The 115,343-nt window shown below is 51.1% G+C and carries 64 protein-coding genes, 3 pseudogenes and 1 riboswitch (2 of these 68 cut by a window edge); of the genes and pseudogenes, 23 read left to right on the top strand and 44 right to left on the bottom strand.

What is annotated here, in order from left to right:
- From LKE88_RS02770 to LKE88_RS02760, 3 genes are all read right to left on the bottom strand, one after another.
- A protein-coding gene (locus tag LKE88_RS02770; protein WP_276802690.1) for an autotransporter domain-containing protein crosses the window boundary here: on the bottom strand, positions 1-3,478 show its 5' portion. It extends 1,265 nt beyond the left edge of the window; only the first 3,478 of its 4,743 coding nucleotides appear in the window; it begins with the start codon at positions 3,476-3,478; its stop codon lies off the left edge, out of view.
- Positions 3,479-4,834: 1,356 nt separating this feature from the next.
- Positions 4,835-9,799 (bottom strand): autotransporter domain-containing protein, encoded by a 4,965-nt coding sequence (locus LKE88_RS02765; protein ID WP_276802688.1) that lies wholly within the window; start codon positions 9,797-9,799, stop codon positions 4,835-4,837.
- 2,328 nt (positions 9,800-12,127) lie between these two features.
- The gene (locus tag LKE88_RS02760) at positions 12,128-12,505 is read right to left on the bottom strand and encodes a pyridoxamine 5'-phosphate oxidase family protein (RefSeq protein WP_118287163.1); all 378 of its coding nucleotides are present in this window, start codon (positions 12,503-12,505) and stop codon (positions 12,128-12,130) included.
- Positions 12,506-12,688: 183 nt separating this feature from the next.
- On the opposite strand from LKE88_RS02760, the gene LKE88_RS02755 reads away from it, so the two are divergent.
- From LKE88_RS02755 to lexA, 15 genes and pseudogenes are all read left to right on the top strand, one after another.
- A complete protein-coding gene (locus LKE88_RS02755; protein ID WP_118287164.1) occupies positions 12,689-13,186 on the top strand; it encodes an RrF2 family transcriptional regulator in 498 nt (165 codons plus the stop codon).
- A gap of 108 nt (positions 13,187-13,294) precedes the next feature.
- Entirely contained in the window at positions 13,295-13,840 is a 546-nt protein-coding gene (locus LKE88_RS02750; protein WP_118287165.1) for a flavodoxin family protein, read from the top strand.
- A gap of 217 nt (positions 13,841-14,057) precedes the next feature.
- The gene (locus LKE88_RS02745) at positions 14,058-15,029 is read left to right on the top strand and encodes a hypothetical protein (protein ID WP_118287166.1); all 972 of its coding nucleotides are present in this window, start codon (positions 14,058-14,060) and stop codon (positions 15,027-15,029) included.
- A gap of 167 nt (positions 15,030-15,196) precedes the next feature.
- Positions 15,197-15,961 (top strand): 6-carboxyhexanoate--CoA ligase, encoded by a 765-nt coding sequence (locus LKE88_RS02740; protein WP_118287167.1) that lies wholly within the window; start codon positions 15,197-15,199, stop codon positions 15,959-15,961.
- Positions 15,951-17,114: an aminotransferase class I/II-fold pyridoxal phosphate-dependent enzyme gene (locus LKE88_RS02735; protein ID WP_118287168.1), complete on the top strand. Its 1,164-nt coding sequence runs from the start codon at positions 15,951-15,953 to the stop codon at positions 17,112-17,114. Before LKE88_RS02740 ends, LKE88_RS02735 begins: the two co-directional genes overlap by 11 nt.
- 1,442 nt (positions 17,115-18,556) lie before the next feature.
- The gene (locus LKE88_RS02730) at positions 18,557-25,498 is read left to right on the top strand and encodes a hypothetical protein (protein WP_276802684.1); all 6,942 of its coding nucleotides are present in this window, start codon (positions 18,557-18,559) and stop codon (positions 25,496-25,498) included.
- Positions 25,499-27,061: 1,563 nt separating this feature from the next.
- Positions 27,062-32,788: a hypothetical protein gene (locus tag LKE88_RS02725; protein WP_276802682.1), complete on the top strand. Its 5,727-nt coding sequence runs from the start codon at positions 27,062-27,064 to the stop codon at positions 32,786-32,788.
- Positions 32,789-33,271: 483 nt separating this feature from the next.
- A complete protein-coding gene (locus LKE88_RS02720) occupies positions 33,272-34,570 on the top strand; it encodes an IS110 family RNA-guided transposase (protein WP_276802284.1) in 1,299 nt (432 codons plus the stop codon).
- Between the two features lie 1,862 nt (positions 34,571-36,432).
- Entirely contained in the window at positions 36,433-41,823 is a 5,391-nt protein-coding gene (locus LKE88_RS02715) for an autotransporter outer membrane beta-barrel domain-containing protein (RefSeq protein ID WP_276802680.1), read from the top strand.
- Positions 41,824-42,141: 318 nt separating this feature from the next.
- On the top strand, positions 42,142-45,249 hold the full coding sequence (locus LKE88_RS02710) for a beta strand repeat-containing protein (protein WP_276802679.1): 3,108 nt from the start codon (positions 42,142-42,144) through the stop codon (positions 45,247-45,249).
- A gap of 942 nt (positions 45,250-46,191) precedes the next feature.
- A complete protein-coding gene (locus LKE88_RS02705; RefSeq protein ID WP_255419943.1) occupies positions 46,192-47,862 on the top strand; it encodes a malolactic enzyme in 1,671 nt (556 codons plus the stop codon).
- A 207-nt stretch (positions 47,863-48,069) separates the two neighbouring features.
- Positions 48,070-48,135, top strand: a pseudogene (locus LKE88_RS13155) (zinc-ribbon domain-containing protein); the annotation flags it as partial.
- Between the two features lie 66 nt (positions 48,136-48,201).
- A complete protein-coding gene (locus LKE88_RS02700; RefSeq protein ID WP_231086288.1) occupies positions 48,202-48,471 on the top strand; it encodes a hypothetical protein in 270 nt (89 codons plus the stop codon).
- Between the two features lie 88 nt (positions 48,472-48,559).
- Positions 48,560-48,844: a flavodoxin family protein gene (locus LKE88_RS02695; RefSeq protein ID WP_231086286.1), complete on the top strand. Its 285-nt coding sequence runs from the start codon at positions 48,560-48,562 to the stop codon at positions 48,842-48,844.
- Between the two features lie 1,878 nt (positions 48,845-50,722).
- The gene (lexA, locus tag LKE88_RS02690) at positions 50,723-51,364 is read left to right on the top strand and encodes a transcriptional repressor LexA (protein WP_105325485.1); all 642 of its coding nucleotides are present in this window, start codon (positions 50,723-50,725) and stop codon (positions 51,362-51,364) included.
- A 197-nt stretch (positions 51,365-51,561) separates the two neighbouring features.
- Here the strand turns inward: lexA and LKE88_RS02685 are convergent, their stop codons facing one another.
- The 28 genes from LKE88_RS02685 to LKE88_RS02550 form a co-directional block, all read right to left on the bottom strand.
- Positions 51,562-52,230 (bottom strand): hypothetical protein, encoded by a 669-nt coding sequence (locus LKE88_RS02685; RefSeq protein ID WP_105325486.1) that lies wholly within the window; start codon positions 52,228-52,230, stop codon positions 51,562-51,564.
- A 66-nt stretch (positions 52,231-52,296) separates the two neighbouring features.
- Positions 52,297-52,521 carry a hypothetical protein gene (locus LKE88_RS02680; protein WP_105325487.1) on the bottom strand — a complete coding sequence of 75 codons (225 nt, stop codon included), beginning with the start codon at positions 52,519-52,521 and terminating at the stop codon, positions 52,297-52,299.
- Between the two features lie 692 nt (positions 52,522-53,213).
- Entirely contained in the window at positions 53,214-53,822 is a 609-nt protein-coding gene (locus LKE88_RS02675; protein WP_105325488.1) for a TetR/AcrR family transcriptional regulator, read from the bottom strand.
- 8 nt (positions 53,823-53,830) lie between these two features.
- Positions 53,831-55,315 (bottom strand): gluzincin family metallopeptidase, encoded by a 1,485-nt coding sequence (locus LKE88_RS02670; protein WP_276802675.1) that lies wholly within the window; start codon positions 55,313-55,315, stop codon positions 53,831-53,833.
- A gap of 61 nt (positions 55,316-55,376) precedes the next feature.
- A complete protein-coding gene (locus LKE88_RS02665) occupies positions 55,377-56,891 on the bottom strand; it encodes an AbgT family transporter (RefSeq protein ID WP_199614631.1) in 1,515 nt (504 codons plus the stop codon).
- Positions 56,892-57,529: 638 nt separating this feature from the next.
- Positions 57,530-62,008, bottom strand: a complete 4,479-nt coding sequence (locus tag LKE88_RS02660; protein ID WP_147351154.1) for an autotransporter outer membrane beta-barrel domain-containing protein — start codon at positions 62,006-62,008, stop codon at positions 57,530-57,532.
- 228 nt (positions 62,009-62,236) lie between these two features.
- Positions 62,237-63,478: a methionine gamma-lyase family protein gene (locus LKE88_RS02655; protein ID WP_276802673.1), complete on the bottom strand. Its 1,242-nt coding sequence runs from the start codon at positions 63,476-63,478 to the stop codon at positions 62,237-62,239.
- Positions 63,479-63,480: 2 nt separating this feature from the next.
- On the bottom strand, positions 63,481-65,307 hold the full coding sequence (hflX, locus tag LKE88_RS02650; RefSeq protein WP_276802671.1) for a GTPase HflX: 1,827 nt from the start codon (positions 65,305-65,307) through the stop codon (positions 63,481-63,483).
- A 4-nt stretch (positions 65,308-65,311) separates the two neighbouring features.
- Positions 65,312-66,931, bottom strand: a complete 1,620-nt coding sequence (locus LKE88_RS02645) for a DEAD/DEAH box helicase (protein ID WP_420837390.1) — start codon at positions 66,929-66,931, stop codon at positions 65,312-65,314.
- A 30-nt stretch (positions 66,932-66,961) separates the two neighbouring features.
- Positions 66,962-68,206 carry a competence/damage-inducible protein A gene (locus LKE88_RS02640; RefSeq protein WP_105325494.1) on the bottom strand — a complete coding sequence of 415 codons (1,245 nt, stop codon included), beginning with the start codon at positions 68,204-68,206 and terminating at the stop codon, positions 66,962-66,964.
- A gap of 6 nt (positions 68,207-68,212) precedes the next feature.
- On the bottom strand, positions 68,213-69,541 hold the full coding sequence (gene rimO, locus LKE88_RS02635) for a 30S ribosomal protein S12 methylthiotransferase RimO (RefSeq protein WP_118286949.1): 1,329 nt from the start codon (positions 69,539-69,541) through the stop codon (positions 68,213-68,215).
- A 36-nt stretch (positions 69,542-69,577) separates the two neighbouring features.
- The gene (locus LKE88_RS02630) at positions 69,578-71,041 is read right to left on the bottom strand and encodes a helix-turn-helix domain-containing protein (RefSeq protein WP_276802668.1); all 1,464 of its coding nucleotides are present in this window, start codon (positions 71,039-71,041) and stop codon (positions 69,578-69,580) included.
- Entirely contained in the window at positions 71,038-73,368 is a 2,331-nt protein-coding gene (locus LKE88_RS02625) for an FtsK/SpoIIIE family DNA translocase (protein WP_105325497.1), read from the bottom strand. The genes LKE88_RS02630 and LKE88_RS02625 overlap by 4 nt, the downstream gene beginning before the upstream one ends.
- Positions 73,369-73,409: 41 nt before the next feature.
- Entirely contained in the window at positions 73,410-75,077 is a 1,668-nt protein-coding gene (locus LKE88_RS02620) for a ribonuclease J (protein WP_105325498.1), read from the bottom strand.
- A 208-nt stretch (positions 75,078-75,285) separates the two neighbouring features.
- Positions 75,286-76,257: a TAXI family TRAP transporter solute-binding subunit gene (locus LKE88_RS02615; RefSeq protein WP_105325499.1), complete on the bottom strand. Its 972-nt coding sequence runs from the start codon at positions 76,255-76,257 to the stop codon at positions 75,286-75,288.
- Positions 76,258-76,298: 41 nt separating this feature from the next.
- Complete coding sequence (locus tag LKE88_RS02610; protein WP_105325500.1) at positions 76,299-77,228, bottom strand: NAD-dependent epimerase/dehydratase family protein; 930 nt, start codon at positions 77,226-77,228, stop codon at positions 76,299-76,301.
- Positions 77,225-78,229 (bottom strand): lysylphosphatidylglycerol synthase transmembrane domain-containing protein, encoded by a 1,005-nt coding sequence (locus LKE88_RS02605; protein WP_105325501.1) that lies wholly within the window; start codon positions 78,227-78,229, stop codon positions 77,225-77,227. The genes LKE88_RS02610 and LKE88_RS02605 overlap by 4 nt, the downstream gene beginning before the upstream one ends.
- A 239-nt stretch (positions 78,230-78,468) precedes the next feature.
- On the bottom strand, positions 78,469-79,452 hold the full coding sequence (gene rnhC, locus LKE88_RS02600) for a ribonuclease HIII (protein ID WP_276802663.1): 984 nt from the start codon (positions 79,450-79,452) through the stop codon (positions 78,469-78,471).
- A 31-nt stretch (positions 79,453-79,483) separates the two neighbouring features.
- Positions 79,484-80,395: an Asp23/Gls24 family envelope stress response protein gene (locus LKE88_RS02595; RefSeq protein ID WP_105325503.1), complete on the bottom strand. Its 912-nt coding sequence runs from the start codon at positions 80,393-80,395 to the stop codon at positions 79,484-79,486.
- A 19-nt stretch (positions 80,396-80,414) separates the two neighbouring features.
- Complete coding sequence (locus tag LKE88_RS02590) at positions 80,415-81,248, bottom strand: PHP domain-containing protein (protein ID WP_118286948.1); 834 nt, start codon at positions 81,246-81,248, stop codon at positions 80,415-80,417.
- 191 nt (positions 81,249-81,439) lie between these two features.
- Positions 81,440-81,598: a hypothetical protein gene (locus LKE88_RS02585; RefSeq protein ID WP_158572329.1), complete on the bottom strand. Its 159-nt coding sequence runs from the start codon at positions 81,596-81,598 to the stop codon at positions 81,440-81,442.
- Between the two features lie 195 nt (positions 81,599-81,793).
- Positions 81,794-82,693, bottom strand: coding sequence for a 4-hydroxy-tetrahydrodipicolinate synthase (gene dapA / locus LKE88_RS02580; RefSeq protein ID WP_105325505.1), 900 nt, complete (start codon positions 82,691-82,693; stop codon positions 81,794-81,796).
- Positions 82,690-83,931, bottom strand: coding sequence for an aspartate kinase (gene dapG, locus LKE88_RS02575; protein ID WP_105325506.1), 1,242 nt, complete (start codon positions 83,929-83,931; stop codon positions 82,690-82,692). The genes dapA and dapG overlap by 4 nt, the downstream gene beginning before the upstream one ends.
- Positions 83,932-83,952: 21 nt before the next feature.
- Positions 83,953-84,984 (bottom strand): aspartate-semialdehyde dehydrogenase, encoded by a 1,032-nt coding sequence (locus LKE88_RS02570; RefSeq protein WP_105325507.1) that lies wholly within the window; start codon positions 84,982-84,984, stop codon positions 83,953-83,955.
- A gap of 45 nt (positions 84,985-85,029) precedes the next feature.
- On the bottom strand, positions 85,030-85,800 hold the full coding sequence (gene dapB / locus LKE88_RS02565; protein ID WP_105325508.1) for a 4-hydroxy-tetrahydrodipicolinate reductase: 771 nt from the start codon (positions 85,798-85,800) through the stop codon (positions 85,030-85,032).
- A gap of 105 nt (positions 85,801-85,905) precedes the next feature.
- Positions 85,906-86,067, bottom strand: a riboswitch (Lysine riboswitch).
- Positions 86,068-86,142: 75 nt separating this feature from the next.
- Complete coding sequence (locus LKE88_RS02560; RefSeq protein WP_231086282.1) at positions 86,143-86,583, bottom strand: hypothetical protein; 441 nt, start codon at positions 86,581-86,583, stop codon at positions 86,143-86,145.
- A gap of 13 nt (positions 86,584-86,596) precedes the next feature.
- Positions 86,597-87,046: a dCTP deaminase/dUTPase family protein gene (locus LKE88_RS02555; RefSeq protein ID WP_105325510.1), complete on the bottom strand. Its 450-nt coding sequence runs from the start codon at positions 87,044-87,046 to the stop codon at positions 86,597-86,599.
- A 2-nt stretch (positions 87,047-87,048) separates the two neighbouring features.
- The gene (locus LKE88_RS02550; protein ID WP_105325511.1) at positions 87,049-87,663 is read right to left on the bottom strand and encodes a hypothetical protein; all 615 of its coding nucleotides are present in this window, start codon (positions 87,661-87,663) and stop codon (positions 87,049-87,051) included.
- A 139-nt stretch (positions 87,664-87,802) separates the two neighbouring features.
- On the opposite strand from LKE88_RS02550, the gene LKE88_RS02545 reads away from it, so the two are divergent.
- Both LKE88_RS02545 and fba read left to right on the top strand, forming a co-directional pair.
- Positions 87,803-88,681: an RluA family pseudouridine synthase gene (locus LKE88_RS02545; RefSeq protein ID WP_231086280.1), complete on the top strand. Its 879-nt coding sequence runs from the start codon at positions 87,803-87,805 to the stop codon at positions 88,679-88,681.
- A 34-nt stretch (positions 88,682-88,715) separates the two neighbouring features.
- On the top strand, positions 88,716-89,645 hold the full coding sequence (fba, locus tag LKE88_RS02540; protein ID WP_105325512.1) for a class II fructose-1,6-bisphosphate aldolase: 930 nt from the start codon (positions 88,716-88,718) through the stop codon (positions 89,643-89,645).
- A gap of 128 nt (positions 89,646-89,773) precedes the next feature.
- On the opposite strand, the gene LKE88_RS02535 is transcribed toward fba, so the two are convergent.
- Both LKE88_RS02535 and LKE88_RS02530 read right to left on the bottom strand, forming a co-directional pair.
- Entirely contained in the window at positions 89,774-91,336 is a 1,563-nt protein-coding gene (locus LKE88_RS02535) for a PAS domain-containing protein (protein WP_105325513.1), read from the bottom strand.
- Positions 91,337-91,579: 243 nt separating this feature from the next.
- Positions 91,580-92,926: an MATE family efflux transporter gene (locus LKE88_RS02530; protein ID WP_105325514.1), complete on the bottom strand. Its 1,347-nt coding sequence runs from the start codon at positions 92,924-92,926 to the stop codon at positions 91,580-91,582.
- Between the two features lie 219 nt (positions 92,927-93,145).
- Here LKE88_RS02530 and LKE88_RS02525 point away from each other — a divergent pair, with 219 nt between their 5' ends.
- The 3 genes from LKE88_RS02525 to LKE88_RS02515 all read left to right on the top strand — a co-directional run bounded on the left by LKE88_RS02525 (position 93,146) and on the right by LKE88_RS02515 (position 95,591).
- Complete coding sequence (locus LKE88_RS02525; protein WP_105325515.1) at positions 93,146-94,144, top strand: alpha/beta hydrolase; 999 nt, start codon at positions 93,146-93,148, stop codon at positions 94,142-94,144.
- Between the two features lie 100 nt (positions 94,145-94,244).
- Positions 94,245-94,451, top strand: coding sequence for a hypothetical protein (locus LKE88_RS02520; RefSeq protein ID WP_105325516.1), 207 nt, complete (start codon positions 94,245-94,247; stop codon positions 94,449-94,451).
- 132 nt (positions 94,452-94,583) lie between these two features.
- Entirely contained in the window at positions 94,584-95,591 is a 1,008-nt protein-coding gene (locus LKE88_RS02515; protein ID WP_105325517.1) for an alpha/beta hydrolase fold domain-containing protein, read from the top strand.
- 1,472 nt (positions 95,592-97,063) lie between these two features.
- Here LKE88_RS02515 and LKE88_RS02510 read toward each other — a convergent pair.
- Positions 97,064-101,038: an autotransporter domain-containing protein gene (locus LKE88_RS02510; protein WP_276802653.1), complete on the bottom strand. Its 3,975-nt coding sequence runs from the start codon at positions 101,036-101,038 to the stop codon at positions 97,064-97,066.
- Between the two features lie 285 nt (positions 101,039-101,323).
- On the opposite strand from LKE88_RS02510, the pseudogene LKE88_RS02505 reads away from it, so the two are divergent.
- A pseudogene (locus tag LKE88_RS02505) lies at positions 101,324-101,905 on the top strand (IS256 family transposase); the annotation flags it as partial.
- Positions 101,906-102,030: 125 nt separating this feature from the next.
- Here LKE88_RS02505 and LKE88_RS02500 read toward each other — a convergent pair.
- Both LKE88_RS02500 and LKE88_RS02495 read right to left on the bottom strand, forming a co-directional pair.
- The gene (locus tag LKE88_RS02500) at positions 102,031-104,544 is read right to left on the bottom strand and encodes a hypothetical protein (protein WP_276802651.1); all 2,514 of its coding nucleotides are present in this window, start codon (positions 104,542-104,544) and stop codon (positions 102,031-102,033) included.
- Positions 104,545-104,599: 55 nt separating this feature from the next.
- Entirely contained in the window at positions 104,600-105,865 is a 1,266-nt protein-coding gene (locus LKE88_RS02495) for a hypothetical protein (protein WP_276802650.1), read from the bottom strand.
- A 246-nt stretch (positions 105,866-106,111) separates the two neighbouring features.
- On the opposite strand from LKE88_RS02495, the gene LKE88_RS02490 reads away from it, so the two are divergent.
- Together LKE88_RS02490 and LKE88_RS02485 are read left to right on the top strand one after the other, a co-directional pair.
- Positions 106,112-106,450: a transposase gene (locus tag LKE88_RS02490; RefSeq protein WP_074503393.1), complete on the top strand. Its 339-nt coding sequence runs from the start codon at positions 106,112-106,114 to the stop codon at positions 106,448-106,450.
- On the top strand, positions 106,434-106,700 hold the full coding sequence (locus tag LKE88_RS02485) for a hypothetical protein (protein WP_143742773.1): 267 nt from the start codon (positions 106,434-106,436) through the stop codon (positions 106,698-106,700). Before LKE88_RS02490 ends, LKE88_RS02485 begins: the two co-directional genes overlap by 17 nt.
- A 534-nt stretch (positions 106,701-107,234) precedes the next feature.
- Here the strand turns inward: LKE88_RS02485 and LKE88_RS02480 are convergent.
- From LKE88_RS02480 to LKE88_RS02445, 8 genes and pseudogenes are all read right to left on the bottom strand, one after another.
- Entirely contained in the window at positions 107,235-108,806 is a 1,572-nt protein-coding gene (locus tag LKE88_RS02480; protein WP_118286943.1) for a recombinase family protein, read from the bottom strand.
- Positions 108,807-108,832: 26 nt separating this feature from the next.
- Positions 108,833-109,603, bottom strand: coding sequence for a recombinase zinc ribbon domain-containing protein (locus tag LKE88_RS02475; protein ID WP_255668179.1), 771 nt, complete (start codon positions 109,601-109,603; stop codon positions 108,833-108,835).
- Positions 109,604-110,410, bottom strand: a pseudogene (locus LKE88_RS02470) (recombinase family protein); the annotation flags it as partial.
- Positions 110,411-110,569: 159 nt separating this feature from the next.
- Positions 110,570-111,388 carry an acyltransferase family protein gene (locus LKE88_RS02465; RefSeq protein WP_276802645.1) on the bottom strand — a complete coding sequence of 273 codons (819 nt, stop codon included), beginning with the start codon at positions 111,386-111,388 and terminating at the stop codon, positions 110,570-110,572.
- Positions 111,389-111,596: 208 nt separating this feature from the next.
- Positions 111,597-113,174 (bottom strand): recombinase family protein, encoded by a 1,578-nt coding sequence (locus tag LKE88_RS02460; RefSeq protein WP_118286940.1) that lies wholly within the window; start codon positions 113,172-113,174, stop codon positions 111,597-111,599.
- A complete protein-coding gene (locus LKE88_RS02455) occupies positions 113,159-114,922 on the bottom strand; it encodes a recombinase family protein (protein WP_231086944.1) in 1,764 nt (587 codons plus the stop codon). Before LKE88_RS02455 ends, LKE88_RS02460 begins: the two co-directional genes overlap by 16 nt.
- 43 nt (positions 114,923-114,965) lie before the next feature.
- Positions 114,966-115,142: an SHOCT domain-containing protein gene (locus LKE88_RS02450; RefSeq protein ID WP_199614623.1), complete on the bottom strand. Its 177-nt coding sequence runs from the start codon at positions 115,140-115,142 to the stop codon at positions 114,966-114,968.
- Positions 115,132-115,343, bottom strand: partial view of a DUF2116 family Zn-ribbon domain-containing protein gene (locus LKE88_RS02445; protein WP_231086942.1) — the 3' portion only. The gene runs 196 nt beyond the window's last position; only the last 212 of its 408 coding nucleotides appear in the window; its start codon lies beyond the right edge, outside the window; its stop codon occupies positions 115,132-115,134. Before LKE88_RS02445 ends, LKE88_RS02450 begins: the two co-directional genes overlap by 11 nt.

Raw genomic sequence — 115,343 nt, 5'->3', positions numbered from 1 at the left:
TGTAGAGTTTGGCAGAGTCAGAAACGCTGGTAGAAGTAACGCCGGTAATGGCGGCGGTATTGCTGCCGGATACGGTGCTGCCGTTCACCATCAGGAGGGAAGCAGTACCCATGGAGAAGGTGCCTGCCTCGGCAGCGCTGTCGCTGGTGGCTTCACTGCTTACCACGATGCTGTTGGTGGTAAGGTCTTGGCTGGAAGCCAGATACAGGGCGGACAGGATACCGTCAGAACCCCAGGACAGGCCGGTTTCCTTGAACATATTTTCTGCAGCGGTGGTGTCCTTGGAACCCAGGGTCAGGGTGGAGTTTTCACCTACCACTACGTTTGCGCCGTCCAGGGATTCGATGGCTACTTCCGTGCCGTCATCCTGGGTGCCGCCGTTCCACACAGGATCCAGGTACAGGGTACCGCCGTTCAGGCTGACTTTGTCGGCCGTCAGGGTAGCAGCGGTGGTACCGGTGCCCAGGTTCAGGGTGGTGTTGGCAGTACCTGTAATATCACCGGTTACGGCTACATCACCAGTGATGGTGGAGGTACCGGCGGTGGAGAGGGTATCTACTGCCAGAGAGCCAGCAGTGGATTGGATGGCCGCATCGGTCAGGGTTACGGTGCCGTTAATCTGCGCATCCCCTTGGGAGGCAATGGTGGAACCCGTTGCAGCCACGTCGGCTTTAACGGTAGCAGGGGCCGTGGTGGTGCTTTGCAGGGTCAGGGTGCTGTCTTTCTGGACCGCCAGGGAGGAGCCTGTGTTCAGATCTACATTGCTGACAGTTACGTTAGCGGCAGTGCCTTCGGTGCCGATGTTCAGGGTGCTGACCTGATCATCGGCAGCTTTGATGGTGCCGGCTACGGCAACGTCACCGGTCAGGGTGTTGGTGCCGCTGGTGGTCAGTTCCTTAATGGCCAGGGAACCGTCCTTGGACTGAATAGCTGCATTTGTCAGGGCAATCGTGCCGTTGACTTCAGCCGGGCCATTGGAAACAATGGTGCTATTATCAGCAGTAACTTTTGCCGTAACAGTGGCCGGTTGGTCTGCACTGGTGCTCTGTAGGGTCAGGGTGCTGTTCTTCTGAACAGCAAGCGTAGAAGCTTCATTCAGCGCGACGTTAGAGACGGTTACGTTGGCAGCAGTACCTTCTTCCGTACCGCCGATGTTGATGGTGGCATCATTACTATCGGTTTTCACGGTGCCGGCCACGGTAACATTACCGGTAAGGGTAGAACCAGTAGCTGCAGTCAGGTCTTTATTGACGGTCAGGGTACCGGTCTTGGCGGCCAGGGTGGAACCAGCCAGGGATACGCTGCCGTCCACAGTGGTGGTACCGTTGGTATTGATGTTGCTGGTGGCCGTAGTGGCAACCAGGTCAGCTTTTACGTTCAAGGTTGTGTTGTCGACTGCTGCTTGCGCATTGCCGATGTTCAAGGTAGAACCTTCGGCCAAGCTTACTTCCGGAGTGGTATTGGCAGCGCTTTGGATGACTTCGGTAGTAGTAGTGCCGCCCAGGGTGACTTCGGTATTCTTAGCTACAGCTACGGTGGTAGTATTCTCATCTACAGCCAAGGCACCTACGTTGACGCCGTTGGAAATATTTACGGCGCCGGTTTCTGCATTGGAATTGGTTTCCACAGTGACTTTGTCCAGAGCAATGTTGCTGCCGACATCTTCGGCGTCAGCCAGGGAAACGGTGTTTGACGTCTGCTCATCGGTGCCTACCAGGGTACCTTCCATGATGACTTGGGTATTGGCTTGGGCAGTGGTCATGACGTTCTTGATGTCTTTTAGGTACGTGATGGTATATTTAGCATCGCTGAGGGACAGGGTGCCAGCCTTGAAGTTCACTTTGGCTGCAGCTTCGGTCAGTGCATTATCCTTTGAGGTTTCACTTTCCGTGGTGTTGGCATTGGTAAATACCTGGTCTGCCACAGTAGACAGAGTTGCAGTACCATCCAGGGTCAGCTTGCCAGTGCCGGTGATAGCTGTTTTCAAATCAGCTGTTGTCAATTTGCCGCTGGTGAGGGTCAAGGTGCTGCTGTCATCAACCTTTACAGTAGAGAGGTTCAAATTATCGCCGCCCAGGGTGACGGTGGAACCGTTAGTGGAGGAGACCGTGCCGCCGATGGTAGCATTCTTTGCCGTAACGGTAGAAGCGTCGGCGGACAAGTCGCCAGTAACGTTCAGGGCACCTTCAGCGTTAATGGAGCCGCCGTCGGTTACGGTGATGCTGTTGGCGTTAGTAGTGGTGCCAGCGGCAGTGGTGAGGGAACCGGCAGTGTTAGTGACCTTGACGGTAACACTGGTGGGTTGGTCAGTTTTGGCGAAGGCAGAGCCTTCCTGGTTGTACAGGTTAGCTGCCGTCAGGGTTTGGTTAGCCGCATTGGCCGCATAGCCGGTAATACCCGTTGCAGCCAATTTATCGTAAAGTTTGTCGATGGTTACATCGGCCAGGTTCAGGGTACCGCCGGTAACCTTGTAGGTGCTGGCCAGGTTCAGGTTGGCGTTTAGGTTTACGGTACCGCCTTCCACCGTAAAGTCACCGTAGTACTTGTCCAGGTTGCTGTTGATGGTGAGAGTGCCTTCGCCTTGTTTAACGATGAAGGGGTTATAGGCTTCAGCCGCAGTGGTGGTAGGAATTAACGTGCTGATGGTATCGGTATCGCCAGTAACGGCACCTGCAGCGCCGATGGTCAGGGTAGCACCGTCAGAAATGTTGAAGGTGGTATCCGTCCCCGGTTCCATAGCTAAGAAGCCGCCGCCGGAAGGTCCAACAGTGCCGTAGCCATTATATACGTACAGTTTGGAGGTATCGCCGCCTTCTTTGACAATGGTATTTCCGGTAAAGGCAGCGTCTTTCGTGACGTTGAAAGTCAGGTGGGTAGGAAGTTTAATGGACTTTTGATCAATAATCTTATCGCCATTATCATCTAAGACGTAACTGCCGTCTTCATTTTGCCGATATACATAATATATATTTCCCTTGCGGCTAGTGGCAATGGCACCGCCGATGACGTTGCCATATGCTGTATTGGAAATAGCAGAGTTGTTTTCAATCACCACATCATTGAAAGTGGCATTGGTTCCTTTGACTTCCATAGCACCGCCATATACTTCCAGGCCGGATGTAGCTGTATTGCCAGAAATGGTGGAATTTTGGAAGGTTGCATTCACGGCAGTAGGTTCAGGAATTAAGACATCCGTTGCCACATACCCTTCAAAATTTAAGCCACCGCCTAAAGCTGCTCCGCCCGAATATGCATCCATAGCAGCATCCGGTACGAGAGCATTATCCTTAACGTCTCCGAAGGTAATATTGCGTACCCCGCTGACATACCCACCGTACCAATTGTTTAACGTATGGTTGCTCCAGGTGATCGGATCCGCAGCAAAGGCTGTTCCTGCCATTCCCATTACACCCAGGGTGCTGGCGGCCAGCAGGCTGGCCAGGACTTGTTTGGTTAATTGTTTCCCGCTTTGTTTCATTGTAAAGCTCCTTCCCATATTTTGCTTATTGTGGTTATGAAACACACTACGTCGCTGCGCCCAAAGTCGGTCAATCTGCAGCTTTGCAGCCCCCCAAAATGTCCCCAGTAATTGGAAGACTCTGATTGCATCGGCCTGTTTCTCTTTGCCCCGTAACAAGGAGTTGCAGCAAGCGAAATTGCTGTTGTGTTATTTCATAACATACATATAAGTATTTGTTCAATAGGCATATTATAATACCGGAAATTGGGATAGGCAATACTGATTTGTCGAATTTCGTGCACAAATATAAAAAGGTAATATTCAGTAAGGAAAATGTAAAAGTTGGTGTGAAAAATATAACAAGAGAAGCAGGAAGAATGCGGGTTGCGAGATGTTAATATCAATAACAATTGTTAGGAGAATGAAAACTACAAAAAGAAAAAGCTGTTGGCAGAATTGATACATATGGGGAGAATTTAGGACATGGATGGGGGAGGAGCGATGGGCATATCCCTTTTGTCAGCCATTCGGCTGACATTTCCTCTTCAGGGAAAGTTTGTCCCCGCTGGGGCTAGTGCAGTGAGGATGGTAGTTCAACTACAGAAAATTTGCCAAAAGGCAAATTTTTGCTATAGAAAACTCTGTACCGGATTTTTGGTCGACGTTCTCAACGGGTGTTGTGCAGGCATCCTACTTTTGAACCCCATCCCGTTCTCGCTTCAAGAACGAAGCGAGAACGACCTTCCCCTTTACCAGTGCACGCCAAGCAGTGCACTGGTAAGGCGAAGGCAAATCGCGGCCAGAGGCCGCGAAAGACTGGGTAAACTTCCTCCGTCAGCCTAACGGCTGACACCTACCACACGCTTGTGGTAGGCGTTCTATAATCACTACTGGTCAATTGTTAATCGTTACGATAGCTTTACCACTACATTCACTATCAAAACACCTACAGCACCGACCAGCACTATCCATGGCCCTCCCCGCCTAACAGGAAGGGGAGGGACGGGCCACACCAAGAATCCATGGGCCCGGGGTGGGGAAGGCCACCTTCTGCGGCGCTGGCGCCGCCATATATTCCATCTTGATTCCTCAACAGCATGAAGCCACCCAAATTCCAGGCTTCATGCTGTTGTACGTTCTTCGCTTCCTCCATTGCTGCAATTTATCGCGACTCGATTCCACTGATTTCACACTAAACAGTTTCCATTTTACCAATTTAGCTGTGGGAGTGCTCCTTCTGCGGCGCTGGCGCCTTTATATTTTCCCACCGCAATCTAAACCCAAAAAGAGCAATCACAGATGGGGCTGTGATTGCTCTTTTTGGGTTTTCATATATGGGAAGTGCACTTTCCCCGAAGGGAAGGGGAAAGTCTATTAGAACTTGTACCGCAGGGCCAGGCTCCATACGTTGCTGCGTACGTCGCTGCCTTTCTGGTACTGGTAGCCCAAGCCATAGGTCATGGGGCCGTGTTCTGCTTCAATGCCCAGGCGGCCGTAGAAGCTGCCGGAGTCGGATACGTCGTAGCCGAAGGTGCTGGCGGAACCGTTGATGTTCAGGCGTTCATCGCTGTTGCGGTCGCCCAGGGTCCACAGGTAGCCTGCTTCGGCAATGGGTTTCACGTTCCAGCCGTCCATGCTGAAGTCTTGGGTATAACGCAGGCCTACGGGGATCAGCCACAGGTTGGCGTTGTCGCTGTCGTGGTGGATGCCCAGGCTGTCGGTGTAGTTGCCGTAGTCCAGGTGGGCATAACGTACACCTGCATACGGGGTCAGGGTGCCGTCACCGGCTGCGAAGTCGTGTTCAGCCCGTACGCCGGCGGTGTAGGCGTTGGAAGAAACGTCCCCTGTGATTTCGCTGCCGCTGTTGTATTGGCTCAGGTCGTTCTTGCCATGCAGCCAGGAGATGTCGCCCAGGTAGGAGGTCTGGCCTCTGCGTACTCTGCCGTACAGGCTCAGGCCGTAGTAGTCGGCATCATTCTTGGTGGAGGCAGTATCGGAGCTTCCGGAGAAGGATCCGTCCATGTAGGTCAGGGCTGCACCTGCGACTACGCCGTTGTTGTGGTACAGGTCGGAACCTACTACTACGCCGTTGTACTGGGCGTCATAGTCTGCACCGGACAGGCCGTCTACAGCCAGGCCGCGGATGTTTTCCTTATCGTGGATGTAGTGGGCCCACAGGTCCTTATCCAGGGTGGTGTCTTTGACATCAGCCAGGTGGTTGGCTACAGCACCGGTAAACAGGTTACCGGCTGTGTACAGGCCATGCTGAACGCCGGCCAGTTCGGTGAGGGAGGTGGCGCTTTGCATAGCGTTCATTTGATCTGCTTTGGTGGAGTTGATGGTATCGTCGGAGGCAGTCATAAAGAAATCGGCGGCAGGGGTGGTGCTGACAAGGGCGGCATTCACCAGGTTGATGTTGTTGGTATTGCCGTATACTTCGCTGGCGTCCCGGAGTTCTGTGGTGACGGAGAACTGGGTTTCACTGTTCCCTTCTGCACCCACAACTTTGAGCAGTTGGTTATGGACCAGAATGTTGGAGGAAGCGTCTTCACCGGCGTCTACGTACCAAGCATTGCCTTCCTTTACATTGCCAGCAGCTACTGTCAACCCAAGATTTGTAAAGGTGGTTTCCTTACTGGCACTTAAAATATTATAGGTGGTATTTTTAACAGCTCCGTCGATGTAGAGTTTGGCAGATTGAGAAATGTCAGTGGATACCACATCGGTAAAGGCCGCAGCCTGACTGCCAGAAACGGCACTGCCTTTGACCATGAGGAGGGTATTGTCACCCATGGTCAGGGAGCCATAATTTTTTGGTATTACGGTGGATTCTGCATTGCTGTCTACATAAAGGGTGTTGCTCAAAGTATATTGTCTAGTACTATAGTCTACTGAGGAGTAATTTGCCAAGCTGGTGCTGGCTGCTGCATATACTGCAGAAAGTACGCCATCTGTCCCCCAGGTGAGGCCGCTGTCTTTAAAGGCATTTTCCGCCAGAGTTTTGTCTTCGGAACCCAGGGTGAAGGTGGAGTTGCTGCCTACAATGACCCGGGCTCTGGAGATGGAATTGGTGGCAACCTCTGTGCCGTCTGCCATTTCGTCACCATTTACCCAGACAGGATCCAGGAAGAGCGTACCTTGGTGCATATCAATGCTGTTGGCGCTGATTTCACCCGCGGAATCAGAATCGCCTACGTTTAGGACCGCTTTGAAGCTTTTCCCCTGAATATCGCCTCCTACGTCAACGGCACCTGTAATCGTTGTGGTACGGTCAATAGATACGTCGCCAGAGACAGTCAGGGAATCTGCTACATTCAGTGTGGCGGTTCTTTTATATCTGATAGTCCCGGCAAGACTTAAGTCACCGTCAACAGTGGTGTCGCCATTCACAGCGAGCACGGAATTTGTGTTGTAGTCCCCGCCTACTGTCAGGGAGCCATTAATATTGACATTACCGGAAATAGCAGAGGAACCAGTGGTGGTCAGGTCCTGGGCCAGGGTAACGGTGCCGTTATTGGTATTAAGAGAAGAATCTGCCAGGCTGACATTGCCGGTAATCGTGGCGTTGCCGTTGGTGGTTACCGTGGCATTGTCTGCGGTAATGGCGGCATCAATAGTGGAATTGGTTCCTGTGGTTGTCAGGGAGCTGTCCTTAGCCATCGTTAGGGTGCCGCCGTTGAGATCCACGTTGGAAGCGGTAACGGTGGCTGCGGTGGTGTCATCGCCCAAGTTCAGGTTTCCTGTGCCGGCGGAATTGATGTCACCGGCAACGGCCACGTCCCCAGTGACGCTATTGGTACCGCTGGCAGTCAGGTTCTTTTCGACGCTCAGGGTGCCTGCGGTGGCCGCAAGGGTAGAGTTGGTCAGGCTAACATCGCCTGTAACGGTGGTCGCCTTATTCGTGGTAATGGTGCTGTCAGCTGCTTTGACAGTAGCGTCGACGGTCAAGGCGTTCGCTGTGTTGTCTTTGGTTCCCAAGGTAAGGGAGCTGCCGGAGGCAACATCCAGGGTGCCGCCATTCAGGTCGATGTTATTGGTGGTTAAGGTGCTTTTTTCTGCGCTATTACCGACCTGGAGAGAGGAGGCTGTGTCGCCGCTGTTGGTAATGGAGCCATCAATAGTAACGTCACCGGCAACCTTAGACGTGCCGCTGGTAGTCAGGTCCTGGCTTAAGGTCAGGGTGCCGGTTTTGGCATCCAGGGACGAATCCGCCAGGGCCACAGTGCCATTTACCGTGGTTACGCCGTTGGTGTTGATGGCGCTGTCCGTAGCTGCCAGGTTGGCGTCAACCGTCAGGGCATGATCTGCGGCGACGCTGTCGTTGCCGATGTTCAGGGTAGAATCGTTGGTCAGGCTCACGGAAGCCGTACCGTTTTTCGTAGTAATGACGTCCGTTGTTTCGGCACCGCCCAGGGTTAACGTTTGGTCCGATACGGTAACGGTATTGGCATCGCCGGTCATCTCCAAAGAAGCTGCACTAAGGCCGCTGACGCCGGTGGAACTGATGTTCAAATCTTTATCTGTGGTAGCGGAAACGGTATCCAGTTCCACGCCGCTGCCCAAATTGCTGATGGTATCAACGGAAAGGCTGGAAACAGTATCACCTGATTCATCCACGAGGGTGCCTTTCATAATGATGCCCGTATTGGATTTGTTTGCGGTCATTACATCCTTTACATCCTGCAGGTAGGTCAGGGTGTACTTGGTATCATTCAGGGCGATTTTGCCAGCTGTAAAGTTTACCAGGTTAGAAGCGGTGCTGGTAAGTGCGCTGGTGTCAGAGTCGGTAGTTTCTGTGGTAGCCGTATTGGTGAAAACCTGATCTGCCGTGGTAGACAGCACGGCAGTACCGTCAAGGGTAATCTTGCCGCCGCCAGTGATGGCATCGGTCAGTGTGGTGGCGTTCAAGGTACCGCCGGTCAGGGTGACGTTACTGGTGCTATCCACAGTAATTTTGTTTAAGGATAAATCGCTGCCGCCGATGGAAACAGTGGCGTTATCAGCGGCAGATAAGGTGCCGCTGCTGATGGTGGCGTCGGAAGCGGTGACCTTGCCGTTATCTACGGACAAAGAAGCCAGGTTCAGTCTGCCTGCAGCATCGATGGAGCCGCCGTCTGTCACGGTAACAGCTCCGGCATTGACGGTGGTGTCAGCTTTGGTAACCAGGGAGCCGGCGGTATTGGCTACCTTATGAGCGGTTCCAAGCTCTGTTGTGCCAATAACCGTTCCCTGCAGGGTTTCGTTTTCAGCATCAGCTGTATAGCCCGTCAGGCCAGTTGCTGCAAGCTTATCGTACAGTTTGTCAATGGTGACATCCTTCAGGTTGAGGGTGCCGCCGCTAACGGTGTAGGTGTTTGCCAGATTCAGGTTTTTGTTCAGGTTTACCGTACCTGCATTGATATTGAAGTCACCATAGTATTTGTCCAGGGTGCTGTTGATGGTCAGGGTACCTTCGCCGGTTTTGGTAATATAGGGGTTGTACATGGCTTCGGAGGAGCTATAGCTGATCAGGCTGCTGATGGCATCTGTGTCGCCGGTTACAGTCGATGTGCCAAGGGTCAGCGTGGCTCCGGCAGCAATATTGAACGTGGCATCACTGCCGGGTTCCAATACCATGAAGCCGCCGCCGGTAGAACCGAAAGGAGTACCGGTGCCGGTAGATTCAAAGTCATATAAAGTAGAGGCGCTGCCGCTGGTGGTTACGGTGTTGCCGGTGTAAGCCAAATCTTTGGTTACGTCAAAGGTAACTTGGGTGGAAAGGGAAACAGGTATATCTTTATAGCCCCAGGTTCCGTCTTCCAGCTGCATATAAGCGTGCAAGGTATTTCCTTTATAAACAGCATCAATAGCCCCGCCCATAGCCGCACCGGTGGTCGAGGTAGAAGTCACGTTATTATTTTGAATCACTGCATTGGTGAAGGTGGCGTTAACGCCTTTTAAGGCTAAGGCGCCGCCTTCGATGGTTCTGGTTCCGGACAAGGAGTTGCCGGTAATTTGGACGCCATCCGTGGTGGTTAATTCCAGCTGGGCAACAGGAGTAACCATGCCGCCCTGAAAATAAATACTGCCGCCGGCAGCATCGCCGGTTTTATAGGTGGACGTAATTTTGTTGTTCGTTACAGAGGTAAGCAAAAAAGCAGGTCTGAGGTCTGCCAGAACCGCAGAGAATACGTTAGGATCCAGCCAGGTGGGCACGGTTTCTGTGGTATTATCCAGTTTAATAGGATCTGGAGCATCCGCGGCCTGCACAGTGCCTGCCATCCCCATTACACCCAGTGTGCTTGCGGCCAAAACGCTGGCCAAGATTTGCTTGGTTAATTTTCTCCCACTTTGTTTCATTGTAAAACTCCTTCCCGTTTTTACTTGGTGCGATTTGCTTGATACGTTAGAAGCTCCTAACTGAAGCTTTAAAAAAGCAGCGTCTTTCCAGCTGCATTTGGTGTTTGACCATCCCCAGAAACTGGAAAGTACTGTCTTTGGTCAGCGGTTTCTCTTTGTCCCGTAACAAGGAGTAGGAGCAGCTGGTACAGCTATGGTATTGCTTCATAACGTACATATAAGCATTAGTTTAACACGAATATTATAGTACGACCACTTTAGATATTCAATATTAAATTTGCTGATTTTGCAAACAAATATAAAAATGTAATATCCAGTGGGGAAAATAGTAAAACGGATGTAAAAAATATAACGCAGAAGGTAGGTAGAATGCGGGTTGTAAGATGTTAATATCGATAACAATTATGAAGTGTGGAGAAAATGTAAAAAGAAGTTTGTGTTGACGGGGTGAGGTGTAGTGGGGTAGATTTTGGACATAGATAGGTAGAGGTGAGAACTAATAGTTAGTACGGTTAGCATACTTTGCAGGCATTGTTTGCCGGGTATCCTCGCTCAGTCAGCCACTAGCGTGGCTGCCAGCTCCCCCCTAAAGTGAGGAGCCTTTAAGGGTTGGTGCGGTCGGCGGACTTCCTGGTGCTGGTGCCGGGTATCCACTCAGTGGTTCGCGGCTAGCCAGGCGGCGTCGCCCTGCGGGCTTGCCTTCTGGGCCGCTATCACAGGGGTCGTATATTCCATTTCTCTACGGCCAGGGCCTTGAGAAATGGATACGACTCCCTCAGTCAGCCTTCGGCGACAGCTCTCCCAGCGGTTCGCCGTGTTCCGTTCCCCTTCACCCTGCGGGTTCGGCTCACGGACGGCTATCGCATGGGCCTTATTAACCAAACAGCCACTTGCAGAATTTGAGGGCTGTTTGGATGCGGCCGCATAGAGGCGAGAGCTATGGGCGCCCGCTGGGCAGGTTGGTTTTGAACCCAATCCTTGCCCCGCTTTATGACTGGGGCGGGGCGTTCCTTCCCCTTCTCCTGTTCGCATAGCGAACAGGTAAGTGGAAGGCATATGCGGCGCTGGCGCCGCAAAAAAGCGGCAATTAAACTTTCTCCGTCAGCTTTTGGCTGACACCTCTTTCACGCTTGAAAGAGGCTTTCTTAGGACACCACTGGTCATCTTCATATTGACACTATATTTTAGATTTTACTTGACTGGTAGTGGCCTGGAAGCCTACCACAGTGGTTCGCATTAGCCAAGAGTCCTTTGATAAACTGTGGACTCTTGGCTAATGCGACCGCAATGCGTTGTGGTAGGTGTCAGCCATTACCTTCCACATTTATGGGGAAGGGGAACCGCCCGTAGGGTGGTGGAAAGGGGGCTGACGAAGGAAGTTTTTCCCCATTGCCGCGGTGCGGCATTTCCCCTTCAGGGAAAGTCTGTCCCCTTTTGGGGCTAGTGCGGACCGTTAGGTAGTCCAACTACAGAAAATTTGCCAAAAGGCAAATTTTTGCTGTAGAAAACTCTGATTTTTGGTCGTGAGGTCGGCGGGGTGTAGTGCAGGCATCCTACTTTTGAACTCCATCCGCCGGCAAGTTTGCCGGCACCTTCCTCTTCTCCTGTTCGCATAGCGAACAGGTAAGTGGAAGGCAGGCGGCCGGGAGGCCGCGAATAATCGGATAAACTTCTATCGTCGCCTCACGGCGACACTTCCTGAGCGGTTCGCTGCTAGCCAGTCATTTTCGCCTTTCAGGCTCAATTCCTGGGCAGCTATCACATGGCTCGCGTATACCAAACAGCTTTTGGAATACTTGTAGCGCTGTTTGGACGCGAACGCAACGCTTTACGGTCGCATCCAAATGTCAATGCAGTTTCCCGATGACATTTGGAATATGCGACCTATGTGATAGCCGTCCGTGAGCCGAACCCGTAGGGTGAAGGAGAACGGAGCACGGCGAACCACTCAGGAAGCGTTCTATATCGCTGCTGGTCAATTGTTAATCGTTACGATAGCTTTACTACTACATTCACTATTAAAAACACCTACAGCACAGGCCAGTACTACCCATGCCCTCCCCGCCATTCAGGAAGGGGAGGGACGGCCAATCCAAGGGCCGGGGTGGGGAAGGTCTCATTCTGCGGCCAAGGGCCGCCATATATTCCATCTTGATTCCTCAACAGCTTGAAGCCACCTAAATTCCAGGCTTCAAGCTGTTGTACGTTCTCTGTTTTACATCCTCCAATCCCTGTTGACCGCACCAACGCCATACACGATGCGCAAAAAAGAGCTGACGCCCTTACAAAGCGGGGCTGCAGCTCTAATCCTATGCTTTTTTGCTTCTTTTAAATCTTTTGGGTGCAGGTTTCGATGGTGATTTCCATGACTCTATTAGGGAAGGTGAGTTTCTTTTTCATCAGGTCGAATTCGGGGCCTTCGCTCAAAAAGCGGGCGGTGCCTTCCACAATGAAGCCGGTGCCTTGGTAGTCTTTATAGCCGAGGACTTCTTTGGTGCCTGCGGCGAGTTTGACTTTGGGGTTGGCGTTGACGTTTTTCTCGGTTTGGCGGAAGCCGAAGGCGGGGACGAGGATTTTGCCGTCTTGGGTGATTTCCAAGTAGGAATTCCAGGTGTTGACCAAATGGGGTTCGGGGGTAGCGCCCCAGGACAGGATGGTGACGACGCCTTCGTGTTTCAGTACTTCGCGGAATTTTTCGTTGATCATTTGTAGGCTCCTTTAGGGTTAATTGTTAATCGTGGATACGTTCTATCTGCAATTATAATAATCAATTTACTGCTCGCTGTCAAGGAAAAATAATAAAAGATAAATATTATCCATAATAGAATTGACGGGGGAGGGGTATCTGGGTTAAGATAGAGAAAATTCCAGGGAATGAGGAGAAGCAACATGAAATATTCTGTGGGTGTGGAGTATGCGCTCCATTGTTTGTTATATATGGTGGATTTGCCGGCGGGGCAGGCGGTGGGTATCAAGGATCTGGCGCTGTACCAGGGGGTCTCGGAGACGTATTTGTCCAAGGTGTTTACGCGGCTGCGGAAGGCGGGGCTGATCCAGGCGGCGCCGGGGGTAAAGGGCGGCTACAGGCTGCTGGCCAAGCCGGAGGAGATTACGTTCTGGGGGGTGGTGGAGGCCATTGAAGGGGCCGAGCCGCTGTTCCAATGTCAGGAGATCCGGCAGCGGGAGCTGCTGCTGGACCAGGAGCATTTGCCAGATGCGTACACGAAATGTCCTTGTCTTATCAATACGGTGATGCAGGAGGGGGAGAACCAGCTGCGGCAGTATCTTAACAGCAAGACGCTGGCCTGGCTGCACCAGCAGGTGGCTACGAAAATTCCGCAGGAGCACAAGCGGGCCATGGAAAACTGGTTTGCTGGGAAGCGGTAACTGTACAATTTTTGATTTTTCCGTGCTATTTCCTCTATATGTTGTTATAATATAGTTATCAGACAACAATTGTAGGTGTTTGAAGCACCTGTGGAGGAGGTATTGGTTATGGGCAAAAAAATTGTGGTAATCACGGGGAGTCCTCGAAAGAAGGGGAACACCATGGCGATGGCGGAGGCTTTCATCAAGGAGGCGGAGGCCAAGGGGCATGAGGTCTATCGTTTCGATGCGGCCAAGGCTAATTTGGGCGGCTGTCATGCCTGCGAGCAATGCTACCAGAATGGGAAGGCTTGTGCCTTTGATGATGATTTCAATACGCTGGCTCCAAAGATTCTGGAAGCGGATGATATTATTTTTGTGATGCCGGTGTACTGGTATTCCATTCCGGCCCAGATCAAGTGTGTGCTGGACAAGTTCTATTCTTTCTGCGTGGCGGGCAAGGATGTGGCCGGCAAGGGCTATGGGCTGATTGCTGCCTGCGAGGAAAACAGCATGGATGTGTTTGCTGGGATCCGGATTCCTCTGGCCAAGTCTGCTGACCTGTTGAAATGGCACAAGGTGGCTGAGGTGCTGGTGCCGGGGGTCTATCGTATCGGGGAAATTGATGATACGGATGGCTGCGAACGGGCTGCCAGAATGGCAGACGAACTGTAAACTGCAAAGTATATGCAGAAAAAAGGCTTGACGTTTGGCGGGGGTTCTCCTTTTGCGCAGGGGGCTCCCGCTTTTTCGGATAGCTTTATCAAAAAATAAACGTATAAATATAGAATTCCGATAATTCTTTCATCATTTTTTCATGTTTCTATGCTATAATTTATAATTATAAAGGAAACGGGTTGTTTCCATACCTTTTAGGAATGGGGTCCTAGGTATGTACTATAAAACTGCAGCTGTGGGCTGTCTGGTAATTGTGGGGCTGCTTTTTGCCTACCACCCAATCCGCAACGCCGTTTATCCGCCAAAAGGCGTATATCAGGGCGTGACGGCGGCCAGTACCGCATCAGATCTGATTTTTCGCAGAGCCAGTCAACTGGATCAGTCCAGGACGGTGGCCATCGAAAAGGTTTTGCATAAATATAATATGTCTTTGGAGAATATGCTGGTGGATGAGACCGGCCTGCTTCTGCTGGGCAAGGAAAATAAGGACAATACGTACCTGCTGGTGCAGATTACGCCCAACGGGGTCCACGGGCTGCCGGTAGCGGCTCTGGAAAAAGAAGGTAACCAGCGGGCTACGGGGCTCCAGGCTACGGAACAGGGGTTCTGGGTGGCGCTGGGGAGCCGGATTTTCCTGGTGGACAAGGCGGTGACCAAGAGTCATCTGATGGTGGAAGACTATAGCTATGACCGGATGCAGGGGAATCTGCTGGCGTACAAGAACAACAGTATTTTGTACGTGAACCGGAAAAGCGAGCTGGTTTCGTATCCCAGCAATACGGTGCTGCAGCTGCTGCCGTTGGACAGCCAGATTGCGGGCTGGGCCAACCAGGATTCTCATTTGTTCATCAGCCGGAAGAACAATACGTATGTGACGGACCTGGCGGGGGGCACCATCCGCAAGGCGTTCAATCATGATGTGCGGTGCATTGGGAATGTGCGGGACACCAGTCTGATGGTGCTGATTCCGCAGGAGCCGGGGCATCCGGCGTTCATCGATACCCGAGCGATTCAGGACAATTTTTTCCGGAACGATTCGGTGTATGAGTACGAGCCATTCTTATATAATGAGGAAACCGACGAGGTGGCACCGCTGCCGGATGGGCCCCGGTACCAGTCTTTGGACGACGAGATTTTGGACCAGGCGGTTTGGGACCTGATGGAAAAGCAGATTGACAATCTGTAAGAAGGTTTGGTAACTAAAAATATGCGTCAACATGCCCTGTTTGTCTATTTGACAAGCAGGGCTTTTTTGCGTAGAGTAAGGGAAGCGACCGAAGGTGGACTTCGGCTTCTTTTTTGTTTTAAAGGTTTACCGATTATATTTATATGGTTAACGAAGGAGGAATTGGTGTGCTGTACAGCGTGAAGATGCATTCCAGCCAGGGGGGAGTCCATGGTGTAGGGGGACGGCATATTTCCGGGGCGGAACGGATTGTCCCGGAGGGCAAGGTGGAGGAAAGTGTGGCGGCCATGCTGTTGCGGGCCCGGACCCACCAGCGGGGAGCGGCCAGCTTTATGCAGGTAAAGGTAGAGGAGGTGCCGGAGGAGAGCATCCAGTACTGCCCGGTGCTCCCGGTACACCAGATTACGACCCGGACCAAGGCGGAGGGCCGGCTGGCGGCTGGGGAGGAGCTGCGGCGGGCCGGGGTCAGCGCTCAGGCGGTGCAGGCGGGGCTCAAGCTGCTGGAGGGGCTCACGGACAGTATGCGGGGGGCCATGGTGGTGGACGCTCAATCGGGGGTGCGGCTGGACCAGCGGCAGGAACGGGGCGTACGGTGCAGCAATATGGATGCGACGGACACGGCGCTGTACGACCGGCATATGCACCAGCAGGGGCTGGGCGGCGACCATCCCCGGGAGGCGCTGGTGCTGGCGTCCAAGGTGGCCTACGGGCCGGGGACGGTGGCGGAACTGTGCTGGTCGGACGATCCCCAGTATGTAACGGGGTATGTGGGTTCCCGGCAGCGGGGGTACGTGCGGATCACGGTGCTGAAGGACCTGGGGGACCCGGTGGGGGGACGGATTTTCTTTGTGGCGACCGGCACGGATGTGGCGGCCTACGAGGAGTATATGCAGAATCAGACGGTACTGGTGAGGTGGCAGCATGAGGCTTAGGGAGCTTGGAACGGTACTGGAGGAAATTCGGCAGCGGGAGCAGTTCCGGCAGGTGCGGGACCTGCGCCTGGTAACGGCCACCCGGGGGCTGGACCGGCAGGGCAGGGAGTATCTGGTGTTTCATTCCAACGACTACCTGGGAATGACTCACGAGCCTTTGGTGCAGCGGGCGGCTCGGGAAGCGCTGGCCTGGGGCACGGGGTCCGGGGGTGCCCGGCTGACCTCGGGGGCACCCTTTGAGCTGTCGGAGCTGGAGGGGGCGCTGGCCAGTTTCAAGCACACGGAGGACGCAGTGATTTTTGGTACGGGCTACATGACCAATCTGGGGGTGCTGTACGGGCTGTGCGGCAGGGAAGATGTGATTTTCTCCGATGCCCTGAACCACGCCAGCATTATTGACGGGTGCCGGATTGTCCGGGCCCGGGTGGTGGTGTATCCCCACGGGGACCTGGAGGCGCTGGAGCGGCTGCTCCAGAAAACGGAGTGCCCAGGCCAGCGGTTTGTGGTAACGGACAGCGTGTTCTCCATGGACGGGGACGTGGCGGACCTGTCTGGGCTGCTAAGGCTGCGGGACAAGTACGGGGCCTGCCTGATTACCGACGACGCCCACGGGGTGGGGGTGATTGGGAAGACAGGCCGGGGGCTGGCGGAATACTGGGGCTGCCCCGGGGCGGATATCCAGGTAGGGACGCTGTCCAAAGCCCTGGGGGCAGAGGGCGGGTATGCTGCGGCGTCCCGGGAAATCTGCGACGCCCTGCGGAATTTGTCCCGGCCCTTCATTTTCTCTACGGCGTTGGGGCCGGCCACCGGGGCTGCAGCACTAAAGGCGCTGGAGCTGCTCCAGGCGGCGCCCAAGCGGTACGTGGGGCGCTTGCAGGAAAATGCCCGGTATATGCGGGAAAAGCTGGCAGCAGCGGGGCTGCCGGTGCTGCCAGGGGAGACGCCAATCTTGCCGGTGGTGCTGGGGGACGAAGGACGAACCCTGGCATTCGCCAAGGCGTGCCAGGAAGCGGGGCTGCTGCTGTCGGCCATTCGGCCGCCCACCGTGGCCCCGGGCAGCAGCCGGATTCGGCTGACCGTTACCGCCGCCCATAGCAGGGAGGAACTGGATTGGGCGGCGGAGGTGATGGGGAGGGAGTATATGCAAATTTGAGGGTGGTGCGGTCTGCGGACTTCCTGGTGCTGGTGCGGGGAATCCTCGCAGTGGTTCGCGGCTAGCCAGGCGGCGGCGCCCTACGGGCTTGCCTTCTGGGCCGCTATCACAGGGGTCGTATATTCCATTTCTCTACGGCCAAGGCCTTGAGAAATGGATACGACTCCCTTAGTCAGCCTGCGGTGACAGCTCCCCCAGCGGTTCGCCGTGTTCCAATCAGCTACGTCCTGACGGACTTGCTTCTTGGACGGCTATCGCATGGGCCTTATTGACCAAACATCCTTTGGGAAACTGTGAGGATGTTTGGATGCGGCCGCATAAAGTGAGGAGCCTTTAAGGGTTAGTGCGGTCTGCGGGGTGTGGGTGGAGCGGGCCCATCCGAGGCGCTGCGCGCCCCACCTTCCCTTGAACAAGCCCCATCTGCGCCTTTGCATTCTAATGCTAGGCGCATCTTCCCCATTTCAGCTGTTCCACAGCTGAAACGGAGAAGACGAGTGTGCGGAGAAGGCAGGCGGCCGGGGGCCGCAGATGCAGGAAGCGTTCTATAACCACTAATGGTCAATTGTTAATCGTTACTATTACGGTACCACTACATTAAATATTAGAACACCTACAGTACCGGTCAGCACTACCCCATGCCCTCCCCGCCTATCAGGAAGGGGAGGGACGGCCAATCCGAGAATCCAAGGACCGGGGTGGGGCAGGAGTGAAGGCTGGGGAAGGGGAAATTTAACGGGCTGAGGGCTGCTGCAATAGCGATTTTTTGTGGATCGCAGGGGATTTCTTCTAATTATATGTTAGTGCAGGGCAGTGTGGAAAACGTAAGATTTATACAAAGAAAATAATGTTTCGTTTTTAATAAAAACCATCATTACAAGGTTTAATATTTCGTTGAGCATATAACAATTATGGACAATTTTATAATTGTATTATATAATCTTTATAGTTAATAAAATAAGTACAATTTTTTACTGAAAAAGTTGTCTGATTTATTTTATTGTTTGTCATCAAGTAACAAACAAGTGATTTGCTGCAATTTCTTACAGGGTTGTTTTTGGGGTTATAAGGGGGAATAACAGGAAAAGAAGAAGCAGTTTTGTCAGAAGTATTTTGGGTATGGGGCTTTATGCGGCTCTGGACTAAGTACAATTTTCAGTCGTGAAATTATCTGATTTATTCTAGTGTAGGTTCGCAATCAACAAACGAGTGATTGCTAAAGTTTCTTGCAGGGTTGTTTTGGCGGTTATAAGGGGGAATAGCAGGAAAAGAGAAAGCAGTTTAGCCAACAGTTTTTGGGTATAGGACTTTACACAGCTTCAAACTAAGCGCAATTTTTAGTTGGAAAATTATCTGATTTATTCTATTGTAGATTTACAATCAACAAGAAAGTAGTTGCTGAAGTTTCTTGTAGGGGTATTTTTGGGATTATATAGGGGGATATTATGAAAAGGCAAAGGATTTTAACCAGTATTATTTTGTCCAGTATTTTGGGCATGGGGTTTTATACGGCTCCGGCATTTGCGGAGACGGCGGCTGGGATTACGGTGGGTAAAATTGATCCGGCAGATGCAACACAGGCAACAACCGTAGAAACACTGTCGTCAACGGACAAGATTCCGGATCCGCTGTATGGCACTACCTATACCAACCAGACCAGCTACAACGCCTTGACCATTTCCGGCCTGACCTCGGAGAATCCGCTGGGCTCGTTTACGGCCGGCGGTTACTTGAATTCTACTGGCTCTGGCACTGCTGCAACGGGGGCCAACAACAATACCGTTACCATTACCAATACGGCTATGTTGAATGAGGGTGAATATCAAACTTATAATCAAGATATTAAAGTAACTTATGAGCATAGCTCTATCTATGGCGGCTACGTAACTGGCAGCACGCAGGACACGCCTCTTTCTGCCAATGGCAATACGGTGACTATTACTAGAAATGACCGTAAGGATGATGTATTCATGGGCTCCGTAGTGGGCGGTTATACAGCTGCAGGCGAGGCCAGCGGCAACACAGTCAAACTTACTGGGGTGTATATTCCGGAAAACGATAATGGTGATTATGGCTACAACAACATTTTCGCTGGATATAATGATGATACTTTTGTTGCAGGCGGCCAGACGGATTCCGGCAACGCCCATGACAACCACGTAACCTTGACAAATGCCGACGTTGTCACTGTCTATGGCGGTAAAACCAACTCCGGCAATGCCTATAACAATCACGTATCCCTAACAAATGCCGACGTTGTCACTGTCTACGGCGGCGCTGTTACGTATGGAACAGAAGGAAGCGAGGCAGCACTGCCAACTGATGATAACATTGAAACAACGACGGTCAATGTGGCGGACTTGTTGGCGGGCAATCTGGTTCAAAGCAACAGCTTGTCCGAGGACTATATGACCCTGGAGGTGGGTTCTCTTACGGGCGAAAGTTCCTCTGCGGAAAGCACCGGCACCACTACGGCCTTGCCGCAGCTTGACGTGAGTGCCAATAATAATACGGTAAGTGTGGAAAATCTCAGAGCAGCCCAAATAATACTCGATGATTCCCCATCAATTTACGGCGGCTATGTCTCCCTTACGATAGATGATTCCGAGTCGTCCAGTACGTCCGGAATTCCAACGACCGATCAGGTGGCTGCTTTGGCTAATACCGCTTTGGCAGCCAATACGGCTGCGAATACGCTAGATACAGCAGCCGGAGCCAACAGCAATACCGTCACCATCAAACAGACGACTGGCCTGGACGATACCTATGATCCGGACAAGTTGGGACAAGGAACTGCTGTATTCGGCGGCTATGTAGAGGTGGACGGCACAGTATCAGCGCCGCTAAGTGCCAGCCGCAATCAGGTTACCCTGACCCATACGCCGCAGACTGAGGGCGGGGCGATTGTGCTCGGGCGGTATCTTGCTGTGACAGGTGGCTATACCACCTATGGTGATGCCAATGCAAACAAGGTATCCCTGGCCGGCCAGGTGATTACACTAGGGGACGAAACTAGCCCTAATTTGTGGGTCTCTGGAAGCGTCGTCGGCGGCATGACTGAGGAAGGCAGTGCCAACGCTAACAGCGTTACCCTTTCTGTGGCAGAAACATCGGGTCTTGTGGCCGGCGGTCTTGCTGTGGGCACCCCCTTACTCACGGGTAATGCTGTAGCGTTGACAAAAGATGATTCAGACACGCTGACAGGGGTGGCTGTTAACGGGGCCGTCAGTGCAGATTACAATACGGTAAGCGTAACTTCGGCAAATACAGCTGACGTCTATGGCGGCCTCCTGGACGAAGACCCGAATGTTATTATCGATTCCGGTAATTACAGTCAGAGTAATATAGTAGTGATGGATACTAGCCTTCCAACGTCATTGGTGACCGAACAGGCTGCAGAGGAAGAGGAGGAAGCGGATGCAGATGAGGCAGAGGTTGACCTGACAGCCCACCTCACGCAAAGCACAAACAATAATACGGTCAGCATAGGCGGAGTTTCCAGTATAAGCGGCAATATAGGCGGCGGCGTGGTGAATAGTACTGGCCTAGCAGCATTGCCCATGTCCTCTATACTGGAGGAAGTCTTACCGTACGGTAGTTTCCCGACCACCAGTGCGGTAGCTATAACCCAGCAGGCCAATACGAATATCGTGCAGTTAGAGCCTTCTGTGACCGTAACGGGCAATGTCTATGGCGGTGCTGCAGCGAACAGCACAGTGGGAATAGGATTGATAGGAGGCTCTAATAGGAACCAGACGCAGCAGGCAGACAGCAACCAGGTAGGGGCCGAAAAGGCGGCTATCACCGGCAGTATCTATGGTGGTACGGTGGGACCTTCAGCAACAGTAAAGCTTGCTGCTGAAGAAGAAGAGCAAACGGCGGCATCGGCCAATTCCCTAATTGCAGCACAGGACACAGATTTCCTGGTGACCTCCATGGTTAGTGAAGAAAATACGGCTGCGGCAGAGGCACAGCTGAAGTTCACTACAAAAACGGCTAGTGAGGCCAATGGCAATACGGTGCAGCTTACCGATACCAACGTAAAGGCAGCCCCGGCAGTGATGGAAATCTCCTACCCCTATGGTCTTAGCAGTCGAAGCGTTTTGATTGCAGCCGGTGATGTCATTGGCGGCAGTGTCATCGATACTTCGGGAATTTCTTCCACATCAATCTATTCCCCCTATCCGTCTACGAGCTATATGAGCGTTTTGGCCACCAATGGAACCAATAATTTACCGGAAGCGTCTTTGCTTGCTGAGGCAAGCACTGCGGTACCCGATGAAGTAATGACATCTCAGGAGGACCAGGCGGCATCGCACAATGCGGTCACGCTGGTTCGTTCCAACGTGGAAGGGGATGTGTACGGCGGCCTGATTGGCGCACCGGATGTGATTGGCTCGAACAGCACAGTGCTGCAGATGGCCGTCTTGGGTGACAATGCGCTGTTTGCAGGGAGCTTGGCTGCAGCTACGGACACTACGGCTATGCCGAAGCTCACAGAAACAAGTAATATAAATCAGCACGCCGATGACAATACGGTGCAGCTGCGCGCCGGAGCTGTCAAGAATGTTTCTATAGATACAAGTAAGTTGACAAGCTCCAGCAGTGAAACCATTACCCACGGCGGCAACGTGTATGGCGGCAAAGTAGAAACCTATCTAACCACAACAGAAATGCCCAGCCTTATACCTGTTAGTCAATTTTCGAAGGTTGAAGAAAATGCCACTGTGACAGGCAGTGCGGACCGAAACCAGGTCCTGCTGGAACAAGGGGCTGCAGCCGCAGGCAGCATCTATGGTGGCTTGGTCGACGCCACAGCCTATAGTTCTTCTACTCCCAGCAGCATTACAAATGCAGCGTATAGCCTCAATGCGTCTATGCTGACTGCCACAGATACCTACTATGCTGAAGCTTTGTCTAAGAAGGTAGGCCTGAGCGCCAGCCAAAATATAGTGCAGCTGAGCCAGAGCACCGTAGGCAGCACCCTCAGTGCGGTAAATAATGTTTTTTATACGTATTTGAGCGTAGCTGGCGATGTCTACGGCGGCAGTGTACATTTCAATACGGGAAATTCTTATATAGTGACTGATAACAGCACTATAAGTATGGCAGAGGTTCAAGAGCAGACGACTCCTACTATACATATAACGGGGAGCAGCGATGTGGTTCTAAACGTGGACGTGAAAGCCAACCAGGTATCCCTGGATCAGACAACGCTCCCAGGCGGCCAGGTGTACGGCGGTTTTATGGGTAATGCCATTTCTGATGTGAGGGTTTATCCGGAATACGAGGTGGAAATGAATGCGTTGTCCGCAGACCAGACCACCGGCAATACAGAGCTTTTGAACACGTCCTTGGCCAGCAGTGGGCCCTTTTCTCCGTCTGCGGTGGATTCCACCGTCGCACGGACAACCTCCCGGACAGGAAGCGTCAGCGACAATAGCGTATGGCTGAAGAATAGTACCGTTGCCGGTAAAAGCTTTTCCAGTGAAGACCTGTCCGCCCAGGGTGTAGATGTGGACAGCAGTGTTTCTGCCATTGTCTACGGCGGCAATGTCTATGGCGGCTTTGCTAATTGGGATACATCAGGGACTCTCGATTCAAGTATATCGCCTACGAACAGCCCCTACGTAGTGAAAGCAGCGACGAAAGATGAAACTAGTCAGAAAATTGATGAAATTGCAGCAACGGATAGCTCCTCCCTGCTGGATGTGCAGTTAGACTCTGTGGATGGCGAGGAAGCAGTGGACCAAGCAAACGATGCGGCAAATGAAGCAAAAGGCAGCAGTGACACTACGATTACCCTGGACGCCAGCCGCAATCACGTGACACTGCTCCAATCTGCAGCCGCCAGCGTGAGCGTTCCGCAGACGGGAATCAATATTTCTTTAGACGGCAGCAGTACCAGTACCATTGATTACATACGGCGCGGCGGCTCTGTCTATGGCGGCTACGCCAACATCAATCTCATAACCTCTGCAATAGGTTCTTCACTTAGCAGCTCACCGCAAACTATAGGGTATACAGAAACCGCGACGGCCAATGACAACCAGGTATATCTGGAAGGCAGCACTGCCGGGCTGGTCCTGGGCGGCTATGCCCAGAGCCAGCATGCAATGTATGTGCCTAGCGCTGCGACTCTGACTGCATATGAAACAGCAGGAGGAACGCTTCCTGAAAAAATCACGGTGAATACCCGGGCTGAGGCTAACGGGAATCAGGTGGTGCTGCGCGACAGCAAGGTTGAGAGCAGCGTCCTAGGCGGCTACGCCCTGTCCATAGTGAACGTTGATGCATCCTCCGGCACCACTTCATTACAAAACCTGGTGCACCCGTCCAGCACTGCTACGGCAAACCAAAACCAGGTCAGCCTGTCCGGAACCACTGCTGGTCACAGCATCGCTGGCGGTATAACTGCCCTAGGCTCAGCCGTGGAAAATAAAGTAACCCTCCAGCAGGGCTCAAAAGCAGGCGCTGTCATTGGCGGTTCTGTGCTGTATCAGGGCCAGGCTGACAACAACAGCGTTCTCCTCTCTGACAGCGAAGCTACAACGGTCTATGGCGGCACAGCGGGCCTCAACGCCAATGCCTCTGCGCTGCAGCAGTTGGGTACAGACTTGATCTTTTCCGAAGGAGCAACTTTTGGTTTATCAACCGCAACTCTTGCGCAGCTTCTGCCGGAAAATGCCAATCTTACAGCCAGCCAAAATACTGTCACCATTAGCGGCGGTACGGTGGGCTCTGTCTGGGGCGGCTACGCCAAGGATGTGGAAATTCCTGTGCCCACGTCTACGAGTGAAGAAACGCTTGACGCTGAAGCAGAAAATGCCGTGGAAGTACTTGCAGCGAGTGATGCAGAAATCGTCAATCTGCCCTACGAAACCACTACCTTTAAGAGCGGCGACGCTTCGGGCAACACCGTCAACTACTATGGCGGCACCGTCACGGGAAATATCATCGGCGGTGAATCCCAGTCCGGGGCAGCCAACAATAATATCGTGAACCTGTATGGAACTCTGGTGGGCAGTGACGTAGGTCTGTACGGCGGTGTCAGTTCTGTAGAGAGCAAGGGCAATACCCTGAATGTATACACCGTGGGCAACAGCGTGGCCAACGTGGGCAGCTTCCAGACGCTGAACTTCAACGTACCGGGAAATGCAGTGGCTGGAGATACCATGCTGCTGGTAACGGGCACGGCGGATGTAAGCGGTGCTGTGGTCCAGGCCGGGGTAGATGACGCTGCCAAGCTCGGCAAGGGGCAAGTAATCAATCTGATTACGAATGCCCAGGGGGTACCTGCTGCAGGGACAACCCTGAGCATGGTCCCGGGCAAAGATGTGGTCACGGACGCTGGTTTCGTACAAAACAAGGTAAGCATCTGGGCAGAGGATAACAACAAGGTTGTGGTTGGGATTCCTGCCGATAGCGTGCCGAGCCTGAACCCGGACACCAAATTGATCCCTGAACAGCGGGTAGCTGCGGTGCGCACCATCGGCAACGGCTCCGATGTGGCTATGGACAGCGCCTATACGGCGGCGGTTTCGGCCTTTGGGGCAGCGGGCAAAATCCAGGACGAAGAAAAGGGCAGCTTTACGCCCTACGCAGTCCTGGGGGCCAACCACCTGACCATCGACACCGGTTCTTACGTGGATACCAATGGGTATGCAGGGAACCTGGGGCTGGTACGGCAGGTGAGGAACGCCAATTCTACGGATACCATCATTCCTTTTGCGGAATACGGCAAGAGCAGCTATGCGGCGCACCTGGACAACGGTGCCCGGGGCGACGGCGACCAGCACTACGGCGGCGTAGGGCTGCTCCTGCGGCGTGACCTGGATAACGGGGTGTACTACCAGGGCAACCTGCGGGTGGGCACCATGGACGGTGACTTCCGGGGTGTAATCGCAGGGCACTATGCAACGTATGATACCGATGCCCGGTACGCAGCAGCAACCCTGGGCGCAGGGCGGATCTACAAGACCGATGACAGAAACAGCGTAGATGTGTACGGCCGGTTCTACTACACCCATTTGGGCAGCGATCAGGTTAAGCTCCACAGCAGTCAGGGCATAGGTGCCTACAACCTGGATGCGGTGGATTCCTACCGGACCCGGCTGGGGGCACGGTGGACCCACAACTACTGGCAGAACCAGTCCTACTACGCAGGGTTGGCCTGGGATTACGAGTTCGACAGCACAGCCCGGGCCACGTACAGCACCTTTGCTACGGCATCTCCGGACAGCAAGGGTTCCAGCGCTCTGCTGGAACTGGGCTGGAAGGCTGAGCCTACCAAAGCTAACCCCTGGGGCGGCGATGTGCGCCTGATGGGCTGGGCAGGCAAGCAGCGGGGCGTGGCAGTGAATGCGACGTTGACAAGACGACTGTAAATGTGAAAGAAAGTAAAAAGCAGGTCTCCGGAAGTACGAAACTTCTGGAGACCTGCTTTTTTGCGTGAAATCGGGGGTGCGGGTGAGGCAATTACAGACAGTGTTGAAGAAAAAGGAGGACGTTCCACAGTTTCTGCGAAACTGTGGAGGTGTTTTTTAGAATATATATCCGCTCCGCGGCAATTTGGATAGGAACCCCATCCCGGTCCCGATTTTGTACTTGGGCGAAGCAAGGATGGGGTTTCAAAACAGAGGACCCTAGCAAACTGACATTGGTATTTCAGGGCAACGATAAGAAAAGCAATTTGCCCTTTAGCCCTATCCGCCTTCCTAACGTCAGGCACCTTCCCGCAGTTCCGTGCCCCCTCTGCACCTCTAATGGCTTTGGAATAGGCGCATCTCCCCCATTTCAGCCGTTTACACGGCGAAATGGAGGAGACGAGTGTTGTTGCGGGAAGGCAAGCGGCCGGGGGCCGCAAAGGCTGAGGTAAACTTCATCCGGTGGTGTGAAATAATGAAACTTCTATCGTCGCCTGCGGCGACACTTCCTGAGCGGTTCGCCGTATTCCGGTCATCGGCACCCTACGGGTTTGATTCCCGGACGGCTGTCGCATGGCTCGCGTATACCAAACAGCTTTTGGAAAAACTGTAGCGCTGTTTGGACGCGAACGCAACGTTTGCAGGAAGCGTTCCAGGCCTCTACTGGTCAAGTGAAAGAGAAGGGTGGTGCAGGTATTTATATACCTAAATTTTATCTCAAAACCCGTTTTGCACATGAATAGTATGGGTCTAAGACCGGCCCCTGAGCGGTTCGCTGCTAGCTGCGCAGCTGCGTCCTCGGACTTGCTTTGCAGGCAGCTATCGCATGGGCCTTATTGACCAAACATCCATGGGAAAACTTGTGGGCTGTATGGATGCGGCCGCAAAGCGTTGAAGGGGCTGTCAGCACGTAGGGCTGACTGAGGAAGTTTATTAGGATACGGCGATAAAGAACAATAAGAACGGAATCCTATATGTGCCCATCCGCCTTCTTTCGTCAGCATCCATTTTCTTTTTCACGGCCTTCATGTGCTCCGTTATTTTTTAGCCAATGTCCACAGAGTATAGACCGATCGGTCAGCTGGCAAAATTGGCTCTCACAAGCGTGCTGGAGTGGTTGGCGGGGAAAGTGGGGGAGTGGGGTTCTGGCTAGTACGGTAGTTTGGGGGTTCTGTAGGTTTTCAGAATGGGCTAGAAAAAATAAGAAAGAGGGGAATTGGGAAAGGTACAGAGATTCTCAGGGTGCTCCGGTTTAAAAAGAATGTATCTTTTTTAATAAATATAGCATTTTAGTATTTAACGTTTCATTATTCCTATAAAATCTATAGACAATTTTGTAGTTATACTATATAATTATCACTGTTTATATAACAAATACAATTTTTGTATTTGCAAATTGACTGCATCCATAGTTTATTTGTACTTCATACAAGAACAAGTTGAGGCGAAAATCGGATTTCTATGAATTTCAATGGGGAGAAGAATATGATGTTAAAAAAGGAGAGACTTTTATCCAGTATTATTTTGTCCAGTATTTTGGGCATGGGGCTTTATGCGGCTCCAGTATTTGCGGAAACGGCGGCAACGCCTACAGGGATTACGGTAGGAACTACCGGTGGCACGCAGCAGACGCTGACGGATACGACATTAACAAGCCTGTACGGCAATACGTACACGAATTCCACCAGCGGCAATACCGTTTCCATCAGCGGAGAAGGGACAGCCGTCACTTTGGCAGGGGAGACTGTCAGCGGAGGCAGCAAAACGTCCGGTATCTTGGCTGGCGCTTATACGACAGAGGCTGGAGACGCATCGAACAATACGCTTTCCGTAACAGATGGAGCCAGTGTCACGTTTTCCAGCAGCTATGCGGGTGTTGCAGGCGGTGCGTCTATGAATGGCGCTGCATCGGACAACCAGGTCACGCTGTCAGGGGCTTTCCTGAGTGTGCCTGACGGCAACAGCTTGGATATTACAGGCGGGGTGAGCGGAGCGTCTGCTGCAGACAATAATGTGGTGACCTTGACGGATCTTACCAGTAGTACGGAAAACCAGTCCGTTACGGGCGGCGAGTCACGGGCATTGACAGAGCCCAGCGACGGTGCCAGTGCTTACAGCGCATCGAACAACCGTGTCACGATTTCGGCCTCTACGGAAGCAGCCTATGCAGACATCACCGGCGGGCGTTCCACAGGAAATGCCAATGGCAACGTGGTATCCCTGACTTCTACTGCCACAGACACGGACAATCTGCTCACCGTTTCTGGTAATATTTATGGCGGGAATAGTGAGTCAGGCAGTGCAGAAAACAATGAGGTTACTCTCACAGGGAATGGGATTGTGAGAGATGCAAGCAATCCCACGAATACGCTGCCTTCCATCGATGTAGAAGGAACGATTTACGGCGGGAATGCAGCCTACGGTAATGCCAGCGCCAATACGGTTTCCCTGACCCAAGTCTTTGCCAGCGATGATATCTACGGCGGCCTTGTTGAGTCTAACACTACCTCTGGCGTCAATGCTTCGGGAAATACCGTTTCATTGACAAACAGCGTTGCCAATGGGGAAGTTTACGGCGGTCTCGTGGCCACAGGAAGCTCCTCCGCCAGCGCTTCCGGCAATACGGTAACGCTGACTAATAGTACTGCTGTCGAGAGCAGCATTTACGGCGGCTATGAGGAATACGATGCGGTATCGACTGATGTATTGACTGAGGAATCTGCTTTGGCAGCTAGCGAGGCGGCTACTTCGACGAGTACGCCGGCTTTTAGTGCCAACGCTTCCGGCAATACAGTAACGCTGTCGAATAGTACTGCCCAGAATTCGGATATCTACGGCGGCTATATGCTATACTATGGCGATACTTCTGCTTCTGTGGATGCTATTGCCGGGGCCAATCATAATACGGTCAAGCTGACGGATACGTCCGCTTCCGGTACCGGGGTCTATGGCGGCTATGTGTCGGGCTTTAGTAGTGCACCGGCCCTTAATGCCAACAGCAATACCGTGGAGATTTCCAATACTGCGGAGGCGGAGTATGGCGTCTCTACTGTTACCGGCGGTTATACGGATTACGGCGATGCCAATGATAATACGGTGAAAATTACAGGGACAAAGGTTACGCAAGATGATGAAACAACGTACCTGACCTCTGTGCGCAGCGATATTACCGGCGGGGAAACCGGGTCCGGCAATGCCGATGGCAATACGGTCACACTGGATACGATCGCTTCCTCGGGCACCGTCTACGGCGGCCAGGCGGGGAGTGCCCCTTCAGGCGGCGGTCAAGTAGCTGCTGCAGCTGCGTTTACGAGCCTTGTGGTTGCTCCCGTAGACGAAAGCACGGAAACGGATACCAGCACAGAAGCAGATTCCATAGCCACCAGTGCCAGCGGCAACATTGTAACGATTATGGGCAGCACAATCGATGGCGGTGTCTTCGGCGGCCTGGCAGGAAGCGCTTCCAGTAATTCCGGCGGCACTACCTATTTGACCAGTCTTTTGGCTGTCGCGACAGGAGATACTGCGGATACCAGTACAGGAACCTCCGCCATGTCCATCAGCGCCAATGACAACACCGTAACGATTGCAGACAGTGCAATCGGAAGCACGAGCGAGTCAGCGGGGGAAATCGGAGGCGATGTCTACGGCGGCTATGCCGGCGTTTCTGCCTTTGATCTGTATTTTCTGGAAGGTGCTTCACCCACCATTTCCTTGACGGCCAGCGGCAACAAAGTGGAAATGACAAACAGCACCGTTTCCGGGGCTATCTACGGCGGCCAAACCAGCGCTCCCACCTCGTATCTGTCTTCTCTGGAAGATGCTTCGCCTACCATCACCCTGATGGCCAGCGGCAACAAAGTGGAAATGACAAACAGCACCGTTTCCGGGGCTATCTACGGCGGCCTGGCAGGAAGCGCTTCCAGCAGCACAATTCTGCGCCCCCCTACAAACGTTGCAAGTACCAGCGAAAGTGACATAGTCCTCACTTCCTTCGCTGCCGCCTCTTCTTCAGTCGATGCGGTCTATATCAACAACGCCAACCATAACAGCGTCATCCTGAAAGGTACGCAAACAAGTTCAAACGTGTATGGCGGCTATGCCGGGGTTTCTTCCAGCAACAATTCCTATATCACCTATGCGACGGAAAGCCTTGCGGAGACCAGCCAAACGGCGTCCACCAGCACGGCGGATACCACAGGCGGCGCCAGCTACAATCAGGTACTCATTGAAGAACCTGCGGGGAATGAAACTGATGCGGATATAACCGGATATGTTTTCTCGCCCTATGTCTATGGTGGTTATGCCGTCGGCGGTACAGCCGCTGTTCCGTATCATACGAATGGCAATGAGGTATCTATTACCTATTCCGATACAACGCAGCTGGGCTACTATGGCAGCGTGTATGGCGGCTGGACGAACTATGGCGATGCCAGCGGCAACCAGGTCTCCATTACCGGGGCGGCTCTCACAGGAAATGATACGGTCACGACGAATCTGGAACTGGTTGGGGAAGGTGTAAATGGCGGAACTACCCAAAACGGCAATGCGGATAATAATACCGTAGCCCTCGATCATGTGACAATCAATAGTCAGATGATACGTTCTTCAAGCATGCCGGGCGTCATTGGCGGCAGCGTACTCACATGGTCCATGAGCCCAGTGCCTGTAACCCTGGCAGACGGGACTGTCTCCACAAGTGCCAGTGGAAACAAGGTGACACTGACAGATTCCGTAGTGACGAACTCAGTCTCCAGCGGCTCGGAGGGACCAACCATCGATGTGGCTGGCGGTTATGTAATAAATGATGGAAGGGATTTCCTGTCTTCCGATACGACGAATCTTGCTTATGAAGCTGCCGTTATATCCAATCAAAATACAGTTTCCCTGACGCGCAGCACAGCAGAAATGGTCGAAGGCGGCGTTGCTTCTGAATACCTGATGATCATGCCGAAATTGACAGGCAGTGAAGAAGAGACTGAGGCTTTAGCAGCTCCGTCGGGTAAGCTGACCGTTTCTGCCACAGCCAGCGGCAATACGGTAACCCTGACAGACAGCACCGTTTCCGGGGATGTAATGGGCGGCAGCGCTGCTGTCTCAATAGAAGACGCTAGCGACGGGGAGTCAGGCTTTGATTTCTCCGCTCTCACTATTTCAGCCAATGAAACAGCCAGCAAAAACATTGTGACGCTTAAGGGAAGTACCGTGGAAGGCGTAGTGATCGGCGGCTTTACCACGCAGGGGACGACCAGCCAGAATATGGTCTCTCTCAATGCTGACTCTGCAGCAGCCCTGGCAGCCGGCGGTCTTTCTGAAATGGGAACGGTTTCGAAAAACAGCGTCCTCCTCTCTGACAGCAAGGCCGAGGTTCTCTTAGGCGGCTATACCCTGACAGGAACAGCGTCGGACAATACGGTGAACGTTACGGGCGGCAGTGCAGCCTCCGTCTATGGCGGCGCAGCAGGTACCCTGAGTGAAGAAGATGCCGCGGCCCTGGGAGTGGATACTGCCAGCATGGGAAGCAGCCCATATGCTTCACTGCTGACCAGCCCCGCTGCCGTTATCACAGCCACAGGAAATACGGTGACGATCACGGGCGGCACCATCGGCAATCTCTGGGGTGGCTACGCAGCGGACGTAACGGAAACAGAAGATGATTCCGATGACTCTGGCGATGATTCCGAAATCATCATGACAGAAGCAACAGTCATGAGCGTGGCTGCTTTGGAAGAAGACACGACCACCACCACGACGACTACTACGTACAACAGCGGCAATGCTTCGGGCAACACCGTCAACTACTATGGCGGCACCGTCACGGGAAATATCACGGGCGGCGAGTCCCAGTCCGGCGCGGCTAATGACAACATTGTGAACCTGTATGGAACTCTGGTAGGCAGTGACGTAGGCCTGTACGGCGGCGTCAGTTCTGTAGAGAGCAAAGGTAATACCCTGAATGTATACACTGTAGGCAACAGCGTGGCCAACGTGGGCAGCTTCCAAGCGCTGAACTTCAACGTGCCGGGAAATGCAGTGGCTGGAGATACCATGCTGCTGGTAACGGGCACGGCGGACGTAAGCGGTGCTGTGGTCCAGGCCGGGGTAGATGACGCTGCCAAGCTCGGCAAGGGGCAGGTAATCAATCTGATTACGAATGCCCAGGGGGTTCCTGCTGCAGGGACAACCCTGAGCATGATCCCGGGCAGAGATGTGGTCACGGACGCTGGTTTCGTGCAAAACAAGGTAAGCATCTGGGCAGAGGATAACAACAAGGTTGTGGTTGGGATTCCTGCGGACAGCGTGCCGACCTTGAACCCGGACACCAAGCTGATCCCTGAACAGCGGGTGGCTGCGGTGCGCACCATCGGCAACGGCTCCGATGTGGCCATGGACAGCGCCTACACGGCGGCGGTTTCGGCAGCGGGCAAGACCCAGGACGAGGAAAAGGGCAGCTTTACGCCCTACGCAGTCATGGGGGCCAACCACCTGACCATCGATACTGGATCCTATGTGGATACCAACGGGTATGCAGGGAATCTGGGGCTGGTACGGCAGGTGAAGAATGCCAACTCTACGGATACCATCATTCCCTTTGCGGAATATGGCAAGAGCAGCTATGCGGCGCACCTGGACAACGGTGCCCGAGGCGACGGGGACCAGCACTACGGCGGCGTAGGGCTGCTCCTGCGGCGTGACCTGGATAACGGGGTGTACTACCAGGGTAACCTGCGGGTAGGCACCCTGGACGGTGACTTCCGGGGCGTAATCGCAGGGCACTATGCAACGTATGACACCAATTCCCGGTATGCAGCAGCGACCCTGGGTGCAGGGCGGCTCTACAAAACCGACGACAAGAACAGCGTAGATGTATATGGCCGCTTCTACTACACCCATTTGGGCAGCGACCAGGTTGCGGTCCACAGCAGTCAGGGCACAGGCATCTACAACCTGGATGCGGTGGATTCCTACCGGACCCGGCTGGGGGCACGGTGGACCCACAACTACTGGCAGAACCAGTCCTACTACGCAGGGCTGGCCTGGGATTACGAGTTCGACAGCACGGCCCGGGCTACGTACAAAACCTTTGCCACGGCATCTCCGGACAGCAAGGGCTCCAGCGCACTGCTGGAACTGGGCTGGAAGGCTGAGCCTACCAAAGAAACCCCCTGGGGCGGCGATGTGCGCCTGATGGGCTGGGCAGGCAAGCAGCGGGGCGTGGCAGTGAATGCGACGTTGACAAGACGACTGTAAGTAGTGCGGTCAATGGACCTGAAGTGTGCTGGCCTGGGGAATCCACTCTCTGTCACCTTCGGTGACATCTCTCCCCTCGTATGATATGTATGTGAGTTATTAAAAACAGCTCACATACATATTTTTTGTGCGTATAGCGGTAAGAACCATTCGGAGAATTTTCCTCTTCCGGTTTCCCGTCTATACAATCTGAAGCTCTGTAACAAAAGGTTTTCCCATGGTACGATATCAGTAGAGTCTGATGTCCGGAGGCACTGCTATCTCCCCTTGCAGCCAGTTCGTCTGTGTCTGCTCCCTTTAGCATGCGGCCCAGCTCATGAAGCATTACTCCGCTAACACAGAAGTTGCATCTCCTGCCTTAGCACCAGCAAAAAGGCTGACAGGATGAATGCTAATTGCGCGAGGTTGCGGTTACTTCATGATGCCTGGGATAAACCTTTTGCTCAGGCTTCACAAATCTGATCTGGGAAGGAGGATGATATCATGATTAAGATCAACACTTTGTCAACTTTATACGTCGGTATTGATGTAAGTTCAAAATCCAATGTTGTCTATGCCATGGACTTTGAACAGAATAAGCTTCTTTCTGATTCTTTCCCTAATAATCAGCCTGGCGCTGAAAAATTGGCGAATGCTATCTGTAAATGTATGCTTTCTCATCGAAATCTAAATACTATCGTTTTCGCATTAGAATCCACCTCCATGTACAGTATTCATATTGCCAATTTCCTGTCAGCCAGCGAAATTCTCATGCCTTTTCATCCGTATGTTTATTGTCTCAATCCAAAAATCACAGCGAATTACCGAAAAACTTTTATTGGCCTTTCCAAAACTGATTCAACGGACGCATATATCATTTCTGATTTAGCTCGGATTGGCAAAATCAAGAGTTCTCCCTGGAGAGGCAGTCAGTTTCTTGCACTCAAGCGTCTGACACGGCACCGACTGCACCTCGCTGAATGCATCACAAGAGAAAAGACCTACATGATTTCCAATCTGTTTCTTAAATTTAGTGAACTGGAGATTTTGGATCAGGAATCACAGCCCTTTAGTAACATTTTTGGGACCACTTCAGCTGCCGTTTTGACAGAATTCTTTTCTGTACAGGATATTGTGGATGCCAGCGAAGAAGAGCTCCTACAATTTCTGGCAAAAAAAAGCCGGAATCGCATTACAAACTTAGCTGAAACCTCTAAATTGCTAAAAAAGGCCGCCCAGGATTCCTATCGTCTTGATAAGCGTGCAGCTGAACCCCTGACAATCGCTCTGGCCAGTTCGTTCAACTGTATTGAGTCTTACAAGAAGGAAATTAAGGCAATTGATCATGCTATAGAAAAGACGGTCAAGGGCGTTAATCCTAACGCCTACATGATTCTACGGTCCATTCCTGGTATTGGACCAGTCTTGGCTGCTGGCATTCTCGCTGAGATTGGTGATATTTCCGCTTTTCGCTCAGCTGATTCGCTAGCTAAATACGTTGGACTTACTTGGCGCAAGAGCGATTCAGGCGACTTCGTGGCCGAGGAAACACCCGTTTTCAGAACGGGTAACACATATCTCCGTAATTATATTGGAGAGGCTGCAAACAGTGTCCGAAGATACATCCCTGAATACGCAGAGTATTACGCCAAGAAATATGCTGAAGTGCCAAAGCATCAGCATAAAAGAGCACTCGCGCTTGCATCTCGTAAATTAGTACGACTCGTTTTTGGTTTGCTGGTCAAAAACCAACTGTACGCCGGCGGAAAGTTGAACGCCGAACAGAATAACGATTTCAAATAGCACCCGTTTTTTTTGAAGCAACATCGGGTGCAGGTGAAGTGCGCCCTTTTTTTGATTAATACATAGAATATCTTAAAAAAAATATGCTTGACATATTACCAGAATGCTAAAGGCGAGAGATTTGGGCAGTTCGTGCAGGCCATGAGATTTAGTTTATAAGACAAAAGCTCCTCCTGAAAACCGACTGGTTTTCAGGAGGAGCTTTTTGGTGCAGTCAGCGGACCTGAAGTGATGTGGTGCCGGGAATCCCCGAGCGGTTCGCCGTATTCCAGTCGCCATCGCCTTGCAGGCTCGGTTCCTGGACGGCTATCGCAGGGGTCGTATATTCCATTTCTCAGCAGCTGAGGCCTTGAGAAATGGATACGACTCCCTTACTCAGCCACTGACGTGTCTGCCAGCTCCCCCAGTGGGTTCGCAGCTAGCCAGTCATTTTCGCCTTGTAGGCTCAATTCCTGGGCTGCTATCACATAGGCCTTATTAACCAAACAGCCATTTGCAGAATTTGTGGGCTGTTTGGATGCGGCCGCATAAAGGTTGGAGCTTATAAATGGTCGTGCGGTCAGCAGGGTGTAGGTGTGGACCGGGCCCATCCGCCTTCCTGGCGTCAGGCACCTTCCCGCAGTTGGACTGTTGTTGCTGCGGGAAGGCAGCGGCCGGCGGCCGCAAAGGCTTGGATGAACTTCTATCGGCACCTTATTCTTGGAAAAACTTCTTCCGTCAGCCTATCGGCTGCCACCCCCTTCACGCTTGAAAGGGGCTATAGAGGAAAATGCGCCACTTCCTGAGCGGTTCGCCGTATACCGGTCATCAGCACCCTACGGGTTTGATTCCCGGACGGCTGTCGCATGGCTCGCGTATACCAAACAGCTTTTGGAAAAACTGTAGCCCTGTTTGGACGCGAACGCAACGTTTGCAGGAAGCTTCCATAGCAATTACTGGTCAACTGTTAATCGTTACTGTTGCGCTGCCACTACATTAACTGTCAAAATATCTAAAGCAGCGGACAGTACTACCCCATGCCCTCCCCGCCTAGCAGGAAGAGGAGGGACGGCCAATCCGAGAATCCAAGGGCCGGGGTGGGGAAGGAACATTCTGCGGCGCTGGCGCCGCCATATATTCCATCTTGATTCCTCAACAGCTTGATGCCACCCAAATTTCAGGCTTCAAGCTGTTGTACGTTCTCCATTTCCTCTATTCCTACAAATTATAGTGACTCAATTCTCTCGATTTCACACAAAACCGTTTTCATTTTTCTTCAGCACCTCCTGTAATTGCCTCACCGATCTGTCGATTTCACACAAAACATCCTCTTTTTACTAATCTAGCGGTGATAATCATTCTTTTGCAGTTCTTCTTCTTTTTCTAAGCCCTGCGAAATCGGAAATATTCTTGATTTGACAACACGTGATAAATTGTCCACCAGATGTGATTATTTTTCGTACATATTTTGAGATTTCTTTGTAGTTTTTTAGGTTATTTTGCTGCGTAGGAGGGGGAGGCATAAGCGTTCAAATTGGTTGGTAAACTTGAATATAATGATTTAACACGCCCTGCTAAATTGATCAGTATAAGTATATTTCTTAATTACAAGAAATAAGATGTTTAAATACTTTTTTGCTTTATAATAATGCTATAAATTGGGGAAATTGGCTTCTTCGTCACGAATTGACAGAATAGCAAATACGTTTTTGTGAGGAGGAGTCCAGTGGCCAAAGGAGATGAGGCTGCCCGTGTACAGCTATAAAAGAGTGAGTAAAATACAGTCGGAGATAGCGGCTGGCTGATTTTTGGCCATTGTAATTGTATGAGCAATCGTTGTGTTTCGTAGGGGAAATGCAACAGATTTCGGGGAGGTTTGGGGAATGAAAAAGTATCATCAACAATTGTTGACCACGCTGGTATTGTCCAGCATATTGGGTATGGGACTATATGCACAGCCTGCCTTGGCCGGCAGCACAGAAGTCGTCACTCGTGTTACCGATAAAGAAAATGATATCAGCGGTCAGACAAATATTAGTACCAATGTTTACGGCGGAGATCTAAGCCTAGATGCTGATAGTATAGCAGCTTTGCTGGATAACACCGATGTCAGCGTCAAGAACAACAAGGTTATTGGCGAGAACAGCGCCTTCACAATAAGTAGGAATAAAGGCATCTATGGCGGCTATCTAAAGGCAGAAGGCACGGCAGACGGTTCTCCCACGGTCACCTTTACGGTTAGCGGCAACAGTGTTTCTTTCTCAGACAGTACGTTTACGGGTAAGAATAATTTGGTCGCCGGCGGCTATGGGGAAATTTCTCTGGGTGATGCCGCTTCCGTAGTACTGAGCCCTATAAACGTTACGGACAATGCGGTGAATATTTCCTTTGAAAATGAAAAGCTGGCGGAGGAAACGACCTTTAATGCTGATTTATACGGTGGTTACACGGATTTGGGCAATGCAAACAGCAATGAAGTAACCATTACCGGAGTGAAAGCTGCTGATGGCAGCAATTTGCTGACCCTCGATGCTGATGTATTCGGCGGTAAAAGTGGTGGTGCTGACAGTAGCAGGGTATTTCACGGCGGCAGTGCCGATGACAATACGGTGAATCTCAAAAATGTCACTCTTAACGGGGATGTCCAAGGCGGCTATGTGAAATATGGTCTGGCCGGTATTAGCAGCGCCAGTGGTAACGAAGTTACCATTGAGGCTAGTAAAGTTGCGTCTGATAGTACAACCAGCCTTTACGGCGGCAGTCTGTGGATAGATTCGCGGAATGTAACGACTGCAGCCAACGCTGATGGTACAACGACAGTAAGCTATACAGATAAAAATAGTAAAAATATAACCTATACGCTTCCGGCTGCAGCAAATCTCGGCGCCAACAAGAATGTAATCACCTTAAAGGATCTGGAACATACATTGACAGATGCAGACCTCTACGTCTATGGCGGGGATGCAGAGTATGTTAAGGGTACCTCTTCTCTGCTTACGGCCAATGATAATCAGGTAAACATTTCTTCTACCCTGAATGAGGCGGCAGGCTATAGAGATGTCTACGGCGGCTATGTGGATGAAGGCAATGCCGATGGCAACAGCGTAAAGATTACTGGGAAGTTACTTGCCATGCCGGATGAAGATGGCAACAGCTTCAATACGATAGTCGGCTCTGTCATTGGCGGGAAGACTAGTAATCCTATCGAATTCTATGGCAATGCGGAACACAACAACGTAACCCTGGAAAACGTGCAGGCTGGATCGGTCTACGGCGGCAATGTCTATGGCCTATCTGGGAATGGCGCCAGCAGCAATACGGTCACTCTGATAGACAGCCTGGTCAGTAAAACGTATAATGTCTATGCTACTGTTGCTGATGGAGCTGTGTATGGCGGCTATTTGGGCCTTCATTTGTATCACCTTGATGACGAAAAACCGACAATACAGGCGGATACAGCAGCCAAGACTGCGACCGTTGACGATAGCTATATCACTGCTGATGCGGAAAAGGCCGGTGCCAATAGTAATATTGTAAATGTCTCGTACAGCCTGGACGCATCAACTGCCTATGAACGGGTAATAGGCGGCTATACAGAAGCCGGATCGGCCAATGCCAACCAGGTCACTGTGAGTGGCAAGCAGCTGACACAAGGTACCAATCTGACCATTGGGGCGGAACCTGACGCTGATGATAGAGATGCAGGTTATTATCCGGTACCCGTTATTTATATAGCAGCAGCCGGCGGTATCGCTGCCTGTGGTACGGCCAATGAAAATACCCTGACCCTGACCAACACAAGCTTACAAAACGACGTCTATGGCGGCCTCGTAGGCAGCACCCAGGGAGGTACTTTCAGTTTCTATGGCGATTATTACATGCCAAACGACTTGTTTACCGCTGATGCGACAGAGGCCAATACGAACCGGGTATTCCTGACCGATGCTTCTTCTACAGGAGTCATCTACGGCGGTTATGTAGTGCCCGATGAAGGTACAGCCATTGCAGAAGCGCAGGCCAATGAAAACACCGTACAGATGGTCCAGACTCTGGACAAAGAAACGTCCTACGGAGACGTTCTGGGCGGTACTGCCCTCTACGGGGAAGCCAATGGCAACAAGGTCATCCTCCAAAGTACGGAAAAGGGCAGCATCACGGCAACAAGCGTCATCGGCGGCGGTACTGGCGGCACCAGCGCGGACAACAATACCGTAGCCCTGACCAATAGTAAGGCAAGCGGCTCTATCATCGGCGGCACAACAGTCCTGCCCGCACAGAAATCGATTTATGATTATGATGAGGATAGTGAGGGGTATGTACATTTTCACATAACAAAAACCTATACAAGTGCACTTTCCTTTACAGCTGCGGCGGAGCAAAGCGCACAGGGAAATACGGTCTCCCTGGCCAAGGTTAATGCCAGTGGCCTGGTGCTGGGCGGTATGGTCATGCAGGGTACGGCAGCAGGCAATACGGTCACCCTGACCAATGGCTCTGCGGCCGCTGACGTCTATGGCGGCATCTCCGGAGTAGGTGCAGCCCAGGGCAATACGGTCACCATCTCCGGCAGCACGGCAGGAAGTGTCTACGGCGGCGCAGCGGGCCTTTTGGGCACGGACGCGGGCAGCCTTCGCAGCACATTGATCAATAGCATGCCGACTGTGGACTATACATCGATTAAAGAGTATGAGTCTTACGATGATGGTTGGAGTTATACGTATCAAGGTACAACCTTAACGGATGTAGCCTATACCCCTACGGTGACAGGTTCTGTGAGCAGCGCCAGCGGCAATACGGTAAACCTGGTTAGCGGCACGGTGGACGCCATCTACGGCGGCTATGCCGTGGATTCCACTATGGATGCGAACGTGGCAGCGCCGACGGTACAATTAAAATACAGCTTCAATGAAGATGATTGGGTCTGGGTAGCCGAGGCTGTCGACTCTTCCGATGCTTCCGATGCTGAGATAAGTGTAATGACAGCGGAAGCTGCAGAACCCACATCGACCACCTACAAGAGCGGCGCTGCCAATGACAATACGGTGAACGTCTACGCTGGCACCGTAAATAATGGGATTACAGGCGGCTATTCCCAGTCCAGCACTGCCAACAACAATACGGTCAATTTCTATGGCGGTACTGTTACGAAAGGCATTATCGGCGGCCAGTCTGAATCTGGCACGGCCAATAACAATACGGTGAACTTCGCCAACGGTACTGCTGCGAGTGGTATCGTCAGCGGCAAGTCTGAAACTGGTACGGCCAATGGCAACACGGTGAACTTCTACAGCGGTACTACCAATGCGAACATCGTAGGCGGTCAGGCAGAATCGGAAGCCAACAACAACACCGTGAACTTCTCCGGCGGTACTGTTGCGAATGGCATTATCGGCGGGCAGTCCGATTCCAGCACGGCCAATGGCAACACGGTGAATTTCTACAGTGGTACTACCAATACGAACATCGTAGGCGGGCAGGCAAAATCTGAAGCCAACAACAATACGGTGAACGTCTTCGGAGGTACTGTTGCGGAAGGCGTTATCGGTGGGCAGTCTGATTCCGGCACTGCCAATGACAACACCATTAATTTCTATGGCGGCACTGTTACGGAGGGTCTCCTTGGCGGACAGTCCACAACCGGCGCAGCCAAGGACAATACGGTGAACCTGTACGCCGCACTCCTGACCAGCGAGGGCAAGCTCTATGGCGGACAGGGCACGGAAAGCACCGGCAACACCTTGAATGTGTATGCCAAGGGCAGCAGCGTAAAGAATCTGGATTACTTCCAGAATATGAATTTCTATGTGCCTGCAGGAACTGGAACAGGAGAAACCCTTTTGACGGTAACGGGCACGGCCAATGCCAAGGATTCCAATATCCAGGCAGCTGTTGGGAACGCCACGTATTTGGCCGACGGCGAGGTCATCAACCTGCTGGCCGATGCCAATGGGGTGGAAACCAACCAAGGAACCAGCTACAGCATGAAGGAAGGTATGGATACAGCGCTGAACGCCGGCTTCCTGCGGCGGAAGGTGAGTATCTGGAAACAGGACGATAATACGGTGGTCTTGGGCGTTCTTCCAGGGACTCCAGGCGTTCTTGATGCAGATACCAAAGTCCTTTCTGAAGGACAGACCAACGCAGCCAACCTGGTAGCCGGAGGATCGGAAGTGGCTGTAACGGACGGCTTGTCAGCGGCTATGGAAGCTTGGCAGGGGCAATATGAAATGGATCGTATGCGCGCCTATATCAATCAAGGGGGATTAGAAACCTCATTGCTGGTAAAGAAGACGGCCCCCAGCGAATTGCTCAGCCAAGTGCGCACCGATTCTTTGACTGTAAGCCCTGCGGCGCCAGAAACTGCCGCTGAAACGGCTGCAAAGACTGCGCCAACCTCGGCCGCCGAAACGGCCCCAGAGACTATTCCGGCACCGGCAGCAAATGCGGCCTTCCTGGAACAGCAGGATGTGGCTGCTGAGTATGTTCCCTATGTGATGCTGGGTGGTCACAACTTGCGGTACAACACCACTTCTACGGTAGATACCAATGGGTTTAACGGAGAACTGGGCTTTATCAAGCGTACCTTTACGGATGGTTATTCTGACACCATTATGCCCTTTATAGAATATGGCACTGGCAACTTCACCAGCTGGAGCGGCAGTGCCCGAGGTGATGGCAGTCAGCACTATGTAGGGGCAGGCCTTCTGCTGCGCCGGGATTTGAACAACGGGGTGCATTATGAAGGGCTGGTGCGGGGCGGCCATCTCAGCGGGGAATACGCTGGGCGGATTGCAGGCGTTGACGCCAGCTACAACACGGCTTCCAACTACTTCGCGGCGCATGCAGGTCTGGGCAAGGTCTACAAGCAGGCTACCAATGATTTTGATATCTACGGCAAGCTGTTCTATTCCCACCTGGGCAGTGATGACTTCCAGCTGCACAGCGCCTTCGGTGCTGCGGACTACAAACTGGACGGCGTAAATTCCATCCGGACCCGTCTTGGCTTCCGGTGGACCAAGCATTTGGATGAGAAAACCTCAAGTGTTTATGCTGGACTGGGCTGGGATCGTGAGTTTGATGGTGAATCCACTTCCCATTATCAGGACTACACTTCTCCGGATGCCAGCATGAAGGGCTCCAGCGAGTTCCTGGAACTGGGCTGGAAGAGCAGCGCCACCAAGACGAATCCTTGGGGTGCAGATCTGCGGGTGACCGGCTGGCACGGGGTAAAACAAGGCTTCACCTATAGTGCCACCATCTTTAGAAAAATGTAATCGAAACAAGTAGGCGGACAGGCCCCTGGAATTTTCGGATTCTAGGGGCCTGCTGCTAGTTCTAGCAGGCTTACAAGGCCAATATACAAATGGCGTTGGGCTTGACTTTACGGCAATTCTCCTTTTGCAGCAATGGTTAGTAATTTCACAAATTTCGCAAAATACATAGACAACAATATACAAAGCCGTTATAATATGATTATCAATAATCAACCGCAAGAAGGAATTATTCTAAATTATCGTGTAAACGGGCTGTGCTGTTTTTATGATTTTGTTTCAAGGTGGAAAAAGGGAAAACACTGTATAGGGGGAAAATTTATGAAGCCAGCAAAGAGATTTTTACCGGTGATGGTGGCATCCAGCATTATCGGCTTGGGGGCGTACACTCCGCCGGTCTGTGCGGGGGTAACGCTTACAAGTGCGGTGGGGCAGGTCCAGTCGGACACAGGTACGGTGTATGAGGCTTTGGAAGGCAATGGCTATACGGGTTCTGCCAGCGGCAATACGCTGACGGCGGACGGGATTACGGTATCCGGCAATGTGTACGGCGGCCACACGGAAACGGAAAACGGTGCTGCTGACAAAAACACGGTTACCCTGACCAACAGCACGGCTGCTGGGGTATGGGGCGGCAAGGCGGGGACTTTGCAGGAAGCCATGTTTCAGACTGCGGTTACTACCGGCGGCAGTGCCAACAGCAATACCGTCACCTTGGGGCAGGGGGCTGTGGTGCTGCAAAAAGCAATTGGCGGCGAAGCGGCGAAAGGGAGTGCCAATAACAACCGGGTTGTCCTTCAGGGAATGGCCTTTGGACATACGATTTCTACCAGCGCAGGCTCTGCTGAGTCTTCCAGCGATACGATTTATGGTAAGTCAGAGGTGCATCCTGCTTCGGCGAAAATAAACATTGACCTTATGGCCGGGGGCATTTCTTCAAATAGTGATGCGTCCTACAACGTAGTCCAGGCCAGCGACCTGACCCTGCGCAGTACGGCGCTAGTAATTTTTGGCGGCCGAAGTCAAGGCAGTGCCAAAGAAAACCAGGTAACCCTTTCGCTCAACACTCCTAGTGGCGCCAACCTGTACGTATTCGGCGGTTCGGCCGTGAATGGCACAGCAGACAGCAATAGCGTTACCGTAACCGATTCGGGCAGCGGCACTTATGATACAGTTACCGGCGGTATTTCCTTGGCCCACCCGGAGGATCTTAGCGTAATACCGGACGGCGATGATGCCACCTATGGGGCCAATAACAATCAGGTCCAACTAAAAGGGGTTCACGTCGCACCTCAAAATCCCAGTTCTTTTTCTTCCGGGGTCTACGGGGGCTACAGCAGCTATGGCACGGCGAATGGGAACAGCGTTTCCATCCAGGACAGTTCCCTGTCCTCTGTTCTGGGCGCCTATTCTATGATGGGCTGCACCTCGGGCAACCAGGTGGAAGTTTCTTCGTCCGTGGTTAAGGATACCTCGGGCAATACCCAGGACCATACAGCAGGACTGGTTATCGGCGGACTTAGTCAAAATGGCCGGGCAGCGAACGACAACCAGGTCACTTTGACTGCCGGGACCCAGGCCAAATCCGTTTACGGCGGCGTCGGCGTGCTGGGCACGGCCACGGGAAACAGCGTGACGATTACGGACAGTACCGTGGACGTAGAAGTTGTAGGCGGTCAGACCGGTGATACAGTAGGCTGGATTATGTATTCCGCGCAGCCCCAGGATGCCGAAAATAACCAGGTAACGCTCAGCGGTACCAGCAGCGTGGACACGGTGGTGGGCGGGGAAGCTGCAGCGGTGACCACCTACGACGAGGTGCCCCTTAGCGGCAAGGCGGTGGGCAACAAGGTCACCATCACAGGCGGCACCGTAAAGAACAGCGTCCTGGGCGGCCACTCGGCCCTATCCGACGCTACAGGGAATACAGTAACTATTGCTGGCGGCACCCTGGGTACGGAGGCGGCCACTACGGGGGAAGCCGATGACAACGTGATTGCCGGAGGCTTTGCTGAAAACGGCGCGGCCACAGGCAACACGGTAAATATCACCGGCGGCAGCCTGGGAACCCTGCTAAGCCTGTATGGCGGCTACAGTGACAAGGAAAGTACGGGGAACACCCTGAACCTGTATACCAAAGGCAATACGGTAAAGAATGTGCAGTACTTCCAGGCGCTTAATTTCTACGTGCCGGCGGGCACGGCGGCAGGGGACACGCTGCTGGAGGTGACGGGCACGGCGGACGTTCACGGGGCAGCCATTAGTGCGGGGGTGAATGATGCAGTCTCCCTTCAGCCGGGCGAAGTCATCAACCTGCTCCACAAGGGCAATGCGCCGCTTTTGACGGAAGGGGCTTCCTACAGTATGGTGGCAGGCCAGGATTTTGTTACGGATCCGGGCTTTGTGCAGCACAAGGTGCTGATCAAGAAGCAGGACCCCAACACGGTGGTTTTATACATCCCTGCCGGTGATAAAGGCACCCTGAACCCGGACACCAAATTGATTCCCGAGCAGAGGGAGGCGGCCATCAGTCAGCTGGTGAATGCGTCCGACCTGGCGTCCAATCATGGCTACGCCTCGGCAGTGGCGGCCTACGAAGCGGCCTGGCTGGAAGACCATTCGGTAAAGGCCAAATTCACTCCGTATGCGGTAGTGGGAGGCCACGACCTGCGCTACGCTACCGGCTCCTACGTGGACAGCCAGGGGATTAGTACAGAGCTGGGCTTCGTGAAACGGGTTGTTGCAGGGAACCACACGGATACCGTTATGCCCTTTGCGGAATACGGCAACGGGAACTACACAGCCCATTTGGACAGCGGGGCCCGGAGCGATGGGGGCCAGCACTATATAGGCGGGGGGCTGCTGCTGCGCCGGGATCTGTCTAATGGAGCGCACTACGAAGGAATGGTCCGGGCAGGGTATCTGTCCGGGGACTTCCGGGGTCTGTTGGCGGGCCACCAGGCTTCCTATGCTACGGGCTCCAGTTATGTGGCGGCCCACCTGGGCCTGGGGAAGGTGGTCACCCGTGGACGAAATGATTTTGATTACTATGGTAAGCTTTACTGGACCCATTTGGGCAGTGACACCACGAGGATATACAGCGGCCTGGGCGGCGGAACGTACCACCTGGACAGCGTGGATTCCTACCGCAGCCGGCTGGGGCTGCGCTGGACACGGCATCAGGGAGCCCAGGATACCCTCTATGCTGGCCTTGGCTGGGACTATGAATTCGACGGAGAAGCCAGAGCCCAGTACCGGGATTTCAGCACCCCGGCGCCCAGCGTCCAGGGCTCCAGCGGTTTTGTGGAACTGGGGTGGCAGAGCAAGGCCACCAAAGAGAACCCCTGGGGTGCGGATGTGAGAGTCACCGGGTGGAGCGGCGTGCAAAGAGGGTTCACATATGGGGTGACCATTACACGGAGAATGTAAATGTGAAAAAGGTAAAAAAAGCATTCCGCCAGAAGAATGGAACTTTTGGCGGAATGCTTTTTTGTGTGAAATCGGGGGATTGGGTGGGGGCTGACAGGTAGTGCTGAAGAAAATTGACGACGTACTACGCTTTCTACGAAAGCGTAGAGGTGTTTTTCAGAATATATAGCGGCGCCAGCGCCGTAGAATGAGCCTTCACCGCTAAATTGGAGACATGAGAATGTTTTTGCGCAGAATCGGGGATTGGGTGGGGGGCTGACAGGTAGTGCTGAAGAAAATTGACGACGTACTACGCTTTCTACGAAAGCGTAGAGGTGTTTTTCAGAATATATATCCGCTCTGCGGCCGCTTGGGCCGGAACCCCATCCCGGTCACGGTTTGGTACATGGGCGTGACCGACCTTCCCCTTCTCCAGTGCGTGCCGAGCAACGCACTGGTAAGTGGAAGGCAGCGGCCAGAGGCCGCAATATGTGGTGAACTTCTATCGTCGCCGGTCGGCGACACTTCCTGCACGCTTGCAGGAAGCGTTCTAGACCTCTACTAGTCAAGTGATATAGAAAGGTCGTACTAGTATTTACATACCCCGTAATTCCATCTCTATACCCGTTTAGCACATGACTCGTATAGGCCTAAGAATGGCCCCTTCAAGCGTGAAGGGGCAGTCAGTCCGCAGGACTGACTGAGGAAGTTTGGTTTGCCGTCTCCTTACCTGTTCGCTATGCGAACAGGTAAAGGGGAAGGGTGGCATTGCCCACGGCAATGCCGGGATGGGGTTCAAAAGTAGGATGTCTGCACTACACCCGTTGAGAACGTCGACCAAAAATCCGATACATAGTTTTCTACAGCACCGCTAGAACCTGCACAGATTCTAGAGGCCTGTTTGTATATGACAAATTCTTCAGTTTGCCTTATAATGGCTATAGAGATGATTTATATACTAACATGTTATGGATATTCGTTCTTTGTTCTGCTTTCGAAAGGAGTCTTATTATGACAAAATCTGGATTTGCCTTACTGCGGGATCCGTTTCTCAATAAGGGCACTGCTTTTTCTCTGGAAGAACGGGAAAAGGCCGGGATTTCCGGGCTCCTGCCACCGGTAGTGGAAACTATTGACCAGCAGGCAGCACGGGTTTATGCCTATTTTTCTCAAAAGACCAACAATCTGGAAAAGCGAAATTACTTGATGGAGGTGTTCAACACCAATCGGCGGCTGTTTTTCTACGCCTTCACCCAGCATTTGGAAGAATGGATGCCCATTGTCTACGATCCGGTGATTGCTGAAAGCATTGAAACCTATAGCGAAAAGTACGTAACGGCCCAAAAAGCTGCCTTTTTATCCCTGGAGCAGCCGGAGGCTATAGAGGGGATTTTGAAACGGGCAGCCGATAACCGCAAAATCCAGCTGATTGTTTGTACCGATGCGGAGGCCATTTTGGGCATTGGTGACTGGGGCATCAACGGGGTGGATATTTCCGTAGGCAAGCTGATGGTCTATAATGCGGCGGGCATCAATCCAGAATATGTTCTGCCTGTGGTTTTGGACTGCGGAACGGACCGGGAGAGTCTGCTGCAGGATCCCTTATACCTGGGTGCCCGGCACAAACGGGTGCGGGGCGACGCCTATCTGGCCTTTGTGGATGCGTTTGTAGCCGCCGTAGAAAAGCTGTTTCCCGGGGTCTATCTCCACTTTGAGGATTTCGGACGGGAACATGCAGCCAAACTGCTGAACCGGTATCGGAACTCCTACCCGGTCTTTAACGATGACTGCCAAGGGACGGGGATTATTACCCTGTCCGGACTTTTGGGTGCCATGAAGATTACCGGAGAAAAGCTGACGGACCAACGCTACATGTGCTTTGGCGCTGGTACAGCAGGCGCTGGCATCACAGCCCAAATCTGCCAGGAAATGGTTAAGGAAGGGCTCTCGGAAGAAGAAGCCAAAAAGCATTTCTATATGGTAGATAAGCAGGGCCTTCTGTTTGACGATATGGAAGACCTGACGCCGGAACAGCGGCCTTTTGCCAGAAAACGGGACGAATTTGCCGGTCAGGACACTTCAACTCTACAGGGTGCCGTGATAGCTGCCAAGCCCACCATTCTGGTAGGCACGTCCACTACGCCCAAGACCTTTACGAAAGAGATTGTGGAAGCCATGCTGTCCTGGTGTGACCGGCCCATTATTTTCCCCTTGAGCAATCCTACCCAGCTGGCCGAGGCCTCTGCCCAGGATCTGCTGGCTTGGTCTGACGGAAAAGCGCTCATTGGCACAGGGATTCCAGTAGAACCCATTACCTATAAGGGCATTTCCTACCACATTGGCCAAGCCAACAATGCGTTAATCTACCCCGGCCTGGGAATGGGCAGCATTGCCGCCGGTGCGTCCCGGGTATCGGAGGAAATGATTTCTGCTGCGGCTCATGCCCTGACCCAATTTGTGGACGCAGGACAGGAAGGGGCTGCTGTGCTTCCGCCGGTAGCCCATCTGAGAACCTTCACCCAAGCCGTAGCCGAAGCGGTAGCAGACTGCGCCATCAAACAGGGGCTGGCATCCAAAGGCATTTTAGATGCCAAAGAGGCTGTGGCCAAGATTCTTTGGACACCGGAGTACTAAAGAGCACAAAGGGATTGCCCTTTAGATAAACGAAGCAGGAATCGGAGAAGCCTCGGTTCCTGCTTTCTTGTGCAAGCTCCAATTCTTTTTCCGTTCTGCCTTTCTTTCCCGTGACAGGCTCTGGCCAGTGTGCTAAGATAAAACTGTAATGTACCAGTAACGCAGGAAGGTACAAGTTTCCTGCGGCTACGAAGGGGAGGGATAGGGATGTTTTGTACCCATTGTGGGGCAAAGCTGGCTGCAGGGGCGCAGTTTTGCAGTCAGTGCGGAGCACCTGTTAAAGGCGCCGGACCCAAAACAGAAACTGAAACGCTGGCTCTGCCCGCAGACTCTGTATATATGATAGATCCTGCGGCCAGGCCTGCACGCCAGGACCAGGAACTGCCTACAGTGCAGCCCAGCCGAGTAGAAGTGATTGTGGACAGAGGGTGGCTCCATTGTCCCAATTGCCATTCTACAGATATTTATATTGATAAGAAGGGCTACAGCCTGGTGAAGGGGGTAGTGGGGGCGCTGCTCATTGGACCTTTAGGGCTGATTGCAGGAAAGCACCATTCCAACCGGCTGCGGTATACCTGTAGGCACTGCGGCTATCAGTGGCACGATTAGGTTTGCAGGGGCAAGAAGCGCAGCAGCACACCGAATAATTAATTGTTCGATTAATTATTCGATTAATTAATGGAAAGAAGCGAGTGAAATGGATATTACCGTATTAATGGGCAGTCCCAACCAAAATGGTTCCACCCACCTGTTAGTGGAAAGTTTCAAAAGGGGAGCAGAGGAGGCAGGACACCGGGTTCACGTCATTGATGCAGCCCACGCCCAGGTCCATCCCTGCACCGGCTGTCTAGCCTGCGGCTACGAAGGCCCCTGTGTGCAAAAAGATGGTATGCCCCAGTTAAAACAGCAAATTTTAGCTTCCGATATGTTGGTTTTGGCCACTCCCCTTTATTATTTTGGCATGACGGCTCAGCTAAAGTAAAGAGCATTGTTGACCGTTTTTGCTCCTTCAATTCTTCACTCCATTCCGCCCATTTGAAATCGGCCCTCCTAACCGTTGCCTGGAATGATGATTCTTGGACCTTTGAGGCCCTGCGGGTCCACTACCAAACGCTGGTAAAATATTGCGGCTTTGCAGACCAAGGCATGATTTTGGGCACGGGCTGCGGCACGCCCTTTATGACCAAGCATAGCCATTTTATACAAGATGCCTACCAACTGGGAAAACGTCTATAGGATTCAACTAAATAACCTAGCTAAATTGCGTAATCAGCTGACCGGTTTTCACCTGTTCGCCATTCTACAGTCTCATTTTGGAAAATTGCTTCCAAAATGGGGCTGAAATCATTTTAGATGCAAAATGGCCTATATAAAAGTATATGCACCCCCTTAAAAAAACGCCTCAGAAACGAAATTTGGCGGTCATAGCATATATAGCAGTATTATGACGGAAAAGCAGGAATTATGCTACCATATGTAGTGATTATCAGGACGAAATAGAACTACAGCTTTGAAAAGGCAATCTTTCGCCCAAATAAGGGAGCAATACTGCCAGCAGTAGGATAAAAACCAATAAGGTAAAATAGCAAATGTGAAAAGATAAATTTAAAACCAAGCGCAACTCCATAAAAAAGAGGGATATTCTGTAGGACAGTACTGTTAAAGGAATAGATTTAAAGCAGCGCAAAAGCCCAGTGGCAGCATCGGCTACACATACTCACGGGGGCCAAACGAAAAAGTAGGAAACGTAAAAGGTAAAAACTACAAAAAGCTGCGTCATAGAAAAGCAACGCAAAGGTCCTGCATATATCTATACGTATATAATTATGGTATAGATAATAAAGCCCGAAGCTAAAAAGGAAAATACCGTTAAATGGACCTGAAAGCAATAGGTTTGTAGGACCAGAAAGCACTTTGCCGAAAAAATAAAGCCTGCAAACACTGGCAGCGCCTGGGCTGGCGCCAATAGTATGACTTTTTAACGGTTGGCAAGCCAGGAACTTACCCTTTGTTAAATTTTTTCCACACTATTTAACATAATATATATTATAGGACGTAAAATTTTTCTTGATTTTTTCCAGAAATTTACAACTCCCTTACAAATCCGGTTCGCAAGCATTTTTAAATGATGTTCGCCATACTGCCGCTGCTGGTTTTCACGTTGGACAATCGGCTTTTACCGTGCCATAAACTTCCTTTTTATTGCCTGTGTCTTTGCCTTGCCTCCGAACTTTGAGACATCATATTATAGGCGCCTGAGTCTCTGCATTTCGTCAAAGCTGTGATTTATCCAACGGACCTTCATTCGTATTGGACGTATTGGACCAAGTATGGTTTTGCTTTCAGGCAACTGGGTTATTTGAGCATTCCTCTGCAAGCTGTGGTTTGGTGTGACTTCAACTGTTTATCTGGATGCCAGTCTGCTGCTTTAGCCATTTTTGCTGTTCTGCAGCTTGCACCCAGTGTTTTCGGGTGCTCTGCTAGGATACCAGTTTACTTTTTTTGAGTTCTCAGCGTACACCTTACTTTTTTCCTTTTCCCGGCTGATTTTTCATGCGTTAAATGGCTTTAGAATCGTTTTTTCCAATTCTGCGTGAGTAAGTTATTGTACTTTCACTTAAATCTCGTCAAATCGCAAATTTGGACGTTTCAAACCATTTCAGCCCTACCACAATATATCGATTGTGCTTGTTTCCACTTTTCCTGTTCGTTTTGTGCAAAATTGAGGCTTTATTGCGCTTTTTGCAAACATTTGTTTGATTTTTTGGGATAAGCTTGGTATACTAAGGCTAGTAGCAACCTATATTTATTCGATAATAATATCCCAAAAGCGGATTTTGGGGGTAAAGGAGATCTGTCTATGAACAATGCAGCCAATTCCGAATCTAAGCTTACTTCCTTAACTGATCGACAGACCAAGATTCTTACGTATATCAACACCTACACCTTTTCCAACGGCTATCCCCCTTCGGTAAGGGAAATTGGTCAGGCAGTAGGTCTTTCTTCCAGCGCTTCTGTGCATAATAACCTGAAAAAGCTGGCAGATGCCGGCTATCTGAAATGGGACCCTGAAAAGCCCCGTACTTATATGCCCCAGGACTTGGGCTGGCGGAAAAAGGATATGGTACCCGTGCCATTGGTAGGCGCTGTCCACGCCGGTGATCCCATTCTGGCAGTAGAAGATATTGAGGATACCTACCCCATCCCCATGGACCTGATTGGCTGCCGGGACGATGTGTTCATGATGGTTGTCGAAGGCGACAGCATGAAGAATGCCGGTATTTATGACCACGACTACGTGTTTGTCCGCAAGCAGGATTACGCCAGCAACGGCGACATTGTGGTAGCTCTGATTAATGACGAAGAAACCACCATCAAACGGTATTTCCGGGACCTAAAGCAGATTCGCCTCCAGCCGGAAAATGATGCCTATTCTCCCATTATTGGTACGGACAACATCCGGATTACCGGGAAAGTCATTGGGGTATTTAGATCTCTGTAAAGCACAATTGCATTAAAAAAGACGTTTCTGAAGAAATCCAGAGACGTCTTTTTTTGCTGAAATTTTCGCCAAGGCACCGGCAGTATTTGCAGGCGGTTCCGGTCAAAGGCTGCATAGCGCTGGGGCAAGGCCAAGATGCCTTCAGCTGCCGGGCCGCTTTCCTGTCTCCAGTGGCCATTCCTCAGGGAATATGCCCCCTACAGTTTCTCTCCAGATTTTAGCAGTCTGGGGTGCAGCTGTTTGACTGCCTGAACCAGCTTCTGGAAAGCACCCCGCAGATGGGGCGGCGTCCACTCCGGAGAAAAGCAGAGAAATACGTAATCATATAGACTGGAAATATGATAATCCGTGGTATTGGGATAAGGGAAAGGCCCGTACAGGGACGCCATTTCACTGTCCAGCCGCCGGATCCAGGTTACGTGGGTATTCTCCGGATCCCGGTGCAGCTGCAGGTGATGCACCCAGTTGGCGCAGTCCACCTTGCTGCCGGCCGATACGTAATTGTCATGATGAAAGTCGATATGGGTCAATTCCAGGGTTTCAGCTCGGGGAATCTGCTTCAGCAGCTCTACAATCTCCCCATGGCTGTCGGCCACGTAGGCCTTGCCCCGGTGGATAGCGTGGAGCACGTGGCAATGGTAGGCATAAGGCAGGTGCCGCAGCCCCAAACGCCGCAGCTGCGGGTATTCCTGGTAGCTTTGCTGCCATTCCGCTTTCAGTTCCTGAGGCGGGATATTATCTCCACCGGGAGGAAATTCCTCATCCCGGACTTCCAGTGTAGTATCCAGGTAATAGTCAAAGTCTATACTCAGCACCCGCCAGACCTTTTTCGCCGTGCTGCTGGGCGCTTCCCCTTCCGTTGCCATACCATTCCATCTCCTAACAAAATAAAAAAGCCCGGCAGGGAATTTACCTTACCGGGTCTTGGAGGCTTACATATAACTTAGTCCCCTATCTTCCAGGGTATCGTCTTCCTCGTCATTGCCTAACATCAGATCGTCTACCCAATCATAGAAGTCTTCCGTCAGTGTTTCGTAATTGGGGGCCATAAAATGGATGCCACCCTGCATTTCCATGACGTTAAGAATGTACAGTCTTGTTATAACATCCAATTCCACTTTTCCAGTGTAGCCCTGATAGCTAATATACGGTTTCATGATACTCTCTTTTCTGCAAGAATAGTCTCCTGCTCAGGGCGTTTCTACTTCGTAAACAACTGTTGCTGCTAACCTGAACGGGGATGTCTGTCTGCCCCAACCAGAGGACAACCAGCCGCTTTCTTATGTTAAGTATAACACACTTTTTGCAGAAACAAAAATATTATGGCCATTTTTCCCCATACATGAAGGTTTTATGAAATTATCGTAACAAATGAACATTATTAATAAGAATAGTTTCTAATCTATAAAACCTTTATTAAATACACAAGCTAACGCAAAGCTGGCTAAAGACTGCTTGAGCCCTGTATTTTCCTACAGCTTTACTCGTTGTTATACAAAATACAGCGTTTTTCAATTGGAAAGTATAAGCTTACTTTTCGTTAAATTATCGTCAATTTGTGAAGAACCTTTTTAAGCTGCCAGGCCTGGAATTATTGCTTTTAAGCCCAAAAATCTGTCCGTTCATAACGGTCATAAATCCACCTCAAAAGCATTCGGCTTGGGGTCTAAAGTTACACTCTTCTTCTCTACTGTAGCAGTGCACAGTACTGGTTTGGGGCAATCCTCCCCTGCCAGCTGACCCCTGCAAGCTGCAAAAGGTATTATACGCCACCCAAGGCGCAAAAAACGCTTCCGCTTGGCAGCAATATCCGAGCAGAAGCGTTTTGTCTTATTCCTGGCAGGAATTCTTAGTCTTCCTTGGGTCCGGGCTGCACCCAATAGGCTTTGCGAAAAGCCCGGGTAAGCCCTAGGGTTTCTTCCGTTAAATCAAACCCCTTGGTCTGGATGCACCATTCGAAATACGTGCCCCGGATGCACCGGAGCAGCAGCCGGGTAAAATGGTCCGGATCCGTTGCCTTGGCGTAGTGCCCCTGGGCAATTCCTTCCACCACCAGAGCCCGGAAAATGCCATACAGGGCCCGTTCCAGGTCCAGGGCGTCCAAGCGGTCATTCCCTTTCAAAAGGGCCTTATACAGCACCTGAATGCATTCCCGTCCAATCTCCTCCTGGGTAAAGCGGCAGGAACCGGTAATGATGGCATCAAATTTTTCCTCCACCCCCATGGACGGCTGCAGCTGATTTTCCAGCGCCAGATAATAGGAGTCGTAGGACTTCAGCAGCTCGGTGATAATATCCGATTTGCTTTTGAAATAGATGTAGAAGGTTCCCTTGGCCACGTGGGCCCGCTGAACAATAGCGTCCACCGTGACCCCGTCGTACCCCTTGTCCCGAAACAGCGCCAGGGCGCAGCGGTACAAATGTTCCTTGGTCTGGTCCCCCTTGGTCAATTTTTTCATGGGGCACCTCAGCAGCCATACAGGGCGCCGTATTTCCGGTTCAGATAAGCCAGGAAAGGCTGGGCGTCCATGGCTTTTCCGGTAAGCTGCGTCATGAGCTCACTGCCGGTATAGACAATGCCATACTGCCAGATATGGTCCCGAAGCCAGTCCAGAACGGGAGCAAAGTTTCCCTGACCCACCCGTTCATAGCAATCCGGCACGTCCCGCAGCAGCACGGCCAAAATCTGCCCATCGTAGATATTTCCCAGGGCATAGCTCTGGAAATAGCCAATGTAATCCCCAGCCCAGTGCATATCCTGGAGGATTCCCTCCAGGTCATTTTGGGGCCGCACCCCCAGGTAGGCCTCGTACTTGTCGTCCCAGGCCTTTTTCAGCTCCTGGGTAGTCAATTTCCCTGCGAACCAATCCCGTTCCAGTTCGAACCGGATAATGGCATGGAGGCTGTAGGTGACCTCGTCGGCGTTGATTCGCTGCAGACTGGGCTGCACCCGGTTCAGAGCCTGGTACAGCCCTTCAGCCGTCACCTCGGCAAAATCCGGGAACGTTTCCTGGAGCAGGGGCAGCAGATGTTGGGCGTAGGCCCGGCTCCGGCCGATAATATTCTCCATAAAACGGGACTGGGACTCATGAAAGCCCCCTTCGCTGCCGCCCCACAGCCCTACGGCCGCATATTCTTCCGCCGTAGAGTAGGAATACATGGCGTGGCCCGACTCATGGAGCAGGGAGTACAGCAAATGGGGGTTGCCGCTTTTGTAGGTGGAGATTCGGGAATCCCGGGGACCCATAAAAGACGTAAAGGAGTGGATAACCTGCTGGTTGATGGTCCCCCGCTTGGGGTCAAAGCCCATTTCCCCCACCAGGTGTTTGGCCAGCGCCAGCATCTTGTCCGGATCCTGGTCCTTGTGCAGCAGGCTGTCGTCAAAGTCCCGGCCGCTGCGGCGAAGGCGGCCCAGCAGTTCCTTGAGCCCGTGTTTCAGCACCTCAAATTCCCGGCTTACTACAGCCGCCTGAAGGCCCTCATCGGTTTGGGCCACCAGGGTGTCAAAAGCCGGCTGGTCCGGGTTCGCCGCCAGGGCCAATTGTTTCTTCAGGGTAAAGACCTGTTCCAGATAAGGTGCAAATACAGCAAAGTCCTTGGCTTCCCGGGCCTTCTTCCAGGCAAACATAGCCTGCGCCCGAATCAAGTTGTACTGCCGCAGCAGGTCCTGGGGCATCAGCCCCAAAGTCCGATATTGATACAAGAAGAAGCGGATAACGCCCCGTTCCACCGCAGTATTACCGGAGGTTTCTGCAAAATACTGGGCCAATTCCCGGGCCTCAGCCGTTTGGAACAGCCCCGTTTTACGGGCGGCCACCAGGGCCTGCATCTCCTGCCGGTAGGCTGCGCCCTGTTCCGGCAGCAGCCCCCACTGGTCCAGCTCAAATAACGATTCCATGGATTTCAGATAGCGGAATTCCCGCAGGATTTCCTCTAGCCGTTGCAATTTCAATTCGTAGGACAACGCAATAGACCTCCTATTCCAGCAATTCTAAAAGCAAACTGGTGCAGGCTTAGAAGAAGCAGGATACCCCAGGCCCCAGAGGCAGCTTCAGCAGCAGCCAGGCTGCCATTTGCAGAATCCATACTACCAGGAAAGCCCCGGAATACGGCAGCATCAGGGAAATGATGGTTCCCATGCCGGTGTTCTTCTCATACTTCTGGGCCATGCCAATAATAATAGGCAGGTACGGATAAATCGGCGTAATGGGGTTGGTTACCGAGTCCCCAATACGGTAGATGACCTGGGCAAAAGCCGGGGAGTATCCCAGAATCATCAGCATGGGCACGAAAATCGGAGCGAAGATGTACCACTTGGCGGAGCCGCTGGACATGAACAGGTTGACCACCGTGGTAAGGAGAATAATCCCGATAATCAGCGGCACACCGGTAAACCCGGCATTTTGCAGCCCGGCAGCACCGTTTACAGCAATAACCATACCCAGGTTGGTAAAGTTGAACATGGCAATAAACTGGCTGATGACAAATACCAGCACAATGTACCCGGTCAGGGAGTTCAGGGACTGGGCCATAAACTTCGGCACGTCACTGGACTGTTTGATGGTGCCCACGGTCTTGCCGTAGACCACGCCCACCAGGATAAAGTAGATGATCAGGATGGGCACCAGGCCGTTCAGGAAAGGACTGGGAATCAGGGTGCCGCCCTTGCCCCGAAGCAGGCCGTTTGCCGGTACGGTGCACAGAAGCAGCAATGCCACATAAACGGCCGTGAAGATGCCAGCATACCGCAGCCCTTTTTTCTCCGCAGGAGTAACAGACGTGCCTTCGGTGGCCAGTTCTCCCGTATAGGCACCTAGCCGAGGGGTAATGACCTTGTCGTTGACCACAACGCCCACCGCCGTCAGCAGGAAGCAGGAAACAATCATAAAGAACCAGTTGTCAGCAGCCGTAACCACCACATTGGGGTCGATGATATGGGCCGCTTCCTGGGTAACCCCGCACAGCAGCGCATCCGTACCGGTAATCAGCACGTTGGCTGTAAAACCCGCGTTGGTCGCCGCATAGCCGGCAATCAGCCCGGCCAGGGGATTCTTCCCCAGCACAGCAAAAGCCGAGGCTGCCAGTTCCGGAATGACAATAATGGACGCTTCAGAAGCAATACTGCCATTGATGCCCAGGAAAATCACTGTAGCCGACAGGGCCCACAAGGGCACCCCCATCATGGCCCGGCGCATCACCGTGGACAAAAGCCCTGCTGCTTCCGCCAGACCAATGGCCATCTGCATGGCCAGCACCAACCCAAGGGGTGCAAAACTGGAGAAATTGCTTAGCAGATGCTCTACAACCCAGACCAGCCCTTCCTGGCTGAGGATACTGCGGACAAATACGGTCTTCCCGTTGGAGGGATTGATTACGTGGGTTCCCATAGCAGCAAACACCGCAGAAACCACCGCCAATATGGCGATGATGTACAGGAACAGGATAAAGGGATGGGGCAGCTTGTTGCCCACCCGCTCAATGGTTCCCAAAATACCCCCGCCGCTTTTTTTCGTTTCCATCGCTTCCATAACACCAATCCCATTTTTATGACCACAGTCATATTTTTGAGTCCATTGTAGTCAGAAAGTGAAAACTTGTCAATTTGCAGAGAAAAATATGCGGATTTTTTGTGAATGTATACAGTATTTCGGAGTTTATTGTTGCAAATGAAACGGTTGTAGGAAGTGTATTTTGGATACTTATTCAGTGCAGAAAAGCAAAACTAAGTGCGGTAGGAAACCAGCGGGAACAGCAAGGTCTTGATGGCAAAGAAAGATTTACTGGTTGTCCCCCATCCACCGGAGACTCCACCCACACCTTCCTTGCCTGATACTGCCGTTGTACAGGACAGACAAAACGGCGCCGCAATTGCTTAGTTGAAAGCGTCCCACTGGCTAAAAAAACACAAAAGGCAATATCAGGATAACCATCCCGGTCGCGCCCAAGTACTAAACCGTGACCGGGATGGGGTTCCTATCCAAGCTGCCGCGAAGCGGATATATATTCTTAAAAACACCTCTACAGTTTTTGCAAAAAACTGTAGTCCATCCTCCGTTTTCTTCAACGCCACCGGTAATTGCCTCATCTGTTTGTCGATTTCACGAAAAAAATCATTCCTCCTGAGGCTCAGTGCTTCTGGAGGAATGATTTTTACTTTCTTTCACATTTACAGTCTCCGTGTAATGCTGGCATTAAACACCAGGCCTCTCTGTTTCCCGGCCCAGCCAGTAAGCCGCAGGTCTGCGCCCCAGGGATTTTCCTTGGTAGCATCGCTCTTCCAGCCCAGTTCCAGCATAGCGCTGGAGCCTTTACTCTCAGGCGACGGGGTACTGAAGCCATCATAGGTGGCTCTGGTGGTGCTGTCAAATTCGTAATCCCAGCCGAGACCGGCATAGTAGGACTGATTTTCTTTGTAGTTATGGGTCCACCGGGCACCCAGTCTGGTGCGGTAGGAATCGGCGGCATCCAGGTTGTAGTCCGCCGTGCCCAAGGCGCTGTGGAGGGTTACATCGTCACTGGTGAGGTGCGTATAGTTGAACCGGCCGTATACATCCACGCTATCCTTGTCGCTTTCCTGATAGATCCGGCCCAGGCCTAGGCTGGCACCGGCATACCGGGCATGGGTGTCGTACGTTGTATAGTACCCTTCCAGGGCACCCCGGAAATCCCCATCCATCACGCCGGCCCGGAAACTGCCCTCATAATATACACCGTTATTCAGGTCCCGACGCAAGAGCAGACCAACGCCGCCGTAGTGCTGGGTGCCGTCCCCCCGGCTGCCGTTATCCAGGTGGCTGGTATAATTGCCTTTGCCGTATTCCGCAAAGGGCATGATGGTATCCACGGAGTTGGCATTCGGGATTCTCCTCACCAGGCCCAGGTTCCCGGCGTAGCCGTTGCTGTCCACGTAGGAGCCGGTATCGTAGCGCATATTCTGCCCGCCAATGGTCACGTAAGGCGTAAAGGTCTTCTGGCTTTCGCTGTTTTGACTGGCCTGGGAGGCTGCCATAAAGCCCGCATCCATTGCGGTATCCGCCCCCGCCCCAATGAAGTTCAGGGCTGCGGCGTTACCTTCGGCAATCAGTTTGGTATCAGGAGACAGGGTGGAAGCGGAACGATCCAGCACTTTCAGGATAATGGTATTCTTGTCTTTCTGCTGTACTTCCACCGGAGTGCTGACAAACCCGGCGTTCAGAATCCTGTCTTTGCCAGGCAGGACGCCCAGGGAAGCGCCATCCGTGCTAAGTCCATTGGCATCGTACAGGAGATTCACTTCGTCCCCGTAGGTGAGTTTGGCGGTTTCCTCTACACCGCCCAAAATCGCAGCGCCAGCAAGATTGGCGTCACCGGTCACCGTCAGCATTGTGTCACCGGCAACTGCATTCTTAGGTACGTAGAAATTGAGCTTTTGGAAGTGGTCCAAATTACCCACGCTATTACCATTGGAGTAGACGTTCAGCGTGTTGCCGGTGCTTTCAGTCTTGCCTATGCCGCCGTAGAGGTTCAGTCCAGTTTCCACTAAGGGCGCATATAGATTGACCGTGTTGTTATCAGCCGCCGCGGAAGCAGATTTACCGGCGATGATGCTGTCCGTGACGGTGCCGCCGTAGTAGTTCACCGTGTTGCCGTTAGCATCGCTTTGGGAAACGTCAGGGTCTGTAATCGTTGCAGAAACGTCGGCCAGAGTGGTGATGGCATCAGTTAAAGAGTTCTGCAGGTCGCTGCCCGTACCCAGGACGCCTGTGGCGCCGCCATAGACGTTAGCAACTGTGCCACCGGCCAGGTTGACCGTATTTCCGATAGCCTTGCCGTAGCCGGAGACGCCGCCGTAGAGGCTGGCTGCCTGCGAGTCTGCTCCTATGGTTACAGTGTTACCCGCTGCTGTGCCGCGGAGGGCCAGGCCGCCGATGACGTTATCCGTTACCTTGGTTTTCGCCAGAGTGACCGTATTTCCTTGGGCTGTGTCAGAATGGGTCCGGTTAAAGGTGATGTCGGAGCTCGTGAGAGCATCATCCAAGGTGGTGTTAACCACGGCTGCACCGCCGAGGACGGAGGAGGTAATGGTACTGCCGGTGAGGCTGACCTTGTTGTTATTGGCCGTGCCGACAGCAGCCAGGGTGACGGTCGGCGCGCTTACCGTTTCTGCCGTACTTGCTGTACTTACTGCTGCTTCCTCGTCCGTTACGCCTATGGCACTCAGGTTGAGTTCCGCTTCGCCGCCTACGACGTAGCCAGACTGATAGTTAGACAGGGAGACGGTGTTGTCGTTACTGGCAGCAGTATCGGTATAGAAGCGGGCGTCTGCAGCCGTGGTGGGAATCCCGATGGTAATCACATCGCCGGACCAGCCGCCATAGACGCCATCTACGATGGATATAGTCGGCGTGGCGACGTCACCTTGCAGAGTGACTGTATTGCCCAAGGCATTCTGCTGAATTTGCGCTGTCGTCCTATAGCTGGGAACGAAAGGGGAATCAACATGCGGATTGTCTCCCTGAATTATAGCCCAACCACCATAGATGGTGCTGTTGCCTTCTTCGGAAAAACCGTAGACATTCTCCAAAGCTACGGTATTGTTATTACAGTTCTGCGAAAGTGCACCTGCCGTATCTAAAGCGAAGTCAACAAATGTATCTGCATAGCCGCCGACGACAGATCCCAGGATTGCCACATTTTTTACGCTAACCTTGTTGTCATTGGCATTACCGCCTTCGGTATAGCCGCCTTCTATATTTCTGGTATACTCATGCGTACTGCCAGAATAAGTTGAAAATCCGCCTAGAGACCAATTAGCCTGCGCGTCCGTACCGGTACCGAGAATTTTCCCTGTCACGGAGACTTGGTTGTTGTTGGCATCGCCATAGACCGTATAACCGCCGGCAATTTCGCCGGACTTATTCTGCGTATCCAGCTGATAGGTAATGGTGACCGTATTATTGTTAGCATTGGAGGGTTTCATGATGGCGGCCATTTCTTCCATTGTTAGCGTCGTATCAAGCGCACCGCTCCAAAAAACATCCATACCCTCGACTTCTCCGCCGTAGACTACGCTTCCAGCAGCTGTATTCACTAAGGTCACGGTGTTCCCATTGGCCTCGCCTTGGAAGGGACTTGGTGCCAATAGTTTATAATCATCGTATTGATCAAGAGCCGACCCACCGTAGACACCGTATTTCACTTGGGAATTTTCCAGGTAAACGGTATTTTCATCGGCAGTCAGGAGGGTCAGTTTATCCGGATTTGTCGCATACGAATTAGTGCCATAGTCTTCCATGATCCAGTTGTGGCCGCCATAGATATCCCAGGTTATGGTGGAATTTGTAATTTTCACTGTGTTTGCGTCTGTATGCATGATGAGTTGGGGAGAAATGGTAATGAGGTCCGTATCAAATTCATCGCTAGTAAAAAGATTGCCTTCTGCCATGCCGCCACTAATACTGTCCACCGTGCTGTCAGCCACAGTGACCGTGTTACCACTGGCCTGTGCGGTCAAGGTCACTGGCACGGTTACGTTTGAGGCAGTCTCTGCAGCCGATGATAATTCTGTATCGCTTGCGGCATAGCCGCCATAAATATCCCCTTCCTCTGCATTCGAGCCGCTTACAGAAACGGTATTGTTGTCTGCAGTATAGGAAACGGCGTAGGTCTGGGACAGGTCATTGAGCGTAAGCTGATTGTAATCTAGCAGCTTATCCGGCAACGCATTGATGCCAGAAACGCCACCGTAGATGCTATCCAGTGCTGCTCCGGTCAGGTTCTCCAGTTTGACAGCATTGTTATTGGCTTCTCCGTAGCTGCTAAAGCCGCCCGTAATGTCGCCATAGGCACCTCTGGAAGTACCTCCGGCTGCTGTTTGGGTAATGGTCACACTATTATGATTGGCACTCATACCGGAAGTCGCCTCAGAAGCCAAGGCGGCACCGCCCGTAACATTCAGCTTGAGAGGACTATTCTGTTGACTAGTATAGACGCCATCATACGTCCCCGTAATCACAGCGTCCGTAATAGAAACGGTATTGCCAGCAGCCGTTAACGCACCGGCACCGCCGACGAGACTGGCAGAAACTTGCCAGTTTTTTTGCAGCTCTCGCTTATCTTCTGTATTTTTCTCATCCACCGCTTGCTGCGGGTTATTCACGAGTGTTATAGGAGTGTTGTTCAGAGTAACGTTGTTGTCTATGGCGGCACCTTGACTGGAAATACCGCCGGCAAGGCTGTAATGAATGTCACTATCTTGGTAATGGTAACCCAGCTTCACAGTAATGGCTGCCTGGTCCGTCAGGGAGAGCGTATTACCAGTGGCTGCTGTCGCAGCTTCGGTTACATACCCAGCCGCCACAAGACCGGGAATATCCTGTTCTCCACCAGCGGGAGTGCTAGAGGTTACCTCAAGCGTCAGGCTCGTTCCTTCGCCGTATAAGGAAAGCGCCGTATGAGAAGGGTTCTGTGTATAGGTCGTCCCGTACAGAGCCTTAGTAGACAGAGTTAATCCCGTTGGTGTATTAGCCGCCGGCGTTAGGACCTTCGTCGCCGGGTCTAGGGTCCCAATAGTAATACCGGCTGCCAGCGCAGGGTGAAAGCCTGCCCCCGCAGCAAAAACCGCAGCCATAATGGAAGCATAAAACCATTTATTTTCTCTCCCCATGATGTAATCCCCCTTAGGTATAACCTGTTTCTAGAATTATTACACAATACTATTATAGCAGAGTACAACTGGATTTTACATAAAATTGCGATTTTTCTTCGTCAAGAGAACAGAAATTCAGCTTTCCTGCAAGCCGGTAAGAAGTTACCTTAGCCCACCCTCCCCTGCACGCAAAAACGCCCCCACCGGATCCGGTAGATCCAGTAGGAGCGTTCTTTCTTATTTCTCTTATTTGCCTTGTTCCATAATCTGTTTGGCAGCAGCCATGATGGCAATGCGGCCGTGTTCAAAAGTCAGGCCGCCCTGCATGAATACCCGGAAGGGGTCCCGCAGAGGAGCATCGGCACTGAGCTCAATGGATGCGCCCTGCACAAAGGTACCGGCGGCCATGATGATTTCGTCCTGGTAGCCCGGCAGATGGGAAGGCACCGGGGTCACGTGGGCGTTTACCGGGGAATGGGCCTGGATGGCTTCGCAGAAGGCACACAGGTTTTCCCGGTTGTTCAGCACGATGGTTTGGATAATGTCGCTGCGCACGTCCTCAGGGGACGGAGACACAGAAAAGCCCAGGGACTGGAACACGGAGGCTGCGAAAATGGAGGTCTTCACGGCCTGGAGTACCACATGGGGTGCCAAAAACAGGCCCTGGTACATTTCCCGGGCAGTATCCCCCAGGGTAGCGCCCATTTCGCCGCCCAGGCCCGGAGCAGTCAGCCGGTAGGAAGCCTGTTCTACCAGATCCGCCCGGCCGGCAATATAGCCGCCGGTGGGAGCCAGGCCGCCGCCCAGGTTCTTGATCAGGGAGCCGGCCACCAGGTCCGCCCCCACTTCCGTCGGTTCCTGCTTTTCGATGAATTCCCCGTAGCAGTTGTCCACAAAGCAGATGATGTCCGGCCGCACAGCCTTCACGGCCTTAAAGATTTCCCCGATTTTGGCCACGGTCAGGGTCTTTCTCTTGCTGCTGTAGCCGCAGGAGCGCTGCACGTGAACCATTCGGGTCTTGGGACTCAGGGCCTTGAGCAGGGCGGGAATGCCCGGGGTATCCCCTGCCATGGGAATTTCCTTGTAAATGACCCCCAGATCCGTTAGGGAGCCAGGAGTTTTCACCGGGCTGCCGATAATGGTCTGCATGGTGTCATAGGGTTCGCCGGTGGCGGCAATCAGCTCATCTCCCGGATGGAGATTGCCCAAAAGGGCCACCGCCAGGGCATGGGTGCCGGAAACAAACTGGGAACGGACCAGCGCCGCTTCCGTCTTGAAGATATCCGCATAAATCAGGTCCAGCTGGTCCCGTCCCGTATCGGAATAGGCATAGCCGTTGCTGGGCAGCATATAGTAATCTGCTACCTGATGGGCTGCAAAGGCGTCCAGCACCTTTTTGGTGTTGTAGACTGCCGCTTCCTCATGTTCCTTGGTTTGACGGGCCACGCATTCCAGGGCCTGCTGCTCAATTTTATCCCATTCAATCATTTTTACAGTGAAACCTCCTCTAGTATATACGGCTCAACCAGGGATTTTTTATCCTTGGCCAGCCGGATTTTCAGCATTACGCCCTTTTCCCCGTACTTCTCGCTGAGCACCGTAGCTTCCTCGTGAAGCTGGGCCGCCAGCTTGGTCTTATCGTAGGGGATGCAAAGGGACAGCTCCAGCACGTCCTTGCCCAGGGCTTTGGCAATGGCCTGGAGCAGCTCAGGAATGCCCTCGCCGGTCTTGGCAGACACACACAGGGTATTTTCCTGGGCCGAAAGCCGGTGCACCAGACCTTCCTGGTGTTCCAGCTTGTCAATCTTGTTGTACACCTTCAGCATGGGCTTATCGGTAACGCCCAGCTCCTGGAGTACCTGGTACACGGCTTCCTCCTGCTCGTTGGCCATTTCGTGGCTGCAATCAATCACATGGAGCAGCAGGTCCGCGTCCTTTACCACCTCCAGGGTGGATTTAAAGGCCGCTACCAGTTGGTGGGGCAGCCGCTGGATAAAGCCAACGGTGTCCGTAATAGTACAGAAGCCCTGGTCCGGCAGTTCCAGCTGCCGGGTGGTGGGGTCCAGGGTAGCAAACAGCTGATCCTGGGCATAGATGTCCGAATGGGTCAAGGTATTTAGCAGAGTGGATTTTCCTGCGTTGGTATACCCCACCAGGGACACCTGGGCCACCTCGTTCTTGTTCCGGGCCCGCTGCTGCAGGTCCCGGGAACTTTTCATTTTCTTGATCTGGTCTTCCAGGAAGGAAATCCGGTCACGAATCCGCCGCCGGTCCACTTCCAGCTTGGTTTCGCCGGGACCCCGTGTACCAATGCCGCCGCCCAGCCGGGAAAGGCTGGTGCCCTGCCCCATGATTCTGGGCAGCATATACTTTAACTGGGCCAGCTCAACCTGGAGCTTCCCTTCACTGGTCCGGGCGCGCCCCGCAAAGATATCCAGAATCAGGCCCGTCCGGTCGATGATCCGCACGCCAATAGCCTGCTCCAGATTCCGCTGCTGGGCCGGGGACAGCTCGTCGTCAAAGATGCACAGGTCCACTTCTTCCTGCTGGGCAAACAGCGACAGTTCCTGGACCTTCCCTTTGCCGATAAAGAATACCGGGTCCGGTTTGGGCCGGGACTGGACAAACTTGCCCACCACTTCGGCGCCGGCCGTTTCCGCCAGCTGTCCCAGTTCCTGAATGGAATCCTCCGCCGTCCAGCGGGCATGGGGGTCCCCCCAGTTCAGGGAAACCAGCATGGCCCGTTCCGGACCGCTGGCCAGGCTGTGGCCCCGGGTCTTTTTTCCAAGAATCCGTTCGATCATATGGATCATATTCCCAAAGGGAATCCGGGCTGCATTCTTGGCCGTAAAGGGGCCAAATTCCTCCACAACGGGGTTTTGGTCGTCATCCAGGTCCGTAATCATTCCAAAGGACAACAGGGGGTCCTGGGACAGATCTTCCCACGCCATAGCCGCCATAGCATCAAAGCGCAAGTCCTTCAGGGCAGAAATATCCACCCCGCTGAGTTTGGCTGCACCTTCCGGGTGGGTATGGATGCAGGTAATGCCGCACAGCCGGAATTGGCTCCGGCGGCTGTCGATGGCCGGCAGCTCCACGTGGGAATCGGAACCCACCGCTACCGCTGTCACCACCCCCTTCCGGTCCAGATATACGGAGATTTCCCGCTTGATCTGGTCCGACAGGTCACGCAAAACAAGGGCCAACTCCTGACTGATCAGTTGGCCCTGCCCTGCTTGCAGCTCATAGATTGCTTCTAATTGGGTGAGGACCTGTTTTTTCAGGCCCTCCGTCCGTCCATAGATTTCATGAGTCATACAATTATCCTCTTGCTTTTGCCGGCTCCATGTTCACCTTGTAGCCACGGATGGTGTTCCGGTGCATAACGGCCAGAACCTTTTCCGCATATTCCATGGGAACCTCAACAAAGCTGAACTTGTCGTAAATGCTGATCCGGCCAATGCTGTGAGCCGGAATTTCCGCTTCGATGGCAATACTTTGGACAATATCCCGCACCGTTACCCGGGAGCTCTTGCCGATATTCACAAACAGGCGCACCATGCCAGGTTTTGCGCCGGTGTTGCTGAGGCCCGCAGGACCCACCTGTTCTTCCGGTTCTTCCAGGGCTTTGGCGCCTTCCTGCATGAACTTCAGGGCAGCAGCTGCAATATCCTGGGTATCGTAGTCCTTTTCCAGGGCTTCCACGATGGGCAGGTATTCATGGAACCGATCCTGTTCCAGAATGCTCTGCATCTTGGAAACGATCTGCTCTCTTTGTCTTTCCAGCACGCTGGCATCGGTAGGCAGGGTGCCGCGGATAATCTTGGTCTTGATGCTCCGTTCAATCAGCTTCAGCTGTCTGAATTCCCGAGGCGTGATGAAGGTCAGGGCAACACCGGTGTTGCCGGCACGGCCCGTACGGCCAATGCGGTGCACGTAGCTTTCCGGATCCTGGGGAATATCGAAGTTCACCACGTGGGTGATGTTGTCGATGTCCAGGCCTCTGGCTGCCACGTCGGTAGCTACCAGGATGTCCACCTGGCCCTGACGGAATTTCTTCATAACTCGGTCACGCTGATTCTGGCTCAGGTCGCCGTGCAGCCCTTCAGCTTCGTAGCCCCGGGTAGCCAGGGCAATAACCAGCTCGTCCACACCCTTCTTGGTGCGGCAGAAAATAATCATCCGGCAGTCGTCGGTGGTGTCCAGAATGCGGCACAGACCGTCCACCTTATCCCGGGTTTCGTAGTAGTATTGGTCAATAGTGGGAGCCGTAACGACTTCCTTATGGATGGCCACCAGTTTGGGAGCTCTCATGTACTTCTTGCTGATGCTCAGAATGGGCCGGGGCATGGTAGCAGAGAACAGCATGGTCTGGCGTTCCGTGGGAACGTTTTTGATGATTTCTTCCATATCATCTACAAAGCCCATATCCAGCATTTCATCGGCTTCGTCCAATACCAGGAATTTCACATGGTCCAGGCTGATGGTCTGACGGCGAATATGGTCCAGCAGACGGCCCGGCGTACCAATGACTACCTGGATGCCGTTGCGCAGGCTGCGGATCTGACGATCGATGGGCTGGCCGCCGTACACCGGCAGTACCCGTACCCGTTTGGTCCGGCCAATCTTGGTGATTTCGTCAGCTACCTGGATGCACAATTCCCGGGTAGGGGACATTACCAGGGCTTGGACGTGGCGGTTCTTTTCGTCCAGGTTTTGGATAATGGGAATCCCAAAGGCAGCCGTCTTACCAGTACCTGTCTGGGCTTGGCCAATCAGGTCCTCCCCTTCCAAAGCCAGGGGAATAGCACCCTTCTGAATGGGGGAAGGTTCTTCAAAGCCCATATCCTTCAGGGCGTTGATGATTTTACGGTCCAAATGCAGGTCTTCAAAAGACGTGATTTCTTCTGCAGGGGTAATGGTGGTGGTGTTATTTTGCATTTCGTTGTTTTCGGTCATAATATCTCCTAATTATAAATCTTTCACCCGGTCCATTGCGAGGGACAGGGCATTCATGGCACTTCGTAATTTAATGGTTGTTCTGGCCGCTTTAAAACGGCATTCCTGCACTTGGGTTCCATTCTTGTCGGACACCCCTACATAGACCAGGCCCACCGGCTTTTCCGGTGTACCCCCGCCCGGCCCAGCGATTCCAGTAATGCTGACCCCCAGGTCCGTGCCCATAAGGCGGCGGATCCCTTCAGCCATTTCCCGGCAGGTTTCTTCGCTAACGGCAGTATAGCGCTCCAAAGTATCCTGGGAAACTCCCAGTACCTGATGCTTTACCTGATTGGTATAAGAAACTACCGAACCCATCAGGTATTCGGAGCTTCCCGGTATGTCGGTGACCATGCTGGAGGCAAGGCCGCCGGTACAAGATTCGGCAAAGGAAATGGTCAGCCCTTTGGCTTTCAGCTGCTTTCCCAATGCCTCTGGCAGGGTTTCGTAATCCACCCCGTAAATATAGTCTCCCAGTACGCCCCGGATCTGCTGCTCTGTGGCCAGATTCATGGCCTGCGCCTTTTCCAGGGTGTCGCTTTTGGCGGTAATCCGGATGATGATCTCACCCTTCCGGGCATAGATGGCGATGGTGGGGTTGGTCTGGGCCATTACAATGGCATCCAGTTCCTGGGCCACCTTGGATTCCGTCAGTCCCCGCAGGTGCAGCACCCGGGAGTGGATGATGCCCTGGTCCTTGTAGCTTTGCCGCAGATACGGCATCACTTCGTGGGAAAAAACGTAGCTGGTCTCCGCCGGAGGTCCCGGCAGCATAATAATCAGTTTGTGGTCCGGAGTCCAGACACCAATACCGGGAGCCGTGCCCACCTGGTTGTCAAAAACGATGCCTCCCTGAGGAATCATGGCCTGTTTCTTGTTGTTGTCCGTCATTTCCACATGGCGGGCGGCAAAATGCTTTCTCAGCTTTTCCAGCCACACTTCACTGGGTTCCAGGGGCAGCCCCAGATATTGGGCCACCATTTCCTTGGTAATGTCCCCCCGGGTAGGTCCCAGACCGCCGGTGGTAATGATGATATCCACCCGTTTCAGGGCCGCGCCCAACACTTCCAACAGCCGGTCGCCGTTATCCCCGATGGTGGTTTGGTACAACACATTAAAGCCTGCATCATTGAGCATCCGGGACAGGTATTGGAAGTTGGTGTTGACAATATCTCCCAATAGCAGCTCCGTCCCCGTATTGATGACTTCTACGTTCACAAGGAATCACTCCTTTACGATCTGTCCTACAGCCTCATAGGTGAAGCCCTGACTGATCCGTACTTTTACAAAATCCCCAATTTTCAGATCCCCAGCGTCTTCCACATAAATCTTCCCGTCAATATCCGGGGCTTCCGCATAAGAGCGGCCCACCGCCAGATTGGGATCTTCCTCGTCCTTGCCTTCAATTAATACTTCCAAAACCCGGCCTTCCCGGTCCTGCTGGATCTCCTCGGAAATTTCCGCCTGGAGCGCCATCAATTCATGGTACCGGTCCTGCTTCACGTCTTCGGGAATCTGGTTTTCCATTTCCCCGGCTTCCGTTCCCTCTTCCTGGGAATAGGTGAACACCCCGGCGCACTGGAACCGTTCCTTTTTCACAAAGTCCAGCAGTTCGGCAAACTGTTCCTCTGTTTCCCCAGGGAAGCCCACGATGAACGTGGTGCGCAGGCAAATATCCGGAATCCGCCGACGCAGCTTGGCCAGCAGTTCTTCCACCTGCTCCCGGGTATCCCGGCGGCGCATAGTTTTCAGAAGGCTGTTGCTGGCGTGCTGCAGCGGCAGGTCCACATAGTTGCAGACCTTGTCGCAGGTGGCCATGGTTTCAATCAGCTCGTCCGTAAAGGAATCGGGGTAGCAGTACAGCACCCGGATCCAGCGCAGGTCGGGAATCTCATTGAGGGCCTTCAGCAGTTCGGACAGGCGCAGCTTGTGGTACAGGTCAATGCCGTATTGGGTAGTATCCTGGGCCACCACAATCAGCTCCCGCACCCCCTGCTCCACCAAGCTCCGGGCTTCGTCCAACACTTCCTCAAAAGGACGGCTCCGGTAAGGTCCCCGGATTTTCGGAATGGCGCAGTAGGAACAACGGTTGTTGCAGCCTTCGGCAATCTTCAGATATGCAGTGTACTTGGGCGTAGCCAGTACCCGCTTGGTCTTTTGGGTATAGACCTTGGGGGGCTTTACCAGCACAAACCGTTCCCCGGCCTGTACCCGGTCAATGACGGAACCTATCTGTTCGTAGCATTCCGTACCGATAATGGCGTCCACTTCCGGCAGGTCCTTGAACAGGTCGTCGGCATAGCGCTGACCCAGGCAGCCCGTCACAATCAGCTTCCGGGCCGCATCTTCCTTCTTGTATTCCGCCATTTGCAGGATTGTATTGATGGATTCCGTCTTGGCGCTCTCAATAAAACCACAGGTATTGACAATAATCACATCCGCTTGGGAAGGATCGTTGGTGATTTTCCAATTTCTTTCCTGGATCAGGCCCATCATCACTTCAGAATCTACCAGATTCTTGGGACAGCCCAGGCTGACAACTCCGATTTCCAAACTGCTGCTCCTCTCTCTTTCTTACCGCATCAGGCCTTAGTTGGCCCGGAACGTCTTATTGGCAACGCCCCACTCTTTTTCACCGTAGGGAACCACCTTGCCGTTGACCTTGATTTCCACATCCCGGATACTGCCCAGGTTCAGGGAAACTTCCTTATCCCCCTTGTAGGTACGGGTAGAGCCCGCAGGAATGGTGGCAGCTTCTACCACTTTTCCGTCCACATGGGTCTGGGTCCAAACCGGCTTCTTATAGGTGATTTCAACCGTTACCTTATTGCCCAAGCCCAGGGTTTTCTGGGTGGGTTTGGGTTCTTCTTTCTTTTCTTCCTTTTTCGGTTCTTCCTGCTTGGCTTCCGGTGCCTTCTGGGTGGAATGGTCGGATTTAACCCCATCCGTCAGGTTGGTGGCAGGCTGCAGGTCCGGCGTGGTTTTCCCGCCGAAAATAAAGTAGGCCATAACCATAGCAAAAATGGCCAGGCATACCCCAAAGACCGTAGCAAAGACCTTAAAACTGAAACCAGGGCCCCGGGAAGGTTCTTCGGCTACTACGCCGCCGTCCTCCTCCGGTACGGTTTCATACAGATTTTCATCAATAAATTCCCGGATTTTGTCCATCATCAGGTGGAACTTATCCTGGATTGCCGCCCAAACGGCTGCCGCCTTGACCTGGGCCTTGCCCAAAGCGTCCGAGGCAGAGCTAGGATCACTGGGGCTGCTGACCGCTGCTTCTTCGCTGGCAGTACCGGCGGTGGCGTCTATAGCTGCTGCTTCAGCGACTTTTGTGCCTGCTGCACCAGCTTCAGTACTGGCAGCAGCGCCTGCTGCGGTACCCATTGCCGCACCTGCCAGGGCAGTAGTACCCGCAGCCGTTTCCTTCTGCTGGTCAGCCTCAGCCTTCGGTTTTGCTTCAGCAGGCTCCTCCGCCGCAGCAGGTTCTGCCGCCTTTTTGGCAGCTTCTTCCTGGGCAGCGGCTTCCTTGTCCGCCTTAATGGCTTCTTCCAGCTCTACCGCTGCAATAGCCCCCAGGCCAGCACCGGCTTCCGCCGGCTTAGCGGTTTTTACGTCCGTTTCCGGACTAGTTTCCTCTGCCGGGTTTTCCACCGCCGGAGCGGCAGCCGTTTCCTTTGCGGGTTCAGCCGCCTTCACAGGCTGATTTTTCCGCAGGGGGAACATATCCCGGGAAATCACAATGGTATCGGAAGAACGGGGCAGCTCCGGCTTGACCGGAATCTCCACCTTTTCTTCCTCCCCCATCACCAGTTTGGGATCCAGCCCCAGCCGGTAGGCCTCTACAATCCGGTTGCCATCCAGGCCCAGATAATTCCCATAGTTGCGCAAAAAGCCGCGGATAAATACATCTCCGGGAATCTTGTTGAATTCCCCTTCTTCCAAAGCGGACAAATAGGGTTCCCGGATGCCGGTATGTTCGGCAATATCCTCCAAGGAGAGTTTTTTCTCTTCTCTTTTTTGCCTTAAGTAGGCTCCAATTTTGCTTTTCATAATAGGTTGGCCTCTTTCTTAGACGTTTTGGTAAAGAATCTTTCTTCGATTGCCGTCGGACTCATAATGAGCGCTCTCGGCTTGCTGCCATCCGCCGGACCAACAATGCCCTTTTCTTCCATGGCATCTACCAGCCGTGCCGCCCGGGTATACCCGATGCGGAACTTCCGCTGGAGCATGGAGGACGAAGCCTGATGGGTGGACATAACCAGCCGCACAGCATCTTCAAACAGTTCATCTTCAGCATCTTCATCACCGGAATTACCGGCGTTCTTTTTATCTCCAGCCAATTCCTGGGTAGTTACTTCCTGCGCAAAGGCAGGCGGAATGGCTTGGGCTTTGATAAAGTCGACGATGCGGTTCAGCTCATCATCCGTAATAAAGGCTCCCTGTACCCGGAGAGGCTTGTTGGCCCCTGTAGGGAAGAACAGCATATCCCCCCGGCCCAGCAGCTTTTCAGCCCCGCTGGCGTCCAGGATGGTACGGCTGTCGATTTGGGAGGAAACCGCAAAGGCAATCCGGGAAGGAATATTGGCCTTGATGGTACCGGTCAGCACGTCCACGGAAGGTCTCTGGGTGGCCAGGATCAGATGGATGCCTGCCGCCCGGGCCTTTTGGGCCAGACGCAAAATGGCATCTTCCACATCCACCGCTGCCACCATCATCAGATCGGACAACTCGTCAATGATAATTACAATAAAAGGAAGCTTCTCCCCAGGTTCTGCAATGGCATTGTAGTCATCGATTTTCCGGACCTGGGTTTTGGCAAACAGACTGTAGCGCCGTTCCATTTCCACCACCGCCCAGTGCAGGGCAGAAGCGGCCTGCTTAGGACCGGTCACCACAGGGGTAAGCAAATGGGGAATCCCGTTGTAGTTGGTCAGTTCCACTACCTTGGGATCCACCAGGATCAGTTTAACTTCTTCGGGCTTGCACCGATACAGCAGCCCGGCAATAATGGTGTTGATGCAGACGGATTTACCAGAACCCGTAGAGCCTGCAATCAGCAGGTGGGGCATACGGCTCAGGTCCGCCACCACCACGTGGCCGGAAATATCCTTACCCAGTCCAATGCACAGCTTACCCTTGGCGTTTTTCACCTCGGGACAGTCCACAATGGACCGGAAGGTTACCGGTTCCACCGTCTGGGAGGGGACTTCAATACCGATAGCGGCCTTCCCGGGAATGGGTTCAATCCGGATGCTGGACACAGCCAGCTTCAGGGCAATATCGTCCGCCAGGTTCTGAATCTTGGTGACCTTCACCCCGGGGGCCGGTTCCAGTTCATACCGGGTGACCGAAGGTCCCTTGGTCACGTTCACCAGGGCGGCATTCACCCCAAAGTCGTGGAGCGTCTGCTCAATGGTCCCACCCTGGGTCTCGATTTCCTGCTGGAAATTCCGCTTGTTCACGGGCTTTTCCTTGTTCAGCAAATCCAGGGGCGGGAAGGTGTAGTTGCTTTCTTCCCCGCTGTCCCCGTCCTTTTCCGGCACCGTAAACTCGCCGGAGTCTTCCGGTTCGCCGCCAAAGGGTTCAGAAGCCTGCGCAAAAGCCGGTTCCGGCAAAGGGGACGCAGCCACCTGCTCCCTCTGGAACTTCAGGAGAGGACCGCTGCTGGCCTTTTTCAGCCGTTCAGCAAAGGTCAGTTTGGGCTCCTCCGCAGGTTTTTCTTCCTGGCGTCCCGGGAACAGAGGCAGTTCTTTCCCGTCCTCTTCCTGGTTATAGAAAGAAGAATGCTTGTTTTCCCGGCGCCGTTCCCGCATTTCCTCCCATTTCTGGGCGGCAGTTTCGGCTCCTTCGGCAGCCATGGTGCCCGCCGTTTTTAGCGGCTTGCTCAGGGAGAACTTCCCGGTGAGGACCAAAGCCGTCAGGGCACTGGCACTCAAGAGAATCACCGTACCCACCCGGCCCAATATTTTCGTAAAAACAAACACGATGGCGCCTCCCAAGAGGCCGCCACCGGTCATAAGATACTCAGGAATCAGTTCCGAGCCCTCCGGTGTGTGGTACACATGCCATAGGGATAGGATAGAAATAAGAAACAGCAGAAGGGTGAAGAATTTCCGGGAAAACCGCAGGTGTTCATGGTTGATGATAAACGCCAGGCCCATAACACCCACATACAGGGGGAAAAGGAAGCTGCCCACACCCAGGGCATATACCAGGACCTTCAGCAGATAAGCCCCCAGGCTGCCGATATTCAGACCTGCCAGCCCCGCCGCCAAAAAGACGGCAAAGGCTGCCAGCAGAATCCCCAGCACTTCCCGATTGATGGTAAAATCAAATTTCGTTTGTTTTTTTCTCCCGTGTTTTCCTTTATTCTCCACGCTTCTACCTTCCTGAAGATTTGTTTTGAATTAGTTAAGACTTAGATTTCCATAATCAAAGGCAGGATCATCGGACGTCTTCTGGTCTTTTCGAACAGATACTTGCCCAAGGAATCCCGTACCGCCGATTTCAGGGCGGACCATTCGGTGATGTTGTTTTCCCGGCACTTGTCCAGGGTACTCAGCACTCTGTCCCGTGCGCCTTCCATCAGTTCCTCAGATTCCCGTACATACACAAAGCCTCTGGAAACAATATCCGGGCCGGCAGCAATCCGGTAGTTGCTGTGGTCAATGGTAACCACCACAATCAGGATGCCGTCCTGGGACAGCTGGCGGCGGTCACGGAGAACCACGTTGCCTACGTCACCTACACCCAGACCATCAATCAATACCTTGCCGGCAGTTACCTTCCCGCTGATTCCGATGGAATTGGGGGTTACGTCAACTACGGAGCCGTTTTCGGCAATGACGATGTTTTCCTTAGGCATACCCAGCTGCATGGCCAGTTTCTTATGCTTTACCAGATGGCGGTATTCGCCATGGACGGGCATAAAGAACTTGGGCCGGATCAGCCGGTGCATCAATTTGATTTCTTCCTGGCTGGCGTGGCCGGACACGTGAATGCCCTGCTCCTTGCCATAAACCACCTCAGCACCCTGTTTGTACAGGTTGTCGATGGTCCGGGCTACGCCCTTTTCGTTGCCGGGAATAGGCGTTGCGGAAATGATGACCGTATCCCCCGGCATAATGGAGACTTTCCGGTGGTCGCTGTTGCTCATCCGGGTCAGGGCACTCATCGGTTCACCCTGACTGCCCGTGGTGATAATAGCAATCTGACGGGGAGCGTAGTTTTTCGCTTCGTCAATGTCGATCAGCACGCCGGCCGGTACGTTTAGATATCCCATTTCAATGGAGATATTCACTACGTTGACCATGCTGCGGCCGATTACAGCGACTTTCCGGCGGGTCATGACAGCTGCGTCAACGACCTGCTGGATCCGGTGTACGTTGGAAGAGAAGGTGGCAACAATGACCCGGTTCTTGGCCAGTCTGAACTGTTCATCCAGGGTCTTGCCCACGCTTTTTTCGCTGGGCGTATAGCCCGTGCGTTCAATATTGGTGGAATCGGACAGCAGCAGCAGTACGCCCTTATTGCCGATTTCCGCCAGTTTTGCATAGTCAGCCACCTGACCGTCCACAGGGGTCTGGTCGAACTTGTAGTCGCCAGTGTGAACAATCACGCCGATAGGCGTATGAATGGCCAGACATACGGCATCAGGAATACTGTGGTTTACCCGGATGAATTCCACCCGGAAGGCGCCGGCCCGTACGGAGTTGCCCGGCTTTACCACCTTGCATTTGCTGTCGCTGACACCATTTTCCTTCAGACGGCCGGCCAGGATTCCCAGGGTCAGGGGAGTTCCGTAGACGGGCACGCTGAAGTCCTTCATAATATACGGCAGAGCGCCGATGTGATCTTCGTGACCGTGGGTCAGGAAAATGGCCTTGAACTTGTCCTTGTTTTCCTGCAGGTAAGTGGTATCGGGAATTACCAGATCAATGCCCAGCATATCGTCATCGGGGAATGCCAAACCAGCATCCACCAAAATCATATCATTGCCGTACTGAAATGCGGTCATATTCTTGCCAATCTCTCCCAGACCGCCCAAGGGGATAATGCTTAACTTCTTTTGTTGTCCTTTATTCAAAAAGACACCTCCTTATTTATTTTACATATAGAAATACTGGAGTATATTTTCGTCCATACTCCAACAAACGAAACTATTTGATTCTCTTCCCGTATTCCCTACGATTCCGAACATTTGGCCCTTTTTCGAAACCGATAGGTCTAGTCTCTTGTTGTTCATTATACAGTGTTGGAGCCCGTTTTGCAAATTACTTTTCCTGAACGTTGGATTATTGTTTGGCTTCGGTTTCCGTCAGGAACTGCTCTGCTCCCGGTGTCAGGGGAATTTCCGTATTCTGTAAAATATTTTCTAGGGACCGTTCCGGCAGATACGGGAACTGCTGGCGCAGCTCATTCCAGTGGTCGTACAGGGTTTCCGCCAATTTGTGGGCGTTTTCCTTGCTGGTACCATCGGTGGTCACCAAAAGGCATTCCACCGCCACCGTAGGACAGGCTTCTGTCTGGTTAGCGTACGTTCCCGCAGGAATCACCAGTTCCTGATAAAAATCGTACTTCCGCAACAATTCTTCTGCGGCCTGGCCCGCTATCGGTACAAATACCAGCCGCCGCTGCCGGGACAATTCCTGAAGGGCCGGCGTAGGCAGCACCGACGTAACAAACGCCGCATCTACCGTGCCTTCCTTCAGCGCCCGCAGGGTATCCGCTACAGATAGATATTGGATATTCAGGTCATCATAGGTAATGCCTGCAGCAGCCAGTACCTGTTGGGCGTTGCTTTCCATGCCGGAGCCAGCTGCTCCTACGGACACCGTTTTCCCCTTCAGGTCGGACAGTTTGCGGATTCCCGTCACATCGTAGGTGATAATCTGCACCGGCTCCACAAACAGGGTGCCGATGGCCTGGAGATTGCTCATTTTCCGGTTCTGGTAGGATTCCGTCCCGGTATGGGCCCCGTAGGCCGCATCACCCTGCACCAGGGCCAGCTCTGCCCGTTTCTGCCGCAGCAGCTCAATATTGGCTGCAGAACCATTGGTTTCTACAGTCTTAACGGCAGCGCCCTTCATGTTCTGGTTCAGCAGGGGCGTCAAAACATCCCCCAGCCCCGCATAGGCACCGCCGCTTTGGCCGGTGGCCAGACGCATGGTCTTGTTCTGCATTTTATCCCTGCTCTGGCTGCTGCCGGCACAGCCGCCTAAAAGCAGCAGGCACAGCAAGAGACAAAATACGCTAAACTTTTTCATGGGTCCAAACCTCCGGATTCCTTCATTCAATTAGTAGCTGATTATTTGCCGTACTGGCGTTGAAAATAGGCCATGGTTTTGGCCAGGCCCTGTTCAAGAGGGGTAAACTCCGTCATGTTGAGTTTTTCTACAATGGCCTGGTGGGACAATACGGAAGCATAAATATCTCCCGGCCGTACGGGTCCGTAGTTTACCTGGAGCTTCTTGCCGGTAACCTTTTCCAGGGCTGCAATCAACTGGTTCAGGCTGACCTCCTGGTTGGTGGAAACGTTAAAGGTACCAGAGCCTTCATAGCCCACTCCCAGTACAATGGCCCGGGCAATATCCCCGGCGTACACAAAGTCCCGGGTCTGGTTCCCGTCCCCAAAAATGGAAACCGCTTCCTGTTTGGCAATCTTTTGGGCGAAGATGCTGATGACGCCGCCTTCGCCAGTTTCACCCTGCCGCTCCCCGTATACATTGGCAAAGCGGAAGATGATGCCTTTGAGGCCAAAAGCCTTTTCGTACAGCCGGATGTACTGCTCCCCAGCCGCCTTGGTGAGCCCATAGAAGGACGTGGGAGCCGGAGCTTCCGTTTCCTTCAGGGGCAGGTTCTGGTTATCCCCGTAAATGGCTGCGCTGGAGGAGAAAATAATCTTCTTCACGCCGCTTTTCCGGCAGCCTTCCAAAAGATGCACCATCCCGGAAATATTAATGGCTTCGTCCAGATCCGGATGGGCCATGGAAAAGGGCACCATGGTCTGGGCCGCCAGATGGATTACCACATCAAACTGCTGTTTCTGGAGAAAGGCTTCAAGTTCTGGGCTGCGGATGTCCAGGACTTCCAAGGGCACGGCAGCGGGAACGTTTTCCTTTTTACCAGTGGACAGATTGTCCAGCACGCATACCTTTTCATACCCCTGCTTCAGCAGCAAGGCAACCACATGGGAGCCAATAAACCCTGCTCCGCCAGTAACCAGAATATTTGTCATGAATCCAGGTTCCTCCTATTGCGAATTTGCGTCAAAATATCCACGCCGAAGTAACGGATGGTGAGCACAGCCCCAATGCTGAAGGGAATGTATTCACAGAAGAAACGCCACAGTACGGCCAGCACCCCGGAGACGCCCGGAGGCAAAATGGGATTAAACAGTACCAAAAAGCCGCCTTCTGCCACGCCGGAACCCCCAGGAGTAGGCGTAAAGTACAGAATCAGGTTGATCAGGCACATCCGGCCCATAATTACGGACAGAGGAATGTGAATGCCAAAGGCCCGGATGAACACCGGTACTACGGAATAAATGAACAGCAAACTCAGACCAGACTCAATAAAGGCCCGGAAAACCTGGAGCGGATGCTGCTGCATCATGAAAATAGCCTGTTGGAAATCCCGGTAGCCCAGGAAAATTGCTTCCTGCACCCGGGTTGAAAACCGTTTGGAGAAACGCACCAGCCAGTGCTCAATCTTGCCCGTTACCACCAGATGCCACAAAAGCCCAGGAGTCAGGATAAAGAACGCACAGACCAGGGCAATTACACTGTTGGGCATCCAGCCAACCAGTTCCGGGTCCAAATAAAACACAATAGGGACCATCAGAAACAGGAACAAAATGGACATTACCGTACGCACAATGATAATCAGCGTGGACTTGGCCACGGGAACCCCAGCCCGTTTCATAAACAGCAGCATGGCAATCCCGCCGCCCCCCTGGCCAGGAGTCAACAGGGCCAGGAAATAGTTGGCGAATACAGCATTGTACACATGGGTATAATCCATTTTCTCGCCCGAAATCTTGGTCAGCGTAATCAGCCGGCTGGCATCGAAGAACAGGCCGATGGACAGGACCAACAAAGCAAGAATGGCATAATAAAATTTAAAGGTGGAAAGATACCGCAGCGCCGAAACATCAAAAGTAAAGTAGATAACCCCAGCCGAAACCAGGACCACTACCACAAACAGAATGCACAGCACGCGAAAAACAGTTTTATTCATTGTACGAAAACCTGCCATTATCTGTATTTAGGGGAAATCCCCTATTTTTGTCATGTTCATTGATTCATCTCTTTATTATACCATAGCTATAGCAGCCAAATGAGAAACAATCGTAAATTTGTTGTCACAACGGAAAATATTTCTATATTTCCGGCAAATATCAAAAGGACGCCCAGCTGTTTGCACACACTTGGCCTCTTTTCTCTTCTCGTTTGCAGGGCATCAAACCTTCCCCACGTCTATTTTCCCAGCACTTCCTTGGCATTGGCAAAATGCAGCTTGGCAAATTCTCCCAGCCGCTCTGCCCCAAACTTTTCCAGCAGTTTCTTTCCCGCTCTGGTAGCCTGGGCACCGCCGCCCTTGGGCAGGGCAAAGCCCGCCGCTTCCGACAGCTGCTGCATCACCTGGACAAACTGGTCCCGGGCCAAAATGGACGCCGCAGCCACCGCCATGTCCTGCTCTCCCCTGGGCTGCTGATACACCGTCAGTCCCGGGAACGCCCCTTCCAGGTCCCGGGTAATGGTATTAACCCGGGTGAACTGGTCCACCAGGGCGAAATGACAGTCCGGGCACTCCTTGAGCACCTTGGCCAGTGCCGTCACGTGCCCGTGGGCCAGCAAATGGTTCAGATTCTGCTTTTGGGCTTTCAACTCTGCATACCGCTGGTTATAGAACTTGGGCCGCAGGGTCAGTACAGAGTACCCTGCCGCATGCTCCCGGATTTTTTCTGCCAGCGTGTGGATTTTGTCGTCCGTCAGGGTCTTGCTGTCCCGAATCCCCCACTCCAGAAACTGCCTGGCGGTTTCTTTCCGCACAGCCACAGCCGCCACTACTAAAGGGCCCAAAAAATCCCCCTTGCCCGACTCGTCGCTGCCGGCCCAATAGCCATCAAAGCCCGGCTTGCCAGCCAGGAGGGTCAGGGTTTCTTCCCGCAGACCGCCCAGTACCGCTTCTTTTGTAGTAGAGCCAACGCTTTTGGGCGTCACCGCATACCCCGACAGGCAGTCCTCACAAACCTGCCGCAGAGGGGACTCCTTGCCGCCCCAGACGATTTTGAGCCCTTTCTTTCCATTATAAAAAGCTACGGTGACAGCCACGCCTTCCTGCTCTATGCGCAGCTGCTGACCGTAGTTGATTTCCTTCTGCTGGACAGGCTCAGCCGTTACCTGCTGCAGTTTTTTCTTCTTGTCTGCCACATAACGGGCAAATTCTTCCGGTGCCATGCACACTCTCCTTATCTGCCCGGTTCCAGGCTTACGGCACAGCCTCGGTCTCCACCTCAATAACAGGTTCCAGATCATCCTCCGCCGCAGGCTTTTCACTATTTTCCGGGTTATCTTCCGGCCGCACCGTCAGGCTGCGCACGGAAACATCAATATTTTTTACCGGCATGGAGGTCATACCCTCCACTTTCAGCTTAATCTTATTCTGCAAGGTTTTCACCACTTCAAAAAGCGGCGCACCAAAGAACAGAATCAGTTCCAAATAGATGGTCATGCCCTTGCTGGTATCCGAAGGGCGGCGCACCTTAATAGACGTGATTCGGTCCACATCTCTGTTCTTTTTTACCACAATCTTCACAATGTCGATGACCACATAGTCCGACACGGAAATCTTCCCATAGTAGCTGAAGGCCGGACGCACAATGGACTTCTCTGCCAAATGGGGCTTATTGCTTTTGTTCCGGTTGAACAATCGGTGGGGCAAATCCACCAGTACCCCGGACAAATGGGGCTTGAGCTCAATGGTGGGCACAGGCACAATGTGCTTGCCCTCCTTCAGGCGCATTTCCCGGGCCTTTTTCATTTCCCGGCCTGTGGCAATGTCTTGGATATACACGTACTCCGCCGGTGCCGGAATAGCCAGACGCTTGCAGATGGTCCGCACCATCTTGTCCGAAGTGCCGATAACCAGCAGCGTATCTATATCGCTGGCCGTCAGGGCGTGTTTTACCTCGTCCCGGTGGTCATCTTCCATAAAGATGGCCCGTTTCACGGCCTGTACCTTATTCTGTTCCGTTTTGGCCGACTTGCCTGCCAAAATCTTGGTGCCTTCAATCAGCAGCCCATCATCGATGATGCCATTGCAGCCATGGTCGTGGGCTACCCCGATGGCCCGGTAGCTTTTCCCGGTACCGCTGGGGCCTACAAACGCAATCACTTTCATTTGCCGCACCCGCTTTATTTTAGTGGTTTTTGGCGTTAATTACGCCAGCAATATTTTCGTACTGAATGGGGAATTCTCCCAAACGATTGGGGAACCGGTCAGGATTCCCGTGCAGATCGCTGCCGCCGCTGGGCAAAAGACCCTGCTCCTTGGCAATGGACAGCCAATCGTGCTTTACCCGTTCCTTCAGGGTAGAAGGGTGCCAGACTTCCATCCCGTCAAAGGGCACTTCCGAAAGCAGCTGGAGCACCAGCTTCACATTCTTGATTTCCGCCGGATGGGCCAGCACTGCAATGCCCCCCGCTTCGTGAATCAGCTGTACAGCTTCCTTGGGGCTCATTTTCACCTGGCGGCAGTAGGCCGGCTTTCCCTCGGCAATCAGCGCATCAAACACCGCGCCCACCGTGGGAAACAGCCCTTTCTTGACCAGCACCCTGGCAATATGCGGCCGGCCCAGGCTCTTGGAGCCGGCAGCCTCGTCCCGCACCTCCGACAGGGTCAGGGGATAGCCCAGACTGTTGATTTTGTCTATGATCCGGCTGACCCGGTCAATCCGCCCCACCCGGTTCCAGGCCATGGCCTGAAGCAGAGGCTTATAGTCCGGGCGAAAATGGTAGCCCAGCACATGGACGTCCCGTCCATAATAATTGGTATCTATCTCCACTCCCCGGAGCAGTTCCAAGGTATAGCCTTTTTCCTGGATATAGGAATTAGCCGGCCCAAACGCCTGGATATTGTCATGGTCCGTAATGGCAATGGTGTGCATTCCTGTTTCCACCGCCTGGTCCACAATCTCCTGGGGGGTATAAATTCCGTCTGAAAACGTTGTATGAATATGCAAATCAGCTAGCATAATAATTCTCCTCTTTGATTATGCCTCTATTATACCAGTTTGCAGCCGAAAAAGGTACCGTGGGAGCGGAAGACCTCCCTGCTCCATAAAGTACGGCCAGGCCCTATTCACGAAAAAAGCTTCAGGCAGCACGCTGCTTGAAGCTTTTTTCTGCATCCGAACCTTTTCCACACTTCCGTTCAGGACCCTTGCTAAGTCCGGGAACGGCCAAACTCCACCAGGAGGGCGATGCCCATCAGGCCTGCTGCGGCCATGGTCATCAGCGACCCGGTGATAAAACTCCGGTACAGGGCAAAGAAGAACACGATCAGCAAGGCTTTGCGAAAATCTAGCTGTAACAAATGTTTCATAAATTTTAGTCTCCTCTTTTAGCCAATGCATCCGATATCTTTTCTGTAACCATTTTCCTCTAAAAATGTCCGCTTGTCAAGAGTCCAATTACACGGTTTGCACGCCCAAAAGACCTGCCAGGGTTTCCCCCAGCAGGTCCGGGTACTGCATGTGGTTTTGGTCAAACGCAAACTTATGTGGTGCAGCCCTTGCTGTTACAGCAGGCCACTTTCTTTCCAGGCAGCCGTTACCTTGGCCCGTTCTGCGTCCGTCATCGGGCACAGGGGCAGGCGGTACGGACCGGCATTAAAGGGAGTCATTTTGGTAACCGCTTCCTTGATGGGAATGGGGTTGCTTACCAGGAACATGGATCTGGCCTGGGGAATCATCTTGGCATTCAAATCCCGGGCCTTTTGTACTTCGCCCTTTTCGTAGCTGGTCATCAGGTCCTGGAGCAGTTCTCCGCCTACGTTGCTGAGTACGGAGATGAGGCCCACAGCCCCTACGCTCATCAGCGGCAGGATTAAACCGTCATCACCGCTGTAGATGGAGAAATCTTCCGGAGCAATACGGTACAGTTCTGCCACCTGGCTGACATTGCCGGAAGCTTCCTTTACTGCCACAATGTTGGAGCATTCCCGGGCCAACCGGTTGATGGTCTCCGGCAGAATGTTGGTGCCGGTACGGCCGGGCACGTTGTAGATGATAATCGGCAGTTTGGTATGCTCTGCAATGGTCTTAAAATGCTGGTAAAAACCTTCCTGGGACGGTTTGTTGTAGTACGGTCCCACCACCAGCACCCCATCGGCGCCTACTTTTTCTGCCAGTTCGTTCATCTTCAGCACATCAGCCGTGTTGTTGGAGCCGGTGCCTACGATTACCGGAGCTTTATGGTTAATCTTGGCAATTACTTTGGTAAACAGTTCTTCCTTTTCTTCCACGGTCATGGTAGGGGCTTCGCCGCTGGTCCCAGAAACCAGGATTGCGTCAGAGCCATGTTCCACCAGCCAGGCAGCAAAGTCCGCTGTGCCGTCAGCATTCAGGGAGCCGTCTTCGTGAAAGAAGGTTACCATGGCCGTCATCAAACGACCAAAGTAGGGTTTTGTTCTAGTCATTCCGCTTCACCTTCCCGAGATTTAAAAGCCTTGTGCAGCGCATTCACAGCAGCATCCACTTGGTCGTCCTTGACAATGGCAGAAATGAGATTGTCAGAATCAGTGGTTTGCAGAATGGGAATCCCTGCATCCGTCAGGGCCAGGATGAACCGGGCCATGATGCCGGGAACCCCGCCCATGTGAGCGCCGACAACCGTTACTTTAGCACAATTTTCGGTTAATGTATAGTTGAAATGCAGGTCATCCAGCACCTTAGCCGCATCTTTGGCTACAGCACTGTAGGTGGCAAACATCAGGGAACTGGGCTGGAGGCTCATGGTGCCGATGCTGACCCCTCTGTGGGCCAGGGTATCGAACAGCTCACTGCCGTTGTGGGTGGCACCCGGTTCCAGTTCTACCTGAAAGAAGGACAGGCCGGTTTTGCTGGCCACGCCGGAAGCATGCTGGCCTTTTACATCGTCCTGCTGCTCCATATCCGGGTTGTTATCTTCTTCCTTGGTAATCAGCGTGCCCGGGGCATCAGAGAACGTGCTCTTGACTACCATGGGCACCCCGTAGCGCATGACGATTTCCACCGCTCTGGGGTGAATTACCTTGGCGCCCTGGTGGGCCATTTCCCGGATTTCATCGTAGGAAATTTGTTTGATAATCTTGGCATCTTTTACTACCCGGGGGTCAGCGGTCATAACGCCGTCCACATCGGTATAGATTTCCACCTTGTCAGCCTTCAGGGCTACCCCGAAAGCGGCTGCAGAGGTATCGCTGCCGCCCCGGCCCAGGGTGGTGATGTTCTTATGGTCTTCGGTTACCCCTTGGAACCCGCAGATAACCGGGATAATGCCCTGCTCAATCAGCTGCAGCAGGTGATCCGGTTCCACCTTACGGATTTTGGCGTTGCCGTATTCGTTATCGGTAATCATGCCTGCCTGGCCGCCAGTCAGGGCTTTGGACTTCAGGCCCGCTTCCTGCAAGGTAGCCGCCATGACTGCGGAGGAAATGATTTCCCCACAAGCCATGAGCAGATCCATTTCGTGATCCTCCGGAGAGGGGTTCACGGATTTCAGCATATTGATCAGCGTATCGGTGGCAAAGGGATCGCCCTTGCGGCCCATGGCAGATACCACTACCACAGGGGAATAGCCATTGCCGATAGCTTCCTTGACTTTGTTCACAACCAGCTCACGGGTGTGAGGAGATGCTACGGACGTTCCTCCGAATTTTTGTACAATGATTTTCATGTCTCTCAGACTCCTCTTTGCTTACAGCCAGCCGTTTTTAACCATGGTCTCTGCAATTTGCAGGGTGTTCAGGGCAGCGCCCTTACGAATCTGGTCCCCTACGCACCAGAAGTTGAAGCTATTGGCAGCGGATTCGTCCCGTCTCAGACGGCCTACATACACATCGTTCAGGCCGGAAGTGTAGAGGGGCATAGGATATACCTGCTGGGAAGGATCGTCCTGCAGCACAACGCCGGGGAAATTGGCCAAAGCCTTGCGGATTTCAGCCAGGTCCACATCGTGTTCCAGTTCCACGTTGACGGATTCGCTGTGGCTTCTGTACACAGGTACCCGAACGGTAGTAGCCGTTACCCGCATTTCCGGATCGGAGAAGATTTTCTTGGTTTCGTTGACCATCTTCATTTCTTCCTTGGTGTACAGGTTATCCAGGAATACGTCGATTTGCGGAATCAGGTTCAGGGCCAGAGGATAATGTTTCGGCATGCCAGCGCTGGGGAAAATATGTGCTTCCATTTCTTTGCCGGCAGCAGCTTCCTGAATCTGGCGTTCCAGTTCGTCCAGGCCGTCTTTGCCGGCGCCGGAAGCAGCCTGGTAGGTGGAAACGATGATCCGTTTGATCCGAGCCAGGTCATAGATGGGTTTCAGGGCCATCACCATGATAATGGTGGAGCAGTTGGGGTTGGCAATGATGCCGTGATGTTTTTGGATGTCCTGGGGGTTTACTTCCGGAACAATCAGAGGCACATCCGGGTCCATCCGATAGGTGCTGGAGTTGTCGATAACCACAGCGCCGGCTTTTACAGCGATAGGAGCAAATTCCTTGCTGATGGAGCCGCCGGCAAACAGAGCCACGTCAATGCCGTTAAAGGAATCAGCCTTGGCTTCTTCCACTTTATAGGTTTTGCCCCGAACGGTCAGTTCCTTGCCAGCAGAGCGGGCAGAAGCCAGCAGCTTCAGGTTGGCAAACGGGAAATCCCGTTCGTTCAGCAGATTGATAAATTCTTGACCTACGGCACCCGTAGCGCCCAAAATTGCCAAATTGTATTGTTTCATGATGTGTACCCCTTTCTATTTCCCTAGCGATTGTTTTTAGATATGTTATAAAATGGCGTCCAGTCCGTAGACAAGACCTTTTTTGTTAACCATGGTACGGCAGCCCAGCATAACCCCCGGCATATAGCATTCCCGGCTGACAGGATCGTTGCGGACCGTCAGGGTTTCGCCCATGCTGCCGAAGATGATTTCCTGGCTGGCCACAAAGCCCGGCAGGCGAACAGAGTGGATTCTCATGCCTTCGTATTCAGCACCTCTGGCATGGGGCAGCTTTTCCGTTTCATCCGGATTGCCCTGGGCTACAAACCCGCCTCTGGCTTCTGCCAATTTCTGGGCCGTCAGTACGGCGGTACCGGAAGGCGCATCCAGTTTTTGGTCGTGGTGCATTTCGATGATTTCCACTTGGGGGAAATACTTGGCCACTTCCGTGGCGATTTTCATCATCAGCACAGCGCCCATTGCAAAGTTGGGGCAAACCAGCACGCCCACATCATTCTTTTTGGCCAGGGCATCCAGTTCGTCCAAGTTTTCCTTGGTAAAACCGGTGGTGCCCACTACAGCGTTCACTTTAGCGTTCAAGATGGTCCGAAGACTATTCATAACTACATCCGGCCGGGTGAAGTCCACCACTACATCAGGTTTGTGGGCGGCCAGGGCAGCTGCCAGATCGGTATCCACCGGCGTGCCTTCCACGGTTTTGCCTTCCCCGAATACATCTACAGCGCCTACCAGTTCCATATCGCTTTGTTTCAGTACCGTTTGGACAACCGTATGACCCATCTTACCCAATGCACCGTTTACCAATACTTTTACCATGAAGCCATCTCTCCTTTTGTCCTAAAAAAATAAGTCATTGAGCGAGCCCAATGACTTATAGAAATAGAAGCGTTCCTTTTGCCAGGAAGCTCTTGTTCATTCCACATCATTGATAGCTCTCCACCCTAAGGCGACAGTCTGCAGATTCTTGATCTGCAGCCCAGCACGGCCATGTACCCACGGTCCTGCTTCGGCGGTTGGCCTTTCATTTTCCTCTTTGGTGTCCCTCAGAAAACTACTGATCGTTTCCGCGCCTCTATCACTTGTAAATTTTATGGTTTTAGTATAGGCATTCTGCGCCGAAATGTCAACCGATTTGAGCAAATTTCGTCACTTTTTGCCTTATTTAATGTTTTTTCGTAAATCTGCCATGCACCGGCTGAACAAATTTGTTAATTCCGGTACAAATTGCTGGGAATATACGGTAGCCCCGATTCCTGCCCGTTTGGCAAAGACCTGGCGTACCTGGGGCAGGCTCAGCCCTTCATAGGCGTGGAGGGCCTCACACATTTCCTCATAATTGGCCCCGTAGCTGTAGTCCGGGGTAGCTTCCATCTGTTTGCCCAGGGTCAGGTAAAAATCGTTCCATTCTTCCAGGCTGTAGGTCTGGCCCACCATTTTGGCGCAGCTTTGCACCAGATGGGCCTTCACGTACATATATTCCCGCAGGGCTGTTACCCTGGCTTCCGGGAACAGCTTGAACCATTCATAAATATGGTAGCCGGCCCAGTCGCCGATGGTATCCACCGCATCCGCCATTTTCTTCCATTTATTGTCGCTCATTGCGCATCGCTCCTTATTTGGTGCTGCCAAAGCCGCCGCTGCGCTCCTGTTTGGGGGTGGCGCCGTCCTGGTCAGCCAACAGATATTGATAGAAAATCCCCTGGGCCACCCGTTCGCCCTTTTGCAGAGTCACGTCCTCGTCGCTGTCATTGTACAGTGCCAGCAGCATATGACCCTCGTTGTCCGGGTTGTTGTAGTAGTCCGCATCTACAATCCCTTCATTATTTACCAGGCGCAAATGGCGTTTTACAGCCATGCTGGAGCGAATGTGGATACCCAGGTATTCGTTGTCCTGCATATACGCCTTGATTCCCGTAGGCACCAGCTTCTGGGTATGGGCCGGAATGGTGACTTCTTCCGGCAGATAGATGTCGTAGCCGGCGCTGCGGCTGGTTTGTCTGCTGGGCAGGGGGAAATCCATATTTTGATAGGAAGTAATTTTTTCAAAGCCTCTGATTTTCATAGTTAGTTGGTTCCTTTCTGGGTTTTCTTCACGGGTACAACCTTTGCTTTTGCAGCCTTAGGCTTGGTTGCCTTGCCCACCCGGAGTGCAGGAGAACTGGAAGCCTTCTTCACCTTCAGCCGCTTGCCCTTTTCCCCGGGCTTTACCCGCCCTACAGTCAAGGGGTGGCTTTTTTGGATTTTCCAGGCCTTCACTTCCTGGTTCAGCTGTGCCACAAAGGTCCTGGCCGGAATGGGAGAGAACTCCTCCTGGAGCTTTCTGGACTCCAAGGTCTTGCCCTTTTCCGATACCACTTTGATCTGGTCAATTTTATAGGTGTTTTGGACCGAATTCAGTGTTACAATAAGCTCACAACCGGCCGCTGTATCGTTTTCCTTCAGTTTTTTGGCAAAGTGGTCGTTAAGAATGCGCAAAAACGCCTTGTCCTTAAATACCGCCTTGGTGGAAGCCTGGGTCAGGTCCGCTTCCTTGCCCACCGGTTTAAGGGAAGCTGCGTCCACATAGTAAGCCCCGGACTTGTTTTCGCCCAGGAGGTTCCAATCTGCGTCTTTTGCCAAAGCCTGGCTGCTGAAAAGCGTACAGCCCAGCACCGCCAAGGCCAATATCTTCTTGTTCATTTAATATCCCCATTCCTGCGTGGATTGCGTATTATTGGTGTAGATAGCCGTACAGCCAAAAAGCCTGTACGTTCTTTCCACCCGTTCATCTTAACTGATGTTTCCCCCATAGTCAACACTTGCCCCAAGGAGGTTCCCTTTGCCCAGTCTAACCCTTAGCCCTGAAAAGTCCCCCCTACGCCTGAAGACCCTGCTGCTCCAGTGGGGTATGAGCCAGCAATATTGGAAGAAATGTAAGGAAGCCGGCGTCCTGAAGGTTAACGGCGCTCCCACGTCCTGGGACCTGCTGCTGAGCCCCGGCGACACCGTCACCTGGGAATTTCTTCCCGAGACCTCCGCCGTGGAGCCCGAGCCCGCGGCTCTAGACATCGTCTACGAAGATGACGTGCTGCTGGCGGTAAACAAGCCTGCCGGTCTGGTAACCCACAATTCCAGTCCTGACCCCCAGCCGGCCCTGAGCCGCCGGGTAGCCTGGTATTACCAGACTCACCAGATTCCCGCCGCCATCCACCCGGTCTCCCGCCTGGACCGGGAAACCTCCGGCCTGGTGCTTTTTGCCAAAAACGCCTGCATCCACCATATGCTCAGCCAGCAGAAGCTCCGCAAAGAATACTGGGGTCTTACCACAGGCCATTGGGACCCGCCCAAGGGCTGCCTGAATGGCCCCATTGCCCGGGCTCCCGGCTCCATTATCCGCCGCCAGGTGGACCCCAGCGGCGCCCCGGCCGTTACCCATTACCAGGTCCTTGAGACCTTTGGGGACTATGACCTGGTCCAGTTTACCCTGGAAACCGGCCGCACCCACCAGATACGGGTCCACTGCGCCCACGCCGGCCATCCCCTGGCAGGCGACCACCTGTACGGTCCCCCGGGGCCCCAGAGCCGCCACCTGCTCCACGCAAAAACCCTGGAGCTTATACACCCCCTGACCAGGGCGCCCCTGCGGATTACCGCGCCCCTGCCTGCCGACTTTTTGGCCTACATTCAGCAGGGAAAATTTTCCCCAGGTATGGTATAATGAGTACCGTAGAAAAAATCTAGGAGGGTCAAATATGCCATTAGTAACTTCTAAAGAAATGTTCAAAAAAGCCTATGAAGGCCATTATGCTGTAGGCGCTTTTAACGTCAATAACATGGAAATTATCCAAGGTATTGTAGACGCAGCCAAAGAGGAAGAATCTCCCCTGATCCTGCAAGTTTCCGCCGGCGCCCGCAAATATGCCAAACACGCCTACCTGCTGAGCCTGGTACAGGCTGCTGTAGAAGACACCAACCTGCCCATCGTGCTCCACCTGGACCACGGCGCTGATTTCGATATCTGCAAAGCCTGCGTAGACGGCGGCTTCACCTCCGTAATGATCGACGGCTCCAAATATCCCTTCGAAGAAAACATCGAACTGACCAAACGGGTAGTAGATTATGCCCACAACAAAGGCGTTGTAGTAGAAGCTGAGCTGGGCAAACTGGCCGGCGTAGAAGATGCCGTCAAGGTCAACACCAAAGACGCCACCTACACCGATCCGGACCAGGCTGTAGAATTCGTAGAACGCACCGGCGTTGACTCCCTGGCCATCGCCATCGGCACCAGCCACGGCGCCTACAAATTTAAAGGCAAACCCGAACTGGACTTTGCCCGTCTGGAAAAAATCACCAACCTGCTGCCCGGCTTCCCCCTGGTACTCCATGGTGCTTCCACCGTACTGCCTGAATTCGTGGCAAAATGCAACGAATTTGGCGGCAAAATCGAAGGCGCACAGGGCTGCCCGGAAGATATGCTGAAAAAAGCCGGCACCTTCGGCGTCTGCAAAATCAACATCGATACTGACCTGCGTCTGGCCATGACCGCTTCCATCCGCCAATACCTGGCAGAACATCCGGAAGACTTCGATCCCCGTTCCTACCTGGGCAAGGGCCGCGAAGCCATCAAACAAATGGTTGCCCACAAGATGAAGGACGTACTGAACTCCTCCCATAGACTGTAAGAGCAGCCCGACAGGCGCAGCTGCCTGCCACCCTTAATAATCCCAACACAATGCACAAAAATGACTTGTGAACTCCCCCCCATAGGAGCCGCAAGTCATTTTTTGTTTTCCCCTTTTCTATTTCCCGCTTATTGGTGTCTTCGAATCTCTGCCCGTACCTTTTCCAGCAGTTCTTCCGGTACAAAGCCGCCCCGCTGCGCCACCATTTGCAGCGTTACAAACCGCCCCACCGCCGCAAAGGTAATGGGATTTTGCATCTTCTTGAACATGGGGTTCAGCGTGACGAAATAGTCCTTCAGATACGGGTACTTATCCATCAGCCCCGCCATGGTAATGGACAGGTCCACTGTTTCCGCCGGATCCTGCTGGGCAGCCCCCGCTGCCTCTTTTGCTTCCGGCTTCTCCTGCTCCCCAGGAGTTTTCTCTGCTTTATGGGAAGACGGCACCGCCTCCACCAGGTCCCCTTCGAAATCCTTTTTCAGTGGGGCAATGTTCTGCATGGTTTCCAGGATGCCCCGGAACTTGCCGCTTTCGTCTCGCACGGCAATGTAGTTCACGTGAACCAGCATTCCCTTCTTCCGCAGGGAGAACTCGATTTTATCCTTTTGCCCGGTGCGCAGCAGCTCCACCACCTTGTTCACCACCGGCAGCACCGAACGGGGATGGCAGTTCTGCATGACCCGGCCGATTACCCCGGCGCTCCGGTCAAAGATTCTCTCCTTGGAATCCGAGTAGAACTTTACAATGTCGTTTTCATCGGTGAAGGTCAGGTCAATGGGCAAATGCCGGTAGATTAAATTGATCTGCTCCAGGGTCAACTGCCCATTGGCCACGTCCAGGAATTCCTGGGCCGATTTCCCCACCTGGTACTTTTGCAGCAGTGCGTCCAGTTCCCCCATAAAGCCCTGAGGCACCGCTGCACCCTGCACCTGGGGCTGGGCCTTTTCCGGCAGAAAGCCCATCGGTTCCGGGATGTTGGCAAAGCCCACTTCTTCCTCCCCAATGCGCATTTTCCGGAAGTCCCCCTCCGTCAGCACCCGGAGCGCCGTAGGAAACAGAATGGTTTCCTCTTTCCCCATAATATCCCGGAGGTCGGCCACCACTTCTGGCTGAAAGGCCAGAAATTCTGTCTCATTCCCCTGCTGCAGCAGGCGGCTGCCCTTCAGGATTTTGTCCCTGACCGCATCGTCAAAGGCCCACATCACGGCGGTGGGACGGTCAAATCCCGCCTTTTCCAGGAAAGGAAACAGTTGGTTGTGCTTCCGGGTAATGTGTTTGATATACGCCAGCAGCTTGTCGTATACCTCCAGCCAGGGGTTCTTGATGAACTTGTCTTTCTGCAGCAGGGCTTCCGCCTGGGCCAGTACCGGCTCCAGCGCCCGGTTTTCGTCCAGATAGCTTTTTACCGGGTGCCCCTCCGGCAGGCTGTCCAGCTTCCGCACCTGCAAGACCGGTTCAAATAGCCGGAGCAGGTCGTCCATCCGGTCCTGCATATCCTGGTCCGTGACCCCTTCTTCCTTCAGCTGCTGCTCCCCATAGGCGAACTCTTCCGGCGTCACCACCGGAAACCGCTGCACCAGAAGCTCACGGGCCTCCTCAAAAGACAGCTTGCCGCTGAAATAGTCCCTTTTCAGCTGAACCAGGGCCTTGCATTTTTCTATATCTACTTGGAAAGTTTTGGGATTTGCCATAGAAATTTCCTTTCTTAACTGCATACATCGATTTACCGCTGTACCTTACAGCCTTCTGTATAATTTTAGTATACATATAAGGGCGAAAGAAGTATGTTGTTTTTACAACATTGCAGCAGAATTTGAAAAGAAAATCTACCCGTGCCATAGAGGCTGCCGAAGAAAGTCTTCTAAACTTCCCATAAGAAAACTCCCCGCCATTTTCCTTTTGGAGGGGAGTTGTTGCCAAGCTATTATTTTTTCTCAGGCTTCCACCGTCTTCAGTGGCAACACCTTTCTTCTTATGCTGTAGTAGCACACCGCCAGCGCTCCGCTGGTGAGGATCCAGCTGATGGGGTACACCACCAACAGGCAGAAATACGTATGGTAACGGGGGAATACCAAAAACAGCCACAACAGCCGCACGCCGCAGACGAAAATGGCACACATAGCCGCCGGCACGGAAGAATACCCCAGCCCCCGCAGGGACCCGGAATACACTTCAATCATAATGTTGAACACTTCAAAGGGCAGCACGTAGATTAACCGCACCTGCGCCAGTTCGATGATGGTCTGGCTGGTGGTGTACAGTGCCGCAAACGGCACCCGGAATACCAGCAGCAGCCCCACAAAGCCCATGGAAATCACTTCCGCCAGAATCATGGCCACCCGGGTGGACTTCCGGCACCGGGCGTAGTTCCCTGCCCCGAAATTCTGCCCGTTGAAGGTAACCGCCGCCTGGTTGAAGCTGTTCATCAGGTAGAAGGCAAAAATCTCCGCATTGACCCCAATGGTGGAGGCCGCAATAATGTCTGCCCCCAACTGGTTGAACCCAGTCTGGATTACCACATTGGCCGCATTGAACATGGCCCCCTGAATGGCCGCCGGAATCCCAATCCGCAGAATCTCCCGGAGCATGGGCATATCCAGCCGCACCCAGGACAGCCGCACCTGAACCATATTCTTTTCCGACCGGAGAAAGTGCAGGAGCAGCAGCGCCCCTACCCCGTTGGCCAGCACCGTAGCAATGGCCACCCCGGCCACCGACAGCCCGCAGCCGATAACGAAGAACAAGTTCAGCACCACATTCAGTGCCCCGGAAAACAGCAGGCAGTACAGGGGCCTTTTGGTGTCCCCGTTGGCCCGCATAATGGCCGATTCAAAGTTGTACAGCATGATGAAAATGGACCCCAGGGTATAGATTCTCAGGTAGCTTACCGCCAGATCCATGATTTCCGCCGGCGTCCCCATGGCCACCAGCAGCGGCTCCGCCGTAAAGTACCCAAATAGGGTCATCAATAGCCCGCTAAGCAGCGCCAGAGCCAAGGACGTATGCACTGCCTGGGTTACCTTGGCCTGATTCCGGGCTCCAATGTTCTGGGCCGTCAGCACATTGGCCCCAATGGCCAGTCCCGTAAAAATCGTAATATACAAATTCACCACCGAACTGGTGCTGCCCACCGCTGCCAAAGCATTGCTGCTGGCAAACCGTCCCACCACAATCACGTCCGTGGAGTTGAACAGCTGCTCCAGCATGGTGGTAGCCGCCAGGGGCAGGGCAAATAACAGAATCTGCTTCCACAGATTCCCTTTCCGAATTCCGTCACTCATCTCGTTCACACTTTCCTAGACAATTTTCTGTACTCTACTATTATAGTAGAAATCAAAGCATTTACAACTGCCCCTTCTGCATAGCACCGATAGCTTTTGCGTATAGTCCAGGATAGCCAGATTCTATCAGCTTTTTGCCTTCACACTCTTGCCTTAGAGCCGGGTTCCAGGTTTATAATAAAAATAATCTATCTTGTTTGTACCAAAGGAGGTACCCCAATGCATACCAAATTGCGTCAAGTCATCACCGCCAGCATCTTAGGCTTCAGCCTTTTTGCCGGCTCCCTTTCCGTTTACGCTGCTCCAGCCTGGAGCCTGAACCAACCCGGCGTCAAAATTGAAGAAAACACCGCCAAACAGGCCTACGTGGCCAAGCGCATGGATGCCTATTTCCATCCCGCCCAAAAGCCCGCAGACTTTGCTGCCCCCGACGGCTGGACCTACACCAAATACCAGGCCCAAAACGTTACCCTGGAAAAATTAACCAATCCCAAAGGCGACGCCAACCGTACCGTCCTGCAGCTCCATGGCGGCGGCTACGTGGTTCCCCTGCACAACGGCTACAAGAACCTGGCCGTACGCCAGGCCGTACTGGCAGACGCCAAAGACACCTATATGGTGAACTATCGCCTGGCACCCCAGAATCCGTACCCCGCAGCCCTGGAAGATGCCTTGACCGCCTACAAATCCGTACTGGCCCAAGGCACCAAGCCCCAGCAGATTGTCCTTTTTGGTGATTCCGCCGGCGGCAACCTGGCTCTGGCCCTGGCTGTAAAATTAAAGGAAGAAAAACTGCCCCAGCCCGGCCTGCTGGTGCTGGATTCCCCCTGGGCCACCTTCGAAACCCAATCCGCTTCCCGCCAGGGTAATGTAAAGAAAGACCTGGTCCTGGGCGAAACCAACCAGAAAATGTTCTACGAAATCAATCACCCCACCTATGCCCCCAAAGGAATGAAGCTTAGCGATCCGCGCCTGTCCCTGGTAAAAGCCGACCTGACCGGCCTGCCTCCTATGCTGATTCAAGCCGGCGCCTACGAACTGTTCCGGGATGACGCCCTGACCCTGGCCCAAAAAGCCGCTGAAGACAATGTGAAAGTCACCCTGACCATCTATCCCAATATGTCCCACGACTTCAATATGTGTATCCCTGAGCTCCAGGAAAGCCTGGATTCCTACGCCGAAATCCAAAGCTTCATCAATCTGAACCTGGCCAAATAAGCAAAAAACCTTAGTAAGGCTGTCTTGAACGTATTCGCACCAGCCCTAAAAGAACACCCCAAGACTGGACCCCAAACTCCAGCTTTGGGGTGTTTTCCTTTTGCTGAGGCAAGCCGGCGGCTATGAACTCTTTCTGGACGACTGTAAAGCCCTGGCCCAAAAAGCCGCTGAAGACAGCGTGAAAGTCACCTTCACCGTGTACCCCAGTATGCCCAACGACTTTGTCAGGAACCTGACGGAGCTCCAGGACAGCATCGATTCCTACGCCGAAATCAGGGACTTGATCAATCTGCAGCTGGAGAGGTGAACCATTCCCAGCCCTAAAATATTCTATAAATTTTATAAATTACTTGGACTCTAACAATTATTAGGCGTATAATAGATACAGAAAATGTGTCCTACAAGTGAATTTTCATAAAAATGTAAAGGAGCTGATTGTATGAATCTCAAATTGCGCAGACTGGCTGCAGCCGGCTTGTTAGGTTTCAGCTTATTTGCCGGTGGTTTTTCCGTCAGTGCCGCCCCCGCCTGGTCCCTGAACCAGCAAGGCGTCCAAATCCAGGATGACAAAGCCAAGCAGGCCTACATCTACAAAGAGATGGATGCCTATTTCAAAGTGGCCGTTACCGGTGCGGAGACTTCCCAATTTTCCGTGCCCGATGGCTGGACCTACACCCCGTTCAAGGTCAAAAAGCTGAATATGGTGAAACTGGAGAACCCCAAAGGCGACCCCAACCGCACCGTACTCCAGGTCCATGGCGGCGGTTACATCGTCCCCCTGAACAACGACTATAAGAACCTGGCCGTACGGCAATCCGTGGTGGCCAATGCCAAGGACACCTACCTGGTGGATTATCGCATTGCTCCCAAAAATCCGTACCCGGCAGCCTTGAACGACATGGTCACCGCCTATAAGACCATTCTGAAACGCGGCACCAATCCCAAAGAGCTGATTCTTTTCGGCGATTCTGCCGGCGGCAACCTGGCTTTGGCCCTGGCCCTGGAACTGAAAAAACAAAACCTGCCCCAACCCGGCCTGCTAGTACTCCCCTCTCCCTGGACCACCATGGAAACCCAGTCCCCGTCCCGTCAGGACAACGTGAAAAAAGACCTGAGCCTGGGAGAAATCAATAAAGGAATGCTGCATGAAATCAACAATCCCAGCTACGCCCCCAAAGGCATGGCCCTGAATGATGTCCGCCTGTCCCCTCTCTACGGCGACCTGACCGGACTGCCTCCCATGCTGATCCAAGCCGGCGGCTATGAACTCTTCCTGGATGACTGCACCAAACTCACCGACAAAGCCGTCAAAGACGGCGTCAAAGTCACCCTGACCGTTTACCCCGGCATGTCCCACGACTTCGCCATGCTCCTGCCCCAGCTCCAGGACAGCCTTGACGCCTACAGAGAAATGCAGGCCTACATTAATTTGAATATGGCAAATTAAAACTTGCAAAACCTTAACACCCCTGAAATGGCTTACGGCCGTTCCAGGGGTGTTTGTTATCATCCACAAAAGACAACACTATTCTTTATAGGCACTTGAATCATTAGATAGTCTAGACGGACCCATACGCCTTTCTAGCGTCAGGCACCTTCCCGCAGTTTCGTGCCCCCTCTGCGCCTTTAATAGCTTTGGAATAGGCGCATCTCCCACGTTTGGTCGAGGAAATCAATTAGGCACCACTATATTTCTAAACTTACTTTTTACTGAGCACAATGTGGGGGGTATATAAGCAGGATTAAGTATATTATTATTGCGTATTTTCTCTAGAAGTTGACCTCGCACGCAAGCGGGCGCAGGTGGCATCCGAAGGATGACGGAGAGTGCTCCTTCTGCGGCCTATGGCCGCTAAAGCTGCAATTAAACTTCTATCGGCACCTACCGGTGCCACTTCCTACACGTTTGCAGGAAGCGTTCTTAGTAAGTACTGGTCATCTTTATATCAGCACTATATTTTAGATTATACTTGACCCGTGGCGGTCTGAAAGCCTACCACAAGCGTGTGGTAGGTGTCAGCCCGCAGGGATGACGAAGGAAGTTTAAATGCATATTTTATACTCGATGTAAAGTATAATAATATTGCTATTCTACATTTTTTAAACTCTCTTCGTCACCTTCCGGTGACACCTCTCGAGTGGTTCGCCGTGCTCCAATCAGCAGCGTCCTCACGGACTTGCTTCTTGGACGGCTATCACATGGCTCGCGTGTACCAAACAGCTTATAGAATACTTGCGACGCTGTTTGGACGCGACCGCAACATTTGGTTGAGGAAATCAATTAGGCACCACTACATTTCTAAACTTACTTTTTACTGAGCACAATGTGGGGGTATATAAGCAGGATAAAGTATATTATTATTGCGTATTTTCTCTAGAAGTTGACCTCGCACGCAGGGAGTCGTATCCACCATTCAAGGCTTTAGCCGCAGAAGGGTGGAATATACGACCCCTGTGATAGCGGCCTGTGAATCGAGTCCGAAGGACGATGATGAACAGCAAGCCGCGAACCACTCCGGGCGCAGGTGGCATCCGCCCTTCCCGTCGCACGGAGTGCGACACCCTCCCCATAAATGTTGAGGGCTATTAGACGGAGAGTGCTCCTCTATCGGCGCTTTGCGCCGTTTCCCCCAATTGGGGGAAAATTTGTCCCCTTTTGGGGCTAGTGCGGACCGTTAGGTAGCTCAACGACGGGAAATTTGCCCGTGGGCAAATTTTTGCTGTAGAAAACTCTGTACCAGATTTTTGGTCGTGCGGTCAGCAGGGGCTAGTGCGTACTGGATCCATCCGCCTCCCTAACGTCAGGCACCTTCCCGCAAACTAAACCAAAAAGAGCAATCACAGATGGGGCTGTGACTGCTCTTTTTGGTTTTTCATATATGGGAAGTGCACTTTCCCCGAAGGGAAGGGGAAAGCCTATTAGAACTTGTACCGCAGGGCCAGGCTCCATACGTTGCTGCGTACGTCGCTGCCTTTCTGGTACTGGTAGCCCAGGCCATAGGTCATGGGGCCGTGTTCTGCTTCGATGCCCAGGCGGCCGTAGAAGCTGCCGGAGTCGGATACGTCGTAGCCGAAGGTGCTGGAGGAACCGTTCAGGTTCAGGCGTTCGTCGCTGTTGCGGTCACCCAGGGTCCACAGGTAGCCTGCTTCGGCAATGGGTTTCACGTTCCAGCCGTCCATCGCAAAGTCTTGGGTATAACGCAGGCCTACGGGGATCAGCCACAGGTTGGCGTTGTCGCTGTCGTGGTGGATGCCCAGGCTGTCGGTGTAGTTGCCGTAGTCCAGGTGGGCGTACCGTACACCTGCATACGGGGTCAGGGTGCCGTCGCCGGCTGCGAAGTCGTGTTCAGCCCGTACGCCGGCGGTGTAGGCGTTGGAGGAAACGTCGCCGGTAATCTCGCTGCCGCTGTTGTACTGGCTGAGATCGTTCTTGCCATGCAGCCAGGAGATGTCGCCCAGGTAGGAGGTTTGGCCTCTGCGTACTCTGCCGTACAGGCTCAGGCCGTAGTAGTCGGCATCATTCTTGGTGGAAGCGGTATCGGTATTGCCGGAGAAGGAGCCGTCCATGTAGGTCAGGGCTGCACCGGCAACCACGCCATTCTTATGGTACAGGTCGGAACCTACTACCACGCCGTTGTACTGGGCATCGTAGTCTGCACCGGACAGGCCGTCCACAGCCAGGCCGCGGATGTTTTCCTTGTCATGGATGTAGTGAGCCCACAGGTCTTTATCCAGGGTGGTGTCTTTGACATCAGCCAAGTGGTTGGCAACGGCGCCGGTAAACAGGTTACCAGCAGTGTACAGACCATGCTGAACGCCAGCCAGTTCGGTGAGGGAGGTGGCGCTGTTCAGGGCGTTTACCTGAGAAGCGGTGGTGCTGTGGACGTCGCTATTGGCCGCATTGCCAAACAGGGTACCAGCGGCGCCGCCAGCAGCTACAGCTGCGGAAACTACGTTAGCTGCGTTCAGGGCATTGCCATAAACGTCAGTGGCGTCCTTAGCTTCGGCGGTAACGGAGTACTGGGTATCGCCGTTGCCTTCAGCACCCACGAATTTCAGCAACTGGTTATGGGTGAATACGTTGCTGGTGGTGTCGGCATTGGCATCGGCGTACCAGGCGTTGCCGGATTTGACGCTGGAACCAGACAGGATGTTATAGGTGGTGCCTGCGGTGGCGCCGGAAATGTAGAGTTTGGCAGAATCAGAAACGCTGGTGGTAGAAACACCGGTGATGGCTGCGGTATTGCTGCCGGATACGGTGCTGCCGCTCACCATCAGGAGGGAATTGTCTCCCATGGAGAAGGTGCCGGCGGTACCAGCCTTGGTATTGTCAGCCGTGCTGCTTACCACGATGCTGTTATTGGTCAGGTCTTGGCTGGAAGCCAGATACAGGGCGGACAGGATGCCGGAAGAGCCCCAGGACAGACCCGTTTCCTTGAACATGTTTTCAGCAGCGGTGGTATCCTTGGAACCCAGGGTCAGGGTGGAGTTTTCACCTACTACTACGTTGGTGCCATCCAGGGATTCGATGGCTACTTCCGTACCGTCAATTTGTGTACCTCCGTTCCACACAGGATCCAGGTACAGGGTGCCGCCGTTCAGGCTGACTTTGTCGGCCGTCAGAGTAGCTGCGGTGGTGCCGGTGCCCAGGTTCAGGGTGGTGTTGGCAGTGCCGGTAATGGTACCTGCCACAGCTACGTCGCCAGTGATGGTGGAGGTGCCAGAAGTAGTCAGGTCTTTGGCAAGGGTCAGGGAACCCGTGTTTGCAGCGATGGTGGAGTCGGTCAGGCTTACATTGCCTTCCACCGTAGTTTGGCCGTTGGTGGTTACGGTGCTGTTGGTAGCAGCTACAGAAGCGTTTACGTTCAGCGTCTGGTCAGCAGTAACGGCTGCGTTGCCGATGGTCAGAGAGCTGCCGTCCGTCAGAGCTACTTCAGCACTGCCGTTAGAAGAAGTGGTGGTGATAACGTCCGTGGTACTGCGGCCGCCCAGGGTCAGGCTTTGGCCGCCGGTAACGGTAACACTGTCAGCAGAACCCAGGTCCAGGGAAGCAACGCTGAAGCCGCGAGAAACGGATGCAGCGCCGTCTTCTGTAGTGGTGCTGCCGATAACCAAATCTTTGTTATCAGTATTTACAGTAACGCTGTCCAACGCAGCCGTGTTGCCGATGGTGCTGATAGCATCGGTGGAAAGGGTATTGCTGACACCAGTAGTATCTACCAGGTTGCCGGTCATGACGAGAGCCGTAGTAGAGTCGGCCAGGCCGTCCATGACGCCTTGGATATTGGTCAAATACGTATAGCTGTAGTCATCACTCAGGGACAGGGTACCAGCCTTGAACTTGACAGAAGCATCCGCAGTGCTTGTCAGCGCATTTTCCCCTGCTGTTTTTTCTGTGGTATCCGTATCAGTAAAGATCTGGTTAGCCGTGGTGGCCAGGGTTGCGGTGCCAGCCAGGGTAACTTTGCCGCCGCCCGTGATGGAATCAGCAAGCTTGGTCGCGGTTAAGGTACCGCCGTTCAGGGCAACACTGCTGTTTGCATCCACATTGACTTTGCTAAGGGCCAGGCTATCGCCGCCCAGGGTAACGGTGGAACCGTTCGTGGACGAGACAGTGCCGCCAATGGTAGCGTTGGCAGCCGTAACGGTGGAGGCGTCTGCAGACAGGTCGCCGGTGAGGTTCAGGGCGCCTTCAGCGTTAATAGAACCGCCGTCTTTCAGGGTTACATCCTGTGCGTTGACGGTGGTACCGGCAGCGGTAACAAGATTGCCTGTAGAGTTTACGATAGTATGATTATATGTTTTATCAAAATAAGCAAGGTACGTCGAAGTATGTAATACACTGCTGTCATCTGGGTCGATTGTGCTTTCAAGATTTTCCAGCTTCAACTTGTCATACATATTGTCTAGCGTAACATTTTTTAAGTTCAGCGTGCCCGCTTGAAGGTCATATTTGTTGGCCCAATTCAGATCTTGATTTAGATTAACCGTACCAGCTTGTTGGGTGAACGTACCATAATATCTGTTGAGGCTGCTATTAATAGTCAGGGTACCGTTCCCCTTCTTGGTGATAGCTGGCTCGGGGACATCTGTTCTGCCGTCAACCACGATGGCACTGGAAATAGAGTCTTCTGTTGCAGTAGCAGGCGTTTCGTTGCCGACAGTTATCGATGCACCATCATAGGTATTAAAAGTTGCATTTCCGTAGGCAAAGAGCGATAAAAAGCCGCCGCCAGAAGGAGCGATGGCCTCTCCAGCATATTCATCAAACTTGTTATAGTCAGCTGTATTCGTTAAGATAATATCATTGCCAGTATAAGAAACAGTTTTATTTGTTAAGGCGTAGAAAGAAACAGAACCTGGAACAAGGTAGTTATATGTTTTGCCATTATATTCTATAGAATTGCCATTGTAATGGGTAGCAACCGCACCACCATGAGCAAAATCAACACTGATAGCTTTATTATTTGTAATCGGTTTATTTACAAATAGTACATTAGAACCCTTTAAAAATACTCCGCCGCCTTCAGCACGATATTGAGCACCTTTAACAGTATTTCCGGAAACCTCCCCATTAATGATAACAATCGTCTGTACTCCCTTCAGTGCTGTGGTACTAAAAGCACATTGTGGAAAAATACCGCCACCTGTGGCGGCATCTGAATCACCGGTATAATTCTCTGTACTTAAAGTATTGTTCATAATATTGCCATATCTGTATTGTGCTGCTGTTGGCGTCAGATTGTGGAAGTAGTTAGCCGTTTCAGTCGTACCCACCACATTCACAAGGTCTGCCGCCTGGGTAATTCCGTTCACACCAAAGGTCAAACCTGCAGCAACAATTCCCAACAAAATTTTTGCTGACAACTCAGATTGTTTTTTCGTTTTCATCATCTTCCCACTCCTTAATACTGAATTTGAGGATTGCGATGCCAGCCTGGATGTTACCCCATCCAATCCTACCCTGTATTTGATACAATACAACGATAATCCGGATTTTGCACACCCCCGTGTGCAAAATATAGGATATCATGGAAAAATTCAGCGACATTGATATAACCTATTTACATCATTGATTCTTATATCGTATCTGGATCAAAAAATGAAACAGACAAATTTATATAAAAGTTATACATTACATCAGATGCTTGACTGGATTGTCAACACTTAGTCGGACAATCCAAATACTGGCGGGGTGTTCTGAACGGTCTTAAGAACCGTGGCGTGCAGGATCTTCTTATCCTCTGCTCGGACGGACTCACAGGGCTTAAGGAAGCGATTGCTGCAGCCTTCCCAAAAACAGAACACCAGCGCTGTATTGTGCATATGGTACGTAATACCCTTAAATATGTAGCCAATAAGGACATGAAGAATTTTGCCAGAGATCTTCGGACGATCTATACCGCTCCTGACGAAAAAACTGCTGTCAAACGGTTAGAGGAAGTAGATAAGAAATGGACGTCCCAGTATCCAGCAGCCATGAAACGGTGGCATGATCACTGGGATGTCATAACACCAATCTTTAAGTTTTCGATAGACGTTCGTACAGCTTTCTATACAACGAATACCATTGAGAGTTTAAATTCTTCCTACCGCCGTTTAAACCGTCAGCGAAGTGTTTTCCCAAGTTCACAAGCTCTGCTCAAGGCTTTGTACCTGTCCACTTTCGAGGCTGCCAAGAAATGGACTATGCCACTTCGGAATTGGGGAAAGGTAAGAGGTGAACTGGTCATTATGTACGCTGACAGATTACTGGCATGATAGCCCTAACGAAATGACGATTTATTAATTCTTTATTAACTATCATAGAAGACCTTATTTACAGACTTTTATTCATAGCCCCAAAAATGTTTGACTAAGCATTGACAATCTACAATATATTAGTGTTAATTTATAGTATTTAATCTTTCTAATTTAAAATTTGCTTCAGAAAGTGCATTAATCCAAAGTGTAACCATTTGATAAATTTGCATTTTAAGCCCTTCACCTGAAGATATATCTTGAGATACAAAGCTTACTTTTTTCATCTTATCATAAATTTTGCGCCGTTTATATTCATACCGAAAAAGTATATTTAATTCTTTTTCCGAAAAAGGATTGTTATCAATTTTATTATCAACATATAATATATCATATTGTATTAATAAAATTGCTTCTGGAATATTTTTAACATGATCTCTATAAAAATTTCGTGGTCCTTCTTCCATTTTTTCCCATTTCAAGGAAGTGTTATCTCCTGTAACAACAATAGCTTCATCCAACGCATTAAATTTATTTCTTAGTAATTCCGCTATTATATCGACTTTTTCACTAAAAATGGCATCATGCATCATATATCTTAAAAATAATTTTTCATCAAGATGAAGTTTTAACTGCTCTTTAGGTGGTAAAAAAGATTGTTCCCATTTTTTAGCCTTAGTTAACATACTCATGTCCATAATTGCCTCTACAGATCTGGATTCATGTTTATATTTTGGTATTTTTAGCATCGCTCTAAGGACACCATTATCAATCTGTGCAATTCCTTTTTCGTTAACCAAGTGAGGAAACTTTTGTTCAAGTAATGATCTTATTAACATTGCTCGTCTAATCATAAAAAACTGATCAAAACTATTCACTTGATTGGGTCCAAGTATATTAATATACCCTCTTAATCTACTAATAAAATCAGGTCCCTTACTATCTCTAAACTTATTCAAAAATAGTTGTTTTTCTTTTTCAATTTTAATTTCTTCTCCACAAAATTCAGAAAAGGAGCTACTAGTCCCTCCAACAAAAACGAATATAGCTTTCCCAATAGGGTGAAACCCTTCTTCATCTTTATAGACACCATCTTGCATTGGTGATAAAAAATATTTTAACCATCCCCAGTTTTCATGAAAATAGGAATCAAATTCATCAAAAATAACAAACGGTATTTTTCCTTCTAGATTAGAATCACTTATTTGATGAAATGCTTTTTGTAACTCTAAGGATGTCGAAAACTGAGAAATATTATAATCCACTTTTTTTATACTTTCAGAAAATTTACTAATAGCCATTTGATTTAAACCATAAGATTTGCCAGATCCAGGAGTGCCAAATATTGCAATAGATAGGGGTCTATTGGCATTTTTTGATGAAATATATTCTGAAATTAAATTCTGTATTGTATGATAGCTTTCAATTTCAATTCTATCTATTGTTTTTAATTTTCCAAATTTAGCAGTAGGTATATGCATTAAAACATTTTCTTCTCCATTTTTAACTAAATCAAATGCCATTTGTGCAATACTAGCAGAGCTTTTCTCTTGTAAAATAGACCAACTATCTTGATATTCTTTATTTAAAACATTGGGTATTTTTACATCTTGTACATATTCAAAAACAGGATCTGTAATCAAATTTTGTTCAAATATGCGCGCATTTGGAAAAGAATCACTAATCACCTTTGCACCAAATCCATAATAAAAATATTTTCTCATGGCACTCATGCCTTCACGAATTCCTTGGAAAATTGAAATTACAAGTTCTTCTACTCTATAGTCTAAAAATGCCGCCGAAAAGCCGGCCACAAAAGCCGAAACTATTCCATACATTTCTCCGCAATTATTATTTCTAAAATCTCCCTCAAACTCATATGGCAAAAAACATAAAAACGATTGATGCATATCATCATTTTCACAATAAATAACCCCCTCTAATCCAAAAAGAACAATAAGATATTTACACTTTAATAAAAACGATAAGTTAGGGTTGTTTTTCAGCTGCCACGTAAAATCAAGTGCCGTTTTTTCCCAAGATATACTTTTACTAATATTAACGCCCTTTGAACGAAGATTATCAGCATTAATAATAACAATAGTTGTATCATTATGATATCTAACTAAGTGTTGCAGCAGCGGATTACCTTCTATCGGATTATCCATTTTATAAAAAACAAGCGGGGTTGTTTTCGTACTTTGAACCGCTACAGGCCAACACTCATTATTTTGATTGAATCCATTATTTTCATCATCAATGACAACAATGGAGGCATCAATCGCATCTTTTTCTAATGGTACCATTGCCATGAACTCATCTGATACCTCTGAAACCCCCATAAATCTACTAACTCTGTAAACTTTGGATTCCCCTTCATTAACAGAACGAGGATATGTTTTGATTTCAATAAATGAATACAAAAAACAATCACTCCCTAAATGAATACCTTCAGGAATAGTGGGAGAAATAACCTCTTGCTTCGTTGCCAAGACAATCATCTTTGCTAAAAGGAATGTGGCTCCGGGTATATACACACGGCGTAAATGAATGTTATTCTCCCAATTCATTTTTTTTTCTTCTTGAGGAAATATATTCCAAAGTAATACATTTATGCAGGTATCTCCCATAACAACAATTTTATTTTTTTTGTTTTTCATATGGTTTTTCTCCCTAACGTACAAATATAGTGTTTTTTAACAAATAATTGTCATCTTATCTATAATTTTTATCATCATTTTTTTTTAATCTATCCATTAATTTTGACCATACAATTTGAGTTTGTTTAAAATCCTTATAATGCTTTTTTACATGTAAATGAAAATAGTCAAATTCATCTAAAATGATTCTAAATTTCTCTTCATTAAAGTAATTACATATACATGGCACAACTTTTTCAAGCTTTTTTTCAACTATATTAATTTCATTTTTATAATTTTTATTTTGTGTTACATAAAGTAAAAGTGGTTTATACCGAATCCATCCAATAGATGCATTCAAAAATCTTTGAGTAATATCTTCTGAATTAGCTTGCATAATTTTTAAATTACTGGGCAACGAACCAAAAAGCAACTGTTCACAGGACAAAAAACTATCATGAAACATATAACAAGGGATTTTTTTGACAACTCGATTGCAAATGCACGTACTTAAAAATGTATCTTCTCCTCTTGCTCCTGGAGGATTATAAAATGGAAATATTCTATCAATTTGTTTTAAATTAAAACCTAAGTTAGAACCAGAAATAAATTTCATTCCATTATTTTCCTTAACCTTTACTGTTCTATTATTTATATCTATATTGACGTTTGCATACGTAATTCCACCACTATCCATTTTTGTTTTTACAGATTGCCAATTAATTATATCGTTGCTTACTGCTTCAACAAAAACACGAAATTTTTTTTTCGAAAGTTCAGAATTAAATTTTATTTGTGGAATTGGCGAAATATATCCGCAATGATACCCGTGTGTTATGTCTGCATACATAAGATTTTTAATATGTGTCAATAACACATTTTCGCCCTTCCATAAAATAGTATTATTAATTTTTATATTGGCTACCGGATATTCATCATCATCAAAAAAAACAAGATAATCAATTTTCCTTTTTATCGCAAAATATAAAACTGCGTTTCTTTTCATTGCATACCCACGACCAAATATTAATTTAGCTTCATCTAGAGTAATAATATCTTTTTCTACCAACATTTTTATTTCATTTGAAACTGTATCTTCATCTAAATAATAAATATAATCTAACATTTTTAATATTTGGAGATCAGTAATAGTATAATCATCTATAGCCGTGTTAGTATAACTTAAATCATATGCAATAAATAAATGAATTGCAATATTGGGATTATGTATTAATCCAGATTCTTTCCAGTTATTTACATACATTTTTATTAAATTTTTAAAATGCTTACGTCCTGTCACAAAACCAACCCCAATATTTATTTTTTTTTCTCTACTCTCCAATTAAATACACCTCTAATTATTTATTAAAAAAAAACACTTTAATAAAAGTGGTTTATACCAAATATGTCCATTTTTATTTTTTACAACTACGAGACTACCAATTTACAACATGTAGACTACGATTTCTAGAAATAAAACCCGATATTAGTAGGTAGCAGTCTATAATGGGCCCAAGGATTTAGACCAGTACTGAAAAATTCAAGAGTGCATGATATAGTATAGGTAACAAAATAGGAGGCTGCCGTCATGCTAAGAAAAAAGTACACTGCTAAGTTTAAAACAAAGATTGTCTTGTCGATTCTTCAAGGCGACAAAGAATTTAATGTTATCTGTTCCGAGAATAGCCTGCATCCGAACATGGTCCGGAAATGGAAGCAAGACTTTTTGCAGAATGCCCATCTCGCCTTTAGCACAGATTCTGAGCGTAAGGCCGTTCAGAGAAAGGATAATGACCTGAAGAAAAAGAACGACCAGATGCTGAAGACCATCAGTCAGTTGACGTTGGAACGCAACTTTCTTCAGGATTGCTTTTGCCAAGCGGGAGAGACCGTCCCACGAATCCTAGAATATGATTCAAAGGGATAAGGGGCTCTCTATCCGTCGGCAGTGTGAGCTGCTGGGGCTGAATCGCTCCAGCCTATATTACATACTAACCAAGCCGGATGCGACAGTTGTCAAACTTGAGAAGACCTTAATGGCGCGTATTGATTATTGGCATACCAGATGTCCGCATCTTGGTTCTCGCAAGATTGTCATCAAACTGCAGGAAGATGGCTTTCCTATATGCCGCAAGACGGTACGCCAACTGATGCAGAACACGTTGAAACATAAGTAGATTAATCTATGGGGATTCAAGGATGCGAAGGCAATGAATGAGGAACATCTATTAACTTGTTCATTGCCATTATACCCGACGCAGGACCCATTCCTGCAATCATGGACAATCTTCTTATGTTGCCAGAATATCAGCCTAAGGAAACTATCATTTAGTGTTACAATTTTCCTTTCCTACGCCATAGAAATATTAGCCAATTTCAGGTTATTACCATTAGCTATTTACAAAAAGAGCCACTTTAATAAAAGTGGCTCTTACCAAATATATTCCATTTTTATTTTTGTTAACTTTTTTTATATTTTCATTATATCACAAAATTTGTATAATATCAAATATATAATAAAGAATGTATGTGTCAAGAAGTTCTCGGTAAATTTTGTCAATTATATTGCATTTATTTTTCCATAGTTACATGAAACAGGCACTCTGCGACGTATGCAAAGCACCTATGAGTTTACATCTGTATACCCTACATCATCAAAATTTACATAATAAATCTTAAAAGTTATGCAAAAAAGCTAATTTCATCATTTTTTACACGCGTATTTCTGTCCCATCCTTAAATGTCACTCTGATATCCTCTTTGCCATAGACCGTAATATAATCGACCAGACTGCACCACAATCTCTCATCAAATTTTCCTATCAAGTTCTGGTCATTAAGATTATCAATGAAAATTTCCAATTGCTCATTTCTCGACCGACTATCTTTTATTTTTTCAGTAACTGCTTCGTATTGTTCCTTTGTTTTGTCATATCGCCTAACAAGGCTATTGTAGCGTTTCTGGTATTCCATCTGGTCTTGGGAAACCCGTGCATTTTTAGCAATACAAATTTCCGTCATATTGGTAAGCGCAATCAGGTCCTGATTCAGCCGTTCATGTTCGCTTTCAAGATTCGCCGTATCACACAATTGTTCCCGTATCATTTGTATATTGGAAATGATTTCGTCCTTATCCCCGACCAGTTTATTCACGGCTTTTATAAAAATGGCTTTGATATCGTCCTCGGTAAGGTGCGGCGTATTGCAGTGATACTTGAATTTATCATTGCAGCGGTAGATAGTCCTGCGGTATTTATCGTTGGAATGCCAGACTTTAGCTCCATACCAGCTGCCGCAGTCGCCACATTTTATCTTCGATGAAAAGATACTGACCCCGCTGTGCCGCTTGCCACCACGCCCACGTCTTTTTATTTCTTCCTGCGCCAAATCAAATACCTGCGGACTGACGATGGCTTCATGATCATTTTCCACATAGTACTGTGGAACCTCGCCCTGATTTGCTTTTGTTTTCTTGGTCAGGAAATCCACCGTATAGCGTTTTTGGAGAAGCGCATCGCCTTTATATTTCTCATTCGTAAGAATACTTCTGACAGTGCTTGGACTCCATACATCGCACCCCGCCGGAGTTTTAATACCCCGTTCCGTCAAATCACTAGCAATAAAGTGAAAGGTATATCCGCTAAGATACAGCCTGTAAATCAGTTTCACGGTCCTTGCCTGTTCCCTGTTCACAACCAGATTGCCGTCCTGCCCTTTGTCATACCCAAGGAACTGCTTGAATGGTACGCTGACCTTACCGTCGGCAAAACGCTTTCGTTGTCCCCATGTCGTGTTCTCGGAAATGCTCCGGCTTTCTTCCTGGGCAAGCGAGGACATGATGGTGATGAGCAGTTCGCCCTTGGCATCAAGCGTCCAGATATTTTCCTTCTCGAAATAAACCTCAATCCCCTTATCCTTAAGTTTTCGCACCGTTGTCAAACTATCCACCGTATTTCTGGCAAACCGGCTGACAGATTTTGTAATGATAAGGTCTATCTTATTATCCAGTGCATCCTTTACCATCGTATTGAATCCGTCACGGTGACGGGTATTGGTTGCCGAGATTCCTTCATCCGTGTATATGCCAACAAACTCCCAGTCATTCCTGCCCTTAATATACGAGGTGTAATAATCAACCTGTGCTTCATAGCTTGTCACCTGATCCTCATGGTCTGTCGATACACGGGCATAACCGGCCACTCTCCGTTTCCGGTGGCTATTGATGGGTTCTGCGGTGTAGCGACTGATGACTGCCGGAATGGTATGTACTCTTCGCGCTTCCACTATAGTTTCCACCTCCCTTCATGTATTCAGCAATTTCCCGTTTTAACCGGTGGCCAACTGCAGCTTTTTCTTCTGCCATCAGTAAAACAAAATGTCAGCTCATCAGTTTTTCCAGTTTCAATATGGTCTATCTGTTTTCGGAATGCGGCATCATCAAATGCTGGTAGGCCGAGCACCGTTGCTGCCAGCTGCTTCAATGGTTCCTCCCGTATACCCGGAACCTTGCAGGATTTCCCTGAAAGCTTGCATCGCCAGTAAGCAACTTTCCCGTTTTTCCGCTTATCCAGACAGCGTTTGAAGCAGATGTTACATTGAACGCATAGAATCCGATCTGTAAAAGCAGAATATTGCTCCGATTTACCACTCATTCGGTACCGCTTCGTCCAAACCCTTTGCTTGTCCTTGAGTTTTTCCGTCCAGTGATCCTTGTTTGCAGTTGATTCCCAGTGCCGGATAATTTTTCGGCCATCTTTCATGTTAAATACCATGACACGATATTCCGGCACAGTAATGGTATCAACTTTTTCAAGGAATATGTTTTCATCAAAAGCCTGCAGTCCAAGGACAGCCGTACATTCCCGTTCCAGCACAATTTGCGGGATAGTTCCTTTTGCGCCACAGTTTTTTCCCTTATATTTATGGGATGTGCATCCCCAGTACCCGATATGCCACCCTTTATATTTCCGTTTGCTACTGACATAACTTTTTCCACAAACGCCGCATTTGATTTTTCCTGTAAAACACGTCGTATGCAATGACTTATTGGCAAATGCCCCTAATTTGCACCGACGTGCCATTTCCTTCTGTACATAATCGAACGTTTTCTTATCAATAATAGCTTCATGAGTATTTTCGACAAAATACTTTGTTCTCTCGCCACGGTTTTTCCGTTTTTTTTTAGTAATAGGATCTTCTATATATGTTTTCTGAAGCAGGAGATTACCGGTATAGGTAATATTGGTAAGTACCTGCTTGATGCTGGGATCACCCCAGTTATTACCATGCCTAGTTTTGATGCCCTTCGCCGCAAGCTCCCGTCTTGTCTCAACCCGTGATTTTCCGTCAAGAAAATTTTGATATATTCGCTTTACAACAGCTGCTTCTTCAGAAACAATTACGAGTTTATCCCCTTCCCATCGATAGCCATATATAAAGAACTTTGCAGGCGGCATGCCCTGTTGGAACCGTTTCTGCACACGCCATTTTATATTCTCGCTGATGGACCGGCTTTCTTCCTGGGCAAAGGATGCAAGGATTGTCAGCATCAACTCACCTTCGCCGCTCAGAGTATGGATATTTTCCTTTTCGAACCACACTTCAACGTCAATCTCTTTCAAGTGGCGTACCGTGCGCAGAAGATCCAAGGTATTGCGGGCGAAACGCTGGATGGACTTGGTCAAGATAACATCTATCTGCCCAGCTTCGGCATCTTCTAACATCCGCTGGAATTCCTGCCGTTTCTTTATCCTTGTCCCGGAAATACCGTAGTCAGCATATACCCCGGCATATTCCCACTCCGGGTTCTTCTGTATGAGGCTGCTGTAATAGCTGACCTGTGCCGATAGGGAATGATGCATCCGTTCCGAGTCCACGGATACGCGGGCATAGGCTGCGACTTTTTTGCGCTGTCGGTTGCCTTAGAATATTTGATACAATTACACGATTATCCCCCTAAACTCTTGAACGATGCACCCTGGGGTGCAAAGTAAAATGCACCCCGCAAGTTATCATTTAAGCGATTTTAAAAGAATCATACTATTTCCTTATTCCCAAAAAATAATGCGAAACGGTATTTTAATAATGTCGCTTAATATATAGATATCCATAGAAAATAAACCAAGCTGAATCAGCCCATTGCGGAATATACCTGACTTTCCATCAACCCATTGGGAAAAGCGCAAACATAGTATTATGCCAGTAATAGATGTCAAAATTCGAAATATTGAATTTCCCCCATATAAAATTGAACAGATATTAACGACTGCAAATGCAAGACTTGCAATTAGGAGTACAGGCATTTTCAAGCCTACAATAAAATTTGGATAATCACGTCGAGCATAAATCCCTAAAAAAACGTACAGCATATTTGATGTCACTATTGGTAATAGAGGAGTAGTAACCGCTAAAAGCGATAAAATCGTCAATCCTAATTTAGATATCCGATATCCCGTAAAGCCAGCAACCATTGTAATAACAAACAATGCATATAAAAACCAAAGTTCTCCATCCGGATTAATGCCGATAATAATTTTCCATATTTGACTAAAGTCATAGGGTCTGTTTGCAAAAGATGACAATAAATATTTCATCGGTGCATAGCACAGACCTACAAATAAATATGGAACCAATAATCTGTGAAATCTTTTTTTCAAGCTGGCAGTTATGGTTTCCCCTTTTGCAATAATTTGTCTTCTTGAAATCAGATAACCAGAAATAAAAAAGAACAACGGCATATGAAAACTATAAATTACTGAATGAAGTATGCGCATATATGAACTGGAAATTCCAGTTGGTGCAGTAGCATCAGGAATACAATGACCCACTACTACCAAAATAATTGCAATTCCTTTAGCTATATCCAAATAATTTAGTCTTGTCTGTCTGTCTGTCTGTCTGTCTGTCTGTCTGTCTGTCTGTTAAAAGCGTGCTTCCGCTCATAGCATATGTCAAGTCCTTTCTGTCATTAACTTTATGTTTTCCGTTAATAAAATATTACCATAGAATGGGTATGTGCGGTACCCTGAACACGCAAAAACCGCTCTGCATTTCCATCCTGCAAAGCGGCTTCTTTTATGCCTTGATTTCCGTACCATCTTTAAAGACCACGGTGATGTCCTCTTTATTTTTTACTACTATTTTATCGACCAGTAAACACCAGAGTGACTGGTCAAATTCGGTGAGCAGGCTATCCCGACCTTTCAGTTCCTGAATGAACCGTCCAAGCTGCTCATTCCGATCCTGGCGGTTTTCAATCTTCTCACACAGTTGTTCGTACTCAATTTTCATTGCATCATAGCGGCTGATGATGTCATCATACTGTTTTTGGTACTCTTCCTGGTTCTGCGCCACCCGTGCATTCTGTTCCACAGCATTCTGGGCCATTTCCACCAGGATGCCGATTTCCTTCTGCATGGCATCTCGTTTGGCTAGAAGGTCTCCGTTGTCACAGATCACCTGCCTAGCATCCTCGATGGTTTGGATGATCTCATCCTTCTCTGTAATCATCTTGTTCATTGCCCGGACGAAGTACATCTTGATTTCCTCTTCCGTCAGATGTGGTGTCCTGCATCCAGTCTTGTTGCGGAACTTGTTGTTGCACTGATAAATGATCCTGCGGTACTTGTCATTGGAGTGCCAGACCTTCGCACCGTACCATCCTCCGCATTCAGCACACTGGATTTTGGTGGAAAAGATGCTGGTACCACTAAAGTACTTCCGTGCTTTATTTCTACGTTTCAGTTCCGCTTGCACCATTTCAAAGGTCTGAGGTTCAATAATGGCTTCATGGTCATGCTCTACATAGTATTGGGGGACTTCTCCTTCGTTGATTTTCGTTTTCTTTGTAAGAAAATCAACCGTATAGCTTTTTTGTAGAAGTGCATCTCCCTTGTACTTTTCGTTTTGAAGGATACTGTAAACCGTACGTGCACTCCATTTGGATTTTCCTCCTGGGGTTTTGAGTCCTCGTTTTGTTAGTTGCTTGGCAATAGTTGTTGTTCCCAAGCCTTCTAGGAAAAGCCTGTAGATGAGCTTGATCGTTGTTGCTTCTTCTGGTACAACTACTAGCCCACCGTTCGGTCCTTTCTTGTATCCGAGGAAACGGCTGTAAGCAACGCTGACTTTGCCATCGGCAAACCGCTTCCGATGACCCCAGGTGACATTTTCTGAAATACTCCGGCTTTCTTCTTGGGCCAGGGAACTCATGATCGTCAGGAGCAACTCTCCCTTGCTGTCAAAAGTCCAGATGTTTTCCTTTTCAAAGTAGCACTCTATCTTGTGTTCTTTTAATTTCCGAATAGTAGAAAGGCTATCGACGGTATTTCTGGCAAAGCGGCTGACAGACTTTGTAATGATCAGGTCAATTTTTCCTTCCAGAGCATCATTGACCATTCGCTTGAATCCATCACGATGGCGGGTATTTGTACCAGAGATTCCTTCATCCGTATAGATACCTACAAATTCCCAGTCATCCCGCCCTTTGATATAGTTTGTATAATAATCGACCTGGGCTTCATAGCTGGTAATCTGATCATCGTGGTCTGTTGAAACCCGTGCGTACCCTGCTACTTTCCTTTTCTTCCGACTATTTATCGGAGATGATGTATAACGGCTGATTGTTGCCGGAATCGCTCTTACTGTTTTTTCCATCGATTATCCTCTCTCTTCCATTCTTCTTTCAGCGCAAGCATTATTTTTTTAGCCTCTGGGTCCTTGCGTTTTGCATATTGCATGATTTCATGCATATAAGCCCGATACGCTTCGCTATGACGGGTTCCCCGTTTTCTTTCTCTATATTGCCTGGTTTCCATATGGCCATCTTTAAAATGGAATGTTATCTCTCCATTCAGGACAACTGCTTTTTCAAGGGATTCATCCATTTTTTCCTCATTGAAAGTGTCCAGTCCCAGCACAGAAGCAGTTAGCTTTTTCATAGTACTGTCTTTGATGGCTTCATTACCACATATACCAGCACACCGCCAGTACCGTTCCTTTTTTCCATCAGAATATGTAGTTTGTTGGCTCCTGTAATTTTCCCCACATTTCCCGCATTTGATAAACCCCGTGAACTCATTGAATATCTTTCGATTGGGATTTGTGCTTTTTAGCTTATGTCTTTCTCCCCATTCCTTCCGGCGTTCACTAGTCCATGCGTCCTTCCGGGCAGTAGAAACCCATTGCCGTGTAATCTGCTCTCCATTTTTCATATGAAACACCATAACATGTGGCTCAGTGACTACAATTTTATCCACATGATTCAGAAAGATTTTTTCATCAAATTTGGAAAGCCCCAGAACTTCTGTGCATTCTTTAATAAGGACTTTCTGTGGGATAGCTCCCTTAGAACGGCAGGTTCTTCCTCTCTCTTTATGGGAAATACAGGTCCAGCAATCCTTATTTTTCCGTTTACTGCGAATATGCACAAAACTCTTCCCGCAGATTCCACACCTGATTTTGGTGGTAAAACAGCAGGTATCGATGGACCAGTTTGCTAAAGCCCCCAGTTCCCGCCGTCTTTCCCTTTCTTCCTGTACCTTTTTATAGGTTTCCATGGGGATAATGGCCTCATGTGTATTTTCCACAAAATATTGTGGGAGTTCTCCATGATTGATTTTGGTTTTTCCGGTGATGGGGTCTGCCAAATAGGCTTTCTGGAACAATAGATTACCGGTGTAAGTAATATTCTCTAAAATTCTCCGGACGGCCGAATTCCCGAAATGTTTCCCATTAAAGGATTTGATTCCCATTTCTTCCAGCTGCTTTTCCGTACTCTCGGCTGATAGGCCCTTCAAAAAGTTATCATAAATGAGCCTTACGATGGCTGCTTCTTTCGGTTCAACAACAAGTTGGTCATCGTTCCAGCGGTAACCGTAAATTCGGAATCGTCCATTGGGAATCCCTTTTGCAAACCGCTTCCGGGTTGCCCATTTGACATTTTCGCTGATGGAACGGCTCTCTTCCTGGGCAAAGGATGCCAGGATGGAAAGCATCAGTTCGCCGTCACCCGTAAGGGAGCGGATATGCTCTTTCTCGAACCGCACTTCTATACCCAGGTCTTTCAAATGCCGCACTGTCGTTAAAAGGTCTACCGTGTTCCTGGCAAAGCGCTGGATGGACTTTGTAAGGATAATGTCAATCTTTCCTGCTTCACAGTCTGCCAGCATCTGCTTGAATCCTTTTCGCTTGTCGATGGTTGTTCCGCTGATGCCGTCGTCTGCATAGACACCGGCAAATTCCCATTCCGGGTTTCTCTGGATCAGGCCGTTATAGTAGCTGATCTGAGCCGATAGGGAATGGTTCATCCGTTCCGACTCCACGGAGACCCGGGCATAGGCTGCCACTTTTTTTCTCCGCGTGATGGTCGGCATGGGCCGACTGACCCGCGTGATTTTCTTCATTGTATCAACTCCTTTTGCTACTATTACTCACTCTGAACCGGATTTATAGCAAGTCGATATCTGCTAATAATGGGCCGATCACAGGAGAATATTTATTCCGAATCTGCCGCTCAGCTTTTCCGTATTCAGCTTTTGTAATCAGGCCCTCCTGGAGCATTCCTCTGATGAAATGCATGGCGGCCAGGTACATCTTCTCCTGCTTCAACTGCTTAGCGTCCATCCTGGCCACCTCCGAACCTGTCTTTTACATAGCAAGTGTGGGAGCAGTATTTGCGCTGCCCATTCCCGTAGACGGTGAATGTCTTGTGGCAGCAAGGGCATTCCATCTTTCGTACGATTCTATGGTTCACCTTGTCCCGATGGCTGTTCCACCAGGCCATCCGGCAGGTATCGGAGCAGAACTTTTTCTCCTTCCGTTTGC

The organism is Acidaminococcus hominis (assembly GCF_022484025.1).
In the GTDB taxonomy this organism is placed as follows: Bacteria; Bacillota; Negativicutes; order Acidaminococcales; family Acidaminococcaceae; genus Acidaminococcus; species Acidaminococcus hominis.
This window is presented reverse-complemented; position numbering and strand designations above follow the sequence as displayed.

Excerpts from the sequence above, each read along its gene's own strand:
- LKE88_RS02765 (WP_276802688.1), bottom strand. The coding sequence starts at position 9,799 with ATGAAACAAAGTGGGAGAAAATTAACCAAGCAAATCTTGGCCAGCGTT.
- LKE88_RS02760 (WP_118287163.1), bottom strand. The coding sequence starts at position 12,505 with ATGATCAACGAAAAATTCCGCGAAGTACTGAAACACGAAGGCGTCGTC.
- LKE88_RS02755 (WP_118287164.1), top strand. The coding sequence starts at position 12,689 with ATGAAATATTCTGTGGGTGTGGAGTATGCGCTCCATTGTTTGTTATAT.
- LKE88_RS02750 (WP_118287165.1), top strand. The coding sequence starts at position 13,295 with ATGGGCAAAAAAATTGTGGTAATCACGGGGAGTCCTCGAAAGAAGGGG.
- LKE88_RS02745 (WP_118287166.1), top strand. The coding sequence starts at position 14,058 with ATGTACTATAAAACTGCAGCTGTGGGCTGTCTGGTAATTGTGGGGCTG.
- LKE88_RS02735 (WP_118287168.1), top strand. The coding sequence starts at position 15,951 with ATGAGGCTTAGGGAGCTTGGAACGGTACTGGAGGAAATTCGGCAGCGG.
- LKE88_RS02730 (WP_276802684.1), top strand. The coding sequence starts at position 18,557 with ATGAAAAGGCAAAGGATTTTAACCAGTATTATTTTGTCCAGTATTTTG.
- LKE88_RS02720 (WP_276802284.1), top strand. The coding sequence starts at position 33,272 with ATGATTAAGATCAACACTTTGTCAACTTTATACGTCGGTATTGATGTA.
- LKE88_RS02715 (WP_276802680.1), top strand. The coding sequence starts at position 36,433 with ATGAAAAAGTATCATCAACAATTGTTGACCACGCTGGTATTGTCCAGC.
- LKE88_RS02710 (WP_276802679.1), top strand. The coding sequence starts at position 42,142 with ATGAAGCCAGCAAAGAGATTTTTACCGGTGATGGTGGCATCCAGCATT.
- LKE88_RS02705 (WP_255419943.1), top strand. The coding sequence starts at position 46,192 with ATGTTATGGATATTCGTTCTTTGTTCTGCTTTCGAAAGGAGTCTTATT.
- LKE88_RS02700 (WP_231086288.1), top strand. The coding sequence starts at position 48,202 with ATGATAGATCCTGCGGCCAGGCCTGCACGCCAGGACCAGGAACTGCCT.
- LKE88_RS02695 (WP_231086286.1), top strand. The coding sequence starts at position 48,560 with ATGGATATTACCGTATTAATGGGCAGTCCCAACCAAAATGGTTCCACC.
- lexA (WP_105325485.1), top strand. The coding sequence starts at position 50,723 with ATGAACAATGCAGCCAATTCCGAATCTAAGCTTACTTCCTTAACTGAT.
- LKE88_RS02685 (WP_105325486.1), bottom strand. The coding sequence starts at position 52,230 with ATGGCAACGGAAGGGGAAGCGCCCAGCAGCACGGCGAAAAAGGTCTGG.
- LKE88_RS02680 (WP_105325487.1), bottom strand. The coding sequence starts at position 52,521 with ATGAAACCGTATATTAGCTATCAGGGCTACACTGGAAAAGTGGAATTG.
- LKE88_RS02675 (WP_105325488.1), bottom strand. The coding sequence starts at position 53,822 with ATGAAAAAATTGACCAAGGGGGACCAGACCAAGGAACATTTGTACCGC.
- LKE88_RS02665 (WP_199614631.1), bottom strand. The coding sequence starts at position 56,891 with ATGGAAGCGATGGAAACGAAAAAAAGCGGCGGGGGTATTTTGGGAACC.
- LKE88_RS02660 (WP_147351154.1), bottom strand. The coding sequence starts at position 62,008 with ATGGGGAGAGAAAATAAATGGTTTTATGCTTCCATTATGGCTGCGGTT.
- LKE88_RS02655 (WP_276802673.1), bottom strand. The coding sequence starts at position 63,478 with ATGATTGAATGGGATAAAATTGAGCAGCAGGCCCTGGAATGCGTGGCC.
- hflX (WP_276802671.1), bottom strand. The coding sequence starts at position 65,307 with ATGACTCATGAAATCTATGGACGGACGGAGGGCCTGAAAAAACAGGTC.
- LKE88_RS02645 (WP_420837390.1), bottom strand. The coding sequence starts at position 66,931 with ATGCAAAATAACACCACCACCATTACCCCTGCAGAAGAAATCACGTCT.
- LKE88_RS02630 (WP_276802668.1), bottom strand. The coding sequence starts at position 71,041 with ATGAAAAGCAAAATTGGAGCCTACTTAAGGCAAAAAAGAGAAGAGAAA.
- LKE88_RS02615 (WP_105325499.1), bottom strand. The coding sequence starts at position 76,257 with ATGAAAAAGTTTAGCGTATTTTGTCTCTTGCTGTGCCTGCTGCTTTTA.
- LKE88_RS02610 (WP_105325500.1), bottom strand. The coding sequence starts at position 77,228 with ATGACAAATATTCTGGTTACTGGCGGAGCAGGGTTTATTGGCTCCCAT.
- LKE88_RS02605 (WP_105325501.1), bottom strand. The coding sequence starts at position 78,229 with ATGAATAAAACTGTTTTTCGCGTGCTGTGCATTCTGTTTGTGGTAGTG.
- rnhC (WP_276802663.1), bottom strand. The coding sequence starts at position 79,452 with ATGGCACCGGAAGAATTTGCCCGTTATGTGGCAGACAAGAAGAAAAAA.
- LKE88_RS02595 (WP_105325503.1), bottom strand. The coding sequence starts at position 80,395 with ATGAAAGTGATTGCGTTTGTAGGCCCCAGCGGTACCGGGAAAAGCTAC.
- LKE88_RS02590 (WP_118286948.1), bottom strand. The coding sequence starts at position 81,248 with ATGCTAGCTGATTTGCATATTCATACAACGTTTTCAGACGGAATTTAT.
- LKE88_RS02585 (WP_158572329.1), bottom strand. The coding sequence starts at position 81,598 with ATGAAACATTTGTTACAGCTAGATTTTCGCAAAGCCTTGCTGATCGTG.
- dapA (WP_105325505.1), bottom strand. The coding sequence starts at position 82,693 with ATGACTAGAACAAAACCCTACTTTGGTCGTTTGATGACGGCCATGGTA.
- dapG (WP_105325506.1), bottom strand. The coding sequence starts at position 83,931 with ATGAAAATCATTGTACAAAAATTCGGAGGAACGTCCGTAGCATCTCCT.
- LKE88_RS02570 (WP_105325507.1), bottom strand. The coding sequence starts at position 84,984 with ATGAAACAATACAATTTGGCAATTTTGGGCGCTACGGGTGCCGTAGGT.
- dapB (WP_105325508.1), bottom strand. The coding sequence starts at position 85,800 with ATGGTAAAAGTATTGGTAAACGGTGCATTGGGTAAGATGGGTCATACG.
- LKE88_RS02560 (WP_231086282.1), bottom strand. The coding sequence starts at position 86,583 with ATGAGCGACAATAAATGGAAGAAAATGGCGGATGCGGTGGATACCATC.
- LKE88_RS02555 (WP_105325510.1), bottom strand. The coding sequence starts at position 87,046 with ATGAAAATCAGAGGCTTTGAAAAAATTACTTCCTATCAAAATATGGAT.
- LKE88_RS02550 (WP_105325511.1), bottom strand. The coding sequence starts at position 87,663 with ATGAACAAGAAGATATTGGCCTTGGCGGTGCTGGGCTGTACGCTTTTC.
- fba (WP_105325512.1), top strand. The coding sequence starts at position 88,716 with ATGCCATTAGTAACTTCTAAAGAAATGTTCAAAAAAGCCTATGAAGGC.
- LKE88_RS02535 (WP_105325513.1), bottom strand. The coding sequence starts at position 91,336 with ATGGCAAATCCCAAAACTTTCCAAGTAGATATAGAAAAATGCAAGGCC.
- LKE88_RS02530 (WP_105325514.1), bottom strand. The coding sequence starts at position 92,926 with ATGAGTGACGGAATTCGGAAAGGGAATCTGTGGAAGCAGATTCTGTTA.
- LKE88_RS02525 (WP_105325515.1), top strand. The coding sequence starts at position 93,146 with ATGCATACCAAATTGCGTCAAGTCATCACCGCCAGCATCTTAGGCTTC.
- LKE88_RS02515 (WP_105325517.1), top strand. The coding sequence starts at position 94,584 with ATGAATCTCAAATTGCGCAGACTGGCTGCAGCCGGCTTGTTAGGTTTC.
- LKE88_RS02510 (WP_276802653.1), bottom strand. The coding sequence starts at position 101,038 with ATGATGAAAACGAAAAAACAATCTGAGTTGTCAGCAAAAATTTTGTTG.
- LKE88_RS02500 (WP_276802651.1), bottom strand. The coding sequence starts at position 104,544 with ATGAAAAACAAAAAAAATAAAATTGTTGTTATGGGAGATACCTGCATA.
- LKE88_RS02490 (WP_074503393.1), top strand. The coding sequence starts at position 106,112 with ATGCTAAGAAAAAAGTACACTGCTAAGTTTAAAACAAAGATTGTCTTG.
- LKE88_RS02485 (WP_143742773.1), top strand. The coding sequence starts at position 106,434 with ATGATTCAAAGGGATAAGGGGCTCTCTATCCGTCGGCAGTGTGAGCTG.
- LKE88_RS02475 (WP_255668179.1), bottom strand. The coding sequence starts at position 109,603 with ATGGCACGTCGGTGCAAATTAGGGGCATTTGCCAATAAGTCATTGCAT.
- LKE88_RS02460 (WP_118286940.1), bottom strand. The coding sequence starts at position 113,174 with ATGGAAAAAACAGTAAGAGCGATTCCGGCAACAATCAGCCGTTATACA.
- LKE88_RS02455 (WP_231086944.1), bottom strand. The coding sequence starts at position 114,922 with ATGAAGAAAATCACGCGGGTCAGTCGGCCCATGCCGACCATCACGCGG.
- LKE88_RS02450 (WP_199614623.1), bottom strand. The coding sequence starts at position 115,142 with ATGGACGCTAAGCAGTTGAAGCAGGAGAAGATGTACCTGGCCGCCATG.